107 protein-coding genes, 1 tRNA gene, 1 other RNA gene and 2 pseudogenes (1 of these 111 running past the window's edge) are annotated in these 115,343 nt (G+C 36.4%); 79 read left to right on the top strand and 32 right to left on the bottom strand.

From position 1 onward, the window contains the following. Nucleotides 1-733, top strand: partial view of a MerR family transcriptional regulator gene (locus M3627_RS12070; protein ID WP_251555830.1) — the 3' portion only. It extends 38 nt beyond the left edge of the window; the window shows 733 of its 771 coding nt (coding positions 39-771); the start codon falls outside the window, past its left edge; the stop codon is at nt 731-733. 352 nt (nt 734-1,085) lie between these two features. Here the strand turns inward: M3627_RS12070 and M3627_RS12065 are convergent, their stop codons facing one another. Beyond that, nucleotides 1,086-1,550, bottom strand: coding sequence for a VanZ family protein (locus M3627_RS12065; RefSeq protein ID WP_169360224.1), 465 nt, complete (start codon nt 1,548-1,550; stop codon nt 1,086-1,088). Between the two features lie 549 nt (nt 1,551-2,099). Between M3627_RS12065 and M3627_RS12060 the strand changes: the two genes are divergently transcribed. Then, nucleotides 2,100-2,894 (top strand): tyrosine-type recombinase/integrase, encoded by a 795-nt coding sequence (locus M3627_RS12060; RefSeq protein WP_251555872.1) that lies wholly within the window; start codon nt 2,100-2,102, stop codon nt 2,892-2,894. An 85-nt stretch (nt 2,895-2,979) separates the two neighbouring features. Here M3627_RS12060 and M3627_RS12055 read toward each other — a convergent pair whose 3' ends face one another. From M3627_RS12055 to M3627_RS12015, 9 genes and pseudogenes are all read right to left on the bottom strand, one after another. Further along, nucleotides 2,980-3,576, bottom strand: coding sequence for a hypothetical protein (locus M3627_RS12055; protein ID WP_251555828.1), 597 nt, complete (start codon nt 3,574-3,576; stop codon nt 2,980-2,982). A 196-nt stretch (nt 3,577-3,772) separates the two neighbouring features. Then, nucleotides 3,773-4,255 (bottom strand): YjdJ family protein, encoded by a 483-nt coding sequence (locus tag M3627_RS12050; protein ID WP_251555827.1) that lies wholly within the window; start codon nt 4,253-4,255, stop codon nt 3,773-3,775. 151 nt (nt 4,256-4,406) lie between these two features. Continuing rightward, nucleotides 4,407-5,027: a class I SAM-dependent methyltransferase gene (locus tag M3627_RS12045; protein ID WP_251555824.1), complete on the bottom strand. Its 621-nt coding sequence runs from the start codon at nt 5,025-5,027 to the stop codon at nt 4,407-4,409. 127 nt (nt 5,028-5,154) lie between these two features. Further along, a complete protein-coding gene (locus M3627_RS12040; protein WP_251555822.1) occupies nt 5,155-5,412 on the bottom strand; it encodes a histidine kinase in 258 nt (85 codons plus the stop codon). 183 nt (nt 5,413-5,595) lie between these two features. Beyond that, nucleotides 5,596-5,999: pseudogene (locus M3627_RS12035) on the bottom strand (HIT family protein). A 158-nt stretch (nt 6,000-6,157) separates the two neighbouring features. After that, nucleotides 6,158-7,030, bottom strand: coding sequence for a GNAT family N-acetyltransferase (locus M3627_RS12030; protein ID WP_251555819.1), 873 nt, complete (start codon nt 7,028-7,030; stop codon nt 6,158-6,160). A 151-nt stretch (nt 7,031-7,181) separates the two neighbouring features. Beyond that, entirely contained in the window at nt 7,182-8,759 is a 1,578-nt protein-coding gene (locus tag M3627_RS12025) for a YndJ family protein (protein WP_251555817.1), read from the bottom strand. Further along, nucleotides 8,749-9,360, bottom strand: a complete 612-nt coding sequence (locus M3627_RS12020) for a DUF4166 domain-containing protein (protein WP_251555815.1) — start codon at nt 9,358-9,360, stop codon at nt 8,749-8,751. Before M3627_RS12020 ends, M3627_RS12025 begins: the two co-directional genes overlap by 11 nt. 12 nt (nt 9,361-9,372) lie before the next feature. Beyond that, a complete protein-coding gene (locus tag M3627_RS12015) occupies nt 9,373-10,275 on the bottom strand; it encodes a DoxX-like family protein (RefSeq protein ID WP_251555812.1) in 903 nt (300 codons plus the stop codon). A gap of 100 nt (nt 10,276-10,375) precedes the next feature. Between M3627_RS12015 and M3627_RS12010 the strand changes: the two genes are divergently transcribed. From M3627_RS12010 to M3627_RS11985, 6 genes are all read left to right on the top strand, one after another. After that, nucleotides 10,376-11,398: a serine hydrolase domain-containing protein gene (locus tag M3627_RS12010; RefSeq protein ID WP_251555809.1), complete on the top strand. Its 1,023-nt coding sequence runs from the start codon at nt 10,376-10,378 to the stop codon at nt 11,396-11,398. Nucleotides 11,399-11,402: 4 nt separating this feature from the next. After that, entirely contained in the window at nt 11,403-11,960 is a 558-nt protein-coding gene (locus tag M3627_RS12005) for a GNAT family N-acetyltransferase (protein WP_251555808.1), read from the top strand. Continuing rightward, nucleotides 11,957-12,142, top strand: coding sequence for a hypothetical protein (locus M3627_RS12000; protein WP_251555807.1), 186 nt, complete (start codon nt 11,957-11,959; stop codon nt 12,140-12,142). Before M3627_RS12005 ends, M3627_RS12000 begins: the two co-directional genes overlap by 4 nt. After that, nucleotides 12,129-12,452 carry a hypothetical protein gene (locus M3627_RS11995; protein WP_251555806.1) on the top strand — a complete coding sequence of 108 codons (324 nt, stop codon included), beginning with the start codon at nt 12,129-12,131 and terminating at the stop codon, nt 12,450-12,452. The genes M3627_RS12000 and M3627_RS11995 overlap by 14 nt, the downstream gene beginning before the upstream one ends. Next, the gene (locus M3627_RS11990) at nt 12,449-12,922 is read left to right on the top strand and encodes a GNAT family N-acetyltransferase (RefSeq protein ID WP_251555804.1); all 474 of its coding nucleotides are present in this window, start codon (nt 12,449-12,451) and stop codon (nt 12,920-12,922) included. Before M3627_RS11995 ends, M3627_RS11990 begins: the two co-directional genes overlap by 4 nt. Nucleotides 12,923-13,062: 140 nt before the next feature. Next, entirely contained in the window at nt 13,063-13,488 is a 426-nt protein-coding gene (locus M3627_RS11985; protein ID WP_251555802.1) for a hypothetical protein, read from the top strand. 556 nt (nt 13,489-14,044) lie between these two features. On the opposite strand, the gene M3627_RS11980 is transcribed toward M3627_RS11985, so the two are convergent. Further along, a complete protein-coding gene (locus M3627_RS11980) occupies nt 14,045-14,821 on the bottom strand; it encodes an enoyl-CoA hydratase-related protein (protein ID WP_169359733.1) in 777 nt (258 codons plus the stop codon). Nucleotides 14,822-14,971: 150 nt separating this feature from the next. On the opposite strand from M3627_RS11980, the gene M3627_RS11975 reads away from it, so the two are divergent. Together M3627_RS11975 and M3627_RS11970 are read left to right on the top strand one after the other, a co-directional pair. After that, the gene (locus M3627_RS11975; RefSeq protein ID WP_169359732.1) at nt 14,972-16,204 is read left to right on the top strand and encodes an EAL and HDOD domain-containing protein; all 1,233 of its coding nucleotides are present in this window, start codon (nt 14,972-14,974) and stop codon (nt 16,202-16,204) included. Between the two features lie 122 nt (nt 16,205-16,326). Then, the gene (locus M3627_RS11970) at nt 16,327-16,680 is read left to right on the top strand and encodes a YhjD family protein (protein ID WP_169359731.1); all 354 of its coding nucleotides are present in this window, start codon (nt 16,327-16,329) and stop codon (nt 16,678-16,680) included. On the opposite strand, the gene M3627_RS11965 is transcribed toward M3627_RS11970, so the two are convergent. After that, nucleotides 16,681-17,190 carry a competence protein ComK gene (locus tag M3627_RS11965; RefSeq protein WP_251555870.1) on the bottom strand — a complete coding sequence of 170 codons (510 nt, stop codon included), beginning with the start codon at nt 17,188-17,190 and terminating at the stop codon, nt 16,681-16,683. It lies immediately after the preceding gene. A 213-nt stretch (nt 17,191-17,403) separates the two neighbouring features. Between M3627_RS11965 and M3627_RS11960 the strand changes: the two genes are divergently transcribed. The 4 genes from M3627_RS11960 (at nt 17,404) to M3627_RS11945 (ending at nt 24,213) form a co-directional block, all read left to right on the top strand. Beyond that, nucleotides 17,404-17,634 carry an IDEAL domain-containing protein gene (locus M3627_RS11960; protein WP_169359730.1) on the top strand — a complete coding sequence of 77 codons (231 nt, stop codon included), beginning with the start codon at nt 17,404-17,406 and terminating at the stop codon, nt 17,632-17,634. Nucleotides 17,635-18,130: 496 nt separating this feature from the next. Further along, complete coding sequence (uvrB, locus tag M3627_RS11955) at nt 18,131-20,113, top strand: excinuclease ABC subunit UvrB (RefSeq protein WP_251555801.1); 1,983 nt, start codon at nt 18,131-18,133, stop codon at nt 20,111-20,113. Between the two features lie 6 nt (nt 20,114-20,119). After that, complete coding sequence (uvrA, locus tag M3627_RS11950) at nt 20,120-22,990, top strand: excinuclease ABC subunit UvrA (protein WP_169359728.1); 2,871 nt, start codon at nt 20,120-20,122, stop codon at nt 22,988-22,990. Nucleotides 22,991-23,091: 101 nt separating this feature from the next. After that, nucleotides 23,092-24,213, top strand: coding sequence for a DUF4097 family beta strand repeat-containing protein (locus tag M3627_RS11945; protein WP_251555798.1), 1,122 nt, complete (start codon nt 23,092-23,094; stop codon nt 24,211-24,213). Nucleotides 24,214-24,277: 64 nt separating this feature from the next. Here the strand turns inward: M3627_RS11945 and catA are convergent, their stop codons facing one another. The 4 genes from catA to M3627_RS11925 form a co-directional block, all read right to left on the bottom strand. Continuing rightward, nucleotides 24,278-24,928, bottom strand: coding sequence for a type A chloramphenicol O-acetyltransferase (gene catA, locus M3627_RS11940; protein ID WP_169359726.1), 651 nt, complete (start codon nt 24,926-24,928; stop codon nt 24,278-24,280). 237 nt (nt 24,929-25,165) lie between these two features. Continuing rightward, nucleotides 25,166-25,378 (bottom strand): hypothetical protein, encoded by a 213-nt coding sequence (locus M3627_RS11935; RefSeq protein ID WP_251555797.1) that lies wholly within the window; start codon nt 25,376-25,378, stop codon nt 25,166-25,168. Between the two features lie 110 nt (nt 25,379-25,488). Beyond that, nucleotides 25,489-25,866: a peptidylprolyl isomerase gene (locus M3627_RS11930; RefSeq protein WP_251555796.1), complete on the bottom strand. Its 378-nt coding sequence runs from the start codon at nt 25,864-25,866 to the stop codon at nt 25,489-25,491. Between the two features lie 181 nt (nt 25,867-26,047). Further along, nucleotides 26,048-26,611 (bottom strand): N-acetylmuramoyl-L-alanine amidase, encoded by a 564-nt coding sequence (locus tag M3627_RS11925; protein ID WP_251555795.1) that lies wholly within the window; start codon nt 26,609-26,611, stop codon nt 26,048-26,050. A 117-nt stretch (nt 26,612-26,728) separates the two neighbouring features. Between M3627_RS11925 and hprK the strand changes: the two genes are divergently transcribed. The 7 genes from hprK to M3627_RS11890 all read left to right on the top strand — a co-directional run bounded on the left by hprK (nt 26,729) and on the right by M3627_RS11890 (nt 31,859). Then, entirely contained in the window at nt 26,729-27,658 is a 930-nt protein-coding gene (hprK, locus tag M3627_RS11920; RefSeq protein WP_169359723.1) for an HPr(Ser) kinase/phosphatase, read from the top strand. Between the two features lie 28 nt (nt 27,659-27,686). Beyond that, nucleotides 27,687-28,496 (top strand): prolipoprotein diacylglyceryl transferase, encoded by an 810-nt coding sequence (lgt, locus tag M3627_RS11915; protein WP_169359722.1) that lies wholly within the window; start codon nt 27,687-27,689, stop codon nt 28,494-28,496. A 23-nt stretch (nt 28,497-28,519) separates the two neighbouring features. Continuing rightward, nucleotides 28,520-29,458 (top strand): nucleoside recognition domain-containing protein, encoded by a 939-nt coding sequence (locus tag M3627_RS11910; RefSeq protein WP_251555869.1) that lies wholly within the window; start codon nt 28,520-28,522, stop codon nt 29,456-29,458. After that, entirely contained in the window at nt 29,455-30,111 is a 657-nt protein-coding gene (gene ppaX, locus M3627_RS11905) for a pyrophosphatase PpaX (protein WP_251555793.1), read from the top strand. The genes M3627_RS11910 and ppaX overlap by 4 nt, the downstream gene beginning before the upstream one ends. Continuing rightward, a complete protein-coding gene (locus M3627_RS11900; RefSeq protein ID WP_169359720.1) occupies nt 30,108-30,617 on the top strand; it encodes an acyltransferase in 510 nt (169 codons plus the stop codon). Before ppaX ends, M3627_RS11900 begins: the two co-directional genes overlap by 4 nt. 159 nt (nt 30,618-30,776) lie before the next feature. Then, nucleotides 30,777-31,199: a MarR family winged helix-turn-helix transcriptional regulator gene (locus M3627_RS11895; protein WP_169359719.1), complete on the top strand. Its 423-nt coding sequence runs from the start codon at nt 30,777-30,779 to the stop codon at nt 31,197-31,199. 33 nt (nt 31,200-31,232) lie between these two features. Continuing rightward, entirely contained in the window at nt 31,233-31,859 is a 627-nt protein-coding gene (locus tag M3627_RS11890) for a nitroreductase family protein (RefSeq protein WP_251555791.1), read from the top strand. Between the two features lie 95 nt (nt 31,860-31,954). Here the strand turns inward: M3627_RS11890 and M3627_RS11885 are convergent, their stop codons facing one another. Beyond that, on the bottom strand, nt 31,955-32,254 hold the full coding sequence (locus M3627_RS11885) for a hypothetical protein (RefSeq protein WP_251555789.1): 300 nt from the start codon (nt 32,252-32,254) through the stop codon (nt 31,955-31,957). A gap of 669 nt (nt 32,255-32,923) precedes the next feature. Here M3627_RS11885 and M3627_RS11880 point away from each other — a divergent pair. The 13 genes from M3627_RS11880 (at nt 32,924) to M3627_RS11820 (ending at nt 44,426) form a co-directional block, all read left to right on the top strand. Further along, the gene (locus M3627_RS11880; RefSeq protein ID WP_251555786.1) at nt 32,924-34,102 is read left to right on the top strand and encodes an ATP phosphoribosyltransferase regulatory subunit; all 1,179 of its coding nucleotides are present in this window, start codon (nt 32,924-32,926) and stop codon (nt 34,100-34,102) included. Beyond that, on the top strand, nt 34,095-34,724 hold the full coding sequence (hisG, locus tag M3627_RS11875; protein ID WP_169359716.1) for an ATP phosphoribosyltransferase: 630 nt from the start codon (nt 34,095-34,097) through the stop codon (nt 34,722-34,724). The genes M3627_RS11880 and hisG overlap by 8 nt, the downstream gene beginning before the upstream one ends. 11 nt (nt 34,725-34,735) lie before the next feature. Further along, the gene (hisD, locus tag M3627_RS11870) at nt 34,736-36,019 is read left to right on the top strand and encodes a histidinol dehydrogenase (protein ID WP_251555867.1); all 1,284 of its coding nucleotides are present in this window, start codon (nt 34,736-34,738) and stop codon (nt 36,017-36,019) included. Then, on the top strand, nt 36,016-36,612 hold the full coding sequence (hisB, locus tag M3627_RS11865; protein WP_169359715.1) for an imidazoleglycerol-phosphate dehydratase HisB: 597 nt from the start codon (nt 36,016-36,018) through the stop codon (nt 36,610-36,612). Before hisD ends, hisB begins: the two co-directional genes overlap by 4 nt. Nucleotides 36,613-36,623: 11 nt before the next feature. Continuing rightward, nucleotides 36,624-37,364 (top strand): 1-(5-phosphoribosyl)-5-[(5-phosphoribosylamino)methylideneamino]imidazole-4-carboxamide isomerase, encoded by a 741-nt coding sequence (hisA, locus tag M3627_RS11860; RefSeq protein WP_251555784.1) that lies wholly within the window; start codon nt 36,624-36,626, stop codon nt 37,362-37,364. Nucleotides 37,365-37,389: 25 nt separating this feature from the next. Next, entirely contained in the window at nt 37,390-38,016 is a 627-nt protein-coding gene (hisIE, locus tag M3627_RS11855) for a bifunctional phosphoribosyl-AMP cyclohydrolase/phosphoribosyl-ATP diphosphatase HisIE (RefSeq protein WP_251555779.1), read from the top strand. Nucleotides 38,017-38,092: 76 nt separating this feature from the next. Beyond that, nucleotides 38,093-39,622, top strand: coding sequence for a tetratricopeptide repeat protein (locus M3627_RS11850; RefSeq protein WP_251555776.1), 1,530 nt, complete (start codon nt 38,093-38,095; stop codon nt 39,620-39,622). Between the two features lie 69 nt (nt 39,623-39,691). Further along, nucleotides 39,692-40,642 carry a thioredoxin-disulfide reductase gene (gene trxB, locus M3627_RS11845; RefSeq protein ID WP_169359711.1) on the top strand — a complete coding sequence of 317 codons (951 nt, stop codon included), beginning with the start codon at nt 39,692-39,694 and terminating at the stop codon, nt 40,640-40,642. Between the two features lie 193 nt (nt 40,643-40,835). Continuing rightward, on the top strand, nt 40,836-41,306 hold the full coding sequence (locus tag M3627_RS11840; RefSeq protein WP_169359710.1) for an NUDIX domain-containing protein: 471 nt from the start codon (nt 40,836-40,838) through the stop codon (nt 41,304-41,306). Nucleotides 41,307-41,309: 3 nt separating this feature from the next. After that, a complete protein-coding gene (gene rapZ / locus M3627_RS11835) occupies nt 41,310-42,194 on the top strand; it encodes an RNase adapter RapZ (protein WP_342559832.1) in 885 nt (294 codons plus the stop codon). 4 nt (nt 42,195-42,198) lie between these two features. Then, nucleotides 42,199-43,176, top strand: a complete 978-nt coding sequence (locus M3627_RS11830) for a gluconeogenesis factor YvcK family protein (RefSeq protein WP_169359709.1) — start codon at nt 42,199-42,201, stop codon at nt 43,174-43,176. Nucleotides 43,177-43,207: 31 nt separating this feature from the next. Next, a complete protein-coding gene (gene whiA, locus M3627_RS11825) occupies nt 43,208-44,149 on the top strand; it encodes a DNA-binding protein WhiA (protein WP_169359708.1) in 942 nt (313 codons plus the stop codon). A gap of 19 nt (nt 44,150-44,168) precedes the next feature. Next, nucleotides 44,169-44,426 (top strand): HPr family phosphocarrier protein, encoded by a 258-nt coding sequence (locus tag M3627_RS11820; protein WP_169359707.1) that lies wholly within the window; start codon nt 44,169-44,171, stop codon nt 44,424-44,426. Between the two features lie 61 nt (nt 44,427-44,487). Here M3627_RS11820 and M3627_RS11815 read toward each other — a convergent pair whose 3' ends face one another. Further along, nucleotides 44,488-44,745, bottom strand: coding sequence for a ribosomal protein L7/L12 (locus M3627_RS11815; RefSeq protein ID WP_251555774.1), 258 nt, complete (start codon nt 44,743-44,745; stop codon nt 44,488-44,490). A 72-nt stretch (nt 44,746-44,817) separates the two neighbouring features. Continuing rightward, nucleotides 44,818-45,420 (bottom strand): ATP-dependent Clp endopeptidase proteolytic subunit ClpP, encoded by a 603-nt coding sequence (gene clpP, locus M3627_RS11810; protein ID WP_251555768.1) that lies wholly within the window; start codon nt 45,418-45,420, stop codon nt 44,818-44,820. Between the two features lie 172 nt (nt 45,421-45,592). On the opposite strand from clpP, the gene M3627_RS11805 reads away from it, so the two are divergent. Further along, nucleotides 45,593-45,664: transfer RNA gene (locus M3627_RS11805), tRNA-Arg, on the top strand. A gap of 74 nt (nt 45,665-45,738) precedes the next feature. On the opposite strand, the gene M3627_RS11800 is transcribed toward M3627_RS11805, so the two are convergent. Further along, a complete protein-coding gene (locus tag M3627_RS11800) occupies nt 45,739-46,680 on the bottom strand; it encodes a catalase family peroxidase (protein ID WP_251555765.1) in 942 nt (313 codons plus the stop codon). A 166-nt stretch (nt 46,681-46,846) separates the two neighbouring features. On the opposite strand from M3627_RS11800, the gene M3627_RS11795 reads away from it, so the two are divergent. The 3 genes from M3627_RS11795 (at nt 46,847) to M3627_RS11785 (ending at nt 48,471) form a co-directional block, all read left to right on the top strand. Beyond that, entirely contained in the window at nt 46,847-47,500 is a 654-nt protein-coding gene (locus M3627_RS11795; RefSeq protein WP_251555762.1) for a TPM domain-containing protein, read from the top strand. Nucleotides 47,501-47,521: 21 nt separating this feature from the next. Continuing rightward, nucleotides 47,522-47,968, top strand: a complete 447-nt coding sequence (locus M3627_RS11790) for a GNAT family N-acetyltransferase (protein ID WP_251555760.1) — start codon at nt 47,522-47,524, stop codon at nt 47,966-47,968. Nucleotides 47,969-48,285: 317 nt separating this feature from the next. Beyond that, on the top strand, nt 48,286-48,471 hold the full coding sequence (locus tag M3627_RS11785; protein ID WP_251555759.1) for a hypothetical protein: 186 nt from the start codon (nt 48,286-48,288) through the stop codon (nt 48,469-48,471). Nucleotides 48,472-48,888: 417 nt separating this feature from the next. On the opposite strand, the gene M3627_RS11780 is transcribed toward M3627_RS11785, so the two are convergent. Beyond that, on the bottom strand, nt 48,889-50,022 hold the full coding sequence (locus tag M3627_RS11780) for a hypothetical protein (protein WP_251555758.1): 1,134 nt from the start codon (nt 50,020-50,022) through the stop codon (nt 48,889-48,891). Further along, complete coding sequence (locus tag M3627_RS11775; RefSeq protein WP_251555756.1) at nt 50,000-50,521, bottom strand: RNA polymerase sigma factor; 522 nt, start codon at nt 50,519-50,521, stop codon at nt 50,000-50,002. The genes M3627_RS11780 and M3627_RS11775 overlap by 23 nt, the downstream gene beginning before the upstream one ends. 485 nt (nt 50,522-51,006) lie before the next feature. Between M3627_RS11775 and M3627_RS11770 the strand changes: the two genes are divergently transcribed. From M3627_RS11770 to M3627_RS11730, 9 genes are all read left to right on the top strand, one after another. After that, on the top strand, nt 51,007-51,240 hold the full coding sequence (locus tag M3627_RS11770) for a glutaredoxin family protein (protein ID WP_251555755.1): 234 nt from the start codon (nt 51,007-51,009) through the stop codon (nt 51,238-51,240). A gap of 136 nt (nt 51,241-51,376) precedes the next feature. Beyond that, complete coding sequence (locus M3627_RS11765; RefSeq protein ID WP_251555753.1) at nt 51,377-52,414, top strand: sugar-binding transcriptional regulator; 1,038 nt, start codon at nt 51,377-51,379, stop codon at nt 52,412-52,414. 13 nt (nt 52,415-52,427) lie between these two features. Then, entirely contained in the window at nt 52,428-53,435 is a 1,008-nt protein-coding gene (gap, locus tag M3627_RS11760; protein ID WP_251555752.1) for a type I glyceraldehyde-3-phosphate dehydrogenase, read from the top strand. Between the two features lie 167 nt (nt 53,436-53,602). Beyond that, the gene (locus M3627_RS11755; protein WP_483315287.1) at nt 53,603-54,769 is read left to right on the top strand and encodes a phosphoglycerate kinase; all 1,167 of its coding nucleotides are present in this window, start codon (nt 53,603-53,605) and stop codon (nt 54,767-54,769) included. 17 nt (nt 54,770-54,786) lie between these two features. Next, on the top strand, nt 54,787-55,548 hold the full coding sequence (gene tpiA / locus M3627_RS11750) for a triose-phosphate isomerase (protein ID WP_251555748.1): 762 nt from the start codon (nt 54,787-54,789) through the stop codon (nt 55,546-55,548). Further along, complete coding sequence (gpmI, locus tag M3627_RS11745; protein WP_251555746.1) at nt 55,541-57,079, top strand: 2,3-bisphosphoglycerate-independent phosphoglycerate mutase; 1,539 nt, start codon at nt 55,541-55,543, stop codon at nt 57,077-57,079. The genes tpiA and gpmI overlap by 8 nt, the downstream gene beginning before the upstream one ends. A 2-nt stretch (nt 57,080-57,081) precedes the next feature. Further along, complete coding sequence (gene eno, locus M3627_RS11740) at nt 57,082-58,377, top strand: phosphopyruvate hydratase (RefSeq protein WP_169359692.1); 1,296 nt, start codon at nt 57,082-57,084, stop codon at nt 58,375-58,377. A gap of 480 nt (nt 58,378-58,857) precedes the next feature. Continuing rightward, nucleotides 58,858-59,022 (top strand): hypothetical protein, encoded by a 165-nt coding sequence (locus M3627_RS11735; RefSeq protein WP_169359961.1) that lies wholly within the window; start codon nt 58,858-58,860, stop codon nt 59,020-59,022. Between the two features lie 91 nt (nt 59,023-59,113). Then, complete coding sequence (locus M3627_RS11730; RefSeq protein WP_251555745.1) at nt 59,114-59,668, top strand: hypothetical protein; 555 nt, start codon at nt 59,114-59,116, stop codon at nt 59,666-59,668. A 36-nt stretch (nt 59,669-59,704) separates the two neighbouring features. Here the strand turns inward: M3627_RS11730 and M3627_RS11725 are convergent, their stop codons facing one another. Beyond that, nucleotides 59,705-61,204 (bottom strand): hypothetical protein, encoded by a 1,500-nt coding sequence (locus M3627_RS11725; RefSeq protein ID WP_251555743.1) that lies wholly within the window; start codon nt 61,202-61,204, stop codon nt 59,705-59,707. Between the two features lie 195 nt (nt 61,205-61,399). Between M3627_RS11725 and secG the strand changes: the two genes are divergently transcribed. The 5 genes from secG to ssrA all read left to right on the top strand — a co-directional run bounded on the left by secG (nt 61,400) and on the right by ssrA (nt 66,018). Beyond that, nucleotides 61,400-61,627 carry a preprotein translocase subunit SecG gene (secG, locus tag M3627_RS11720; protein ID WP_169359958.1) on the top strand — a complete coding sequence of 76 codons (228 nt, stop codon included), beginning with the start codon at nt 61,400-61,402 and terminating at the stop codon, nt 61,625-61,627. A 143-nt stretch (nt 61,628-61,770) separates the two neighbouring features. Next, the gene (locus M3627_RS11715) at nt 61,771-62,517 is read left to right on the top strand and encodes an alpha/beta hydrolase (protein WP_251555741.1); all 747 of its coding nucleotides are present in this window, start codon (nt 61,771-61,773) and stop codon (nt 62,515-62,517) included. Between the two features lie 43 nt (nt 62,518-62,560). Then, entirely contained in the window at nt 62,561-64,873 is a 2,313-nt protein-coding gene (gene rnr, locus M3627_RS11710; RefSeq protein WP_251555738.1) for a ribonuclease R, read from the top strand. Between the two features lie 51 nt (nt 64,874-64,924). Beyond that, on the top strand, nt 64,925-65,392 hold the full coding sequence (gene smpB / locus M3627_RS11705) for an SsrA-binding protein SmpB (RefSeq protein ID WP_251555734.1): 468 nt from the start codon (nt 64,925-64,927) through the stop codon (nt 65,390-65,392). 271 nt (nt 65,393-65,663) lie between these two features. Further along, nucleotides 65,664-66,018: a transfer-messenger RNA gene (ssrA, locus tag M3627_RS11700) on the top strand. Between the two features lie 122 nt (nt 66,019-66,140). Here the strand turns inward: ssrA and M3627_RS11695 are convergent. Next, nucleotides 66,141-67,292 (bottom strand): site-specific integrase, encoded by a 1,152-nt coding sequence (locus M3627_RS11695; RefSeq protein ID WP_251555732.1) that lies wholly within the window; start codon nt 67,290-67,292, stop codon nt 66,141-66,143. Between the two features lie 160 nt (nt 67,293-67,452). After that, the gene (locus M3627_RS11690) at nt 67,453-67,791 is read right to left on the bottom strand and encodes a hypothetical protein (protein ID WP_251555731.1); all 339 of its coding nucleotides are present in this window, start codon (nt 67,789-67,791) and stop codon (nt 67,453-67,455) included. Nucleotides 67,792-68,205: 414 nt separating this feature from the next. On the opposite strand from M3627_RS11690, the gene M3627_RS11685 reads away from it, so the two are divergent. Then, entirely contained in the window at nt 68,206-68,586 is a 381-nt protein-coding gene (locus M3627_RS11685) for a hypothetical protein (protein ID WP_251555730.1), read from the top strand. A gap of 737 nt (nt 68,587-69,323) precedes the next feature. Here the strand turns inward: M3627_RS11685 and M3627_RS11680 are convergent. The 3 genes from M3627_RS11680 to M3627_RS11670 all read right to left on the bottom strand — a co-directional run bounded on the left by M3627_RS11680 (nt 69,324) and on the right by M3627_RS11670 (nt 72,527). Next, on the bottom strand, nt 69,324-70,103 hold the full coding sequence (locus M3627_RS11680; protein WP_251555728.1) for a replication initiation protein: 780 nt from the start codon (nt 70,101-70,103) through the stop codon (nt 69,324-69,326). Nucleotides 70,104-70,707: 604 nt separating this feature from the next. Then, nucleotides 70,708-71,268, bottom strand: coding sequence for a hypothetical protein (locus M3627_RS11675; RefSeq protein WP_251555726.1), 561 nt, complete (start codon nt 71,266-71,268; stop codon nt 70,708-70,710). A 296-nt stretch (nt 71,269-71,564) separates the two neighbouring features. After that, entirely contained in the window at nt 71,565-72,527 is a 963-nt protein-coding gene (locus tag M3627_RS11670; RefSeq protein ID WP_251555724.1) for a restriction endonuclease PLD domain-containing protein, read from the bottom strand. Between the two features lie 174 nt (nt 72,528-72,701). On the opposite strand from M3627_RS11670, the gene M3627_RS11665 reads away from it, so the two are divergent. After that, nucleotides 72,702-73,886, top strand: a complete 1,185-nt coding sequence (locus M3627_RS11665) for a DNA cytosine methyltransferase (RefSeq protein ID WP_251555721.1) — start codon at nt 72,702-72,704, stop codon at nt 73,884-73,886. 549 nt (nt 73,887-74,435) lie between these two features. Here M3627_RS11665 and M3627_RS11660 read toward each other — a convergent pair. Both M3627_RS11660 and M3627_RS11655 read right to left on the bottom strand, forming a co-directional pair. Then, complete coding sequence (locus tag M3627_RS11660) at nt 74,436-74,960, bottom strand: DUF2695 domain-containing protein (protein WP_251555718.1); 525 nt, start codon at nt 74,958-74,960, stop codon at nt 74,436-74,438. 259 nt (nt 74,961-75,219) lie between these two features. Further along, a complete protein-coding gene (locus tag M3627_RS11655) occupies nt 75,220-75,753 on the bottom strand; it encodes a hypothetical protein (protein ID WP_251555715.1) in 534 nt (177 codons plus the stop codon). 90 nt (nt 75,754-75,843) lie between these two features. On the opposite strand from M3627_RS11655, the gene M3627_RS11650 reads away from it, so the two are divergent. The 17 genes from M3627_RS11650 (at nt 75,844) to M3627_RS11570 (ending at nt 102,385) form a co-directional block, all read left to right on the top strand. After that, on the top strand, nt 75,844-76,125 hold the full coding sequence (locus tag M3627_RS11650) for a hypothetical protein (RefSeq protein WP_251555712.1): 282 nt from the start codon (nt 75,844-75,846) through the stop codon (nt 76,123-76,125). Nucleotides 76,126-76,348: 223 nt separating this feature from the next. Continuing rightward, nucleotides 76,349-77,461, top strand: coding sequence for a hypothetical protein (locus M3627_RS11645; RefSeq protein ID WP_251555710.1), 1,113 nt, complete (start codon nt 76,349-76,351; stop codon nt 77,459-77,461). A gap of 1,434 nt (nt 77,462-78,895) precedes the next feature. After that, nucleotides 78,896-80,101, top strand: coding sequence for a hypothetical protein (locus tag M3627_RS11640; protein WP_251555708.1), 1,206 nt, complete (start codon nt 78,896-78,898; stop codon nt 80,099-80,101). 651 nt (nt 80,102-80,752) lie between these two features. After that, nucleotides 80,753-81,961 (top strand): protein kinase family protein, encoded by a 1,209-nt coding sequence (locus M3627_RS11635; protein WP_251555706.1) that lies wholly within the window; start codon nt 80,753-80,755, stop codon nt 81,959-81,961. Nucleotides 81,962-82,443: 482 nt separating this feature from the next. After that, nucleotides 82,444-82,758 carry a hypothetical protein gene (locus M3627_RS11630; RefSeq protein WP_251555705.1) on the top strand — a complete coding sequence of 105 codons (315 nt, stop codon included), beginning with the start codon at nt 82,444-82,446 and terminating at the stop codon, nt 82,756-82,758. 367 nt (nt 82,759-83,125) lie between these two features. Then, entirely contained in the window at nt 83,126-83,296 is a 171-nt protein-coding gene (locus M3627_RS11625) for a hypothetical protein (protein WP_251555704.1), read from the top strand. A gap of 1,079 nt (nt 83,297-84,375) precedes the next feature. After that, the gene (locus tag M3627_RS11620) at nt 84,376-84,669 is read left to right on the top strand and encodes a hypothetical protein (RefSeq protein WP_251555702.1); all 294 of its coding nucleotides are present in this window, start codon (nt 84,376-84,378) and stop codon (nt 84,667-84,669) included. A 1,673-nt stretch (nt 84,670-86,342) separates the two neighbouring features. Beyond that, entirely contained in the window at nt 86,343-86,582 is a 240-nt protein-coding gene (locus M3627_RS11615; RefSeq protein ID WP_251555694.1) for a type II toxin-antitoxin system HicB family antitoxin, read from the top strand. A 50-nt stretch (nt 86,583-86,632) separates the two neighbouring features. Beyond that, nucleotides 86,633-87,079, top strand: a complete 447-nt coding sequence (gene brxF / locus M3627_RS11610) for a BREX-3 system P-loop-containing protein BrxF (RefSeq protein WP_251555865.1) — start codon at nt 86,633-86,635, stop codon at nt 87,077-87,079. Nucleotides 87,080-87,093: 14 nt separating this feature from the next. Then, nucleotides 87,094-90,795: a DUF6079 family protein gene (locus tag M3627_RS11605; RefSeq protein ID WP_251555692.1), complete on the top strand. Its 3,702-nt coding sequence runs from the start codon at nt 87,094-87,096 to the stop codon at nt 90,793-90,795. Between the two features lie 15 nt (nt 90,796-90,810). Further along, nucleotides 90,811-93,630, top strand: a complete 2,820-nt coding sequence (locus M3627_RS11600; protein WP_251555690.1) for a DNA methyltransferase — start codon at nt 90,811-90,813, stop codon at nt 93,628-93,630. A 10-nt stretch (nt 93,631-93,640) separates the two neighbouring features. Continuing rightward, a complete protein-coding gene (gene pglZ, locus M3627_RS11595) occupies nt 93,641-95,578 on the top strand; it encodes a BREX-3 system phosphatase PglZ (protein WP_251555688.1) in 1,938 nt (645 codons plus the stop codon). Then, nucleotides 95,575-96,303: a hypothetical protein gene (locus M3627_RS11590; protein ID WP_251555686.1), complete on the top strand. Its 729-nt coding sequence runs from the start codon at nt 95,575-95,577 to the stop codon at nt 96,301-96,303. Before pglZ ends, M3627_RS11590 begins: the two co-directional genes overlap by 4 nt. A 26-nt stretch (nt 96,304-96,329) precedes the next feature. Next, complete coding sequence (locus M3627_RS11585) at nt 96,330-99,545, top strand: helicase-related protein (protein ID WP_251555683.1); 3,216 nt, start codon at nt 96,330-96,332, stop codon at nt 99,543-99,545. 247 nt (nt 99,546-99,792) lie between these two features. Then, nucleotides 99,793-99,996 carry a recombinase family protein gene (locus tag M3627_RS11580; protein WP_251555681.1) on the top strand — a complete coding sequence of 68 codons (204 nt, stop codon included), beginning with the start codon at nt 99,793-99,795 and terminating at the stop codon, nt 99,994-99,996. A 312-nt stretch (nt 99,997-100,308) separates the two neighbouring features. Then, nucleotides 100,309-101,712: an AAA family ATPase gene (locus M3627_RS11575; protein WP_251555679.1), complete on the top strand. Its 1,404-nt coding sequence runs from the start codon at nt 100,309-100,311 to the stop codon at nt 101,710-101,712. Beyond that, nucleotides 101,696-102,385 (top strand): HNH endonuclease, encoded by a 690-nt coding sequence (locus M3627_RS11570; RefSeq protein WP_251555677.1) that lies wholly within the window; start codon nt 101,696-101,698, stop codon nt 102,383-102,385. Before M3627_RS11575 ends, M3627_RS11570 begins: the two co-directional genes overlap by 17 nt. 490 nt (nt 102,386-102,875) lie before the next feature. Here M3627_RS11570 and M3627_RS11565 read toward each other — a convergent pair. Next, a pseudogene (locus M3627_RS11565) lies at nt 102,876-103,286 on the bottom strand (recombinase family protein); the annotation flags it as partial. Between the two features lie 400 nt (nt 103,287-103,686). On the opposite strand from M3627_RS11565, the gene M3627_RS11560 reads away from it, so the two are divergent. The 4 genes from M3627_RS11560 to M3627_RS11545 all read left to right on the top strand — a co-directional run bounded on the left by M3627_RS11560 (nt 103,687) and on the right by M3627_RS11545 (nt 107,466). Further along, the gene (locus M3627_RS11560; protein WP_353056463.1) at nt 103,687-103,788 is read left to right on the top strand and encodes a helix-turn-helix domain-containing protein; all 102 of its coding nucleotides are present in this window, start codon (nt 103,687-103,689) and stop codon (nt 103,786-103,788) included. A 363-nt stretch (nt 103,789-104,151) separates the two neighbouring features. Then, on the top strand, nt 104,152-105,453 hold the full coding sequence (locus tag M3627_RS11555; RefSeq protein ID WP_251555675.1) for a GTPase: 1,302 nt from the start codon (nt 104,152-104,154) through the stop codon (nt 105,451-105,453). A gap of 242 nt (nt 105,454-105,695) precedes the next feature. Next, nucleotides 105,696-106,841, top strand: a complete 1,146-nt coding sequence (locus M3627_RS11550; protein WP_251555662.1) for a DUF262 domain-containing protein — start codon at nt 105,696-105,698, stop codon at nt 106,839-106,841. After that, nucleotides 106,834-107,466 carry an MAE_28990/MAE_18760 family HEPN-like nuclease gene (locus M3627_RS11545; RefSeq protein ID WP_251555661.1) on the top strand — a complete coding sequence of 211 codons (633 nt, stop codon included), beginning with the start codon at nt 106,834-106,836 and terminating at the stop codon, nt 107,464-107,466. Before M3627_RS11550 ends, M3627_RS11545 begins: the two co-directional genes overlap by 8 nt. A 687-nt stretch (nt 107,467-108,153) precedes the next feature. Here M3627_RS11545 and M3627_RS11540 read toward each other — a convergent pair. Beyond that, nucleotides 108,154-108,387, bottom strand: coding sequence for a hypothetical protein (locus M3627_RS11540; RefSeq protein WP_251555660.1), 234 nt, complete (start codon nt 108,385-108,387; stop codon nt 108,154-108,156). Between the two features lie 235 nt (nt 108,388-108,622). On the opposite strand from M3627_RS11540, the gene M3627_RS11535 reads away from it, so the two are divergent. The 4 genes from M3627_RS11535 (at nt 108,623) to M3627_RS11520 (ending at nt 115,228) form a co-directional block, all read left to right on the top strand. Continuing rightward, entirely contained in the window at nt 108,623-109,966 is a 1,344-nt protein-coding gene (locus M3627_RS11535) for a TniQ family protein (protein ID WP_353056464.1), read from the top strand. Then, nucleotides 109,953-112,604 (top strand): TnsA endonuclease N-terminal domain-containing protein, encoded by a 2,652-nt coding sequence (locus M3627_RS11530; protein ID WP_251555659.1) that lies wholly within the window; start codon nt 109,953-109,955, stop codon nt 112,602-112,604. The genes M3627_RS11535 and M3627_RS11530 overlap by 14 nt, the downstream gene beginning before the upstream one ends. Further along, entirely contained in the window at nt 112,604-113,734 is a 1,131-nt protein-coding gene (locus tag M3627_RS11525; RefSeq protein ID WP_251555658.1) for a TniB family NTP-binding protein, read from the top strand. The genes M3627_RS11530 and M3627_RS11525 overlap by 1 nt, the downstream gene beginning before the upstream one ends. Nucleotides 113,735-113,824: 90 nt before the next feature. After that, nucleotides 113,825-115,228 carry a TniQ family protein gene (locus M3627_RS11520; RefSeq protein WP_251555657.1) on the top strand — a complete coding sequence of 468 codons (1,404 nt, stop codon included), beginning with the start codon at nt 113,825-113,827 and terminating at the stop codon, nt 115,226-115,228. Nucleotides 115,229-115,343 lie beyond the last annotated feature (115 nt).

Genomic DNA, 115,343 nt, shown 5'->3' with positions numbered 1-115,343 from the left:
AGAAAAGACAGGATTACCTATTCCTACTTTACATTACTATGATGAAATTGGTTTATTACGACCAGAAAAGAATCCTTCTTCAGGGCATCGCATTTACAATTATCAAGATATTATAATATTGCAAAAAATTATAAGTTTAAAATTCCTAGGATATAGTCTGGATGAAATAAAAAATTTATTAAATAAAACAAGCTTTACCGTTGATTTAAACGAAAGCTTGTCTCTTCATTTTCAAGCTTTAGAAAAAGAAAAAAAACAAATCGAACAGTCAATGAAATCTATTAATAGAGTAATTAGGTTAATGGAGGAAGAGGGAACAGTGGATAGTAACTTATTATTTACCCTTCTTCACGGTATGCGTACTGACCATATACAAGAAGAATGGATCAATCGTCATATGTTAACGGATATCATGGAAGAGTTAGAAAAGAAATCGGAAGAAGAAAAAATCTCTTTAGATAAAACGTTTACTCAATTGTCTAAAGAAGTGAAACAATTATATGGTAAACCCGTAGAGGACCTGAAAGTACAGCGAATGATTAAGAACTATATAGAAGGAGTTTTTTCATTTTTTGATGAGGATTTGATGCAAAAACTCGCTGATACGAATATAGAAGGAGAACCTGATTTTCAAGAATTTGATAATATGACACCTTCTCCTTTTACAGAAGATGAACAAAAATGGTTTGAACAAGCGATAGAATATTATATTCAGCAAGAAGAAATGGAATAGATATTAATGAGCTATACTCTTAAATTATAGTTGGTCTATCTTATTTAAAACAACACACTTGATTTTCCATTATAGGGCGATTTAATAAAGTAACTAAAGTCTAATTTCTCACTTATAAACCGAGAAATTAGGTTTTTTTATGTTTAGATTTTCTTATAGCAGTAAATCTTCAAAATTCTTACGCCCCCCTAAAATGCTACCAAAGCTGGTTTGGGGGCATTTAGTGAATAAACAGCTAAAAACAAATCCCCCATTCAAATGATGAAGGGGGTAGCTGGGAAATGTATCTCCATGCTTATTTATTTTGATGTCCGATTTTTTACTAAAGCATTCGTTAGTTAAAATTACTGTTCTATCTAAGCAGTTTCTGAACAAACTTTGTTTTCCAAATTCCAAATCCTATTAAAGCACCAAGCATATTAAGAATAAAATCATCAATATCAAAACTTCCTCTTCTAGTAACTACTTGAACTACTTCAATTACAACTAGCAATATACTCAACGAAATTATAAAAACACTTATCTCTTTTGCCTTTCTTATGCAGTAAGGTAAGTAAATCCCCGCTGGCAAAAACATAAATAAGTTACCAAAGAGATTTTTAATAGGTATATCTATATTCATACTTCCGTCAAACAATGCCCTTATATATGTATTTATAGTTTTAAAGGGTATAAAATTAGATGAGTTCTTTATATACTCTATCATTGTTATACCAGACCATAAAAAGCCTCTAGTGCCTAAGAACAATAGAACTACTAATGCAAATAAATAAAACACGAAACTTATGTTAAGAACAATCTTTATTACTTTTTTCATTTTATCCCCCTGTACTTGATATCCTTTTGTTCAATAAGAAAATGGCTTTACTCCTTCTTGAAGTAAAGCACCCATTAGTTCAAAAAATAATGAATAAAGGAATGAAAATTAAACCAATTACAATCCATACACTAAGTTGATTATCAATCCGTTTATCTAAAAATTTTAAATGTCCTTCAAACCTTTTGGAAAAATAACTTAGAGTAAAGAAAACTAGTGCAAATATCAAAAATTTGAACCATACATTCTGTTTAATAACAGGTTCAATAAAATAAAAATAAATAACAAACGCAATCATAGCCGTTAATAATTGTATCAAGCTGAATAGTCTCAATTGAATCCACTCCCGGTTATTGCCATACTGCCTATATTAACTACTTCGACATCTTTCAAAAAATGACTTCTTCAAATAAACTGCGGCGTTAGTCAAAATACACCCTTTGTCTATAATTCTATTAAGTTGGCAATAATCCTTTTAATATTACTATTTTAGGGGGAATAACATTGTTACTGTCAAAAGCATGGGCTTAGTTTGAAGCGGACAAGCGAATAGAGGGCTTTTCGCCACAAACCTTGAAGGCCTACCAGTTACAGTCTTTGCTATTAATTGGTTATTTTAAAGATGTAGAGATGGCATTGCTGGATACAAATCAACTAAAAGAGTATCTTGCTGTATCCGGTAAGCATTTAAAACCAGCCAGTCTTGCACATCGTATTCGCTTTATGAAATCATTTTTTCGGTGGTCTCATGAAGAAGGACACCTTAGTAAGAATCCAACTTCCAAAATTAAAGAACCCAAAGTAGGGAAGCGGATACCTAAGTATTTAACAGAACGGGAGATCGAACACCTTCGTGAATCCTGTCATTCCCCAATGGAAAAAGCTATTTTTGAATTCATGTTTTCTACCGGTTGTCGAATTGGAGAAATAGTTTCTTTAGAAAAGAACCATATTAATTGGTCCAATCAATCGGCGATCGTTCGAGGTAAAGGTGATAAGGAAAGGGAGGTATATTTTAATATACGTTGTGACATATGGCTTAAACGTTATATAGAAAGTCGGAATGACCATAATCCTGCTATCTTTGTAACAGCAAGACAGCCACATAAAATGAGTGTCGCCCAGATGAGATATATCATCAAGCGGATCTCCAATCGTGCGGAAATTAATAAAGAAATTCATCCACACCAACTTAGGCACAGCTACGCAACTCATTTGATGAATAATGGAGCTCCTATTGAAGTCATACAAAGTCTTATGGGGCATGAGAAGAGTGAAACCACTAAAATCTATGCTCAGCTAAGCGGAAGGTTAAGAAAAGAGTATTATCAAAAGTACTTTTAAATGCAAATAGAGCAACGTCTTAAAGGACGTTGCTCTATTTGATTAAAGCACACCGTTAGTGCAAGAAGACTTTTTGATAAATCCACTACTCAAGTTTAAAATTCATTATGCTTCTTCCCTCAACTACTTCTCCATCTTTCCATATGAATTCGAAAGCATATTGATTTCCAATCATTTCTTCATCAACTGTAATTGTTAACGGTGTATTTTCAGGAGACTTTTGTTTTCTCCTCACTTCTTTTGAATCGTATTCATCGCTATTATCTACGTGTATTAAATGAATTTCTGTTGGTTGCGGTTTTAACGAACTCCAATCAATTTGAAGTTGATTACCAACTTCAACATCTCCACTATGGATAGTAGGATAATTGTAATGAATGAATTCATCACAGTTATTCCAACATACTTCTCCATAGGAATGGTCAAATGACAGGAATACTACATCCCCATCAGAAGATAAAAGGGATATAGAAGGAGAAGCAACACTCACAAAAACTGGAAGAAGTTTTTGTTCGTTTTCAAGAGCAACTTTTTCAGTCTGTGTTTTTTGAGTATTTTCTTGTTTAGATACTTGACTTTCATCTTCCTTCTTTTGGGACCCTTGGCTTTCATTTTTACAAGCGATTAAAACTACTGATAATAATAGAAAAAACAATATTAATATTAATATTGTTTTTTTCATTTCGAACCCCCTATTGCCTGTTATACCATAATTAATCCCTGTACCTGCTTACGACTTTGAAATTCTACTTTCATTTTTTATCCTCTTTTCCTTACTGTGTACTTAAACTAAACTGCGTCGTTAGTAAAAAAGGATCTACTTCTTATTGAAGTAAAGCACCCGTTAGTTTAAGTACAATGCATCACAATATTACAATTTAATTTGAGTTAACAGTCACCTTGTGTTTGAAATTTATTAAGTACACGAAGACTGCAACAGCTACACTAATAAGTCCACTTACTAAAGTAATCCAGAAAAAAATCCTTCCGCCTATTGTTGCTGAATTAAAAATAAAACCGCTAAGTAAAATCATAATACAACCAATAAATCCCCAAATACCAATCGCCCATTTAGACTTATGTTTTATTAGATAATAACCAACTACACTCAAAATGTAGAATACACTGAGCATCATAATAGCGGGAAATAGAGGTTGAAACTTGGCTGCATAAACAAAATAATCAAGTTGACTAATATCACGACCACTCGTAATCTCAATGGTAAATAATTTAGTAAATGGTGTAGAATACTCCCACTCAAAAGAGTTATAAGTTATTGCACTTCCTTCATACCAAGTTATAAGTGTTGATACCAATAATGCAAAGATTCCAACGATAAGTTGTAATACATACTTAAACAAATGTCCTTCCTCCTAATAACTTCTATTTATTACCATGACGATTCAAATTACTTTCTGTTCCAAAATCGATTACGGGTTGCCGTTGAATTAAGTTAATGGTTGAATTTTTCTCTCTTTTTTTACTAAAGCACCCTTAGTTGAATAAGAGCGATTAATTGATTTTAGAAATTACTATTTTCCGATACATTCCGTTCAGCATAATTGGTATATCTTCTTCGACTTTTATACTTCTATTTTTTTTAGGAATTAATTCTTCGAAACTCCGACCAATATCAGTTCCTAATACTTCAATAATAGGTCTTAAAAGCATTTTGGGTAACGGTAGCTTTTTATTTTTAGGAGCAAATTTATCAAAAATAATTATTTTTCCTTCGTGTTTTAAAACTCTTGTAATTTCTTGAAAACATTTATTAGCATCTGGGACAACTGAAAGGATTAGACTTGCTACTACATAGTCAAAGGATTCATTATCAAAATTCATTTTTTGAGCATCCATTTCTAAAAACTTTATAGTAGAATTCCCAAACTTTGTTTTTGCCTTTTCAAGCATGTCTGGTGAATAATCAATTGCAGTTATGTCTAAGCTCGAGTAATTTACTAATTCTAGATCAGCACCCGTCCCTACCCCAACAAATAAGATTTTTTGTTTGTTATCAAATGTTATTGATTGGAATATTTGTTTTCGAGCATTTAAAAAGATACCAGCATTAAAAAACTTATCATAAATTGGGGAACCAATTTTATATATAAACTTATTCCAAGAATTATTCATACAGTATCACTCTCTTTCAAGAATTTATAGCTTTCCCTATTCAACAAAACTGTCGCTTTGCTAAGCACCTCGTTAATTCAATTACAAATACAATGACTTCAGAATCTTCCTCAAAGGATTTACCAAACTATTGCTCATAAAATATTGGAAGTAAAATTAATCCTATTAGAAATAGCACTGGAATTGAAGATACAATTAAAGCAAAAGTTCTCCATTTCCCTTTTTGGCTAAAGTATGCTGTTAAAAATGAAGCTAATATTAATAAAATAATCACAATGTCCCCAATTTCCGAGGTTCCATTCACTACGATTGGTGTAATAAAAGCAAAAATAATGAACAAAGAAAATAATAACAATGAAATAACACTCAAATATCTTCTCAACACAATTACCTCACCTTCTCGGCTCTTTTTTACAATTGACTATATTTATTGCACTTCTTGTTCAACTAAACTGCCGCTTAGTTTAAGTGTAACATTTCACAATGCATGTCTGAGATCTACTTGATATTTTGGATATAAAAATAGAGCATCGAATGATGGCCATGTTTTACTAAAGCCCCCGTTAGCTTAATAATTATTCCTTTTATTATCAGCACTTTTAAACATATATCTAATACCTTTACCTGCAAGTGGTTCATCTTCATACCTTGGTAATACATGAAAATGAGAATGAAATATATGTTGTCCTCCAATCTCGCCACAATTCCATCCGAGGTTATATCCTTGGGGATTATACCTTTCATCCAAGTAATTTTTTACATCTTTAAGAAGTGTATAGGTTGCATTCCATTCTTCTATTGTTAAATCAAATGCAGTTTCCCTATGTTTTTTAGGTACAATTAGCCCAGCACCTTCAAGTTGAATACCTTTCTCTTGTGCTTGTTCTAACTGTAAAAACATACAATACTCGTTGCTTAAAATGACTTTTTGGTTGGTTCTAATTCCAGATTACAAAATATACAATCTTTCATTCAAATTTCCTTCTCCCCGTTCGTTATTTTCTGTTTTTATTTTAACTTTGTTATTACACTAACCTGCTTCCTTTAGTTTAATAAGGAAAAAGAGCTGCCGAAACAACAATAATCTTTACTAAAGCACCCCGTTAGTTGATGAACAAAAGCGAAGTTTATTAAGTATTTTTAAGACGATGGAATGATTTTGTTTGAGCGAATTGTTCAAAACCAATAGACTTGTAAAGCTCACATGCATCTGAGGAAGTACAAACAACAACTGCCGTTTTTGCCCCCTTTTCACTCAACGCATTGAGAGCAAGCTTACAGACTGAACTGGCTAACCCCATTCTCCTAAATCTAGGATCCGTACCAACAGGTTCCAGTAAACCCACCTTGTTAACTTCATCAAACCAAATTAAACAAGATGCTACGAACTCACCATTTGGGGATTCTATTACCCAATCAAGAGAAGAATCATAAGGATAGGTATTCATAACGTTCAAGTAACTTTCTTCTGTGACTCTGGATTTATGAAATGCAGCCCTATGTACTGCCACACGATTTGTTAAATCCTCAGAACCTTTGATATGGCGACCTTTAAACTTATCTGGCAATTGAACAGGGAATGAACAACTATCCAATGAAATTTTTGTGAGGACTTCTGGATTTTCTGCTAATGGGTTGAATAAAGAATCTTCTAAGGCTGAAATAAGATGCGACTCCGTTTCTAGGATAGTCACTTTTTGCTCATTGGTTTTAGTTATTTTATCAAACCAGTCAATGACATCCTTGGCCACCTCAGGAAAATCGGGATCAACTTGACATATTAACTCACCAGGTTTTTGAATCCATCCCCAAGCAACTGGATTCCGATCCATTTCCCAAATTGCAGTATCCCAATCATCCTCGCGTCCAGCGTGTCGGTAGCGTTGCCAAGCTAGATCGCCTATATGGTAATTAGGTTCCAGTGACCATATAGCTTGTGTGAGTTTCTGCATCCGTTTTAAATCATTTGAATCTTTATAAGTTCGAATTACAGGTTTACTCATTTATTTAATCTCCTCGATTCTTCCTGGTATTTGTAACTATCCTTTTTGATATATTCTTCCTGCCTCCCCTGAAAAATATTATATTTAATCATCATTAGCTAACCGCTATAACTGTCCCTAAAATTGAACTCTCCCTTTTTTCATCAAACATTCAATTATCACCCTTCCTATCTTCCTTTAAAAAAATCCGATAATTAATCGTCAAAAATGGAATACAGAAAATACGCATCTCATGTTTGGCAGTTAGAATTTCATTTTTCTCCTCTAAAAGAAATTGCTCCTCCAAAGGAAGCTTAACGTTGGTTCCTCTAAAGGCCAAGTAAATCCCAGCATCAGACGCTAAGGCACTTTTGCTAGTTAAGAGCAGCTTTCCATCTTGCTCTTGTAATGCTAATATGCCAACCATAGACGACCATGGTAAAGGGAGGGAGATATTCATAAAGGTTTTCTCGTCTCGAGTATGTATGGAATATAGTGCAATAAAGATGGTGCTTGTTTCAATTTTTCGTATCCAAGCTCTTGTATTGGTACGTCCATCCTCGATAGCTACTATATCTCCAGTCATTTCCATCTCCCTATAGGTAAATGGTAGATTTAGCTGCTGCAGCCTGGAACTAAACAATCTATATAAAGCGGCAAAAGGCTTGAACCAAGCATGCCAATGAACAGTGGAAAATAGCCGATAATGCATTGTTTGCTCATAAAAATTACTAATCATAGGAGGGAGTGACTCTTTATCTACAAAAATGCTCATATCATCGACTAAGCCCATATAGGTTTTATTTATGTGATAGTCATCTAAAATTTTCTCACCAACAGTTCCTTTACCTGTGATCTTGCTAATAGGAAACTGCAACTTTTTATAACGTGCCGGTGGTGTCCAAATGGACCAGCCGACAATACCAACGAACGCAAATATTAGGCAATTAAAGAATCCATGAAACTTAAGCATGAAATCTATCGTTATGCCAAAAATACCAAACGCATTCCCTGTTGCATACAAAAGGGAGAATAGGATCGTTACACCTAGAGCTCCAAAGGCAGTAACAATCAGGCTTTTCTGATAGCCGTTTTTATATGGTGCCTTAATAGCTAGAACGATAAAGCCATATATGCCGATCATGTATAAAAGAACAGATATAAATTCTAAAAGTGTAGAAAAAGTGATTCCGATTGCAACGACTAAAGGAGATATTAAAATGATAGCTGTCAGCCAAGGGTAGCTGGCAGGTTTATAAACTCTCCCTAAAAAACCTATAAAAACAGGCAATAAAAAGGAAGAATAATGAAAGTGAATTCCTGTCAGCCACGTTAAAATAGGAGTAAATCCTGTATCTATTTCAAGAACAGAAGCAACAAACCAAAGTCCTCCGATGAATAAATACATCATCCCCATATCAATCGCAAACTCTTCTATATTGGTGAAGCCTCTGTTAATAAAACGTTTAAATCCAACCATGGCAACGATAAAAGTAAAAAGTAGATAGATAAGTGCGAGCAAGGAATCAATCCTTGAATCTTCGGTAATCTGTAAAATAGAAACAGCTATCACAGCTGGAATGACAAAGTAATAAATCAGATGATCATCTTTCAAAACTAATTTTAAGACGAGTGGAACAAATAATATCTGAGCTACGGATAGCATAAGAAAATACCAGGGCTCTACGCTAAAAGCAGCAACTATGAGAAATAAAATAGTGTGGGAGATTGCAATTCCTTTATAGGTCATCTGTTTGAAACACCCCTTTATACTCGAATAATGTACCAAGTAAAGGATTAGTAATTAACACATGAATAGAAAATACGTCTTTCTTTTCTACATAACACTCTTTAACAAGAACATTTCCTTTTAACAGCCTTGGTAAGGGGATTTCCAGCTTGCCTAAAACAAGACGCTGTTTACTAGATTCAATTTGAAGATGCCCTTCCTCTGTGACGATGAATACGAGCTCAGAATAGAACAAGCTCGGCTCCCCAAGATAGTCCCTTACTACACGCTTACCCTTCTCTAAGCTCATCAGCGCATTGAAATGCCTTGTTTGGTTTGGGAAGAAGAACGTTCTCTCCCAGTGGACCTGTTGCTCTCCATTTGGACCAAGCTTCCCTTTGTTTACGATTTGAAATGGTACATTCTCTCCTTGCTCAGGAAATAAAAACTTCCAACGAGTGGCTATACGAAAGAAAGGTGACAACCATTTCGGACCACTAGTTATTTTTGTCATGACTCCTGTTGCCTGGAAGGCCTTTTCAGAAGAAATAGTATAGCGCCGCTTGAGCTTTGGCTGCAGTCGCTCGAATTGTTCTCCAAGCATTTCTTTATAAATAGACATATGAAAAACTCCTTATCTTGAACGCTTACAGCTTTTGGCAGTTGGAATGTCTTTACTAACCAGCAATCCGATAACGGATAGAACAAACAGCGTTAAGTTAAATGTAAGGGGGTTAAATGGATCACCAAATACGGTGGCATCTCCTATTAAAGTGGAGAGTGTAAGTAATGGAAAAACAACGACTTGGATTTTCAGTAATCTTCGCTTATTGCTATATAGTAGCCATAGGAGACCGAATATTATTTCGATAGCACCTGCTGTTGAAACGATATTTTGAGCTTCGTTCACCGTTAAGGGGAGCATGCCTTGGGTCATTGATACTTCCTCGGGATGCATCAATAGTAATTTTGGAACGAGGCCGTGATACACCCAAACAAAAAAGAACAGAATGGTAATAAGCCAGTGACTGAAGAATCGTACATACTGATTGGATGGAGTGTCACCTTTTTCGAGCCACCTCTTAAATACATCAAAGCTAAGAGCAGTGGCCCATCCCATCATCGGGCGAAATAGGACGCGATCTATCATTTTCCCAAGGGCCCCAAAACGAACCTCGTAATCATACTGCGTAAAAAATTTAATGCCTTCTTGCTCAGGCTCATACTTCCAATATCCCTTTCCTTCTTTTATAGGAGAAATTTTTTGGTCTGTTCCGAAATGCAGTGAGGATGTTCTAGAGTTGTCCTTCGCATGAAAGGTACCGACACTTTTCCCCCAACCTGCAATACTAAATCCAAATCCTATATTCGTTTTATATTCAAATAGCTGGGCTTCATTTTCTTTTTTGGGTAAATAGGTGATAGAAGAAAAACGTAAATCCCATTGTTCATGTAGCTCGGGATTTTGAGATGCCTCCCATACCTTTTCCATATCGCTAGAGATACTAGTCTCTACATAAATTGGTTTATTTTTCATTATCTCACCTCCTTATAAGATTACCATAAAGGACTTTATGTAAGTGACAAAGAATAAATTAGGGAGGAGAAAAAATAGGCTCAAGAAATGAGGGTGAAAAATGCAACTGAATATAAATATACAGGCTAGATTTAATCCAGTAATTGATCATGTAAAAAATACATATAACTCTGTCTATGCAACTGGAGCGGCAGTTATAGTCATTCATAAAGATGAGATTGTGGCAGAAAGATATTGGGGCACTCAATCTAGCAGACCAGAAGCTAGAGAAGTACAGGAGGATACCCAGTTTCACGTGGCATCTGTTCGCAAAAGCTATATAGGATTTGCAGTCGCATATGCGGTGCATCATGGTTATATCGATTCGATAGATGATGAAGTGACAAAATATATTGCGGATTTGGAGGAAGAAGTTTTTCGTGGAACTACAATTAGACATTTATTGACACATACGCATGGGTTAACGGAGCTAGAAGGTAAAGTTATTCGAGAGTTTTTACCAGGGGAGAGCTGGGCCTATAGACAAGTTAATATAAACCTGCTTACTCAAATAGTAAAGGTTACAACAGGCCAAACAGTAGCAGAGTTACTAAAAGAAAAAGTATTTCAACCACTTGGCTTGAAGGAGAGTGACTGGTACACAGAAATTCAACCTAAGCTTGCAGAGGTCATTGATGCGTCCGGCCAACCAAAACAAATACCAACAAACAGTACAAAGGGCGATCAAATTAATATGTTCACTTCTGCAAGAGATTTAGCCTATTGGGGTTACCTTCATTTAAAGCGGGGATACATAGATAACAAGCAAGTAATACCAAAAGAAGTTATTCAGCTATCTACGTCCCTTATAAGTCCGAGTACAATTGATAAGGATTTGCCTCAGCATGGTTTTCTTTGGTTTGTAAAGGATTTACCGGCAAGTAAAACGGAGCTTGGAGAATTTGTTCCGCGTGGCTCGTATCAAATTTTAGGATTCACAGGTGTTGCAGTGCTAGTCGTACCTGAACACGAAATCGTGGCAGTTCGGATGGTCAATAGCTATGGGTCACCAGAGAACCATGATTTTCTTGCGGACATAAGGTCCTTTGGAGATAGTGTAATGAAAAGTTTACAGGAGGGGTAAAGGAATGATTATTATTAAGCAATTTGATCATAGCGTACATATGACAGAGGAAATGGCGATGCTTTATCAAGCAGTATGGAAAAAAGAAGAGGATGACTTCTTCGAAAGAATACAAAAGCATGCCAATTATGGTGGTTTTCTTGGAATTGTAGCATATACCGATACCAACGAATGCATTGGATTTGCCTATGGTTATAAATCAGAGGATGGACAGTATTACCGAGGACTTCTGGAGCAGGAACTAACCGTGGAAGAAGCAAACGAATGGTTAACAGATTGCTTTGAATTTGTAGAGCTATTAGTTCACCCCTCTTATCGTGGGAATGGATTAGGTAAAAGATTATTAGAAAAATTAGTGAACAATTGCTCGATGAAGACGTCTGTATTAACAACCAAGGCTAGTAATTTAGTAGCTCAAGCTTTATATGCAAAATCAGGATGGGTAGTGGTAAAAGAAAATTTCTTTCCTTCTGCAAATGATGGACCATATGTCATTATGGGAAAGGACTTGAGAAGGGAAGAGCTTGTAAGTAAGTTAATACAAGAGGGGAAAGAAAAATGATATGGCTTTTAATCATTCCCGCACTTGGAATGCTGTTATTTTTAAATATAATTACACTGCTACAAAAATTAAAAGATGGTAAAAATTATCACAATCAAAAAGTACTGGGTGCAGTAATTCTATTCTTTCTATTATTTTTCCTTACTCTTTTTCTATTGGAGGGATCAAATGTACAGTATTGAAGCTTTTAGTACGTTCACATTAATGAGACCAGTCTTTAGAACGTTTCTAGTTTTAGCTGTAATTTTACTTATAGCGGTAGTGCTCTTTAAAACTCCAAAATGGATAACAGCCTTCACCATTTCTATTGTCTCTATTATTTCTATTGTAGTTTGTGCTCAGCTTTTATTTTTTGAAGGAATTATTGTAGATGAGCTTAATTTATCAGGCGACCCAGCTTCTCTGTATATGTTTTTTACTATTACACTGTTGAGTATATTAAATCTTCTTATTTACTTTTTTAGACAGGGGAAAAGGAGAGAAAGCGCTTGAGCTACATACTTCAACCGATGACTCAGGAGCAGGCGGAGGACATAGCTTATAACTGGCACTATGAGGAGCCGTATTCCTTTTATAATATGGAAGCAGACGAGGAAGACCTGGAGGAATTTCTAGACCCGGTAAGTCGTAAGGACGAATACTACGTCGTTATGGAGAAGGAGAAGCTCATAGGGTTCTTTAGTTTTACTTTGGTAGCGCCTCAAGTATTTGATATTGGACTGGGAATGCAGCCAAATTTAACGGGTAGGGGTAAAGGAATCGATTTCTTGAAGGCAGGCTTACAGTTTGCTCAAAGTAGGTTCAAACCGGCAGCCATTACTTTATCCGTAGCTACCTTTAACAAACGAGCTATAGCGTTGTATAAACAGATAGGCTTTAAAGAGCTTGAGACTTTTAATCAGACTACTAATGGTGGGAGCTATGAGTTTGTTAAAATGCTTTATGAAACAGCCAAGGAATGAGTTTCCTTGGTTGTTTTTGATATATGCTAATTCATTGATGGAAATTAATGCTATATTAGTTAAAGGTTACTTTATGTAAATTGGTTTAATAAGAAATTTAAGGAGTGTTATATAAAAATTAATGAAAAGGGGGTAGTAATATGATATACCAACTGTATTTTAGTATATCTGACGAAGATGGGAAAATGGATTATTGGGTTCCTTTAATGAACTATTTTTTATCACAATCAGATACCTTAGAAATCCATTGTTGGAATGAAGAAGAAGTTGTTATTGAGGAAACAAAATCAATGCTTGAAGACTCATTTGAAATAATCATGGAAAACAATCTAACTATTTTCAAGGGAAATAAAGCATTAGATATTGTTAACCATTTGTTATCCAACAATGTAAATGTTGAGGGGAAGATAAAATGGTTTTCGATTTTCTTAAGCAAAAATTCCACTACTATTTTTCATTCCGAACATTGGGGTACAGAATTTTTTGCACCTAACGTTAACGAAAAGGATATAGCGTTCATCAAATCAGTAATGCCTATAGAAACTAACTTTAATCAGTATATATAGCGAGATTACACCCTTCTTCAATTACCAAATGCTCCCGCAAAGTATGACCATCTTTAGAAGATCTACTTTTATGATCGATATGTTAAATTGATCTCAGATATGTATTCTGTTGTGTCATCTAACTTTTATTAGGTGAAAACGTCCTGTAACAAACAGCAAATAATGAGGTGACATGATGGGATTTATATTCAATAATATTACACTTTTTATCCTCATATTTATTTCAATTTGTTTAATAGTAATTGGATTTGTATTACAAACCATCCTGATTCCTTTACAAGATGTTAACCTTATAAGTAATGAAGAACTATTGGTGTATCAAAAAGAGTATGCAATAAACTATTCCTTAGGGACATGGCTACTCGATATAGGGCAGTTTCTTATGCTTTTAATATTAATTCTATTCATTATTAAGTTGATAAAATCAAAAATGATAACAAAGTAAAATGAGCCAGGAGATAATATCCTAGCTCATTTTTATATGTATTTTAAGTCCAATAGCCAAATTTCAAAAGGAGGATGATTGTGAACTATTCACAACATCCTCCTTTTGAAATTATTTCCCCTTAAAAACAGGTTTTCTTTTTTCACTAAATGCATTCAAGGCTTCTACTCGATCCTCTGTCGGAATCGTAATTTCATACGCCTTACGTTCAATTTGCAATCCAGTTTGCAAGTCCACATTCATCCCTTGTTTGACAGCAAACTTGGCTTGTTGAAGTGCAATTGGTCCGTTCGCTAACATACGTGCTGCGAAGCTTTCCGTTTCTTGCTTTAATGTTTCTCGACTCGCAATTTTAGTTAAAAGTCCATACGTAAAGGCTTCATGAGCCGTCAATCGTTTAGCAGTTAAGATTAACTCTAAAGCTTTGGATTCCCCAATGAGGCGAGGTAAACGTTGTGTACCTCCTGCGCCCGGGATAATTGCGAGGCTTGTTTCAGTTAGTCCCAATTGTATATCGTCTGCTGCAATACGGAAATCACATGCAAGCGCTAGCTCTGTCCCTCCGCCAAACGCATAACCATTTAACATGGCAATCGTTGGCTGAGGTAAGCTTTCGACTAAAGAGAATACTTCACCTATTTTATATATATTACGTTTAACTCTTTGTTCAGTTAACGTTCGGCGTTCTTTCAAATCTGCTCCAACACTAAACGATTTTTCACCAGATCCAGTAAAGATTACTACTCTAATGTCCGGATTGATACGGATCGATTCTGCAATTTCTCCTAATTCACATAACATTTCATAGTTGAAAGCGTTCAAAGCTGTAGGTCGGTTTAATGTGACAATTCCAATATTCCCCTGTTGTTCATAAGTAATAGTTTCCATTATTTCTCCCCCTAATACGCTAAAATTCTTCACTATTAAACATATCATTTTATGATAATCCTGTCATCAAAGGAAAAAATAGGTCGTTTTTCATCCTTATCTTTGATACAATAGTATCAATTACATTTCTTAAGAACATGAGGAAATTAAATGGAGATTTTTATTGCAAGGCAGCCAATTTTTAATATGAACGAGTCATTATATGGATATGAATTGCTTTATAGGAATAATGAAGACAATTCTTTCCCTGACGTGGATGCGGATATGGCAACGATTGATGTGCTGACACATTCATTTCTGACCATAGGAATAAATGAAATTGCAGGCGATAAGCTATGCTTTATTAATTTCACTGAAAACCTTCTGGATAAGGCGGTACTAAGAAAGTTCCCATCTAACAGGATAGTGGTAGAGATATTAGAAAATATTACGATAACTCCCCGTCTTATTAAACAAATTAGACAAATAAAAGCAATGGGCTTTCTTCTTGCATTGGATGATTTTGTTTTAAAACAAAATGTTGACTATTATGATGAACTGTTTAGCTTAGTTAGCTTTATTAAGATAGATTTTCTTGCCACTACAGTGGAAGAGAGAAAATCGGTCGAGAAAATTGTCCAAACCAACTATCCCAACATTGTACTGCTAGCTGAAAAGGTTGAAACACGAGAAGATTTTTACGAAGCTAAATCTGCTGGCTATAAATTGTTCCAAGGCTACTTCTTTGCTAAGCCTGAAATTATTAAGGCCACTGATATACCTGCTAACGTAGTGCAATACATTAGACTGATCAATCTTTTACGCAAGGAAGAAGCTTCTATGGATGAAATTGCGTTAGAAATAGAGAGAGACGTTTCCTTGACCTTTAAAGTGTTAAAAATGGTCAATTCTCCAGTTGCTCGACCACGTTCCAAGGTTCGCTCGATTAAACAAGGTGTTTTAATGTTAGGGCTGGAGGAGATTAATCATTGGCTTCATGTCTTGTTACTGCGAGAGGTACATCAAAACTACAAAGGGGATGGGCTAGCTATTGTAGAAGCATCCTTATTTAGAGCTAAATTTTGTGAGCTACTTGCTAAACAGAAAAACCTGACAAATTCCTCTGAATATTTATTAGTAGGTATGTTCTCTCTAATGGACACCATCTTACATAAGAAGATGGATCAGCTAGTTAAAGAGTTACCTCTTTCTGATGATGTAGCGGCTACTTTGGTTGGGTCCAGCACAGAGATGAAGCCTTTCTTAGATTTAACCATTGCCTATGATGAAGTTCGTTGGAACGATATGCTCGAAGGAGCTAATAATCTAGAAATTGATTTTCCAAGTCTTAATAATTTTTATAAGGAAGCTCGTAAGTGGGCAACTGACATAGTGTCTCAATAATGTAACTGCCATTCTTCGGATTGGCAGTTTTTTGATTGAAGTTCTTTTCTTTCCATTGCATTTTCTTTTAAAAGTTGTAAAATATAAGAACAAATGTTCTTTTAAAAGAAAGGTGAATGAAGATGCCCTTAATACCAGAAGAGGCAATTCCATATTTCGAAAAAATGATTTATCTTCCCATGGTATTTACCATCTTGGAAAAGGATCGAACCATTATTGAAAAAGCCCCATTCAAATTAAACAGACCTTATTTGACTCTCGTAGAAGGAGCAGCAAAGCAAGTTCAAAAAGAGCTAAAAGACACACATGTCTACATGAGAAGGCATAGTATGAAAGTGATTAGAGGAGAAGGAGATGATATGTTCACAGAGTACGTGTTTTTTCATGGAGGGTACGAGGAGCACCGTCGTTATCTGAACGTCCGTCTTCGTAACCGCGTAGAAGAACTGCTTTCTATGTACTTAACCATTACCTAATCAGTTGCGAATGTTTTTACGCATAGATGCTTGTCTAGAGGTGGCATATCCGTTGTTTAAAAGATGGCTCATTCGTTTCAGGAATTGGGTGCTTAATATGTTGGCATACGCCACTTGACGATTCATAGTGTTAGGCGAAACAGGAACATCAATGGTATCCCCATTAGAAAGAACAACGGTAGATCCCTTTTTATTTGGGTAAAAAGTTTCGATGGCCTGATAGGAAAACCATATATTTAAATCTGATTTTGGAGAAAGAACAGGAATCCATATACAAGGTGATCCAAAGTCATGAGCTAGTATGATTGGTAGCTTAAAATAGTTGCCAATCGTTTCTCGGGAAAGGTTTACTGCGTGTTGAAAGGAAGAACCGTAGAAGGAGCAGGAATAACGAACGATTTCGTATGGCTTTTTACTTACCATGGAGGTTTCACCAGAAAAATTAGTAACTTTCGTGTAAACTTTGTTATTTACTACAGAAGGTTGAAGTAACGCGGTTTCGAAGGAGATAAGATGGGATTTATTTTCAATTTTATTAGTCAGAAAATTTCACTCCTTAGTATATTATAATTTAAATTATAGTTAATTTTGGAAATAAATCAAGCTAATGTATCTAAAAATTAAAAAATACTTCTATTTACTGTATAATCTAAATTTTCTCAAAATGATTGCAACTAGCCTTAAGCTTTTATATAATATAAAAAAGGCATCGGGGTGATTGAAATGGACAAACAATATTCATATACAGATTTTATGAAAGCAATGGGACAAACAGGGAAAGAAAGCTCTGCAGAAAAGTTGTTAAACGAGATTTATCTTGATATGTTTTTAAATGTTGTCCACCGGGAGCAGAGAAGTTTTCGGCTAATGGGTTTAATTGACGAGGCATTGGATCGCAAGGATAAAGAAGCATTTAACGAGTACACGAACGTGTTACTTCATCTGAAAAATTAAGTTGCTAATGGGCCGGGAATTCGTGAGGAATTAATAGTTAATATATGTTGAGGATGGGGCTGAGATAATCTAATCATGCCCCCAAAAAGTGAGATTGCGATATGCAATCTCACTTTTTGCATTTAATTTGGGTAAATGTCTTTCAAAACAGTAGTTCGGAGCTAAGGCGGCGAACTTAGTAAAAACAACGGCTATGAAGAAAATATAAAAATAAAGCAGTTCAAATTTTACAATGAGTGAAATTTGAACTGCTTTTAGTTTTGATAACTTTTGATGTTAAAAAACTAACATTCTTATAATTTTGTAAGATAAAATGTAGCTTTTTCTGTAAAAGAGGGTAGTAATAGATAGGAAGAGATTTTTACCACTAAATCGTTGATACGACAAAGGTTGAACCTACTCTGAAAATTTATTTTAAAAACGTATGTTCGTTTTAATAGTGTTAGAAAAATGATTATGTTAAACTAAATTTAATAAGAATACGGGAGGCATACATATGGAACAAATTTTTGATTTACAATCTCCGTATGAGCCAGCAGGGGATCAAATAGAAGCAATAAAAGAGCTAGTAAAAGGAGTAAATGAGGGCAAAAAGCATCAAACATTACTAGGGGCCACAGGTACTGGTAAAACCTTTACTATTTCAAATGTAATCCAACAAATCAATAAACCAACCCTTGTCATGGCCCATAACAAGACACTTGCAGGGCAGCTATATAGTGAGTTCAAGGAATTCTTTCCTAACAATGCAGTAGAATACTTTGTCAGCTATTATGACTACTTTCAACCAGAGGCATATGTGCCACAAACGGATACGTATATAGAAAAAGATTCTAGTATTAATGAAGAAATTGATAAATTACGACATTCTGCTACTTCTTCATTATTTGAACGTAAGGATGTCATTATTATCGCTTCTGTTTCCTGTATTTATGGACTCGGAAATCCAGAGGAATATAAAGAAATGGTCGTGTCACTAAGAGTTGGCATGGAAATCGATCGAAACCAACTGTTAAGAAAGCTAGTGGATGTGCAATATGAACGAAACGATATTAATTTTACTCGTGGAACATTTCGAGTTCGTGGAGATGTAGTGGAAATTTTCCCTGCCTCTCGTGATGAGAGATGTCTAAGGGTAGAATTTTTTGGTGATGAAATAGATCGGATTCGAGAAGTGGATGCGTTAACAGGAGAAATATTGGGTGAACGAGATCATGTAGCTATTTTCCCGGCATCCCACTTCGTAACACGAGAAGAAAAGATGAAAATAGCCATAAATAATATTCGTCAGGAACTAGAGGAGCAGCTCACTATTCTTCGTAGTGAGGATAGATTGTTAGAAGCTCAAAGACTCGAGCAGCGAACGAATTATGATTTAGAAATGATGGAGGAAATGGGCTTCTGTTCAGGGATCGAAAATTACTCGCGCCACTTGACGTTAAGAGAAGCGGGAGCAACCCCTTATACATTATTAGATTATTTTCCGAAGGATTTCTTACTGGTAGTAGATGAAAGCCACGTTTCATTACCACAGGTTAGAGGAATGTTTAATGGAGACCAGGCGCGGAAATCTGTGCTAGTAAATCATGGTTTCCGGTTACCTTCTGCATTAGATAACCGTCCGCTCACTTTCCAAGAATTTGAGGGGCATGTGAACCAGGCTATTTATGTATCCGCAACTCCGGGACCATACGAATTAGAGCATACACCAGAAATGGTCGAGCAGATTATCCGACCTACGGGATTATTAGATCCTATTATTACAGTGAAGCCGATTGAAGGACAAATAGATGATTTAATCAATGAAATATATGAACGATCTGCTAAGAATGAACGAGTCTTAATAACAACTTTAACCAAGAAAATGTCCGAGGATTTAACGGATTACTTAAAGGAAATTGGTATAAAAGTACAATATCTGCACTCAGAGATAAAAACATTAGAGCGAATTGAGATTATTCGAGAGCTTCGTTTAGGAACATATGATGTCCTGATAGGAATTAACCTATTGCGAGAAGGATTAGACTTACCTGAGGTTTCACTGGTCGCTATTTTGGATGCGGATAAAGAAGGCTTCCTGCGTTCAGAGCGTTCATTAATACAAACTATTGGGCGAGCTGCCCGAAACTCTAACGGTGAAGTTATTATGTATGCCGATAAAATGACAGACTCTATGACAAAGGCCATTAGTGAAACGCAGCGTCGTCGTACCATTCAAATGGAATATAACGAAAAGCATGGCATCACACCTAAAACGATTGAGAAGAAAATTAGAGAAGTAATAAGAGCCTCTCAAGTGGCAGAAGACGAAGAAAGCTATGTACAGCAATTAACTAGCGGAAAAGTCTTAACGAAGGAAGAAAAGGGTAAACTATTAGACAAACTCGAAAAAGAGATGAAAGATGCTGCAAAAGCGCTTAACTTTGAACGAGCTGCAGAATTACGTGACGCAATTCTAGAGCTCAAGCTGGAAGGATGATGATTGGTGAAAAACCAAGAAATTAATATTCAAGGTGCTCGAACAAATAATTTAAAAGATATAAGTATTAAAATACCAAGAGATAAGCTTGTCGTAATGACAGGTTTATCTGGTTCTGGTAAGTCATCATTAGCTTTTGATACGATCTATGCGGAAGGGCAAAGACGTTATGTCGAATCCTTATCAGCCTATGCAAGACAATTTCTTGGCCAAATGGATAAGCCAGATGTGGATTCTATAGAGGGTCTGTCTCCTGCTATTTCAATCGATCAAAAAACAACAAGTAAGAATCCAAGATCTACTGTCGCAACAGTTACGGAGATTTATGATTATATGCGATTATTATATGCTCGCGTAGGGAAACCGATTTGTCCAAAACATGGGATAGAGATTTCCTCCCAAACAATCGAGCAAATGGTTGATAGACTCATTGAATATCCGGAAAGAACAAAAATGCAAATTCTTGCCCCGATTGTTTCTGGACGCAAAGGGACACATGTGAAATTGCTTGAGGACATGAAAAAGCAAGGATACGTACGTGTTCGCATTAATGGAGATTTAATAGACTTAGATGACGATATAACTTTAGACAAAAATAAGAAGCATAATATTGAAGTAGTTATCGATCGAATTGTAATAAAAGAAGGGATAGCTGCACGAATAAGCGATTCCTTAGAATCCGCATTGAGACTTGGAGATGGACGAGTTTTAATAGATGTAATGGAGCAAGAGGAGCTGCTGTTTAGCGAGCATCATGCATGTCCAATTTGTGGTTTTTCGATTGGTGAGCTAGAGCCAAGAATGTTTTCATTCAACAGTCCGTTTGGGGCATGTAACGATTGTGATGGATTAGGTGTCAAATTAGAGGTTGACCCGGATATAGTCGTTCCAGATAAAAGCTTAACTTTAGAAGAAGGCGCCATTGTTGCATGGCAGCCAACTAGCTCTCAATATTATCCGAAGCTACTAGAGGCAGTGTGCAAGCATTACAAAATAAAAATGAATGTACCAGTCGAAAAGTTACCAATTGATCAATGGAACAAAATTATGTACGGCTCGGGTAAGGACAAAATTCGTTTCCGTTATCAAAACGAATACGGCCAAATGAGAGATAATCTAATTCAATTTGAAGGCGTGCTTGCAAACATAGAAAGACGTTATAGAGATACATCTTCCAACTACACGCGTGAACAAATGGAAAAGTATATGGCAGAGCATGACTGTCCTACTTGTAAGGGCTATCGCTTAAAAGAAGAAACAATGGCAGTAAAAGTGGATTCTATGCATATCGGGCAAGTATCTGAGTTTTCCATCGAAGAAGCATATAAGTTCTTTAAGGAATTAAAGCTATCAGAGAAGGATATGCAAATAGCTCGACTAGTTTTAAGAGAAATTGATGAACGTCTGAGCTTCCTTGATAATGTAGGGTTAAATTACCTGACGCTTAATCGCGCATCTGGAACATTATCTGGGGGTGAGGCTCAACGCATTCGATTAGCAACTCAAATAGGCTCAAGGCTTACGGGTGTACTTTATATTTTGGATGAGCCTTCTATTGGTCTCCACCAAAGGGACAATGATCGCTTAGTTGCAACACTCAAGGATATGCGAGATATAGGAAATACGTTAATCGTAGTTGAGCACGATGAGGACACGATGATGGCAGCAGACTATTTAATCGATGTGGGACCAGGTGCTGGTGTCCACGGTGGGGAAATTGTTGCAGCTGGAACACCAGAGGAAGTAATGAAAGATAGTAATTCACTAACTGGTCAATACTTAAGTGGCAAAAAGTATATTCCGTTACCTATTGAACGAAGAAAGCCAGATGGCCGTTATATCAAGATTAAAGGTGCTACTGAAAATAACCTGAAGAATGTGAGTGTCGATATCCCGTTAGGAGTATTTACAGCAGTCACAGGGGTATCCGGATCAGGAAAAAGTACACTGGTGAATGAGATTCTTTATAAATCATTGGCACATCAAATTAATCGAGCTAGAACGAAGCCAGGTGCACATAAAACAATAGAAGGAATTGAAATGCTTGATAAGGTAATTGAAATTGATCAGTCTCCTATTGGGCGCACTCCTCGTTCGAATCCTGCAACTTATACAGGGGTATTTGACGATATAAGAGATCTCTTTGCCTCAACAAACGAGGCGAAAATTCGAGGATATAAAAAGGGGCGCTTTAGCTTCAATATAAAAGGAGGACGCTGTGAAGCCTGTCGCGGAGACGGTATTATCAAAATAGAGATGCACTTTTTACCAGATGTCTACGTGCCTTGTGAGGTTTGTCATGGAAAACGATACAACCGTGAAACACTTGAAGTATTGTATAAAGGAAAAAGTATTGCAGACATTTTGAAGATGACGGTTGAGGATGCTTTAGCATTCTTTGAAAACCATCCAAAAATAAGTCGCAAGATCCAAACGATCTTTGATGTAGGTTTGGGATACATGGAGCTGGGACAACCAGCTACTACTCTTTCAGGTGGAGAAGCACAACGAGTGAAGCTGGCATCGGAGCTGCATAAGCGTTCTAATGGTAAGTCATTTTATATTCTAGACGAACCAACTACTGGATTACATGTAGATGATATAGCGAGACTGCTTGGCGTTTTACAGCGCTTAGTTGAAAATGGAGACACAGTTTTAGTGATTGAGCATAACCTAGATGTGATTAAGACGGCAGATCACTTAATCGATCTGGGGCCTGAGGGTGGAGACAAGGGCGGAACCATTTTAGCAACAGGGACACCCGAGAAAATTGCAGAAGCAAAAGGGTCTTATACTGGAAACTATTTAAAGCCTATTTTAGAGCGAGATCGTAAAAGAATGGAAGAAGGCATTAATAAAGCAACAACAAAAAGTTAAAGCCTAAAGAAACGTAAGTGAAACCTTTTGGCTCACAGAACGTATAACTAGTAGGAAGATATTTGTAATATACTTTTAAATTTATGAGGAGGCCTTTAACTATGCAAGAAGAGCGTAAACGTATTTTGGATATGGTTGAAAACGGCACGATTACTGCACAGGAAGCACTGGCACTTTTAGAAGAGCTAGGTAAGCAAGCAACAATTGTAACTCCCCCAGTAAATACTCAAAAGTTTGAAGAAGAGAAAAAAACAGAGCAAGTCAAACAAGGTAGCGCAGATTTTATCGAGGACTTAAAACGTGATTTTACAATGGTAGGAGATCGTTTTATGCAGTTCATGCAAGGGACTGTAGATAAAATGAAGGATTTCGAGTTTGAAATGAAATTCAATGATCCTGTTACTTTTGAAGAGAAGTTTGTAAAACAAGATGTGCAATTTGACGATATCTCGATTAACCTTACAAATGGTAAAGTGAACATCTTTCCATCGGAGGAGCCATTTGCTCATGCTACGGTGAAAGTCAAATCCTTTAAGAACTCTACAGAGGAAGAGGCAAGAAAGAGATTCCAAGAAGAGTTTATATTTACTACTGAAGGAAACAAGCTACGCGTATATAGCGATATGAAAACTATTTCCGTACAAGTAGCTTTGTTTGTTCCAGAAAAAGAGTATAACCATATATCTGCTCGTTTGTTTAACGGTGATTTTGTAGCACAAAATCTAGAGGCTAATACATTCAAGATTAAAACAACAAATGGTAAGGTTGAATTAGAAAACAGTAAGTTCCATCGTGCAGATATAGAAACAGTAAATGGCTCTGTTCAGCTTCAACATGTCGAAGGTGATACTGTAGAAGTAGAAACAATGAATGGCCGCATTTATGTAGATGGTAAACTGAAGGAAATTGAAGGTTCATCCGTTAGTGGACATGTTATTTTAACAACGAAAGACAAAGAGGCTCGTAAAATTGAAGGGACAGCTGTAGCTGGCACGGTAGAAATCTATGTGCCTAAAGATATTTCCTTAAAAGGTGAGACTACTACTCAGCTAGGTCGTATCGATGTACAGCTTACAGATGTAACTCAAATAAATCAGTCAGAGCAAGTGCTCAATAAACGTGTTGCTTTCACAAAGGTTGTTGACTCTGAAAAAGAGCCGTTAAGAATATATGGAGACGCTAAAACAGGATCCGTAGTAGTAAGATATACAACAGAAGCATAAAAAAGAAAGACCAAATCGATTAGGATTTGGTCTTTTTTAATGGATTCATTTTTACTATTAATCTTTAAGGCAGCCAATCATGACAATTATTAGCTAATTTCTGTAACTCCTCAAAAAATAGACTTGCGTGGTATCCATCACAAACTGCATGATGAATTTGTAGGGTAATAGGCAACAATGTTTGACCGTTCTGGTGAAAATATTTTCCACCTGTAATTATAGGTAATAAATAGTCGTTGTCATTATTCATATTAAGGTTAAAACCAGTAAAAGAAACCCATGGAATACTTGATATATTAAAATTGTTTGTTGGTACATTATCTTTTGATTCCAGTTTCTTAACATTCGTATATTGCTGTATATCCTCTTGGCAGCTCTTATAAAAGGCACTAAATTCATTAGAAAACACAGTCCATATGCTTGAGAATGTCTTGCTATCCTGATGGAAAATTGTATAACTTGGAATCATTTCATTCCAGTATCCCAAGATTCCCTCCTCATTAAAGCTAAATCTAAATTCTTTATGCGAATTTACTGTACGGGTGACCATGTAAATAAATGCGGGATATAATTTAAATCCCTTATTCTGAAGCTGTGTTAGCAATGCTGTGATGTTAATATTTGTTGTTATGCTAAAAGTACATTGTTGACTAATAAAATGATCAAAGTATTCTTTTCTCTCCCAATTCTCTCTATCAATTATATTAAATTTCATTTGATTAACCTCCTATACAATGTGTGTTTTTTAGAAGGTTAATTGGTCTGCCTTCGCCAACACCCTCACCTCTTAAGGAAAATTAACTAAAGATATTCTTTCACTAAACTACAGGAAATTAATCCTTTTAGGGTTAAAGTCACGAATATATGAGACAACTTTCAAAGCACAGATTTTCTACTGGGAAGCTCTATATCAAGTAACATTAGTCCAATAATAACTTTAGGAACCGCAATATTATTTAGTGCTTCTTATAACCTTAAAGGACAGGCTCGATAATATAAACGACACAACTATTAGCACCGGAGTTACAACAAAGATGGTTAATAGATCGGTTTGAACATTCCAAGGCACAAAAGCATTCCAAAATAAGCCCATAAGTCTCCAAAGTGTGGTGAAAATAAATATGGTAAATACAAAATAGATAATCTTTGCTATTACATGATTCAACTTATCTAACCCCCCTTTGTTAAGAATGATTACTATAATAGGAATTCAAAAAACACATTTGATGGCTGAATACCCTAAATGGGATGGAAAAATTAAAATAAATATTCGATTTAGTCAATTGTTGCATTATCAAAAGGTATTGATTCACCATTCACTGTTACATCTAACACATCATGCTTCGGGCCTGATGTAAAATAATAGGTATGCTGCTTAACAACATCACCCAGATTAGTTACATTGAACTTTATAGTGACAGTATCTCCCTTTGTTTCTAAGTCTGACTTAACATTTCCGCTTGAATGAAAAATAATATATTTACCCTCTGCATCATTGGTGATGGATTGAAGGGTTAAGCTGGAGTCGACTAAGTCTTGCACATGACTCGGAACACGCTCAATTTCACTAAAGTTCAATTTGGATGAACTACAAGCAGCTAAAACCAAACTGGCTAAAATTCCTAATACAAATAGTTTCTTCAAACCTTTCACTCCCTCTGTCTTTTAATTATATACGACCTAAGTAAATATAGGTTCCATGTATAGATAAATTTTCCATATGCTCAATTGCTAATCTCTATTGTTAGAAACCAACTAACAATAAGTAGAAATTTTAAAAAGCATTACTGAGTTGCACTTAGGCTGAACAAAAAAGAGGTATAGGGAGCACCCCCTATACCTCTTCTAATTGAAACTTTTTAACCCAAAGTTTTATGCCTGTTGCAATTCCAGTAGCACATTTTAGACGGTAATCATCCGTTTGTAGTAGTCTTGCTTCCTCTTGGTTAGTCATGAATCCGCATTCCACTAGAACAGCTGGCATGTTCGTATCTCGTAAAACAGCTAGATCCTTCTTTTTAACCCCTCGATCTTTCCTTTCCACAGCGGTGCAGAGAGATTCCTGAATATGCTTGGCAAGTATGACAGAATCGGCAGAAGGCTTTGTGTAAGTGAAGGTTTCTATACCATTAACATCGTTCCAGTTTGAACCATAAGCATTAGCATGGATGGAGATAAATGCTTGCACTTTTAATTTGTTGGCAAGGGAGGTTCGTTCGCGTAAAGGCACATCTTTTTCGTCAGAATGACTAAAAATTACTATTATTCCGAAGCGATCTAGCTCCTTCTTTATTAATCTCGTGACTGTGCTGTTAAACTCATATTCCTTCATCTTTCCATCTGGCGTTCTTTTTCCTGCGGTGTTAGGGCCATGACCTGCATCTAAAATAATCTTCATTAAACTTCCTCCTTTTAATTAATAAATAGGTAGAGAAAAGATAAATGGATACTAATTAAATGTTTATTCATGCTAAAATAAGAACTAAGTTTATCAGAGGTTAAAGGAGTGGGAAATGTGTCTCATGTGACGAGTAAAGATATACAAGAGAAATTTAATTTGTCCTTAGTTAGCGGACAAGAGGGTATTGGACGACACATTTCTATCAGTGATATTTCAAGACCTGGTATCGAAATGGCTGGTTACTTTATGCACTATCCTTCCGATCGAATTCAGCTATTGGGGAAAACAGAGGTTTCTTTTTTTGAATTACTAAAGCCGAAAGAGAGAACAGATCGGATGACGAAGCTTTGTGCACAGGACACACCAGTTATTATTGTTGCCCATGGCATGGAAGTTCCTAATGAGCTAATTATAGCATCTAATGAGAAATCAGTCCCTGTTCTTACTACTAGTATGCCGACCACTAGATTCTCAAGCTTGCTGACAAATTATTTGGAGAGTATGCTAGCTCCGACTACTGCCGTTCATGGAGTATTGGTTGATATTTACGGAGTAGGTGTACTGATCACAGGAAAAAGTGGTGTAGGTAAGAGTGAAACGGCACTTGAACTAGTGAAGAGGGGCCACCGATTAGTAGCCGATGATTGCGTGGAAATTAGGCAGGAGGGCGAGGACACTTTAGTAGGAAGTGCTCCAAAATTAATAGAGCATCTTTTGGAAATTCGGGGATTAGGTATAATAGATATTATGACGTTGTTTGGCGCTAGTGCCATTCGCAGCTATAAGCGAATTACGCTTGTGATTGAGCTAGAAATCTGGGATGAAAAGAAAAGCTATGACAGACTAGGTCTCGAGGAAGAGAAGATGGAGATTATCAACACCGCAGTGACTAAACTCACAGTGCCAGTCCGTCCTGGGCGAAACTTGGCAGTTATCATCGAGGTTGCAGCTATGAATCACCGATTGAAAAGAATGGGTGTAAATGCAGCGGAGGATTTTGCAAAGCGGCTAGATGATGTAATAAGCCAAAATGGAGAATTTTAAATGATGTACATAGTGGAAAGGAGTTTTTATGAATATTCTACAAGCAATTGACCCGGTCGCTTTTTCCTTAGGGCCGCTAGAAGTAAGATGGTACGGAATAATTATTGCGTTTGGAATTGTGCTTGCTTTTATAGTCGGGCAGCGTGAAATGGTGAAAAGAGGGTTTCACCCTGATTATTTAACTGATTTACTAATTTGGGCCGTTCCAATCGCTATTATTAGTGCGCGTATTTACTATGTAATTTTTAAATGGGATATCTATAGTCAGCACCCGGAGAATATTATTAAAATATGGGAGGGTGGAATAGCGATTCACGGTGCCTTAATTGGATCGTTTTTAACCGCTTACTTCTTTACGAAAAAAAGAAAGAGCTCATTTTGGAAGGTTACGGACGTATTAGCTCCAAGTATTCTTATTGGTCAGCTAGTCGGTCGTTGGGGTAACTTTATGAACCAGGAGGCACATGGAGGAGAGGTAACAAGAACCTTCTTAGAAAATCTATTCCTTCCTAATTGGATCATAGAGCAAATGTATATCGACGGAAAGTATTATCACCCAACGTTCCTTTATGAGTCTGTTTGGAACCTGATTGGTGTTATTATTCTATTGCTGCTTCGTAAGGTAAACCTTCGCCGTGGAGAGATGTTCCTCTTCTATTTAACGTGGTATTCGGTGGGACGTTTCTTTATTGAGGGAATGCGTACGGATAGTCTTTATTTAATAGGAGATCTGCGTACTGCACAAGTAGTATCACTAGTGACGATTGCAGTCGCGGTTATTATATTTATTTATAGAAGAAAAATGGTTAAGCCAGTGGTGCGTTATCAAGATAAGTAAGAAAGATGGGATCGAGTATGGAAATGGGAACTCTTAAAAGGGGATTGTCCGCTGGTCTAAAGACAACATGGACATTAAGCAAGGTTATCTTTCCAATTACATTAATCGTAGTTATTTTGCAATATACGCCTGTTTTGCCGTGGATTATACAATTTATAGAACCATTTATGGGCTTGATTGGCTTGCGAGGGGAAGCGGCTATTCCTCTTGTTTTAGGTAATGCCTTAAATCTGTATGCAGGTATAGCAGGAATTTTGTCATTAGAGTTAACTGTAAAAGAAGTATTTATATTAGCAACCATGTTATCGTTCTCCCACAATATTTTCATTGAAACAGGAGTGGCACTAAAGGTTGGAGTGAAGCTGTGGGTCGTATTACTCGTCCGTTTTGGGCTTGCTATTGTTTCGGCAGTTATTATTAACCTAGTGTGGCAGGGCGGAGGCGAAGTGGCTAAGTATGGAGTAGTTACAGCTACGCAAAGTGTACCAGATGGCTGGCTTGAGATCATATTACTTGGTCTTCAAAAGGCTACTTTTGGTGTGTTGCAGCTTGCACTAATCGTCATTCCACTAATGGTAATTATTCAGTATTTGAAAGACCGAAACTATTTACAAAAGTTTTCGGAGAAGCTTGCACCTTTTACAAAAGTAATTGGGGTGCAGCCAAATGCATCGATGACTCTAGTGGCTGGTCTAGTTATTGGTTTAGCTTATGGAGCAGGAGTCATGATTCAGGCAGTTCAGGAGGATGGAGTAAGTAAGAAGGATGCAACGTTAGCCTTTATCTTTTTAGTGGCCTGTCATGCGGTCGTTGAGGATACGTTAATTTTTGTGCCATTAGGTATTCCGATTTTACCGCTCTTGCTCATCCGATTAATCACGGCTTTTGTTTTGACGATTATTGTCGCCTATATTTGGCGTAAATCAGACCAGAAAAAAACCAAGGAAGTGCTTACGACATGAACGAAGTAACATACAAGGCTTTGCTTTTTGATTTTGATGGAACTTTGCTTAATACGAATGAGCTCATTATTGAGAGTTTTTTACATATTTTAGGAGAGAAATTTCCTGGGAAATATGATAGAGACTCAGTCATTCCTTTTTTAGGACCTTCTCTTCGGGAAACCTTTGAAGGGATTGATCCCGCGCAAACGGAATCACTCATTTTGTCATATCGAGCTTGGAACTTGGAAAAGCATGACCAAATGGTTGCACCATTCGATGGAGTTGTCGAAACGCTTCATAAATTAAAGAATGACGGCTATAAGCTAGCAATCGTTTCGACTAAAAGAAGAGAAATGATTGAAAGAGGACTTCAGCTGATGGGGTGTCAGTCATTATTTGACACGATTGTTGGATTGGAAGATGTTTCTCGTACAAAGCCAGATCCAGAACCAATATTACTTGCTTTAGAGCATTTGAATGTCTCAAAAGAGGATGCCCTTATGATAGGAGATAATTTTCATGATATAGTGGGCGGACAAAATGCTGGAGTGGACACTGCCGGGGTCGCTTGGTCTATAAAAGGCGAGGATTTCTTGTCCACATACAATCCAACGTACATGCTCCATCATATAAATGACTTACTTTCTATTAATAAAGGACAGCTGCTATGAGGAAAACAGAGAGATTTCCTGTAAAAGGTGCGAATTCACTTTGGCATGTATACGATACCGTTCCGTTTTGGAAGGTCATTAAAAACTTTATTTTTATTCAAGCTGCGAGATATTCTCCTTTCTTAAGCTGGAAAAACTTTTTTTACCGTACCTTTCTACGTATGGAGGTCGGCAAAGAAACCTCCTTTGCTTTAATGGTCATGGTCGATGTGATGTTCCCTGAAAGGATTAAAGTGGGGAACAATACGATTATCGGCTATAACACAACGATATTAGCACATGAATATTTAATCGATGAATACCGAATTGGTGATGTTATTATCGGAGATCGTGTTTTAATAGGTGCGAATTCTACGATTTTGCCTGGAGTAACAATCGGTAACGATGCCATTATTTCTGCGGCAACATTAGTAAATGCGGACGTACCAGAGGGCTGCTTTGTTGGAGGCAATCCGATGCGCATTATCTATACAAAGGAAGAAATGCTAGAGCGCAATGCAAAATAAGTATGAACTAAAACTGTACGACTATTTGTTAGCTACTAACTAACATGGTCGTCAGTTTTTTTTGTGCGAATCAAAATACTTGATTAATTATTTTAATAAATTATAATTGACGAATCAACAGTTGACTGGTCAAGAGTTCAGTCTGTTAGGAGTGGAAAGATGGCTAAGTCCTTTAAAGAAATAAAACAAACATTACTTATGCTTAAAAGTCTTGATAGGCGCATAGCTCAAAACTTTGAAAAGAAGACAGGTATTAGCCTAACTAGATATGAAATGCTGAACACCATATTTGAACGCGCACAGCTTTCCCAAATAGAGCTACAGCAAACGTTGAAAATAGATCAAGGGGCAATCACAAGACATTTAAAAATACTTGAAGAGAAAAACTTTGTCGTTCGCAATCGTAATAAGCAAAATAATAGAGAAGTCATTGTCCAAATCACGGAAACTGGTATCGCTACTTTGGAAGACTGTGATTTAGGTAAAAATGAATTCATAGACGAATTATTTAATGGATTTACCGATCAAGAGATTCAACAGCTTCAAACACTAGTCAAGAAATTGATTGATAACACGAACTAAAAAAATCATTAAAATTTGAAAAGGGGTTCTTATATGCAAAAAACACATACAACAATCGACCAATTGATTCATGAAAGAAAATCAGTTCGTAAATATAAAGAAAATGTCGTTATTCCACATGAGGATCTTCAAACTTTGTTACAAAAAGCAATTACTGCACCTTCCTCAAGTAATATGCAGCCATGGCGCTTTATAGTTATTGAGGATCACCAGGTTAAAAAGGAATTGCGCCCAATCGCTAATAATCAAGAACAGGTAGAGACATCATCGGCTATTATCGCTGTACTCGGTGACCTAGAAATGTACAAGAATACAGAAAAAATTTATAATACAAATTTTGAAAAGGGCTATATGAGTAGAGAAATAGCTAATTTCATGATAGAAAGCTCACTTTCTTTATACGGTAATCTTCCTGAAGAAGTCATGAAAAATATTGTTCACTTTGATGCGGGACTTATATCCATGCAAATCATGCTATTAGCTAAGGACATGGGCTATGACACAGTTCCAATGGGCGGATTTGACAAAGTGAAATTTGCGGAGAAATTTAATTTACCTCAAAATGAAATCCCTATTTTACTTATTGCAATTGGTGAAGCAGCAGCTCCTGCTTATGGATCTTCACGTCTTCCTCTTGAACAAATAGTAAGATATATTTAAACAAAAAAGAGGGCAGCGTAAAGCCGGCCGCATAAGAAAAAACAGTTTCAATTTTACTTATTGTAAGATTGGAACTGTTTTTTTGTAGTTTTAAGCTAATCTCTTGTGAAAATTATGATTGCACCAGCTAAAAAAACACCTATTAAAATTATTAGTAAAAGACTAAAAACTGACTGATTTGAAAAATACCTAATAAAAACAATAGGTGTGCCAATCATAGCCAAAATGGAAACAAACTTCATATAGCGGACAACTTTTGGGGAAACTTCTGGTTCTTCTTCGTACATCCAGCGTTTTCCCCATAAAAAGCTTTCTTTAGGGTAGTTATATGTCCAAATGAAGAAGGCATAAAGCGGTATCATAAAGACTATTAAGATGAAGATTTCGCCTATCATTTTGTTTTCCCCCCGGACAATAAAAGAATATAAATCACCCAAACTAAACTGTGGTTTTACTTTAATACGGTTGAGAATAGTGCAGGTTCCGAATTTAGATGAATTTTACATTTAAAATGAATGAAACCCTGGGGATAAGTAAAAGTATTTGGAGGAATGCGGTGAAAATGTCCGGGACGAGGAAAAGTGTTGCGTCAAAATAGAAAGTGTTGCGGAAACGGGTAGAAGTGTTGCGCCAAATTCAAAAGTATTGCGGAAAACGGGTTAAGTGTTGCACGAAATTAAAGTGTTGCAGAAACGAGTAGAAGTGTTGCGCGAAATTCAAAAGTGTTGCACGAAATTAAAGTGTTGCAGAAACGGGTAGAAGTGTTGCGCGAAATACAAAAGTGTTGCGGAAAACGAGTTAAGTGTTGCACGAAATTAAAGTGTTGCGGAAACGGGTAGAAGTGTTGCGGGAATTCCAAAAGTGTTGCACCAAACGAGCAAAGTGTTGCGCAAACCCAAACTATTGTGCCAAGCACTGAACCTGCTGGGGAGTGGTTGAGTGAATTAAAAGTCCTCTGAAATCTATAAGCTTATGAAGTTGACGAATAGTCTGAAATAGTATAAAATTTATTTAATTTATTATATTAGCACTCTACTACAGTGAAGTGAATTAGGGGTGGGACAATGAGTAAAATTCAAATGTTTGAGAAGCCGCTTGGGATGCGAGATTCGTTCCCAGAGGTTAATGAGCAAAAAGAATACATAAGATCCGTCGCGAGAGAGTTTATTCGCACCAAAGGATATGATTTTATAAAAACGCCATCAGTCGAGTATTTTGAGACAATTGGAAAGGCGTCGGCAATTGATGAGTCCTCATTATTTAAATTGGTGGATAACCAAGGAGAGATGCTCGTTTTACGACCTGATATGACGACTCCTATCGCTAGAATAGCAGCATCCAAGCTATTAAAAGAAAAGAATCCGCTTCGCCTTGCGTATTATGCAAATGTCTTTCGTGCGCAACAACGGGAGGGTGGAAGGCCAGCGGAATTTGAGCAGCTGGGCTTAGAGCTGATCGGTGATTTTAGTCCTTACGGAGACAGCGAGATTATTTATACGGCTGTAGAGCTCGTTAAAGCGTTAGGCGTGGAACATTTTCAAATCACGATTGGGCACGCTGGGCTTTTGACAGCTATTCTTTCCAATAATACAAACAAGCCGGAGCAGGTGGAAACGCTAAGAATGCTCCTAGTCGAAAAGAATTTTGTAGGATTTAAGAAAATGCTGGATGACTTAGAGCTATCCGCTATTCAACAAGAGAATTTGACTATGCTGGTGGATCATACGATGGAAGCGAAGTCAGTGGAAGATTTTAGACAGCTTTTGACAAACGAGCAGCAATATCTAGTGGATCAGATTATACAGCTCCAGCAGCTATTAGAGCTTCAGCTGAGTGATCCCTCTATTTATTCCTTCGACTTTTCATTAGCAAGCCATATGAGCTATTACACAGGCATGCTGTTTGAGATTCATGCTGCCGGCAGTGGCTTTCCTCTTGGAAATGGTGGAAGGTATGACGAGCTATTTAAGCAATTTGAACAAAATGTAGGGGCAACCGGCTTTGGATTAAGAGTAGATCGGTTGCTAGAGGTTCTCCCTAAAAAAGAGAAAAATGAAAAACATACACTTATTTTATTTGATAAAGGCTCCTTCCTAAAAGCTAATGTTCTAGCAGAGGCAAGACGTAGTATTGGGGAGCGCGTAACGCTTCAATATGAGGGCAGTGTCCATGATTTAGAGGCCTATCAATATAGCTTTCAGGAGATAATTAAGGTAGTAGAAGGTGGTTTTGCAGGTGAATGAATTAACGATTGCGATGCCGAAAGGGCGCATTTTTGAGGAAGCCTATCAACTATTTGTCGAAGCAGGGTTTAATTTACCAGCTGAAATTAGCGATTCTCGCAAGCTAATCGTAGAAGCGCCGGATGAGCGTATCCAGTTCATCCTAGCGAAGCCAATGGATGTCCCGGTTTACGTCGAGCATGGGGTCGCTGATATTGGAATAGCTGGCAAGGATGTTTTACTGGAGCAGCATCGAGATGTGCATGAATTATTAGATTTACATATTAGTAATTGCTATATTGCAACAGCAGGGCTGCCGAATACGGTGATGAATGAGATCGCCCCTCGTGTTGCAACTAAATATCCAACAATAGCTACTAATTTCTACAAGGAAAAAGGGGAGCAGGTGGAAATCATTGAGCTGAACGGTTCGATAGAGCTGGCTCCAATGATAGGCCTAGCCGACCGTATCGTCGATATCGTGTCGACAGGACAAACGCTAAAAGAAAACGGCTTAGTGGAATATGAAAGGATTGTGGATATATCCTCTCGACTAATCGTGAATCCTGTAAGCTATCGTGTAAAAAGTGAGCGGATTCGAGAGTTCGTTGCCAAGCTAAATAAAGAACTTCAAAAAAGGTAGGGAATACCATGATGAAAATAGAGAAGCTTACAGATAGCATCACATTACAGCGCTCTGTGGAGCAGGCTAATATGACTCACCTCACAACCGTTCGAGAGGTTATTTCAGAGGTACAAGCAAATGGAGACCAAGCGTTACTCGCCTATACAGAAAAGTGGGATGGAGTTACGCTTTCCAGTCTGAGGGTGTCAGAGGAAGAGATGGAGGAGGCGTTCATCGGCTTTGATCCTCAGCTGATAGAGGATTTGAAGGAAGCAGCGAATAATATTCGTACATTTCATGAGAAGCAGGCGAGACAAAATATTGAATTGGCTCTAGAGAAAAACTCATATATTCAATATAGAATCTCACCATTAGATGCAGTCGGCTTATATGTGCCAGGTGGGACAGCTGCATATCCATCGTCCGTACTCATGAATGCGATTCCAGCCATTGTCGCAGGTGTAACTCGAGTAGTTATCGTATCGCCGCCTTCTAAGGATGGCAGGCTTCCTGCTTCGGTTCTAGTCGCAGCAAAAATAGCTGGAATAACAGAAATCTATAAGGTAGGTGGCGCTCAAGCGATTGCGGCGCTGGCTTACGGAACAGAATCCATTCAACCTGTGGATAAAATAACTGGACCAGGTAACAGCTATGTGGCACTTGCGAAACGAGAAGTGTTTGGCAAGGTGGCAATCGATATGATTGCTGGGCCAAGTGAAATAGCGATTATTGCCGATGATACTGCCTATGCAGATGAGGTAGCAGCCGATTTATTAGCACAGGCGGAGCATGATGCCTTTGCGAGTTCGGTTTTAATTACCACTAGTGAGCGTTTAGCCAAGCAGGTCTCCATAGAAGTAGAGAGACAGCTAAAGCAGCTTCCTCGTGAAGAAATTGCACGGGCCTCTATAGAAAACTACGGTCGTATCTATTTGGCACAATCGCTTCAAGAGGCAGTCAAGGCAACAAATGAGCTTGCTCCTGAGCATTTAGAAATTATTACGGAAAATGCAAAAGAGCTGAGTGAGCAGATCAAGCACGCTGGAGCTATATTCATTGGTCGATATAGCAGTGAGCCAGTCGGCGACTATTTTGCCGGTACGAACCATGTGCTTCCAACGAACAGTACGGCTCGTTTTTCGAGTGGCTTAAATGTAGACGATTTTGTAAAGAAAACGAGTGTCGTGTATTATTCGGAGGAAATGTGGCAGGAGCAATATCCTAAAATCGCTCGTTTGGCTAGACTCGAGCAATTAGAGGGACACGCTCGATCTGTCGAATCAAGAAGCTGGGAGAAGGGGAATGCAAAATGAAACCAAATCGAATTGCTAAAATAGATAGAATGACAAATGAAACAAAGGTTTATGTAGATATTAATCTGGATGGAGAGGGTAAGGCGGAAATTGAGACTGGCGTTCCTTTTATGGATCATATGCTGGACCTGTTTACGAAGCATGGCCTGTTCGATGCCACAATTAAAGCAAATGGCGATACACATATAGACGACCACCACACAACAGAAGATATCGGTATTGTATTAGGGCAAGCAGTAAAAGAGGCACTAGGAGACAAAAAGAGTATCAAACGCTATGGAAATGCGTTTGTACCAATGGATGATGCATTAGCCCAGGTTGTAATTGACATTTCAAACAGACCTCATTTAGAGTTCAGGGCACAGTTTCCGACACAAAAGGTAGGGAACTTTGATACGGAGCTGGTTCACGAATTCCTATGGAAATTTGCTTTAGAGGCTCGTATGAACGTCCATGTCATTGTTCACTACGGAGCGAATACCCACCATATGATTGAAGCGATTTTCAAGGCACTTGCTCGAGCAATCGACGATGCCATTACAATAGATGATCGAGTGAAGGGTGTTCCTTCTACAAAGGGTCTACTTACATAAGGAGGAATTTCATGAGCTCAATACAAGTATATCCCGCAATCGATATGAAGGGCGGTAAATGTGTACGCCTGTATCAAGGGGATTATGAACAAGAAACTATATATGGTGACTCTCCATTTGATATGGCAAAAAAGTTTGTCGATGAAGGGGCAACCTGGATTCATTTGGTTGATCTAGACGGGGCAAAGGATGGCGAAAAGATTCATGCCAAGGAGGTTATCCGTATTGCGAAAGAGCTACCGGTTAACGTTCAAATAGGCGGAGGAATACGATCTAGCGAGGATGTGAGCTACTATCTTGATCACGGGGTCAATCGTGTCATTATAGGTAGTCTTGCCATTTCACAGCCAGAGCTTGTTGCCGATCTGATTCAAGAGTATGGCGGTGATCGAATCGTCCTTGGGTTAGATGCGAAGGATGGCATGGTAGCAACGCATGGCTGGCTAGAAACGTCTAGCCAGTCAGCCATTGAAGTAGGGCAATACTTTGCCTCTAAAGGTGCGAAATACGTTATTTTTACAGACATTGCGACTGATGGAACATTGCAAGGACCAAACTTAAAGGCGAACAAAGAGCTAGCAGAAGCGACTGGCCTGTCGATTATTGTATCAGGAGGAATCAGCTCCTTAGAGGACATCGAGGCAGTTGCGGAACTCTCTAAAATTTCCAGCGTTAGCGGAGTAATCACAGGAAAAGCATTATACAACAATCGTTTTACATTAAAAGAGGCGCTACAAACAATAAGTAATTGAGCAAGCCTTGAAGGGGAGTAAGAATATGGCTACATTAACATTTGACGATAAAGAACTAATCCCAGTAATTGTACAGCATGCCGTTACAAGAGAGGTTTTAACGCTTGCATATATGAATGAAGAGGCATATGAAAAAACAGTGGAGACGAGAGAGGCATGGTTCTTCAGTCGAAGCAGACAAGAGCTTTGGCATAAGGGAGAAACGTCCGGAAATACTCAGAAGGTCGTATCCATTCAAACGGACTGTGACTCCGATGCACTCGTACTAGAAGTGCTGCCTAGTGGACCTGCTTGTCATACGGGAGAAGAGACATGCTTCCATAAGAGCCTAGAACAATTCGAGGAGGCGTCTGGCTATAATGTAATGACTAAATTGATTAAAACAATCGAAGAACGTCAACAAACAATGCCAGAAGGTGCTTATACTACTTATTTGTTTGAAAAAGGTGTCGATAAAATTTGCAAGAAGGTCGGGGAGGAAGCCTCAGAGGTAATCATAGCCTCTAAGAACAATGATGCAGAGGAGCTGAAATGGGAAGCTGCAGATCTCATTTATCACTTGCTTGTTTTATTGCAAAACCAAAAAGTCAGCTACTATGATTTATTACAGGTGTTACAAAAAAGACATGAAGCGAAAGCAGATAAAAAATAATACTTTATGATATACTGAAAATATACTAATAAGGAGCGTTTCCGTAACGTTCCTTATTATTTTTCGGAGGAGTATCTTGAATAAAAAAAGAAGTAAGAAACTAGACAAAGAAAATATAATTTCATTTTTGCCGACTGGCGAATATTACTATAAAAAAGCATTAGATGAGCTTCAAAAAGATGAGTTACAAAAAGCACAAAAATATTTAAAGCGAGCAACTGATTTAAGCCCAGACGAACCAATGATCTTATTGCAATATGGGATCCTCCAAATGGAGTTCGATAACTATGATTACGCTCATGAGCTATTGAGAAGCGCGTATTCACTAGATCCGAACGAAGGAGATATCATTTTCTTTTTAGCTGAGGTAAACGCTCATTTGGGAAACTTTATAGAGGCAAATCGCTTTGCCAAAATCTATTTAGAAAAGGAAGTTAACGGAGAATATATGGAGGAAGCAATGGAAATCATTGATTTCACCGAGCAGGAGGATATCGTAAACCTTCAGCTGGATACCCCCTCTAGTGAGGCGCTTTTCCTTCAAGAAAAAGCCCGACGCTTTATGGAGCAGGGTAAATTTGTAGAAGCAGTTGAGCTGCTAGAATCGATCATTGCAAACCATCCGGATTTTTGGGCAGCGTTCAATAACCTAGCGCTTGCTTATTTTTATTTAGGAGAGGAAGAACAGGCTAAAGCATTACTGCATCAGGTATTACGAGAGAACCAAGGGAATATCCATGCATTATGTAACTTGGCCGTTATTCACTACTATGAAAAAAATAACGAGGAGCTTGAGGAAATCACAGCTCTTTTATCTAAAATAAATCCTTATTTTATCGAGCATCGCTATAAGCTAGGTGCGACTTTTGCGTTGATAGGGAAATATGAACAAGCCTTTAAATGGTTGAGAAGCATTCAACGAAAAGGATTTGAAGCAGATCCAGGCTTCTATTTTTGGCTTTCGCATTCTGCTTATTTTGCAGGGCATGAGGAAGTGGCGCGTAATGCGTGGAAAGCGCTTTTAAAGCTGGATCCAGAAAAAGCAGGCTTCGAGCCGTGGCTCCCACAAATGAAGGAGCTAGTAGAGCCAAATAACGAGGAACAAAAGAATTTAATCTTAGAAAAGCTAGAAAACAAAAATATTAGTGAACGTATTTTTGGCTTCTATCTGTTAGGGAAGTCTCGTCATCGCCAGGAAATTATCGCACACCCTAAGTGGATTGTAGTGGAGGAACTGACTACAATGGAGAAATTGTTTTTAGCTAATTCTCTTGGGCATAAATTCGATGAGAAATCTCCGGCAGAAAAAGCATTTTTGAGAGCCATTGCAGCTACGGATTTACTTTATGACAACAACAAGTCACTGGAGCAGTCAGAGACACTGTTATTACAAATGTGGTTTGTGCTAGTAGAGCGTGCGCTAGAAAAAGGGTATGGCTTTAAAAATCCGCGTGCTTTGGCAGCAGCGACTGAGTATATGTTCGTATCCTCACGAATGAAAAACGTGACGAAAAAACAATATGCGGAGCAATACGGAATCACTACAGCAACGCTCACGAAATATGTCAACGAGCTAATCCAATTCTTACCTTTTTCTGACTCCTAAGCATATTAGTTGATGAAGGGTACAAAATTAGTTAGATTGTTGGTATGTAGTACGTAGGAGGAATTATCGATGACAACTGAAAATATATATGACGTGATTATTATAGGAGCGGGCCCAGCAGGTATGACAGCAGCTGTATATACTTCCCGTGCAAACCTTTCCACTCTAATGATTGAACGTGGAATTCCAGGCGGCCAAATGGCTAATACAGAAGAGGTAGAAAACTACCCAGGATTTGAAACAATCTTAGGACCTGAGCTTTCTACTAAAATGTTCGATCATGCGAAAAAATTTGGTGCAGAATATGCATATGGTGACGTTTCCGAAGTAGTCGATAACGGAGACTATAAAACCGTAAAAGTAAGCGGTAAAGAATATAAAGCATTAGCTGTTATCATCTCTTCAGGAGCTGAATACAAAAAAATGGGTATTCCCGGGGAAACAGAGCTTGGTGGACGTGGGGTAAGCTATTGTGCAGTTTGTGATGGTGCTTTCTTTAAAGGGAAAGACCTAGTAGTAGTTGGAGGCGGGGACTCTGCAGTTGAAGAGGGTGCTTTCTTAACTAAGTTTGCGAACAAAGTAACAATCGTACATCGTAGAGATAAGCTTCGCGCTCAAAAAATTCTACAGGACCGAGCTTTTGCTAACGAAAAAATAGACTTTATTTGGAATACAACATTAAAAGAAATACACGGAACAGACGGTAAGGTTTCTAGCGTTACTTTAGTATCCACAGTGGATGGTTCCGAAAAAGAATTTTCAACAGACGGTGTATTCGTATATGTTGGAATGCTACCACTTACAAAACCATTTCATAGCCTTGGCATCTTAAATGAAAATGGTTATATCGTTACAAACGAGAAAATGGAAACAGCAGTACCTGGTATCTTTGGGGCAGGGGACGTTCGTGATAAAATGCTTCGTCAAATTGTCACAGCAACAGGTGATGGTAGTGTAGCAGCTTTATCAGCTCAGCACTATATTGAGCATTTAAAAGATAAAAACACATCAAATATTTAATTTAATTTTATCTTAATTTAACTGTAACTGTTCTGAAACATATTAAGTGTATAGTAAAGTATATAAATTGACCCCCTTTTTATATATGCAAGATTTGAACAGGCTGTTTTGCGATTTAAATCGTGAAGCAGCCTCTTTTTGTGCAAATTCATGTATAATATAAGGTAACTACAGACAGATGGAGTGACCATACGTGCAAAGAATCGCTAATTTACTTATTTGTAAAGACGACAAAGTTTTGTTATTAAAGAAACCACGTAGAAACTGGTATGTTGCACCAGGCGGAAAAATGGAGGAAGGAGAATCTATTCTTATTTCTGCTGTTCGTGAGTTTACGGAAGAGACAAACACTGTACCGATCAATCCACATTTAAAGGGAATCTATACAATGCTCATTGAAGAGGATGGGAAACGTCTAGATGAATGGATGTTATTTACCTTTATCGGAACAGATATAGAAGGAACTCCATATAAAGAAACTAAAGAAGGTGTGCTCGAATGGCACCCGGTTGAAGATTTAGCACATCTACCGATGGCAGAGGGAGATCGAACAAATCTATTGTTTGCTGTAAAGGAAAAGGGTATGCAATACGGTACTTTTGTATATACTCCAGATTTCGCATTAATCAGTGAAACTATTCAACATTCATGGGAGGATAAATAGATAGTGGAAACTCAGCAGAAGCCAGAAACAGAAGTAGTCATCATTACTGGAATGTCAGGAGCAGGAAAAACAGTAGCTATCCAAAGCTTTGAAGACCTAGGCTATTATTGCATAGACAATCTTCCTCCTGAGCTCCTAAGCACTTTTATCAAGCTAATGATTGAGTCAAATCAGCAACCGCGAAATATAGCAGCGGTAATGGATTTGCGTGGAGGGAAAATGTTTCATTCACTCGTTGACTCCGTTAACCAGCTTCAAGAAGCAACCTCGGTAACTCCAAAGGTGTTGTTTTTGGATGCACAGGATGAGGTTCTTGTCCGAAGATATAAGGAAACAAGACGCTCCCATCCGTTAGCAAATGCAGGATTGCCATTAGAAGGTATAAAAAAGGAAAGAGAGCTTCTTTCTGACTTAAAAGGCAGAGCACAATTTATTTATAATACATCCAAGATGAAGCCACGCGAGCTTCGAGAAAAAATTCAAGAGGAATTTTCGACAAATGGAAGCCAGGTCTTTACAGTGAACGTTATGTCCTTTGGATTTAAGCACGGAATTCCTATTGATGCAGATTTGGTTTTTGACGTTCGTTTTCTTCCAAATCCGTATTATATCGAGGAGCTTCGCTTAAAATCAGGACTAAATGAAGAGGTTTCTAGCTACGTTTTAAAATGGGCAGATACGAAGACGCTTATCGAAAAACTAAAAGACTTGTTTGCCTTTATGATTCCGCAATACAAGCGAGAAGGCAAGACGCAGCTTGTTATTGCCTTTGGCTGTACGGGCGGTCAACACCGTTCTGTCACACTAGCAGAATATTTCGGTAAGGTTTTTAAGGAAGACGATGAAACAGTAATAACTCATAGAGATGTTACTATCAGGAAGGAATGACTTAATGGGTCGTACAAAACACCGTAAAAAAATAGTCATCATTGGTGGTGGTACTGGCTTATCTACCTTGCTTCGAGGACTTAAAAAACTTCCATTAGATATTACTGCCATTGTTACAGTTGCAGATGACGGAGGGAGCTCCGGTAGATTAAGAGATGATTATGATATTCCACCACCTGGTGATATCCGTAACGTCTTAGCAGCCTTATCAGAGGTAGAGCCGCTCGTAGAAGAAATGTTTCAGTTTCGCTTTACTAATTCCAGCGAACTCGAGGGACATTCCTTAGGCAATCTAATGATTACTGCTTTAACCTCGATTACAGGAGATTTTGCACATGCAATCACGGAAATGAGCCGTGTTTTAAATATTCATGGAAAAGTGCTTCCTGCTGCCAATCAGCTAGTCACACTCCATGCACAATTTGAGGATAAAACTATTGTTACAGGGGAATCTAAAATACCGGACTATGGGAAAAAGATAGAAAAGGTATTTATTACTCCTGACGATGTAAAGCCACTGCCAGAGGCAATTAACCTAATCCGCCAAGCGGATATTATAGCAATTGGACCTGGTAGCCTTTATACTAGTATTTTGCCTAATCTCTTAGTCGAGGATATTCGTAAGGCAGTCATCCGTTCGAAGGCTAAAAAAGTGTACATTTGCAATCTGATGACACAAGCTGGAGAAACGAATAACTATACTGCGTATGATCATGTAGAAGCATTGATCGACCATGTAGGCGAGAACTTTATAGACTCTTTGTTGATAAGTAATGAGGAAATTCCTGAAAATGTTCAGTATTTATATAAGCAGGAGAAGGCTTCTCCCGTTAAAATTGATATAGAGAAATTAGAAACACTAGACATAGAAATCGTTAAGAAGGACATTTCCATCGTATATAATGGCGCTGTCCGTCATGATGCGATAAAAGTAGCGGAATGGCTTTACGAATATGCAGGCCAAAAAGGATTCAAACAATAGAGAGGCTCTGCAAGAAAGGGGGAAACGTTATATGTCGTTTGCTTCTGAAACAAAAAAAGAGATGACACAGGAGGAGGCTGAGCCTTGCTGTTCGAAGGCAGAGCTTTCAGCGCTCATCCGTATGAATGGTTCTCTTTCTTTTAGCAACAAAATGCTTAGCTTGGATGTCCAAACCGAAAATGCGGCGATTGCCCGAAGGCTGTACACGTTGATCAAATCATTGTATCAGCTGAACGTGGAAGTACTTGTTCGTAAAAAGATGCGTCTTAAAAAGAATAATGTCTATATTTGCCGAGTAAGAGAAGGCTCCAAGAGGCTACTAGAGGATTTAATGATTTTGAAGGAAGGCTTTGAATTTGAGTATTCGATTTCACAGGAGCTTGTCAAAAAGAACTGCTGTAAAAGAGCTTACCTACGTGGAGCTTTCTTAGCAGGAGGCTCTGTCAATAATCCAGAAACTTCCTCTTATCACTTAGAAATTTACTCCTTATATAAAACACATAGCGACGCATTAGTCGATTTAATGAACTTTTATGAATTAAATGCAAAAACCATTGAACGTAAAAAAGGTTTTGTGGCATATTTAAAGGAAGCAGAAAAAATTTCTGACTTTTTAAGCATCGCTGGAGCACATCGTGCCCTCTTAAAATTTGAGGATGTGCGAATCATCCGAGACATGCGGAACAGTGTCAATCGCTTGGTCAACTGTGAAACGGCCAATCTGAACAAAACCATCAGTGCAGCTATCCGACAAGTGGATAACATCCGTTTTATCGATAATGCAATCGGGCTGGACCAATTGCCTGAGAAGCTTCGAGAAATTGCCCGTCTTCGTGTCGAGTATCAGGATGTAACCCTAAAGGAGCTAGGCGACATGGTATCCACTGGAACTGTAAGTAAATCAGGTGTTAACCATCGCTTGCGTAAGCTGGATGAAATAGCAGATGCTTTAAGAAGAGGCGAATCAATTTAAAGAAATGGGGCTAAGGATTATGGCGGAACAACAGGTCGAAGTAAAATTACAATCAGGACTACAAGCGAGACAAGCAGCTTTATTTGTACAAGCAGCGAATCGTTTTATAGCAGATGTGTTTCTTGAAAAAGATGACAAAAAGGTAAACGCTAAAAGTATCATGGGAATCATGAGCCTTGCGATTGGCAAGGGCGCTACTGTTACTTTGAGTGCTGAAGGCTCTGATGAAGAGGAAGCTGTGGAATCATTAGTTAAGTTCATTTCTAATGCTGAATAAAGAAAAAGAGCTGTTATCTAGTCCGCTTGGATTAGATAACAGCTTTTTTTGTAGAATGTCATTAAATGTGGTTAAGCACTTTATCTACATATTTTTTGGCAGAAACTAGTCCCAAGCCTGTTTCGTTCCGAACAAGCTTGACCATTTCAACCTGGCTGCTGTCATTATTATTCATCTCTACGATTTGTTTTTCTAAGGCTTTGTCTCCTTTAAACGGAAGGGTCTGTCGTGCTTCTAATTTTTTTATTTTACTTTGTAGACTTACGATGTATATGACTAAGGATAATATGATTAACAGAGAACTTATTGTATATAGCAAATGGAACACAACCTTTCATCTTTTTATAAAAAAATCCAAGGCAGAGAATCACCGCCTTGGATTTATATTATATTATTTTAAATCTTTTTTCATGTCGCTACGTGAAATGATATGGTCGATTAGACCGTATTCTAATGCACGCTCTGCTGGCATGAAGTTATCGCGATCTGTATCTTTTGAAACGACTTCAATCGGTTGACCAGTACGTTCAGCCATAATTTGGTTTAGCTTGTCGCGTAGGTATAAAATACGTTTTGCTGCAATCTCGATTTCCGTTGCTTGCCCTTGAGCTCCACCAAGTGGTTGATGAATCATAACCTCAGCATTTGGAAGTGCATAGCGTTTGCCTTTTGTTCCAGCTGTAAGTAAGAAAGCACCCATTGATGCTGCCATACCGATACAAATAGTTTGTACGTCTGGTTTAATGAATTGCATTGTATCGTAGATAGCCATACCTGCTGTAATACTTCCGCCTGGGCTATTGATATAGATAGAGATATCTTTTTCTGGATCTTCTGCTTCTAGGAATAAAAGCTGTGCAACGATCGAGTTTGATACGTTGTCATCAATCGCGCTACCAAGCATGATGATGCGGTCTTTTAATAATCTAGAATAAATGTCATACGCACGCTCGCCGCGATTTGTTTGTTCAATAACTGTAGGGATTAAATTCATCCTGGATTGCCTCCTTCAAGGTAATTGTTAGTGTTTTTTTAGTGTGTACTGAGAAATTCTGCCTCAGTTGTAACTTTATCATACATGGAATGGTCAAGGAAGGTCAAATATTAAGCTTTGAAATGTTTACTTGAATTATTCCTATACCATTTGTATAATAGAAAGGTCGCTTGCCCTCGTAGTTTAATGGATATGACACAAGATTCCGGTTCTTGGGATGGGGGTTCGATTCCCTCCGAGGGCGTCCATAACAGCTAGAAACACTCGAATCCGTTCGAGTGTTTTTTTATGCTCATTTACTATGTGTTTGGGGCTTTCTTATTCATTTTTACTTCTCCTCTCATATGATTCAGCATATGCTCCACTTCGAAAGTGTAGTATGGGATCGTCCGTTAGCTCGATTCCCTTTGGAACAATCGTTGGGTCGAAAACAATGTCTTTCTTAGGATGTATTTTATTTCTAATTTCCAAACGACCTATATTCACTTTTCTTCTATCTTCTGGCCACGTATCCGTCGCATCGTTTGGGTTATCCCCTTCCTCTGCTAAGCGGATGAACAGATCAAACTGGACTGGCCCCCGTTTTAATCGGTCGTCGAGCTCCTCCGTCAAATAGTTGGCTGAAATCGATTTGCTTGTTAGAGTAGAATCTTTTGTTTCATCAACTGGGACCCATTCGTATTTGATTGCTTGGCGTTCGCCGTCTTTATTAACGAAATAGAAGGCGTGGATAGGATAGTAGTGAAGCTCAGCGTAGCTCGTTGGTGGCTGCTTTGCCTGCTCCTTAATGATTTGAATGACCTCTTTGCTATGTGGATATTTTTTAGAAACTAGCTCAACCATATTAATGGCCCGGTCAATCGTTTTAATCCCAGTTTTTTTATCCGTAAATATTTCGATCATATCTATAAACTCTCTAGGACTGCTTGTGACGAACATCGGTACAGTAGAGCTCACTAAATTGGTGAAGCTTCCATCGGGTAGCTCAAATTGAACGGCGAGCCCTTTGGCGGGAACAAGATAATCGACGGAGGCAGGGTTAGGGGGGCTATTGGAAAATCGAGCAGTAGCAGGAATTGCTTCTCTATGAAGATGGGGTGCAACCGTATAGGGTACAGCATTCCCATTTGGAAGAAATGTTGCCTCATACATATCCCCCTTAGCGTGTGCGCGCCTCGCTCCAGGGAATTTTCCTTGAATCTGCTCCAGTGCATCAATGGCTTCTTTTGGTGTTAAATCCTCGTTATGTACTTGGTCCATTTGTTTACCTCCTTTATTTACTGTCTAATCTATATCATTACCACTCTTTTCCTATATTAAACTCGTAAAAGGGACTTCTAATAGTCATAATTCATGTATAATATAATTAACTTATCAGAATAAAATAAAAATGATAAGACTGCAGGCTGAAAGGGGAATGGCACTGTTGAAAAAAATAATACATCTGCTAGTTATAACCTTCCTTATTTTGTTGTTCTCTCCTTTAAGTACAGGGGCTGCTGGAGATATATCAAAGGATACCTATTTAGTAGATGAAGAGAACTTTTTAACAGAAGAAACGAAGCAGGAAGTAAAAATACTGGGAGAAAAATTAAAAAAAGGAACGACCGCTCAGCTGGTTGTGATGATTATCGAGCATGTAGGAGACCAGTCGGCAAGTGAATTTAACATGGACATCATACGAGAGAACCAAATAGGAAGTGTACGAAATAAGAATGGCTTACTATTCTTAATCGAGACGGATCCGATTAACGGGGGAGGTCCGGCAGTAGAGATTACAGTGGACCGTGACTTGGAAAAAGCACTTTCAGATGCCAAAATAGATCAGATAATCGATCGGTATACGATGCCTTATTTAAACCAGGGTCTAATCGATGAGGCTGTAATCTCCACCTATCAGGCTTTGTCCAATGAGGTTTCTAAGCATTACGGTATTTCGGAGGGGCTAACGAAGCCACAGCCCTATACGAGTAACAGCCTACAGGACAGTATCTCTATTCCAACCATAATCATTATCCTTCTAGTCATCTTCCTCCTATCTAGAATGGTAAATGGTAAAAGAAAAAAGCAGAGAGATTAACAAAAGAAACGGGGAAATGGAATGAAACTAGTAGAAATAAATAAGGATAACTGGCTGAAAACGGTCCTTCTCACAACTAACGAGGATGGCAAAGGAACCGTAGTAGAGAAATTTGTTGCCTCCAACGCATTATCCATCACCCAATCAGTCTATGAAACTGGATGGATTATAAAAGGTATCGAAGCAGAGAACAAGCTCATTGGCTTTGCCATGTACGGGTTTGATGAAGAAACTGCAAACTACTGGATCTGCCGCTTTATGATCGATCATAAAAGCCAAGGAAAAGGCTACGGCAGAAAAGCAGTAGAGCTAGTGCTGGATGAAATGAAGCAATTGGACGGCTGCAATTCCATCTATTTATCAACGGAGCCAGAAAACGAAATAGCCATCAAGCTCTATGAAAGCCTCGGCTTCGAAAAAACAGGCAACATCAACGAAGGCGAAGCAGAGTTTGTGTTAAAGGTTTAGAAAATGAAGAGGAGAGCTAAATGCTCTTCTTTTTTTGTAGTCTTTGGAGAGGGATTGGGGTTGTGGATTTGGATTGTAGTAAAGTATGGCGGGATTGTAGTAATTTAAGCCGTGATTGTAGTAATCCGTGGAGTGATTGTCGTAAAAATTCATCAGAGAGAGCCCACGGAATTTGATTGTAGTAATCTACGAGTGCATTGTCGTAAACTAGGCAATGATTGTAGTAATCCATGAAGTGATTGTCGTAAAAATTCATCAGAGAGAGCACATGGAATTGGATTGTAGTAATCTACGAGGGTATTGTCGTAAACTACGCTGTGATTGTAGTAATCTACGAGGGTATTGTCGTAAACTACGCTGTGATTGTAGTAATCCGTGGAGTGATTGTAGTAAAAATTGATCAGAGAGAGCTCATGGATTTGGATTGTAGTAATCTACGAGGGTATTGTCGTAAACTAAGCATTGATTGTAGTAATCCATGGAGAGATTGTCGTAAAAATTGACCCGAGAGAGCACATGGAATTGGATTGTAGTAATCTACGAGGGTATTGTCGTAAACTAAGCAGTGATTGTAGTAATCCATGGAATGATTGTCGTAAATTAAAACGCTAGGAATTTCAGGTAAACTAGCCAGCTGGTGAAGGTAGGCGGCAAATGGGGTGGGGTCTATGAGTGAACGGTTTGAATTAAGTTTTAAAAACAAGGAAGTAAGAGTGTGGTGTTATTTAGCTATACCAACGTTTATAATATTAATCCTTATGATTAATTATAGTGATACAAACTATCAGTTTTTTGTTCTTTTGGCGTTTTGGGCTATCTTTTATACGTGGCGTTATTTTTATAGGAAGAAAAACAAAGATAAAACGAGCTAGCCATAGCCTAGCTCGTTTAAACCATTATTTGACATAGTTGGTTTTCTGCTAATCTGTCTCTGCAAACTTCTTAAGCATTTGGATAACCTTCTTGTAGACATCTCGATGAGAGCCTATCGTGATATCACCTGTAACTCCTAAGTCAAATCCCGGAGCGTATAATAGCTTACCATCATCATAAAGGGTCACGGTATATAACGTGTGGCCTTGATCGGCTTCGGTAGTTAAATAGATTTGATAACTATCTACTTGAGGGAGTAATTCGGTTCTCCAGCTGCTTTCCTCCTCGGTAACCTCTTGAATAGGTAAATCGTTAATGGATTCCATTATTTCATTTATTTGAACTGTGTCTGTTGTACAGCCGTTTATTTGCTTGGAGCCAGTTCTCCCATTAAAGCAAACGGAATCGAACGAAACATCGATAGCCGGCTTCCTGTTATTAAAATAGGCATCAAAATTTAGGATGATATCATATAGATGTTTGCCATCTAGAGATACCATTCCGTTATATCTTCCTATTTTTCTAGGCTCTTTTTTAGAAAAGATATATTCTTCTTTTAACGTGTGAAAGATTTTCTGCCCTTTATTGTTTGTCAAGGAAACCTCTACGGTAGCACGATAAATAGTTGGATGATCCTTGTCCTGTTTAATCTGTACCTTCTCTAATTGCATGTCTAAATTACTGTCTATTAATTGGGAATTATATTTGAACACCATGACAGTGCTAATAGCCTGTTCCATCATATCTTTTGTGAAATAATCACCAAAGCTCTTGTAATAATAATTAATAAAGTCTTTGTTTTCCTTTGATTCTAGCAGCTTATTGTACTCCTCCTGGTTCTTTGTAGGGGTTTTACTTTGTAGGTCAAACCATGCCCGTAGTAAGCGTTCCAGTTCCATATCCGGCCCATTATATTCTTTTTCAATGACTGCCATAATTACTTCCTCGTTCGTAAGGGGCTGGGCTGTTTGCTCGGTTTCTGATGGGACCATTAAATTTGTAATAAGGAAAAAGGAGGCAACGGCTATAGCTGCTAATGCAAGGACGCCGGGAAATATTCTTCGTTTTTTCTGTTCCGTTCGTTCCTTTATCGCTAGCCATGTATTTCGTCTTGCTTCATTAGATCGTTCGACGTGCTTCATCTCCTCAAAAAGCTCATCAAATTCCTTTGACGGTTCCATTTACATAACCTCCTTTTTGATGAAATTCCTTTTTTAGCGCCTCGAGTGCACGCATCATTTTCATCTTGACCTTTGCCTCGGTCCATCCCAGGATGAAGGCAGTTTCCTGGATGGAGCATTCCTGGATTTTTCGCAGAATGATCACCTCTTGATAATCCTTCTTTAGTAAGCGTAAGGAATCATACATCCGTGTCAGCTTTTCTTTTCGTTCGATGTGACCTTCTGGGGAAAGCTCCTTTGTTTCTATATCATGATTCTTTTCAAATGAAAAAAATTGAACGACTCGTTTTCTTCTAAAATAATCATACGTAACATTGCGAGCGATTTTTAGTATCCACGTAGCAGGGGAAGCTTGCTTATCAAAGGAAGCATATCCCTTAAATGCTTTGTAAAAGGTTTCCTGTGTCAGGTCCTCGGCACTCTCTTTATGACGGACAAGTAAATAAATATAGCCGTAAACCCGGTCGCTGTGATCTCTATATAGCTGTTCCATTTCCATCTCCTGACCCCCTTAGTGCAATAGACGAACGAATAAATGAAAAGTATCGTTTTATTTAAGTAGAAAGTGAATTACCCAATAAAGTCCTAGTGGAATAGCCATTTACCAATCAAACACGAACACTTTCTTTATATTGATTGAAGCGGCAGGCGACGACATAAGTAGGGATGAGTGAGACAGATAAGACATCACAACCACGCGCGTTAGCGATGGGTGATGGCTTATCGCTCACCCCACGGAAAGCGTTCGCCTAGAGCGGAAATCAACTCTACATTCTCATAAAACAGCATTTAAACTTCCTTATTCTCTCTAAATAGTTCGATGTAAAAGTAAAATTAATTCCACTCAGATATAATATTCTATTCTAATCTCACGCTCTTCTATTTTACCTTTTAAGGAATATTTTGTATGCGACACATTCGGCACGCTTTTAATAGGTTAAAAGTTTATAATGAGAGAAGCTAAACGATGGGGGGGCACAGAATATGATTGTCCATTTCTATACAAGACCAGGCTGTCATTTATGTGAGGACGGAAGAATGATGCTGAAGCTGGTACAGGAGGACGTGCCATTTCAAATAGTGGAGCATAATATAGAAGAAGATGATCAGCTGCACGAAAAATTTATGCTCATGATTCCGGTTGTGGAATACCAAGGGGAGATCATACAGTACGGGAATCTCGACTATGTGACGCTGCTGGAAGCATTAGAAAAATAATGCTTCCAAACACATATATTGCTATTTGGAATATATTAAAGTATTATGATTATAGAAATTAAATTTTTTTTGAGTAGATGGGACATTTTTAATACATGTGGGACAAATATGTCACCACTAGCGTGGGATGTGACAAATGGATTCTTTTCTAAGTGCACAGCTAAAGCTAATGCCAGAGATGAGTGAGCTGCTTCAGAAGAGGTATCGTATTCTCCAAACTATCCAGCTGACCAGAGGTATTGGCCGTCGGGTTCTTGGAGAACAGCTAGACTTAACGGAGCGTGAAACTCGTAAGGAATTGGATGCTCTAAGGACTCAAGGCTTGATAGAGGTTTCTCGTGAGGGAGCGGCTATTACAGCAGAGGGCAATGAGGTTTTGATAGATTTAAAAGAAGTAGTCCGTATGTGGTCTGGTCGATCACAAATGGAGCTAATGTTAAAGAAATATTTAAATATAAAAGATGTGATTATTGTTCCGGGAAATGTAGATACTGATACTAACACATCTATGCTTTTATCCCAGGAGGCAGCAAAGTATTTAGAGAGTATTTTACTGGATGAATACATCGTTGCAGTTACTGGTGGATCAACGATTGCATCCATCTCCCATGCCATGACCGAATCGTCCAGATGGAAGGATTTGTTGTTTATTGCGGCAAGAGGAGGGGTAGGGAAGGATGTCAGGCTACAAGCAAATACCATTGCGTCTTTGTTTGCTAGCAAGATGAATGGAACCTACCGGACGTTATATATACCGGATCGCTTAAGCGAAGAGGCATATATGACGATGAAGAAGGAGCCTTTTATCCAAGAAATGATGGACCTTTATGAAAGGACAAACATCATTATTCATGGAATAGGCGATGCATTAGAGATGGCCAAGAGAAGAAGTTCGAGTGACGAGGAGATTGAGCTTCTAACAAGTAGAGGCGCAGTCAGTGAGTCGTTTGGCTATTATTTCAACAATCACGGTGAAGCTGTTCACCATATTCGCACAATCGGTGTTCAATTAAATCAGCTTCAGCATATAGAGCATCTGCTTGCAGTCGCAGGCGGGGCAAAAAAAGCCAACGCGCTTATTTCTTATTTCAAGCAGGCTCCATTGCAAACTGTTCTCGTAACAGATGAAGGTGCCGCCAATGAAATGATGAAAGTAATCCCAAAAAACATTTAGGAGGAATTTTATTATGACAGTAAAATTAGCTATTAACGGATTTGGACGTATCGGACGTAAAGTTTTCAGAGAAGCATTAGAGCAAAAGGATTTAGAAGTAGTAGCAATCAATGACTTAACAGATGCAGCGATGCTTGCTCATTTATTAAAATATGATTCTGTACACGGTATCTCAAATGCAGATATCACTTCAGAAGGTGAATACCTAGTAGTAAACGGGAAAAACATTCAAGTATTCGCTGAAAAGGATCCTTCAGTACTTCCTTGGAAAGACCTTGGAGTAGACATCGTAATCGAATCTACGGGTGTATTCAGCACAGTTGAAAAAGCTGGTAAGCATATCGAAGCAGGAGCTAAAAAAGTTATTCTTTCTGCTCCTGCAAAAGACAACATGCCAACATTCGTTATGGGTGTAAATGAAGATAAATACAACCCAGAAACAGATCACGTAGTATCAAACGCTTCTTGTACAACAAACTGCTTGTCACCAGTGGCGAAAGTATTACAAGATAACTTTGGTATCAAACGCGGAATGATGACAACAATTCACTCATTCACAAATGACCAACGTATCCTAGACTTGCCACATAGCGACTACCGTCGTGCTCGTGCAGCATCTGAATCTATGATTCCTACAACAACTGGAGCAGCAGCTGCAGTAGCGAAGGTTCTTCCTGAGCTAAAAGGTAAATTAGATGGTATGGCTGTTCGTGTACCAACACCAAACGTATCTCTAGTTGACTTTGTAGCAGAGCTAGACAAAGAAGTAACAGTAGAAGAGTTAAACGGCGTGCTTCGTAAAGCTGCTGAAAATGAACTAAAAGGAATTCTTGAATATAACGAGCTTCCATTAGTATCAATCGACTATAACGGCAACACTGCTTCTTCTACAGTAGATGGTCAATCTACAATGGTATTAGGAGATAACCTTGTTAAAGTATTAGCATGGTATGACAACGAATCAGGATACTCTGCACGTTGTATCGACCTTGCATTATTAATGGCAAAAAAAGGGTTATAATTTCTCGCTAGATACCGAGAAACATTAGTGTTTGGATAGCGTTTAAGTATAATAACCTCTATAATAAAAGAGGGTAAAGGAGCAAAGGTTACCCCTTTTGCTCCTTCTTTTTTTAGTAGGCAATTCAATTACATAAGGAGGCTTATTTCATGAAGGAAAAACAAACAATGAGCGATGTAACGTTAAAGGGAAAACGCGTCTTTTGTCGTGTAGACTTCAATGTACCAGTAGAAGACGGTGCCATTACAGATGATACTCGTATTCGTGCAGCACTACCTACGATCCAATATTTAATCGAGCAAGGAGCGAAAGTGATTCTTGCAAGCCATATGGGTCGCCCAAAAGGGGAAGTAAAGGAAGAGCTACGTTTGACAAAGGTTGGCGAGCATTTAGCTAAGCTATTGAATAAGCCTGTAACTAAATTAGATGAATCAATTGGAGAACAAGTAGAACAAGCGATCTCAGCAATGAATGAGGGAGATATTGTTTTATTAGAAAATGTACGCTTCCACGCTGGAGAAGAGAAAAATGATCTAGAGCTAGCAAAAGCTTTTGCTTCGTTAGCAGATGTGTATGTCAATGACGCATTCGGTGCAGCTCACCGTGCGCATGCAACAACAGAAGGAATTGCAAAGCTTTTACCTGCAGTATCTGGACTCTTGATGCAAAAGGAATTAGATGTACTTGGCAAGGCTTTATCCACACCTGAACGTCCTTTCACGGCGATCATTGGTGGTGCGAAAGTAAAGGATAAAATCGGTGTCATCGATCATTTATTGGACAAGGTAGACAATATCCTAATCGGTGGTGGATTGTCCTATACGTTCACGAAGGCGCAAGGTCATGAAATTGGAACCTCTCTTTTAGAGGAAGATAAAATCGACTTAGCCAAGTCCTTCCTTGAAAAGGCGAAGGAAAAAGGCGTGAACTTCTATTTGCCAATCGATGTAGTCGTTGCGGATGAGTTTTCAAAGGATGCCAACACGAAGGTTGTCCCAGTCGACCAAATTCCATCTGACTGGATGGGCTTGGACATCGGACCAGAAACAGTAAAGCTGTACGATCAAGTTATTAAAGACAGCAAGCTGATCATTTGGAACGGACCAATGGGTGTGTTTGAAATGGACGCTTTTGCAAACGGAACGAAGGGTGTTGCGAAAGCAATGGCAGAAACTGCTGGCTATACGATCATCGGCGGAGGAGACTCAGCCGCTGCAGTAGAAAAATTTGATGTAGCAGATAAAATGGACCATATCTCAACTGGTGGAGGAGCTTCCTTAGAGTTTATGGAAGGTAAGGACTTACCAGGCGTATCGGCACTAAACGATAAGTAATTGGAGGAGATTTTATTATGCGTAAACAAGTAATCGCAGGAAACTGGAAAATGTACAAATCACTTTCAGAGGCAAAGCAATTTGCTAACGAATTAAAAGAAAAACAGATTGACACTACGAATGTAGAAGCCGTCATATGCGCTCCGTCTTTATTTCTAGAGTCTTTAGTGAACGAGACGAAGGGGTCCTTCATTTCCATCGGTGCACAAAACATGCATGAGGAAAAAGAAGGTGCGTTCACTGGTGAGGTGAGCGGCCACCAATTACAGGATATCGGCGTAAGCTATGTCGTGATTGGGCACTCGGAAAGACGTCAATATTTCAATGAAACCGATGAATCAGTCAATAAAAAAGCGAAGGCAGCCTTCGAATATAACTTAACACCAATCATTTGTGTTGGAGAGTCATTGGAGCAGCGCGAGAGCAATGAAACAGAAAGCATTGTTTCCGCTCAAACAACCGCAGCTCTTGAAGGCTTAACAGAGGAACAAGTGAAAAACACAATCATCGCCTACGAGCCAATCTGGGCTATCGGAACTGGTAAGACAGCTACGGCTGACGATGCAAACGATGTATGTCGTGCCATCCGTGAGACTATTTTAGATGGCTTCGGGGAAGAAGTATCAAGTGCAGTGCGTATCCAATACGGCGGCAGCGTGAAGCCTGAAAATATCGTGGAATTGCTTTCTAAGGAAGATATCGATGGTGCACTAGTTGGCGGGGCAAGCCTACAGGTAGATTCGTTTGTGAAATTACTGGAGGCTGGTGCAAATGCCTAAAAGTCCAGTTGCACTAATTATTTTAGACGGCTTCGGGCTAAGACCCGAAACGTATGGTAATGCCGTATTTCATGCAAAAAAACCAAACTTCGATCGCTACTGGAACCAGTTTCCGAATGCAACCTTGATCGCTTCTGGTGAGGCAGTTGGTCTACCCGATGGACAAATGGGTAACTCAGAGGTTGGTCATTTAAATATCGGTGCCGGAAGAATCGTCTATCAAAATCTGACTCGTATTCATAAATCGATTCGAGACGGGGAATTTTTCCAAGAGCAAAAGCTGTTAGCGGCAATTGAGCATGTAAAGCAAACGGGTGGCAAGCTGCATTTAATGGGCTTACTATCAGATGGCGGTGTTCATAGTCATTATTCTCATCTATTTGCTTTGTTGAAGCTTGCTAAGGCGCAAGGTCTAGATGATGTATTTGTACATGGCTTTTTAGATGGCCGTGACGTTGGACCACGTACTTCTGTCGCTTATGTTGCGGAAACAGAGAAGCAAATGAAGGAAATCGGCATCGGTAGGTTTGCTTCGATTAGTGGACGCTACTACGCAATGGATCGTGACCGTCGCTGGGAGCGTGTCATTCTTGCTTATCAAGCAATGGTTGATGGAGTCGGTAAAACGGCGGAAAGCGCGACGCAAGGGATTCTCGATTCTTATGAACAGGATATCGCCGATGAATTTGTCCTGCCATTTGTCATTGAGCAAAATGGACAGCCGGCTACGACGATTGATACGAATGATGCGGTCATCTTCTTTAATTTCCGCCCAGACCGTGCGATTCAATTATCGATGGCGCTTAACACGCCTTCATTCGATAGCTTCCCATTAAGCGAGAAGCATCCGAAAAATCTTAAATTCGTGACATTCACACATTACAGTGATGACGTGGTCGCGGATGTAGTATTTGAAACAGTCGATTTATCGAACACAATCGGTGAGGTACTGGCAGCTCGTGATAAAACACAGCTTCGCATTGCCGAAACGGAGAAGTATCCACATGTGACCTTCTTTATGAGTGGTGGCCGTGAGGAGACATTCCCTGGAGAACAGCGAGTTCTTATTAATTCTCCTAAAGTGGCAACCTATGATTTGAAGCCTGAAATGAGTGCCTATGAGCTAACCGATGCTTTATTAGGTGAAATTGCATTAGATAAATTCGACGCTATCATCTTAAACTTTGCTAACCCAGATATGGTCGGTCATAGCGGTATGCTAGAGCCAACTATAAAAGCAATCGAGGCAGTGGACACTTGCCTTGGTAAAGTGGTAGATGCTATTTTAGCAAAAGGTGGCCAGGCCATCATTACAGCAGACCATGGGAACTCCGATGAGGTAACGACACTCGAGGGGAATCCGATGACTGCTCACACAACCAACCCTGTTCCAGTGATTGTGACCGAAAAAGGAGCGACACTTCGAACAGATGGAATTTTAGCCGATTTGGCTCCAACCATGTTACACTTATTAGGTATAGAAGCACCGCCTGAAATGACAGGTAAAACATTAATCGAAACGGAGAGTTGAAAATGCCAATTATTACACAAATTCAAGCTCGTGAGGTATTAGATTCACGCGGGAACCCAACAGTTGAAGTAGAAGTATTCACAGAAAGCGGAGCATATGGCCGCGCAATCGTACCATCTGGTGCATCTACTGGTGAATACGAAGCGGTAGAACTTCGCGATGGCGACAAATCAAGATACCTTGGAAAAGGTGTATTAAAAGCGGTAGAAAACGTGAACAACGTAATCGCGGCAGAATTAGAAGAAAATTTCTCAGTGTTAGACCAAGTAGAAATCGACCATGCCATGATCGAGCTAGACGGTACAGAAAACAAAGGTAACCTAGGAGCTAACGCTATTCTAGGAGTTTCTATCGCAGTAGCACACGCTGCAGCAGACTATTTAGATGTACCTTTATATCAATACCTAGGCGGGTTTAACGCAAAGCAACTTCCAGTTCCGATGATGAATATCGTAAACGGCGGCGAGCATGCTGACAACAACGTAGACATCCAAGAATTCATGATCATGCCAGTAGGAGCAGAATCATTCCGTCACGCACTACGCATGGGCGCTGAAATCTTCCACAGCCTAAAATCAGTATTAAAAGATGCTGGCTTAAACACAGCTGTTGGAGATGAAGGCGGATTCGCACCAAACTTAAAATCAAACGAAGAAGCTCTTTCTACAATCATGACTGCCATCGAAAAAGCTGGCTACAAACCAGGGGAAGAAGTCCTTCTTGCAATGGACGTTGCAGCTTCTGAGTTATTCAACAAAGAAGACGGCAAATACCACCTAACTGGAGAAGGCGTAGTGAAAACTTCAGAGGAAATGGTAGATTGGTACGAAGAGCTTAGCAATAAATACCCAATCATCTCAATCGAAGACGGATTAGACGAAAACGACTGGGCTGGCCACAAGCTTCTAACAGATAGAATCGGCAAAAAAGTTCAGCTAGTTGGAGACGATCTATTCGTAACAAACACGAAAAAACTAGCACAAGGAATCGAGCAAGGCGTAGGCAACTCCATCCTTGTTAAAGTAAACCAAATCGGTACACTTACAGAAACATTCGACGCAATCGAAATGGCAAAACGCGCTGGCTACACAGCAGTAATCTCCCACCGTTCAGGAGAGTCTGAAGACGTAACAATCGCAGACCTAGCAGTAGCAACAAACGCTGGCCAAATCAAAACAGGAGCACCATCCCGCTCTGACCGCGTAGCAAAATACAACCAGCTTCTACGTATCGAGGACCAACTGTACAACACAGCTCAATACCTAGGAAAAGATACATTCTATAACTTGAAAAAATAATGATTAGTGAAAACTCCTTAACACATTTGTGTTAAGGAGTTTTTTTGTGGGGGGTGAGAGAAGCTTGCAAGAAACGTGGGTGTTGCGTGAACGGGAGGAAGTGTTGTGGGAAATAAGGTAAGTGTTGCGCCAATGGAGTGAAGTGTTGATGAGATGAGGCAAAGTGTTGCGTGAATGGGAGGAAGTATTGCGGGAAATAAAAGAGTTGCGGGAAATGATGTAAGTGTTGCGCCAAAGGAGTGAAGTGTTGCAGAGATGAGGCAAAGTATTGCGCGAATGAGGAGAAGTATTGCGGGAAATAAAAGCGTTGCGGGAAATAAGGTAAGTGTTGCGCCAAAGGAGTGAAGTGTTGCAGAAATGGGGCAAAGAGTTGCGAGAATGAGGAGAAGTGTTGCGGGAAATAGGGAAAGTATTGCGCAAACGGGTTGAAGCGGTTGAAGTCTTGCAGAGAAGGGGTGTAGTGTTGCGTAAAAAGGGAGGATGCATCGGCGACTTGGAGAACCTTGCGGAGATGGAGCGGAACCTTGCGGAGACAGAGGAGAACCTTGCACAGATGAAGTGAAACCTTGCGGAGATGAAGCCAAACCTTGCGGAAACAAGCATAAACCTTGCAGAAAGCCTAAATCCCGTCCAAATACGGAGTAAATCCCACTCCTACTCTCCTCATCAAATTCTTTTATATACTTCCAAACGCTAATTTAGTATTATTTAACAAATTAGAGTTATAAATAGGAGAGTGATAGCTATAAAAAAGCTTCTTATTGCGATTACCTTAATTGCCCTCTTTACCGCTTACATATTTTACAACCGGAGCCAGGATCCCACTGAGGAAGATGTCTTGCGAAACACGAAAAGCTGGACGTCGAGCGTGGAAGAGGTTTACGGTATTATACAGCAAGATGGAGAGTGGTTAGCGTTTTATCGGATACCGCATTCTATTACGGTCGTCGCTAGGCTAAAGCAAAATTGGATGGGTACATGGAAGATGATTAATTACTCCGGGCAAAGAGGGGTTATAGCAAGTGTGGGTGAGATTCTTTCAGACACAGATGCCCTAATTCCTTGGCAAGCAAGCGGGTATGAAAATGGGTACATTCTTCTCATGTCCATAGAAAATCCTCGAATTGATGATTTAGTGATAACGGCTAATGGAAAGGAATATAAGAATATTTCTTTTATTGAACTCGCAGGAAAGAGATTTGTTTTATTAGACGTGAAGGGTACATGGAATTCCTTTTCCTATCAGGCTCTTTCAAAGGATGGAGAGGTCATAGTAGCCTATCCAAAGTAAAAGAGAGCAGGAACCCACTCCTGCTCTCTTTCATATTTAAAAGATATGCGGCCCGACCAGGAAAAACAGGACGGCTAGATTCATAAAGGTCGCATATATAACCATATACGTGTAATCATCTTCTTCCGGCTTATAGCGAGCCAGAAGTAATGGAATGGTCGACAGCAAGCTTCCTGCTACCAATAAAACAACGAAATGCCAGCTTTCTGTGATGAAAGGGATGTTCGCAATCGTTGTCTCCACCTTTGTAAAGCGGTACAGGAAGAAAATCTGTAATACCAACAAAGATACGACATGAATGATAAATCCAAGCGTGTACGTTCTTTCAAATCTAAAGCGATTTAAAACCGCCGTGCTTATATACGAGATCGCAAAGGCTAGGATGATCCAGGCAAAGCCGAATAGGACGAGCATTAAGCCGTTAAAGGATTTGCTGAACTGGGTGTAGGCTGCCTGCTTGTAGTCCTCTTTCGCGATTTGTTTACTTTCCTCTATTTTACTAGGTTCGGAGGAGGCATAAACTAAATACCTTTGAGAGCCGTTCATCTCTAGAAAAGCGACCTCGTCTTTATTGAGAATCACGGGACGCTCGTATCTTGTACCTGCCTTCGTTAAGGAGGTGGCAAGCACTTTTCCACCAGCTAGCTCGCCAAGGAACACTTGGTTTTTATTGCCGGCGCGGGTTGCGGTAAAGGCTATTAGCGTTTGTCCGTCCTGCTGAAACAGCGTTGCATGCGTAATATCATCTAGTGTGCGACCGTCCTCCTCGTGCTGGAACGTTAGCTTCGACAGCTGGATGGCTTGGTTTGGCGACAGGTCAAAGGCAGCTTGTTGGATGACCTTTGTCTTCGCACCACCGGAAACCATGGTTGTATCCATGAGCAGCAGGAACTCTGCTGGGGACTGCTCGATCATTTGAATAGAGGATACTAGACTCGCTGTGCTCGTTAGCTGGAACAGCTGAATCGGCTCGTTTGCTAGATGATAGACGGCGAAGCGATCTCCCTGGCTTTCCTTTGTAATGGCCAATATGTTATCCCCAATAATTTTCACATCGTAGATTGGCTCGGTCACATCAAAAGCCTTCTCCTGTCCGTTATCCACTACGGTTAGCTGCTGGTCCTTTGTCCAGTAGACAAGCACGTCTCCGGATTTCACGAAGTTTTCTACGTCCTGAGCGATTTCCGTCTTGTCATGCATTAACGTATAGTTTTTAATAAAATAGGATTCCGCCTCGTTGCTCCACACATTCGTCGTCGAGCTAGATAAAGGCAGGCTGCGAGCTTCCTTACAATTCAAATCTAAATCACAGGAAAGAATTGCCTGCTCCTTAAAATTTCGAAGCGTGATCACATAACCATTTTCCTTATTCAAAACTTGAAAACTGGAATAATTGTTTGCAGGAGTTTCCACAGAAAAGGTTCTGCTCCAATTGTCCGATGGTAGTCTCGTTTCTTCCTTAAGCGTAAACCAATACACGATAGCGATTAACGCTAACAGGATGATGCTTGTCATTGCAAATAATTTTTTATTCACGATTAATCTTTCCCATTCTCTATGTATTTGACAATATAAACCAATAAATCTTTCTTATTTCATTTTAACGCTAGATTATCAGAAAATATATGATATTATTTAGATAACTACTTTAAAATTGATAGACTGTTGTCAGTTCTATTTATATTTGGTAAAATTATATGTGTTGTGATGTTCTAATCGGGAGGTGTAACAATGAATACATTATTAATGACGTTATTAATCATCGTCTCGCTTGCTTTGATCGTGGTAGTTTTATTACAATCAGGGAAAAGTGCTGGGCTATCAGGAGCCATCTCCGGGGGAGCTGAACAACTCTTTGGAAAACAGAAAGCTCGTGGTATGGATTTGATCTTACATAGAGCGACTATCGTGCTTGCTGTATTATTCTTCGTATTAACGATAGCTGTTACTAAATTTTAAAAAACGAATGTATACGCCTAACCATACTTTCAAATGGTTAGGCGTTTTCTTTTATATTTGAGCATACATAAGATAAAATTAATAAGGGAAAGGTATATACTAGTAAAATAGCAGTGTTGATGGAAACAGGAGGTTTTTTTGGAATGCGCATCACAACACCAAAGCCGTTCTTCTTTGAAGCTGGAAAGCGGGCGGTATTATTATTACATGGATTCACGGGGAATTCGTCCGACGTTCGAATGCTGGGACGATTTTTAGAAAAGAATGGCTACACGTCGATTGCGCCACATTATAAGGGACACGGTGTACCGCCAGAGGAGCTGCTCGAAACTGGTCCAACAGACTGGTGGAAGGACGTTATGAAGGCATATGACCGCTTAAAGGCAGCTGGCTACGATGAGATTGCGGTAGCTGGATTATCGCTTGGAGGCGTATTTTCGTTGAAATTGGGGTATACAGTGCCTGTAAAGGGAATCGTAACCATGTGCTCTCCCATGACGATGAAAACGACGGACGTTATGTTCGAGGGCGTCATAAAATATGCCAAGGAATACAAGAAATATGAAGGTAAAAGCGAAGAGCAAATAGAAGAAGAAGTAGAGAAGATTCGCCAAAACCCGATGCAGACATTGGGCGAGCTGCGAGAATTCGTCTATGAGGTCCGCGATCATGTGGATCATATATATGCTCCGCTTCTCGTTACACAGGGCAAGAAGGACTCGGTGATTGATATAAACTCTGCGAACTATATTTACGAGCAGTCGGAATCACTAGAGAAGAAGCTGAACTGGTACGAGGAATCTGGTCATGTCATTACGCTCGGTCCAGAAAAGGAAACGCTACACGAGGATATATTAAACTTTTTAGAATCGTTGGATTGGAATGTGTAAAACGAACCAATTCCGCACACGCTGAAAAGGGAGGGATGTTTAGATGGAAAATATGAAAGAACAATTATTAGAATTAATGAATGCAGAAGAATATAAACCAATGACCACGAAGGAGCTAGAGGACCATTTTAATATGACCGAGGCCGATGACTTCAAGGAGCTAGTCAAAACACTAGTGTCCATGGAGGACGCTGGCGCAGTTGTCCGTTCACGGTCTAATCGTTATGGTGTCCCATCTCGCATGAATTTAATCGTCGGGAGCTTCATCGGACACGCAAAAGGTTTTGGCTTTGTGACACCGGAAGAGTCTGGCATGGATGATATTTTTATTCCCCCTACGGAAATTAACGGGGCAGTAAACGGTGACAAGGTGCTTGTACGCGTATCGAAGGAATCATCCGGAGACCGCAGAGAAGGTACGATCATCAAAATCACACAGCGCGGGATGACACAGGTTGTTGGAACGTTCCAGGACAATAAAGGCTTCGGCTTCGTCATACCGGATGACAAGAAAGTGCCAATGGATGTATTCGTCGCAAAAGGCGACACATTAGGTGCAGTAGACGGTCACAAGGTAGTCGTAGAAATCACGGACTGGCCGAATGAAAGAAAGTCTGCAACAGGTATCGTAACGAAAATTCTTGGTCACAAAAACGATCCAGGCGTAGATATTCTATCGATCATCTATAAGCATGGCATCACAATCGACTTCCCAAAAGAGGTAATCGACCAAGCAGAGGCTGTGCCTGACCAAATCGCAGAAGGTGATTTAGAGGGACGCAGAGATCTTCGCGATGAAGTCATCGTGACGATTGACGGAGCAGACGCGAAGGACCTGGATGATGCAGTTACTGTAACGAAGCTGCCTGACGGTACATATAAGCTTGGCGTACATATCGCAGACGTAAGCCACTATGTAACGGAAGGGTCCGCGCTTGACCGCGAGGCATATGACCGCGGAACGAGTGTGTATTTAACAGACCGTGTTATTCCTATGATTCCACATCGTCTATCAAATGGTATTTGTTCATTGAACCCACAGGTCGATCGTCTAACACTATCATGTGAAATGATCATCAACGGCTCTGGTATGGTAACATCCCATGAGATTTTCCAAAGTGTGATCCGTACAACGGAGCGTATGACTTACTCAGACGTTTATAAAATTTTAGAAGAAAAAGATGAGGACTTAATCGAGCGCTATAAGGACCTTGTGCCAATGTTCGAGAACATGGCAGAGCTTGCGGCAGTGCTTAGAAAGAAACGTGAGGAACGCGGTGCCATCGATTTCGATTTCCCAGAAGCTAAAATTCTAGTAGACGAGGATGGCTGGCCAAAAGACGTCGCGATTCGCGAGCGTACGGTGGCTGAAAAATTAATCGAGGAATTCATGCTAGCTGCCAATGAAACCGTGGCTGAGCACTTTAAATGGATGGATGTACCATTCATTTACCGTATCCATGAAGACCCTAAGCCAGAAAAGCTACAGCGTTTCTTCGGCTTCCTAACGAACTTCGGCTTAGTAGTAAAAGGAACGGGCAATGATATTCACCCGAAAGCACTTCAAGAAATCATTGAAAGCATTGAGGGAATGCCAGAGGAACCAGTTATCTCGACGATGCTTCTTCGTTCCCTACAGCAGGCAAAATATTACGGAGAATGTCTAGGGCACTTTGGTTTATCGACTGAGTTCTATACACATTTCACCTCTCCAATCCGTCGTTACCCGGACTTGATCGTACATCGTCTAATCCGTACGTATTTAGTGAACGGGGATGTATCATCCGCAACGGTTAACCATTGGGGTGCGATCATCGACGACATCGCAGAGCATACGTCAAAACGCGAGCGTCGTGCAGTAGATGCAGAGCGTGACACAGATGCACTGAAAAAAGCACAATACATGGCAGATAAAATCGGTGAGGAATTCGAGGGTATCGTGAGCTCGGTTACGAACTTCGGTATGTTCATCGAGCTTCCAAACACAATCGAGGGTCTTGTCCATGTGACGAACATGACAGACGACTACTACCGCTTTGACGACCGTCAAATGATGATGATTGGGGAGCGCTCTGGTAAGCAGTTCCGTATCGGTGACGAGGTAACGGTTAAGGTTTCCGGCGTTAAGCCAGAGGAGGCAGCAATCGACTTCGAGGTTGTCGGCATGAAGAAATCCTTTGGCCGCAGCACGCGCAAGGAAAGCCCTAAGGTCATCCACGCATCGAAAAAAGGCTCTGGCAAGAATAGAAAAGACAAATCACAGCCAGGACCGAAAAAAGGACCAAATCAGAAAAAGAAATTCTACGAGGGCGTTGCGAAGAAATCTCAAAAACGCAAGCGACCAAAGAAAAAATAAAGAGGGAGCGGCCTAGGTCGCTCTATCTAGCTTTAGACAGGGGTGAATAGAATGGCAAAAAAGCATGACGACAAGCCATTAGCACAAAACAAAAAGGCCAATCATGACTATTTTATCGAGGAAACAATCGAGGCAGGGATCGTCCTACAAGGGACCGAGATCAAATCCATTCGTAACGGGAAGGTGCAGCTAAAGGACGCATTCGTACGCATCCGCAACAATGAGGCGTGGATCTCCAACATGCACATCAGCCCATACGAGCAAGGAAACCGCTTCAATCACGATCCGCTGCGTTCTCGCAAGCTACTGCTACACAAAAAGCAAATCAGCTCGCTAATCGGTGAAACGAAGCGCGATGGCTACACGATCGTACCGCTCAAAATGTACTTAAAGAACGGCTACGCTAAAGTCCTCATCGGTATCGGTAAAGGTAAAAAGGATTACGACAAGCGCGACACTCTAAAGAAAAAAGAAGCAAAACGCGACATCGAGCGAGCATTCAAGGATGCCCAACGCTAAGAATTTTCCTCGTTATCCGGATAGTGGCAGTATGTATCACTTGAATTTTGACCTAATTTGATGTATAGTTATGACTGTAACTTCTTACTGAGATGCAAACCTTTTAACTAAGTGGCACCTTCAGACTGACTTGAAAACGCTTGTCAGTCGAGGAGCGAAGCACGAGGCGGAAGCGAATTGAACTTAGGTTCATGAGCTGACAACGAAGTGCAAGCAACGAAGAATGAAAGCGTTTGTCAACAGTCTGAAAAGCTTACATTATTCCATAAACGGGGACGTTATGGATTCGACAGGGATAGTCTAAGCTTGAGTTGCGCGTCAGAGGCTCGGCTCTGTAAAAACGGAACTTATAATAACAGGCAAAACAAACAACAACTTAGCATTCGCAGCGTAAGCTCGGATCTGCTTTATCTATCCATCGCCCATGTGGCTAGGTAGAGCTCACTCTTAGTGGGATACGGTTGGCAGTGCCACTTGAGCTGTCAGCAAGAGATTTCCAAGTTAGCGTACAGGACGCCCGCTTATCGGCATAATGCTACGCGAAACTTCAAATAGGTAAGATACACGCGTAGAAGCTTAAGTGTTAGAGTTTCTGGACGCGGGTTCAAATCCCGCCGTCTCCATATTACAATTTCATTGAGTGTCAATGAGTATCAAAACCCTTGATTATCAAGGGTTTTTTATTTTTCCCATGTCATCTGATATCATTGGATATCAAATGAACAAGGTCAAAACCATGGTCAGTTTTCTACATTGTCATATAAGTTTCTAGTTTACTGACAGCTCCATCTTTTGCTTCGTTTGATACATGGGCGTAAATGTTCATCGTCGTTTTTACATCGGAATGTCCTAAACGATCCTGTACTTCTAAGATTGTTGCACCTGCTTCAAACATTAAGGAACAATGTGTATGTCGGAATCCATGTGTTGTGATTTTAGGTAAATCATACTTTTGAAGCACGTGTTCAAGCCATTTTCGTGTTTTAGTGGGTTGTAGAAATTCATTTTGCTCATTACTAAATACTAATTGTTTTGGTTGAAGTGTATCAAATCCTAATATCAAATAGATATCTTGTTGATGTTTTTTCCATTCATTTAAAATTAAACTTGTTTCGGGATACATTCTAATTGTTCGTGCAACCCCAGTCTTGGTTGTTTTCACATACAGTTGATTATTCTTACCTCTTGAAATTGCTTTGTTAATGCGAATCTCATTTTTAGTAAAATCAATATCCCTCCAAGTTAGTGCTAGAGCTTCTCCTTTACGCATTCCACTAAAAGCAAGTAAATGAAAAAGAACATACGCTTTAGTATTGGATTCCTTTTTCATACAAGTTAAGAACTCAATTAGTTGTTCTTTTGTATAAAAATTTTCAGGTTCGTCTTCTTGATCAAACTTAACCCTTTTTTTTAGCGATATCTCTACTAAAGCAAATGGATTCGTTTGAATATAGTCGTGCTTAATTGCAAAATCAAGCACTTTGGCAGCATAGGATTTCACCATTCGGAAATTTTTTAAAGTATCGGCCCACTTATTTACGGCTTTTTGGCAAACATCAAAATTGATCTTATCAATTTTGTACATTCCAATGGATGGTAAAATGTGATTGCGGAAGATTCCAATCGTTTTAGTAAAGGTACTTTCTTCTACTGTTCGCTCATATTGGACTATCCATAAATCGTACACATCTTGGAAGGTTTCAGCACGTTGTTTGCGGAATGTTCCTTCGCTGATTTGAAGTTCAAAGCGAGCCAATGCTTCTTTGGCCAGTTTTTTTGATTTGTATCCACGTCGTGTTGTATCACGCTGTTTTCCTGTTAGTGGGTCAACTCCAATATAAAACTTGATCTTATAATATGTTTTACCATCTTCTTTAGTGTACGGTTTAATGGTACCCATTTTTATCCTCCTGTTATCTTACGGAGACAAGATTAAGGGGAAGATAAATACTATACAAATAGCATTCATCTATATATTACAAAATAAAGGGGTGACATGCCACTTTCAATAGTCACCGACCTTTATTTAGACCTTTAAACTGAGGTCCCGTTTTCTCAAATTAATAGCTGTGTGATTTTAAAAATTTATCAATTTCCTCTTTAGAAACCCTTTTTACTCCATCTATTTCACAAATTTTCAATCCCTTTAACCTGAAGCTCTTAAAAGTATTCAGTGAGACATTAGCATATGCGGCACCTTCCTGGAGGTTCATCCAATCTTTTGGGAAGAATTGATGATTGTTTATTGCATTTTTAATAGCATTAGCTATAATCTCGTTTAATTGTTTCTCTTGTGATAATAGTAAGTTTGATTCAGATGCCATTTCTTTCTCCTCCCTAGTCTTTAAGATTTCTAATCTTTGTGGAAAATTAGAATGTCTTTTCTCTAAAACTTTCATTGAACATATTCAGTTTTCAAGGAGCAAAAAGTTGGCTACATATAAATGAACACAAAAAACGCCCATTTAACTCAAGCAACTTAATTTTGGACAGACCCGTAGCGTTGTACGGGGACCCCAAAATTAGGTTGGCATGAAGTTAAATAAGCGTTTGTAATTCTATCGCTTAAACTTATTTATTACAGTTTAATATAAGCATTTAAGAATGTAAACAAAAATTTTTAAAAAATATAAAAAATGTAATTTATCTAGGTCCTTTATAAAAGTTATTCCTAATATATTTGGAGTTGCTCTATAATAGGATCTAGACAATTTTTTATAATCTATCCTGGAGAAATGAATTTTCTACTACCTTTGACAAACAGAACTGTTAAATCAGTTTTATTGTCATTCAACTAAAGGAGCGTTTTAATCATGAAAGCGTATGCTATTAATTTTAATTTAGACACTTTTACAATTGAAGCTGATATTTATCAAATCAAGTATAGCAATTTCGATGAACAGTACGAAAAATTACTAGAGTTATTGAATGCAGAGGGATTAGATGTAGTCGACTTTAACAATGACATTGCAATGCTGGTCGATGATAGGGGATTTGAAAAACAAAACAACCCCGTATTTGAAGTAATAACTGAAGATAATATTGTATGTCAATTAGCAGGGAAGATCATATTTGTACGTAATATCTATAACAAGGAAAGCACTGATTTCGGAAGCATAACATCTGAAGATGTGATTTATTTAAAAAATAACCTCCGAATAGTCCTTAAAGGATTATTAGAAAAGCCGTTATAAGGGTCATATCAACGCCCCTGAGAGATTTCTCTTGGGAAGAGTTGAAGAGAGTTCAGATTCACCCCTTCTGGATGGTTTGACGACGGAGCAAAGCGACCCAAAAAAACGAAAGAAGAGTCCTCTTCTTTCGTTTTTTTCATGCCATTGCTTATTTCTTACGACTTTTCCAGAACGGTGCATCCACATATCTTTGAACGATATCTAGTCCTGCTGTGACCTAATTTTAATGATACTGAAAGTCTTCGGTCTTAGCTTTGTCATATACTTTTACACACAAAAAAGTAAACGTCCTTGAGCCTGAAAGCAACGATCGGTTCGTGTGATTGTCTTTGAAACAACCTACTTCTCTAATATGGCCTGTTTTACGATATTCAACAAGTAAAAACTGTTTGTGTTGAGTGAAGGACAACGCTTAATATTTGATACAGCATTTGAAAGCAAAGAAGAACAATAGTGTGTTATCAAAGTATTCAGTTAATACTTCACCTTTTTTTGTAATGTTTTAATTCCTCTTCAAGTCCTTTTATTCTTTTTTTCTAGCTTTTCAATTGCCTTTTACGAGAAGCGATAGCAGCGTTTTGTTTGTTTTCATCTCGTAGGCCCACCATAATAATTAAGAAGTCAGACATTGAATTATATACTAATTTTAACAGTAAATTCCTTTATGGAAATTCTATCTCAGAAAACAAAAAATTAAGAAAATATGCTAAGAAAAAGAAAAGGAATGGTCCTAAAGGTTAAAACATATTCTTTATGATTTCATCTGCTTCTTTCTCTTTGTTCAACGGTGGTAATACCGTGTCAGGTGAATATTTTTTTCTCTTTATTGAAGTGTTCCTTGGTTTTACAGAAAATTTGATAGCAACAACTTTTTTACCATCTTTTATTTCTTTGTAATCAATTTTAATATCTGTTATCTCGTTAATTTCATCAATTGCTGGTTTTAATGCTTTCGCTTTGAAGTTGCCGTATATATCATACGATTTGCCGATTGCTCCTATTTTCTTGCGTAGTTCATCCAATTCATATTCAAATGACTTCAATTTAAACCATTTCTTTGATAGTTCATATATCCGAACAGTGTAGACGCTTTTTGCCATCAGTGCATATTTGAGTTCATAGTGAACATACCCTTTTGAAAAATCTTTAAAATAACCCTGTGTGGATCTAGGGATATCGAATTCGAGTATTTTCTCTCTAGAAAGATAACGAACTTCTGCAACCCAACGAGTAACAATCCAATCTTCACTATCCATTCTTTGAACATCAATTCTTTTCTCACTCAAGTTTGCACAAATTCTTTTAATATGAGTTTGGTTAGTATTTTTCATTCCGATGAGTTCCATAAAATCTTTAAGATTTAATCTAATACAACTGATGTCTTCCATGCTAGGTTGAATTGTGCTAACAAGTGATTTAATTATTCTAGTTTCAATTAATGTTAAAGGGGTATTGTGTTTTGCTTCGATTAAGAAATTGTTTTGGTTCACTTGGAAACTGCCTTTTATTTTTCCCATTCTTATCACCTCATTTTTATAACTTCTACAATTATAAAGTTACTCCTTTGTTTTTCTGAATAACAAAATTAAAAAAGTAATAATAGAATTAGAAAAGTAATATTTAGAGAGTAAAAAAAATTGGGAAAGTAATTTTAAAATTAGAAAAGTAATATAAAAAAAAATAACCGCTTGTTACTCTAAGGGTAAACACTCCCTATAACAGATATTATAACAAAAGATATTACAACATTGCGATCGAAATCGAAAAGCATGATTTCAATCGCCTAATTCATAAAAATATCATCACATTTTTAAAGAAAAAAGCGTTAATTTTTAAGTTGATATCTTAAAGCTGGGACATTCAAGAATGGAACTATCCGAACTAGATATGAAGGATAAAGAGTGTGTACTTGTAGCAAGCTGCTTCGGACATTCGGAAAAGACCTTATTAAGAGATGTGTGGCATTCGCCACTTAATGAGGACCTTTCAAAAAGAATTTATTTAAAATTTTGACCGACGTGCTGGCTTAGAATATGTCCAAGAAAATCCAAGTATAAGACCCTTGTCTTATAATCCGAGGAATCGAACATGTAAATAAACTATTTTTATGAAGGTTGGTTATTATATTATTTCTAGAATCTTTTTAATTATGGTTAAACTTTTTTCTTCACCATATAACGGAATAAGTGTTTTTTTAGCTTTATCTAAAGCAGATTCGATTGATCCTTTTACAATATTAATGGAAGTTGCACAAAGCACCATGTTATCTGCCACGTATCCAGCATGATAATATACTCGATCAATCGACCATGAATTAGGGTCATTGACCTTTTCCATTAATTTAACCCCTGAATAATAACAATACTTTTGTTCAATTCGCATTGTTTCAATGAGATTCTTAAGATTTGGGGCTATTTCGCATAATTTCCCCTTTTTCTCTCGAACTTTTGCATGTCTTATAGCTTCTTGGTATTTATATTCAACAAAGTTGCTTTCACGTTTTGTTGTTTCTAATAGTTTACGGCATTTTAAGCAATAACTCTTATTGATTCCAAATTCACTTAGAGGAGTATATTTCCTATTACATATAGGTCCAATACAAATTGTACTAGGTGCTCCCTTAATTATAATAACCTTTTTCATTTTGGAACCTAATTTACGACCACTACCTTTACCTCCCATGTCATAACCTCCTTATTCTAGTTTGTGAGAAAATATCGAATATATCCTAAGGAACTAACAAAGTTAGTAGGAAGGAGTTAGTATTAGTGCAAAATGAACCGACTTTGCACCAAAGTATAGAGTTAGAATTTATGGCTGAGAAAATATGAAGATTGGAGAGGAGCGATTAAAAGGATACCTTTATTTCAATCATTTGCATGACGTATGGTTTTATTCTTATGAAGAAGTGAGAAGCTAATTAGGCTATGAAATTGAAGAAGCACAATAAAAGAGAGACAGGAAATCCTGTCTCTCTTTTACACACCAAAATCCATAAAATATGTTTCATCATCAATTTTATAAACCCTAACACTTGTCCGACCATAATCAATCACATCTTGTGCATCAACTCTTGTTCCAAGTGGAACACGTAAACGTTCACGGAAATATCTTCCCAGGATACTGTTGCTTTCAGGAGTTTCAATAGCTTTTCGATTAGATTGAGCTACGACACATATTAATTGATGCCCATCATCCGTTAGCATGTTAAATTCCTGTTGAGTTGGAGGGAAGAAATTAGGGTTTGCCTGATGGATTCTGGAGGAAACGGGTATGTATGCTTGATTAGGTTCTCGTCCAGGACGTTGTCCCCAATTCAACCCACTTCTTTCATGAATGGCTGTATCATTATTTAATAGAAGCGGTAAATCTACATAAGGATATAGGCTCACATCTCGGCTTAAATCGTTGTTTTCAACAACTTGAATTGGTCTTTGACGTACCCTCCCCCTACGACCTATATAGATGTTAGTAAATCGAATATAGTCTTCAATAGTAGGTTCAATACAAATTAAACAGGTTGGAATGGCAAACACCTCATCAATGTTTGGGAAATTCACTTCTACCATTAATTCATGTTGGTCACGGAAACCGCCCCAGGAAAAATTCGCACTACCAACAAATGTCAGGGAATCATCAAATAAACCATCCGTGTACCAATGATAAATCTTCGTATGGATAGGTGGCGAACTAATTTGATAAAAAATACTAATACGTGGATTTTCATTGACGATTTGTTGATAACGTTCATGATCCCATCTTGGAATGCCATCTCTTCTACTCATACCAATAATGAGTTCAATTTCAATATCTTGATAGTTTTCTAGTATATGATACAAGAAAGCACTGGAAGCATACCCTGTTAGAATACGTAATTTACGAAATCCATGCCTGTATGGTGTGTGAAAAACTGAATGCTCCAAATCTGTGGTAAGATACATGATACCCTCTCCTTTTATAGTATTATTTTAATAATATAAAGGATTAGCATAATTGTCACTAACAATTTCCATTCCCTTCCTAAGAGCGCAATCCGTTTTTTTGTATGGGAAACTGGTGTATAATAAAGAACGATGAAAAATGAAAATAACCATGAAGATAGAGGAGAAGTTGAAATGATTTTCCGAAAAGGCGAACTGTTTTGCGGTCCTGGTGGGTTATCACTTGGAGCAAAATCAGTTGAAGTTATAAATAGCAACAATGAAGTTTATAAAATAGAACATGCATGGGCAAACGATTTTCATGAAGATACATGCCAAACGTTTATTAAAAATATTGCTCCCGATAAGCCAGATACTGTTTATTGCGGGGATGTAAAAGAACTCGATATAGAATCCCTTCCTCCAATTGATTTATTTGCGTTCGGTTTCCCTTGTAATGATTTTAGTTTAGTTGGTGAAACAAAAGGGTTAGACGGGGAATATGGTGGCCTGTACACATATGGAATAAAGGTGTTAAAGCATCATCAACCCAAAGTGTTCATTGCTGAAAATGTGGGTGGTCTAGAGTCAGCTAATGAAGGAAAAGCCTTCGTTCAAATTTTAACAGCGATGGAAAAGGCAGGATACAATATCACGCCACATAAATACTTGTTTGAGGAGTATGGAATCCCACAAGCGAGACACCGCATCATAATCGTTGGCATACACAAATCGCTAAATTTAAGATTTGAAGTGCCAAAAGCGCCATATAAAGATAAGAAGGATTGGAAAACTGCTAAACAGGCATTAGAGATTCCACCGATTCCTAATGATGCATTTAATCATGAATATACAAAACATCAGAGAAAAGTGGTGGAAATGCTTGGACATATCCTACCAGGAGATAATTGCTGGGTGGATTATCTGCCAGAGCAATATCGACTCAATGTTAAAGGCGCAAAAATGAGTAACATATACAAACGTTTACATCCTGATACTGTTTCATATACAGTAACTGGGTCAGGAGGCGGGGGCACACACATATATCACTACGCTGAACCAAGAGCATTAACAAACCGTGAGCGTGCTAGGCTTCAGACATTCCCTGACTGGTTTGAATTTGTGGGAGGAAAAGAAAGTGTAAGGAGACAAATTGGAATGGCTGTTCCGCCAGATGGTGCAAAAGTCATTTTAGAGGCTGTTTTAAAAACCTTTGCAGGAATTCCATATGAAACCGATGAAGCTAAGTGGGATGCAGAGCATATTCAGGAAATGTTGGCAACAGGAAAAAACAAGAAGGTCCGTGCTAGCAAAACAAAAAAGAAAGAAGTAGTGCCAGAAGGACAAATGAATTTGGAGTTTGAAGAAATAAAGGCGTAAAGGAGATATGTTTACATTCAAGGAATGTGGGTGCACTCTGCTTGTAACTGCCATAGAAGAGTATCCTAAAGGACTTAAAAACCAATTGGAATATAATCGCCTGTGTCTTTGTGATATGTAATGTGTCAAAAGTGGAAAATTATACTACTCTCAGCCTTATGATTTTGGAAAATTTATTAACGAAGTTCGTACTAATATGAAAAGTTTGAAAAGTAATAAATTTAAACTGTGTCTAAAAAAAGACACAGTTTTTTTGCTGGTATTTAAAATTCAAAGTAATACTGGGCGATTTTTTTAATTTCTAATGTATTTAGTTGAAACTCAGGTTCTGTATATACATTAGATACTCTCATTTTCCTTCGAAAGAGACAATTATATAAAAGATTAAATCATATCTTTGGTTTTTACAGATTAGTCTCATTCAAAACATCATTCCTTTGAATGGTGTTTATATATTAACAGGAATATTGTCTAGCAATCATTGGCTAAAAGAATTGATTGTGAACTGTTACATTTAAACATACGCACCCGTTAGTTCAACAAGCTCTATTAATCAACAACATTGGAGAGTACCTCACAATCACAGAATCCGCCTTGATTATGCATTGCTTTTACGATTTTGGATATTTTACTCTTAGGCATGTTTTCTTCCAGCCATCTCTTTGTAAATTTAAGAGAGTGGTCACAATCATCGACATTTAACTTTTCATCCAAAAACAAACCGAGGGACTCCAACTGTTCCGCGGATAAGTTTAGCTCATTCCACATTCCACCATAGTCTTTTAATAGGACAAGTCTTTTAAGGTCCTTTTGGTTCGTTTTATCCAACTCCATAGCCCTTTCAAGACAATAAATAGCATTGTTATAATTGAGTAAGCATTCTTCGGCTTGCGACAACAAACGCCAAGCAAGAGGATTTGTTCCGTTTTCTAGTACATAATCCTTTAACCCTTGCCTTGCTTCTAAAAGAAAAGGAACCGCTTTTTTTGCTGGGGCTCTCCTATCCCACGAACCTTGCATTGATAATTTTTGACCTTCTATAAGAGTTTCTTTTAATACTTTGAGTTTTTCCATAAATACCTCACCTTTAATTCCATTTTGCTATATTTTCGTTTTCTATCGTTCATTTTCCTTCTTCAACTAAATGCCCCGTTAGTTGAAGTGTAACACTTCACAAACTAAACACCTCAAGAAAAAACAACCCTAGCCTTTAACATAGCCATTAATTTTTATATCTTTCATGCTGGAGAGATGTATTTTTTTTAGGGGGAAGCGAAGCCTCGGCGCGAGGGCAGCGCTCCGCTCCGCAGATGGAACACCGAGGACCTTGAACTTAGGAAGTATATAACTCTTGGTATTGTTTGTTTAAAAAGGATATAGCATCATTGAATGTTAATTCAACGTTTTGACCTACCAGGTATTCTTTATAGAAATCATATTCTTTATATTTTTGACTGAACTTTTTTGTTGTTTCCGAGAATTCATTATTTGCTATTACATATTCTGTTCCCTCGTGATCTGTAAATAGAGAGCTTTCTCTTATTGTTTCCGTACTTAGTATAGAAAAGTTGTGTTTAAAACAATTAAATGCGTAGTATAATCCTAACAATGTTCCTTGTTCTTTATGATTTTTAATATCCTCTGAGTCTTTCAGATTATTTTTTTCCTTGCTATGTTTTTTTGACAATCTCATAAGCAAACTATCTGTATTTACAATCCAAGTTAGCATTTCCATATTTAATTTATATCTTTCTATGTCACTCCAAACGGTATCTCTGCCAATAGCTTTTTTTGCATTGTAAAGTTCTTCTTTTTTCATATGAAGTATTTCAAGGTTTTGTTTTATTTTTACTTCGAAATTATTCAAGTTGTCATCTCCTCATTTAATCCAATTATTTGAAAATTACTTAAATCAAGTATACTTCATACGGTTTGTCAAAGGTGAATTCATTCACAGATGGTTTTAGGCACTTCTGTTAAAGGCAGGAATGGGATATGTTTTAATACAGCTATCACTATTGTTTTTGGATATATTGAGAAACGTAGAGAAATCAGTTGCAGAGAACTAAGGGAGGGAGCTTGGATAGTGGAGGAATGGACATCATATAAAAAAAAGGGACTCTTAAAGACGGCACGCGAACAGGACAAAGAAATACAAAAAAAAGTAAAAGAGGCTCTAAAAACCATCGGAAAAAATAATGAGAAACACGAAAAAAATGATGATAAAAAGCCACTATAAGTGGCTTTTTTTTAGGTTGTTTTAATCAAAACATAAAGGGCTAGTAAGGAAATCGTTTCTATTCAGAGGGTAAATGGTCACAGAAACAACAGAAAAGTTAAAAATGGGGCAATTATGAAGGGCAAACTAATGGATAAAAGGGTCGGTTATGTAAAAAAGCAATCTTTTTTTAATGAATGTCGAAAAATCCTATTAAAATAGGAAAAAGCGAGGTGATTTAGGTTTGGAGATATTAACTGTTGCTGAACTGGAAAGCAAACCGTTTGAAGAACTGATGTCTTATTTCGATGCCATGGAAAAAGAGACATTGGATTTTCAACTGCATTATGTAGAAATAGATGAATTGCTATTAACTAAGGGTACATTGCCGATGGATGACTTGAAGGTCTATTTTGATATGGATCACGATAATAGAAAATATACGTTTCCTATTGTTAACGAGTACGACTCCTATAAAAAAAAAATGTTTCTAGGGCATCAAATACTTCCACCAAAGGGCTTCTTATGGAAGTTTAATATAAAGACTAACCATTTATCCTTCGGGGTTGTCGATGTAGTTTTTGAGGTAGTCAAGATGGGTTTAGCGACTGATATGAAACATTGGAGTGATAAACTTGTTTTTAAACAGGAGTATCCGTTTTATTATGATTTCGATTCGAAAGAATATGTGCAAGTCAATCCACCTACCAAAAAGAAAGATGTTCCAACTGTTGAATACCTAGAATATCAAAATAGAAAAAATTTGCATCTTTATTTCGAGAAACGCCTAGAGAAAGAAAACTACGTGTACCAATTGAATTTAGAAAAAGCTTCAAAAACAATGGGGCATGGTAGGTTATATACCGTTACTGAAATCAATTCAGTGCGTAATCTTTTTCGTAAGTATCTTGAGTTCATGGAGAACAATAAAAGGTACTTTAAAATTAAAGTGCGTTTCAACCAAATTGATCAAGAACACTACGATAAGCTAATCGAACATGTGGGCGAATTAAAAAGAAAAGTGGAAGAAGAAAAACTACTCTTGGATGAATTAGAGGCAAAGGGATATAAAGAATTTATGACCGTGGAGTTACATAATGATTCCGTATGGAGAAAAGAGATGGAACGAATACTAGAAACAAAAAATTCAATCGTTAAACTGTTCCGCTATCGGGATAAAAATGATGTGTATTTTAGAAAGACAGATGGCTACTTCACTCATACGGATAAACGATTGTTCGAGAATCCTGTTTTGATCGAAGTGGAAAACTGTAAATCCATCTATTCTGAGACACGTACTGGTCGACAGATAGAGAAAACAGAACTATTGGAAATATTGAACAAGAAAAAACCTTGAAAAAGGATCTTTTCTTGTTTTTATCTACATTTTACCAATTATCGTTATAATATATGCAGATAATTTTAAAACTGTCGAACGATTAAAAGTCTTCGATGGGACCTAAACTCAATAGGTGGCGGTCAACGGTAATCTCAACAAGAAATAACCCTAAAAAAAGGGTTGTTTCTTGTTTTTTTATCCACATTTTACCAATTATTGTTATAATATATGCAGATAATTTTAAAACTGTCGAACGACCAAAAGTCCTCGATGCGACCCAAACTCAAAAGGTGACGGTCAACGGTAACAACGCACGTTAGGTGTCTAATTGATCACACAAATTTGAAACAGGCATCGCACCTGTCCTTTTTTGCATTTCCTTGAAACCTAACAAATAGGAAATTATTAAAAAGGAACAATAGTCTATTAGATTAGAGTTCAAAATCATCAAATAAGTATCAGTAAAACAAAAATAATAGGAAAAGGAGAAAGTGACCATGACAATTGAAAGCGGATAAAGTTGACGGTTTAAAAGTAAGTGATTAGCCCCCAAAAATTAAAATGAGGAGAGATGAGGGAATGGAGAATTCAACTTAACATGCGAAGCGGTAGGTATATCGAGAACGAGAAAATGGAATTCAGCTTATACGAGTGAGAGGTTGATGCATCCTACGACTGGACAGCAATATTTCGCATGAAAGAGAAAGAAGAAACGTATCAGAAGGTTGTCATTAAAACGTTATCAGTTTATAAACATCATGGTTGAACCGTCTGAGATTCTCAGGCACTTGCGGTAAAACGCGCTTGCCCAACCTACCTAAGTCCCTCGGGATATGGTAGCCCCTTCGTTGGGGTGCAGCTGAGCACATCGAAAGAGTGTGAAGGATTCTCCTAATAAGTGATGGAGAATTTCCGTGGAGTGATTTCGGAGTTTGGGACCGAAGGAACTGTGAAGCGGCTGCAACAGTTTGGAGGCGTTGGATTGTCTACGGATCGATTGGAATGAGCAAACAAACAATTTGTTTGTTGATTCCAATCGATACTGGTGGTCCATGAAAAGATATCTCCAAACGGCAGGTTCATGAGTGATGTTTAGATGATGTTTTGTGAGGATCTTTGGGGTTTGGGTTTGCGAAGTTATTCGGTGGTGCGGGGCACCACCGAATAATATAGTTCGGATTTGTCTTGTTGGTTTGGTGTAACTGTGGGCAGGGACCCGCAGTTACGCCGGACCAGCGAGGCGGAGACGGACCGTAGCAGGTTCTTTCGGTTTTGGAGGCCAGAGAGCGAAGCTCGTTACTGCGTGCTTTAGCACGCAAGTAACGGCGAGAGCGATTCTGGACGGAAAAACACGAAGGAAACTGCTGACGCAAATTTGGACCAGGTACGCTTTTAAGCATGCGATTTTTTAGGTCTTGATCTATCTTTTAAGCATGGAAAGGGGTGATTTTATTGAAGAAAAAGTATCTGTTGAAGATGATCAATGATGGTTTTATAAAGGCTAAAGAGCAAGGGCTTCTTAGTGGCACGACCGCAAATAGTTATTTTGAGCGGGTTCAGACATTCGTGAATCAAAAAATTGCTAAGAAAGTCGAAGAAACAAGGAACGAAAAATTGTACAATCCGAAGTATTGGAAGGGTTCTTGGATGGATGATTACGTGGAAGAAATGGTGGATGATTATCATTACGATATTATTACAGCTGGGACGATTGAAGGTCGAATTCATGCTGTACATAAGTTAGCGGAATTGGTTAAGACTCAAAAGATATTCGGAAAAGGAATAGACAAGATTCGTGTGGGTCTAAAAGGTAGTGTAAAAAAAGGTGAAGGTCAATTGAACAGGTTGCATCAAGAAGGCGTGGTGGACAGTAGGCATCATGTAACGTCAATAAAGCCAAAAGGTGGCGAATTAGAGCTTATAAAAGAGGCTATTCCAAAAACAAACCGCAATTATGCAACGATAATTAAGGTGTTGGATGCACAATCGCATACTGGCGGTCGAATTAAAGCAGAGTTGAAGCTTCAGGTCGGCAATATAGATTATAATAACCAATTGAAAAAGTACATAAATGATAAGAACAGTTTTAACCGAAACATACCAATTGATGATATGTACGTTGATTTTTACAAGGAATTAGAAAAAGGAAAGAATAAAGGGGCGCCACTGTTTCCTATTTACAATCACCTAGGGAAACAAATGTCTGCTGATAAAGCATCTCTGTACGTACAAGAAGTTTTGCACCGTGCAGCGGAAAAAGCGGGGGTTAATTATGAGGGTGAAATCGTGAAAAAGGATAAGGGTGGCAATGAAAAAACTGTACCTGTCGAAATGAGGTACACTAGCCATTCTACAAGAAGGAGATACGGGCAAAAAGAGTATGATAAAACGAGGTATTGGAGCAAAAATAAACTCGAGAAGGAAATCGGTAAATATTTGAACCTTCAAGGTTCAAATAAGGAGAAGATAATCGAGCGAATCGAAAATGAAAGAATACGTTTGAACCATTACAATATAAAACATGGGAAACCAATGAGGAAATTCCATTGGGAAGAGTTAAGAAGGCTCTCCGTGTCATTAAAATTGGGTCACAGCAGGTTGGATGTTGTTGCCAGGTATGTAGATCTTGATGACTCAGCATGGAAACGTAAGAAATAAGCATAACTGAGAATAAATACTGCGTTCTTAATAGTACAAAATTTATTAAAAAGATTCCTTCTATTAGGGCTCAGGAGAATCTCAACCTCCTTGATATATTTTATGCTGGAGGAAATTTTTTTTCCTAGGAGGGATAATAGGATTTTATTTTGTACTTGAAACTGGAGAAAAAATAACAAAATGGACGTGAAAATGGAGAAAATTATTTAAAATGGACGTGAAAGTGGAGAAAATTATTTAAAATGGACGTGAAAGTGGAGAAAATTATTTAAAATGGACGTGAAAGTGGAGAAAATTATTTAAAATGGACGTGAAAATGGAGAAAATTATTTAAAATGGACGTGAAAATGGAGAAAATTATTTAAAATGGACGTGAAAGTGGAGAAAATTATTTAAAATGGACGTGAAAATGGAGAAAATTATTTAAAATGGACGTGAAAATGGAGAAATATTTTGTGTTAGCAAGAGAAAACAGTGGTTATTTTGTACGGTAAAAATGGGGGAAATAAAATGTGGAAAAAAATAATTACAAAATGTACGTGAAGTTAGTTAAATAATTAGTAAGTCATTTTCTATCTAGACTGAAACATAACTTTATAATATGTGGTAATATTAGGATGAATTGAGATAAAAAGTGATAGGGATGATGTTATGTCTGAGATAGATAACTTTTTACAAATAAAATATAACCAGTTTTTAAGTAAATATGATTCTGAAAAGTCAATTTTATACAAGGGATACTATACTCATTTTGGTAATGCTAATCTAATAGAAATGTTTTCAATACTCCATAGTAACTTGAATGAGCTATTCACTTTTATGAATAGTAAAAACGGTATTTATGGGGGACATTATAATGCAGTCCCAAGTAGACAATTACTGGATATTATTGAACAAACAAGATTAATTAAAGCGACGTTAACGGGTGAATATAGTTTTGAAATTGACCAGTATTACTTGGAAATTATTAATTCTTGTAAAAGTTTTTTAACTCAAAATGGTGGTAGTACCATACCTGAAGGTTTTCCCAATATTAATATTATTGAAGAGAAACCCATTTTTGTTAAAGCTAATAGTTTAGAAATCCCAAGTCCAGAAAATACAAAGCATATAAGCCTTCATCAAATAGGTGGTGGTTCTTATGCGAGAGTTTTTGAATACCATGACCCATATTATGAAACCAAATTCGCCGTAAAACGTGCTAAAAACAACCTACGAGAGGATGAGCTTGAGAGGTTTAAAAATGAGTTTAATGATCTAAAGGTATTGGACTCACCCTTTATTATTAAAGCTTATACATATAATGATGAGAAAAATGAATATACTATGGAATTAGCAGATCAAACATTGGAAAAATTCATGAGGTATAATAATAACTCTTTATCTTTTGATTCGAGACGAGCATTGATAATCCAACTACTAAATGCTTTTGAGTATATTCATCATAAAGGACTATTGCATCGAGATATTAGTTATCAAAACATATTAATTAAAAAATTTGATTACGGAAATAATTTGATAAAAGTTTCAGATTTTGGTTTGGTAAAACGACCTGAAAGTTCCTTAACAAGATTAGGAACAGAAACTAAAGGAGCAATTAATGATTATTCTGATCTTGATTTAGTAGGATTTGAAAATTATGAAATAAGACATGAAACATTTGCACTTGCAAAAGTAATCTACTATATACTTACAGGAAGAGAAGCAAACTACCATAGGGAAGAGAATGAACAATTAAGGAAGTTCATTCTTAAAGCTATTGGTGTAAAGGAAAATCGTTATAATAATATTACGGACATGAAAGAAGTATTATTAACTGAGGTATTCCCTGCTTACCGTAACAAACTAGAAAAAGTTTAATTTATTATTTTCTCGAGTTAAGTTTCGACGTCTATATTTCTTTTAGTGATTGTAAGTATGCTCCAGTATATTCATTTTAAAAGAGAGAGCAAGTATGCTCTCTCAATAATCAATTAGATGTTTTTCTTTTAGCAACCGTTCAAAATGGAATATCATTCTATTATTCGTTATATTGTGTGTCATATCAACAGTTAGCGTTCTTTTGAACAAAAAAAATGACTAATTGTTGCTAAGTCCATAATTTAATTCTAGGGAAAAAATTTCATACGGAACCACTTAAAGATTTGGGTCGCTTTGCTCCGTCAAAATTATAAAACACCACCAATAAGGTTAAGATAGTGACACTATATATATATCTTGTTATATTGTTATATTTGGTATGCTATAATATACGCAAATATTTAATTAAGTTTGAATTTTTAGAAAATTATTGACTTGTCGTTTTCCTTATTTTATATTGAAATTAATAAGGAATGGGGGTTATGTCAATTAAAACTTTTCGCACGCTAGACCAGGCAAAAAAGGATTTACAAGAGATTCATGAATATGTAGAGCTAATCAGTAATTATAATCCTCAAAATATTGTGCAGCTAGTAATTCAAATATATGTAATGTACGGAAGCATTGCAAAAACAGCAGCGATACTGAATAGTCAAGGCTATACAATTGAGCAAGTTGAGGTTTCGGCCATCATAAAAAGTACCCCCCATAAAGATGATTTATTACATAAGAAGGTTAAAAGTCTATATTTAAAGAAAACTCGTTCAAGTCGTATAGTCAATAAAAGTTATTTCTAATGTTACGGATATTATAGAAAGTGGATCTATATATACCTTATTTGATTCTTCTTAAGAAGTTAATTTACTTTTTATTTAGGTGTGTTTGCAAAAGGTATAGTTCGGAATTTAGGGAGACTGCTTATAAACTCAATGAGTTCGAAAAAGGTCCAATATACGTGTTTACTAATGCGAGAATTGGTGGAGGCTCTTGCTGAAATATAAAGAAATTGGATGTAATAATTAATAGTGGATTATTGAAGAGAATTGATAGGTAACAACCTTCAATTAATGAGGAACAAGCATTTTTTTTAAGTCTAATAACTATTACTATTGCTGTATAATCAATATTTAGATACGCTATTTAAATTGGAAAGGGAGGAAACTTATGAAAAAGTATATTTGTAATGAGTGTGGAGAAGAATTCTCCAAAAATCAACTCGATTCAGAATTGCTGAAAGATGGAGAGTCTTTTTGTAAAGGATGTGCTAACAGCCTAATAGAAGCTGGAAGAGACTTTGAAGATCCAGATAATGATTTTGATTGGGACGAAGACTGAGACAAAAATGGACGTTAACTAAAAAAACAGAAGTATTAAGAATCGACCCCAATATAGTCTTTTAAGATTTTTTATTATTTCTTTGTTCTTTATTGGGTGCTTTAATTAAAAAAGCTATTGGAAGTAATCATTATCTCGTTTTCCTCAATCGGGTCGATTGCGGAAGAAGGGTAGCATGGGCTACCTTTTTTTTATTGGAACGAAAAATAGTCCATAAAAAATTGAATTTGGATAATGTTGAAGACAATGATCTGAATCAGAATCAATGCTGAAAATGATGTCGAATCTGAAAAAGCATATAGCATTATTGCGCTGTGGAATTGGCGTCAGGGAAACTATTTTACCATAAAAGGATGAGAAGGAAACTATTTAGAGTTCTCCACTTTCAAGTACATGTTTATTATTAATTCTCCATTTCTACGTCAATTTCGTTATTTTTCCCTCCATTTTCTTGTAAAAAAAATCCTTTTACCCTCTAGAAGAAAATATATTTCTCCAGCATAGAAGATATCAGAGTGGCAAAGATGCTGCTAGTCCCAATTGAAGGAATACTGGATTAAATTTTAGACAATTAAAAAGCACGCCATATTTCCAAAAAAAAGAAGTCGTTTTTGAACTCTTGTTTTGAAAAACTGAACATTTGTTTAGTAAAGTCGTACCAGAAGGATGTTTCTATGAAAAAGAAAATTTTATGCAAAAGTAAACCGTCCCTGAGCCTGCAAACTTTGGACGGTTTATGAGTTAGGTGCTGATTGCTTTTGAACCAATCTATATTATTATACCCTGCTTTTCTAAAATAATAACTAACAAACCGTGATTTACTTTGTGGCATGGTCAAATCTCTTGCGCCCAACTTGGAATTACTACCAATTATACTAGGTTATTTATGTATTGTTTATATGTGATTTTTAATCACTCTTTATTTTAACGTTACAATTTTCGAATGTAAATCACTGAATATATGCCCCTGCATTATTGTTACAATTTTTCAGGAGTGACAAAAACTCCACCTCGCTATATTAAATTTACAAATTATTGGTATAATTATGGAAACGATATTTAAATAGGGGGTTAAGCGTATGACAATTACCAGGTATAACAGAAGAGATGAAGATAATTTACCTAACTTTTTAAGTCACGAAGAAGCAAGAGGATATTTTAAACAAAAGTATGGGGATGCTTTTATCATGACCGATAGCCAAGAAATAGGCGGAAAAAAGTTATATTTTTATAGATTAATATTAGATCCACAAACATATAAAGAAAATATTAATGAACTCCTTAATAAGGGAAATATACGTGGAATAGAGTTTTTAAACAGTTATCAATCCATAGAGATATTCGAAGATGGAGGTATCCATATTATTCACTAAAAGGCATATAGAGTAAGGGTTAACCCTTACTCTATATGGTATAAATAGGTTATGCAATAACTAGGTTTCATGGGTGGCAGCACACCTCGCTACCCAAGCTAATGAATTTTGCCTTCAGATCCAAAACAAATGTAAGAGCTTCTTTACCACTAACAATGAAAAATATCCTGATTCGAACTGTGTGTTCTTAGTTGAAGATAATATTAAAGTAAAATGAGCCAGGAAAAAATATTCTTGCCCTTTTTTTATGTGTATTTAAAATCAGGCTTTCCCTTTTAATATATAGCCAAATGGAAAAATGTTTGTGCAACATGAATGTGGAGAAAAATAATCACAAAATGTACGTGAAAATGGGTGGGGTTTATTTTATATAATCGCAGATCCCCCCATGATCGATTGTACAGCATTTTTCGTCCTCTTTACACCAGGAATTAGCAGTTGAAAGAATAAAAAGTGATTTGAAAAAATATTGTCTCCGTAAGTAATTTTTCATTCCATGGTCAAAACCATGGTCAAAAGTCTTTATTTTATATAAAAACTCCAATAAACACTACTATAAAGTAATTATTAGAGAATATGGGTTCGACTCCCGCCGTCTCCATACAGTGAAATGTACTGAATTTCATGGAGTGTCTGTGACATAAAGCATAAACTTTCCGTATGGAAAGTTTATGCTTTATTTTATTTTAGGAAATTTTATGCTTGAATAAATTTATTATTTGAATTGCTTAAAAGTTAAAGTAATATCTTTGTGCCTTTCCTAGGATTAAATTTATTTTTTGCAAAAGCGTTTCTGGGCTTAGGAGATATTACATTCAATTTAGTAATGGGGTAATTTTGGATATGTTTTATTAGATAGTCAAATTGTAAAAATACTTCTACTTAATAAGGTGTGTTGATCCAGAAGGATTAACGCAAAAACGACTGAAAATCGGGAAAAAAACAAGAATTAAAGGAAGAAAAATTTGTTTTTGAACGAAATGTTTATTGATAGAATCATCTTCTGATCAGAAAAGATTAGCGAAATTACAACATGGTTTAACAAGGCGTTGGACGGGTGTAGCTGGCGCTGGAAAAACATTAGTATGTCACGTATTAAGGCTAAAAAAGCAGACTGTGCATATCAGTTTATTTGTTTGAATTATTTACGTGAGTATAATCACATTGCACAGGTATTAAACAATTAATTCAACTTTTAATATGAACCCAAATAAAGAAGAATTCAACAAATAGAATCAACTCTACATGCAAAGGAAAACGGCAATCATCAAGTATGCAACAGATGTGTTTGAGAACCTCGGAGGTGAAATTGAGGCTAATAAATAAGGGAAAGATGCTTCGAGAGTTATTTAGACAAACCTTGTATTTAACTATGTTCTCTATCTATTTAACATTGTAGGGACAAAAAAATTTACTATATAAAATATAGGCATAGACAATACGGGATTGTCTGAACTTACTAGAAGAAATGAAATTATCAACTCATTGTCGGCACACCTTACTTAATGAATTATATTATTTTAATACACACTATGTAAAACTGTATTTATGTAAATACAGTTTTACATAGTGTGAGTTTCTTGATACAATTATAAGTACTCCAGTTCCAAATAAGGGTTCTTTTGGAAGATGATTATACTTACCGACTTAATTTATTTAGGAGATGCTAAATTATGACAGTTAACAATAAATACAGTAACAACTCAGAAGCAACTCATGTTTCTGTTACTCATAAAGTTGAAGAAGGCTCGCAAATAACTGAAACTAAAGTTTCTGAAAAAAGAGCAACAAAAAAAGCAACCTTTGTGTTGCCTATAGAGTTGCATAAACGTCTGAAAACAGCTGCTGCTGAACAGGACAAGACGATGTTGGAGATAGTGGAAGAAGCCCTGGGAAATCATCTGAAAATATAATTGTTCATCATCACCAAGAACATTTACTTGGAGGTCTTACTAAATTGAATATGTCTGTATTAAACAACCTTAGCATTAGACTGCAGAATATTTCTCAACTTTATTATAAACAAATTTATGTATGTGAATATGAACGAGGTAATAGCGTAGAACATTTCAGTCAGGCTAATCATTATCCTTTAATGAATGTGAATTTACTATTATCCGAAAAAATTAAAGAAGTACCTCAGAATAGAAGACCTTATAAAATAGCAGAACTTTTATATGAATTTATTAGTGCTACAGAGTCTGAAATTGTCTGTATAGATTACTATGAAATGTTATTTGACCCATCCTTAAGGGTTAATCCATTTGATCTTTTTACCAATTTAAGTAAAAATAAAACATTAATTATTACTTGGCGAAGTACCATTAAAGATAACTATTTTATTTACGCTGAACCTGGCCATCCAGAGTACATCAAGTACTCCACAAAAGATGCAATTATCATCAAATAAAAGGAGCGATTATTTTGCAGTATAAAGACCTATTACAATTCGAACCAATCGAATCAGTTATCCAATTAAAAGATGCAAATGATAAAGCACGTGCTTTCCATTTGTTAGATACATATGTAATTTCTGACCGAATGGCAGAGCAATTAAATGAACTAATTATTACCCAACTACAGTTTAACTATTCCGCTGACAATAAGGGGTTAATGATTGTCGGAAACTACGGAACGGGTAAATCACATTTAATGAGTGTTATTTCAACAATTGCTGAACGTGAAGGTGCAAGTGACCATATTTTGAATCAAGCTGTGAAAGAAAAATCAAAAGAGATCGAAGGGAAATTTAAAGTAATTCGTTTAGAAATCGGAAGTGTTGGTACTTCACTACGTGATATTTTATGTAATGCCATTGAAGATGGCCTAGACAACTTAGGAATTGACTTTTCATTCCCTGCATTTGATAAAATTACGAACAATAAGGATGCTTTAGAAGAAATGATGGGGTTATTCAATGAAAAATATCCTGAATATGGCTTGCTCGTGGTGGTGGATGAGTTACTTGATTATCTTCGTGGGCGAAAAGAACAGGAACTTACTCTGGATCTAGGCTTCTTACGTGAAGTGGGAGAAATTTGTAGTAAAACACGTTTCCGTTTTATAGCAGGTATTCAAGAAATGTTATTTGATAATCCTCGTTTTAACTACGTTGCAGAACCTCTTCGACGTGTGAAAGAACGATTTGAACAAGTTCGCATTATACGTGAAGATATCGCTCATGTCGTTGCACAGCGTTTATTAAAAAAAACTGTAGAGCAAAAATCACTTATTCGTGAACACTTATCTAAATTCACAACGCTTTATAATCGCTTAAATGAAGACATGGAAACATTCGTCAACTTATTCCCAGTCCATCCAAGTTATCTAAGTGCATTTGAAAAAGTAAACGGTATTGAAAAACGAGTGGCTTTAAAAACGATTAGTTTAGAAATGGGAGCAATTATTAATACGGATGTTCCAGAAGGTTCACCAGGTCTTGTTTCTTACGACAGCTACTGGCGATTTATTGAAGAAGATTCTTCCTATAAAAGTAATCCTGATGTAAAGGAAGTATTGGATAAATCTAAACTGTTAAAAGATAGGGTTCAAAATGTTCTTGAAAAGAAAATGTATAAACCAATGGCGATACGCATTGTAAATGCACTTTCTTTAAATCGTCTGTCTACTTCTGATATTTACGACAAAGTAGGTTTAACAGCTCAGGAACTAAGGGATGATTTATTCTTGCATCCGACAGTAGGAATGGATTTCTTATTAGAAGATGATGATCCAGCTGATTTCTTAAAAACAAGCGTAGAAGTCGCATTAAAAGAAATTCAAAAAACAGTAAGTTATCAGTACTTATCAACAAATGAATCTAACGGTCAATATTACTTAGACTTAAAAAAAGATATTGATATAGATAGTCTAATTCAACAAAAAGCTGAAACAATTGAAGACGATAAATTGGATTATTATTACTATGACTTATTAAAACAAGCAATTACATTAGATGATAATACTTATGTAAATGGATATAAAATTTGGAGACATGACCTACCATGGGATTCGCACCGTGTAAAACGTCTAGGATACTTATTCTTTGGTGCACCAAATGAACGTTCAACAGCGCAACCAGAGCGGGACTTTTACATTTATATGTTGAGACCATTTATGAAAACAATATTTAAAGATGAACAAAAGGCTGACGAAATATTCTTCGAATTTAAACATACAGATGATCGATTCAACCAGCTATTAAAACTTTACACTGCTGCACATGATTTGAAGATTGATGCAACTTCAGCAACTAAAAACTTATATACACGAAAAATCGAAAGCTATTATAAAGAGCTAAATAAATGGTTAAATGAAAACTTTGTACATGCTTTCGAAATAACGTATAAAGGGAAAAAAGGGACTGTACTTGAGTTCGGTATGTTCCTTCCACCAAATGCAACAATACAAGAAATTATTAACACCGTTTCTGAAGGGATCTTGACAGATTGGTTTGAACAAAAGTATGAAGACTACCCTAAATTCGTCCAGATTCAGGGGTCCTACTTATCAAGAGGTAACCTTGAAACATATGTAAGAGATGCATTGCAGTACTTAGTTGGAAAAGAGACGAAGCAAGGAGCTGCCATTTTAAATGGCCTAATTTTATTTGATTCTATGAACAAAATATCAACAAAACAATCTGGTTATGCTAAATGGATTATCGACTTAATATATTCTAAAGGACATGGGCAAGTAATAAACCATAGTGAATTAATTGAAACTGTATTTATTCGTGGGGTAGAAGACTTACAGTACACAAAACAATTCCGTTTAGAACCTGAGTTACTTGTTGTATTATTAGCTGCAATGGTAAGTACGGGTGCAATTGAAGTAACTGTTGAAAATAATACTTACAATGCATTAAATTTAAATGAGTTTATTCAATTATCATTATCGAAGCTAACGCAATTTAGTCATGTGAAAAAACCTAGTGGCCTACCTATTGAAGAATTAAATGCGATATCTGATTTATTTGGTATTTCTATCCCGAACTATGAAGAAGAAATGCTATCAAAAGTTATTGTTTCAGTTACTATTAAAGCCAATGATGCAATAAATGAATCCTTAAGTATCATTCAAGTTGTGAAAAAAGGCTTTCCAACATGGGACGGACAATTATTAAACTCTGTAGAAATACAAGAAAATGTCTCAGTACTAGAAGCGTTCAAAGAATTTTGTGAAGGCTTAAAACGTTACAACACACCAGCAAAAATGCGCAACTTGAAATATGATATAGCAACAATTGAAAAGCAAAAAATGGCTATGGATAAATTAGTTTCTTTCGCTAAACTGGAACAACAAATTAAGGAAATCCAGCAACGCGTAAGTTATCTCCAAATCGCGCAACTAAATATGGATAGAGATTCTGAATGGTCACAACATGTTGATGAAGCGCTATATGAATTACAAGACTCCTTAAAGCATCACCAAGATACAACAAAAGAATTAGCTACACTTGATGTATTAAAACAGGAGTATATAAGACTTTATATAGAAGCCCATGATAAATCACGACTCAATGCTACTGAAAATATACTGAAAAATACATTACTTACAGATTCAAAATTAAAAGCTTTAAAAGAATTAGCATCACACATTTCCATATTGCCAAAAGAACAAATTATCAACTGGGAGAAAGCACTGACAAGTCTAAAAACATGCTATCAAGTTTCAGAAGAAAATTTACAACATGGACCTATTTGCTCGGAGTGTAAGTTTCGTCCAACAGAAGTGATAACAAATGAAAAAGCAATGCTGAAAAAGCTTGAACAGGAGCTACCAAGTATATTTAAAAACTGGACTGAAACATTATTAACAAACTTCAATGATGAAACAGTTAAGGAAAATATCGGGCTGTTAAAACCCGAGCAACAAATGCTTATTAAAGATCTTATCACTAACAAGGCTTTTACGTTACCAGTCGATATACGCCTAATCCAAGCGATTAATGATTTACTAAAAGGTATCGATAAAGTGGAAGTATCATTAAAGGATATTGAAGAGATGATGGCAAATGGTAGTCCATTAACAGTGGAAGAACTACGTAAACGCTTTGAAGAAATGATTCATAAAACAGTTGGCAACGCACAGTCAAACCGAGTACGCATTATGCTGAAAAAATAAAAGGAGTGATACCAAATGACAAGCAACTCAAAACAGCTCTCTTTACTAAATGAAGAGACTGTAGCGGACAATTCACCAGTTGTCTGCCTAGGCATGACTTTTGAAAATGAAGAAACTAGAAGAGAATATTTCCGTGAAGAACTACGTAAAAAATTACCTGAGTTAAAGCTAATCGAAGGCTTCCCTATTGGTGAAGACGAAGATATTATCACTCTTTCTGATCCTCCATATTATACTGCTTGCCCGAATCCATGGATTAATGACTTCATTGAAACATGGGAACAAGAAAAGGTTACAAAATACGGTCGAGATTTGAATGAAGAATATCATCGAGAACCATTAGCTGCGGATGTTAGCGAAGGTAAACAAAACCCTATATATAATGCACATAGCTATCATACCAAAGTTCCTCATAAAGCTATTATGAGATATATATTACATTATACTTCGCCTGGAGACATTGTATTGGATGGATTTTCAGGTACAGGTATGACTGGGGTAGCTGGACAGATGTGTAGCAACTTAGCAGAAATAAAAGAATTAGGATATCAAATAAATGAAAAAAATGAAATAATTTATGAGGATGAAGTAATCTCTCAAGCAGGATTTAGAAATATTATCTTAAATGATCTTTCTCCAGCTGGAGCATTCATCACCTACAATTATAATTATCCTCAAATAGATAGTGAGAGTTTCAAAGAAGAGGCTAGAAAGATTTTGAAAGATGTGGAAAATGAACATGCTTGGAAATACAGCACTGATCATATTATAGACGGACAAACTCAATATGATGTAGATGGCAATGCTCTGAAAGGACAAATTCTATACACTGTATTTAGTGATGTGTTTATTTGTTCAAATTGTCAAAATGAAATAGTTTTTTGGAAAGCTGCTGTAGATACTGTAAAAGGAGAAATCAATGATAGTTTCAAATGCCCACATTGTGCTGTAGAAGTAACAAAAAGAAAACTAGATAGAGCATGGGTATCATATTTTGATTCTATATTAAAAAAGCCAATTGAAATGGTGAAAAAAGTACCTGTTTTAATAAGATATGAAGTTAATAATAAAAGATATACAAAGGAAGCTGCTGAAGGCGATTTCTCTCTTATTAATAAAATAGATCAAATACCTATAAATGATTGGATTCCAAGTAAAGAGATTAACTTAGGAGATAAATCAATAGAGGCTCTACGTATAGGGTTAACTCATACACATCTTTACTATACCAAGAGAAATTTATCTGTACTATCATCTTTATTTAATAAATCTTATTCAAATCAGCTGAAATTTATTTTAACGGGAATGCTGACTAGAAGTTCAAAACAGGCAAGATTTTTAGCTAAAAACTATTTCCATGGAGGGGGGGGATGGGTAGGTACAAGTTTATCTGGAACCCTATTTTTCCCTTCATTAAACATTGAGGTTAACCCTTTATTTACCTATTCAAACAGAATTGAGAAATCGATTAGCTATGAGCGTGAAAATAGAGTTTTAGTGTCCAATCAATCAACAGGAAATATGTCGCAAATTGATGATAATTCTATAGATTATATTTTTACTGATCCACCATTCGGAGCTAATTTAATGTATTCAGAGTTGAATAATCCAATTGAGTCGTGGCTGAAAGTAGAAACAAATACAGATGAAGAAGCAATTATGAATAAAACCCAAAGAAAAAAATTACCTGAGTATCAAACTCTCATGGAGAAATGTTTTAAAGTATATTACAGAGTATTAAAACCACAAAAATGGATTACTGTTGAGTTTAGTAATTCACAAGCTAGCGTTTGGAATGTAATTCAAGCTGCTATGGAAAGAGCTGGATTTGTCATAGCTAATGTGGCAGCATTGGATAAAAAACAAGGAAGTTTCAATGCGGTAACTTCTACAACTGCAGTTAAACAAGACCTTGTAATTTCAGCCTATAAGCCATCAGAGGAAAATATAAAAAAGATGCATGAAAATGTCAATAGTGTAGAATCCGCATGGGTTTTTGTGCAACAGCATTTAGAAAAATTACCAGTGTTTATTGGAAGTAAGGGTGAATCAGGTTTAATAGCTGAAAGAACACCACGTATTTTATTTGACCGTATGGTTGCGTATCATGTGCAAAATGGTTTACCAGTACCTATTTCATCGGCAGAGTTTCAACAAGGTGTAGCGCAGCGCTTTCCGATGCGTGATGGTATGGCATTTTTAGAATCTCAAGTAGCAGAGTACGATAAGAAACGTACGCTTGTAAAAGAGTTTTCGCAAATGAGTTTATTCGTGTCAGATGAGAATAGTGCGATTGAGTGGATCCGTCAGCAATTAATGCGAAAACCACAAACACGCCAAGATTTGCATCCGCAATTTATGAAAGAAATCCAACATATTGCGAAGCACGAACAATTACCGGAATTAGATGATTTACTCGCGCAAAACTTCTTGCGTTTTGAAGGTGATGAGTCTGTACCAGATCAAATTGCAGGGTATTTACGTCGTAATTATCATGATTATAGAGGTTTAGAAAATAACAATGATAAATTAAGAGATAAAGGCATAAATCGCTGGTATGTTCCAGATCCAAATAAACAAGCTGACTTAGAGAAACTACGTGAAAAAGCACTATTGCGTGAGTTTGAACACTATGTAGAAGAGCTTAGTACTCATAAAAAGAAATTGCGTCAGTTCCGTACAGAAGCCGTTCGTGCTGGCTTCAAAAAGTCATGGGGCGAGAAAAATTACGAAAAGATTGTGACTGTTGGCGATCGTCTACCAGAAACTGTAATTCAAGAAGACGACAAATTGTTAATGTATTATGATAATGCTCAGGTGCGCTTAGATATGTAGAAGGAAGTAGGTGATTTGGTTGAACTGGCAGGAAAGAATTATTAATCATTTTACAAGTAAAGGATCACTTTATATCGTAACTGATGAACATGAATTGTTACGTGAAAAAACCGTACAAGAAATGCTGAGAATACAAAATTGTACTCTTCATTTTTATGATGACCCAGTTGCATTTCGATATGAATATGAAACAACTTTCCGGCACATTGAAAAAGAGCATCGAGCTACTTTAGTAATTGTGATTCTAGACCACCAGTTCAATCATGTTCCTTATGATGTGTATATAAATGCAAATCGCTCAACCTTATCATTCGAAACACTCTTCCCAAACTTTGATCGTTCGATTGTAGCGCAATGTCCTCTTGAAATGTTTCAAGATTTATTCGAAGTGCATACACATTGTTTAACACGTCTTTCTATAAATGATACGGCAGACTTCATTTTACGTGATGTATGTAAACTGGATGCTGGCATACTTATAGATGAAGTTAGTACAGTAAAAGCTGCTTTACTTTATTTTGAACGCTTTAAAGTAGCATTGCCCAACATACTAATCGAACACTTACAGCAAAATTTGATAAAAAGACGTGTTCTTGTATCATCATATATTTTTGAATGTTTCGCTTCTGAAGAGAAGTTATATAATTATCTAAATAAACAATGGAAAAACTATATAGAAGGTTATTTAAACTATTCAAATGAGCAAGTGGCTGAGAAGAAGGACTATTATGGTAATATTTACTTTGATGATCCGTTTATTCGCAGATATATGAGGGATTTTATTCTACCAATTGAAGTCCCATCAACAGTAAATTTTGAAAAATGGATGGAACCAGGGATTGTAGTGAAAGAAGTAAAAAATGAGCATTTCGATGTTAATAAAAATGACTTATTCCAGCAAGACTACTCTTCTTTTGACAGAATTGACTGGGCAAAGTTTGCGAGTGAACTGGGGTTTATTCAAAGTGAATTGCTAGAAAAGGGTTTATTGGATAATGACTTTAAATCACAAATTTCTATGGCCAATGAAGCATTTGAAGATTGGATGCTTTCTAAATATCAACAGTTGCGTACGTTACCAGTTGTACCTAAGCCGAAGATAGTACATCAAATTCCGCATTATTTAGCAAAAAAAACGGATAAGAAACTGGCACTAATTGTACTAGATGGTATGAGTTTTACACAGTGGAATATTATTAAAAAAACACTATTGAAACAGTCATGGTTATTTGAAGAAGATGCTGTTTTTGCATGGGTGCCCAGTGTAACATCGGTTTCTCGGCAAGCTATTTTTTCAGGTTTGGAACCACATCTTTTTGCTGATACCATTGGTACAACCCGAAAAGAAAAAGTGTTATGGTCATCGTTTTGGAAGAATGAAGGATTGTCTGAACGAAACGTAGCTTATGAAAAATCATTAGGGTTAAAACCCTATAACAAAGAATCGCTTACTTATCGACACTCCCCTTTGATTCGTGTTTACGGTGCTGTAATAGATGTAATTGATCAGTTTATGCACGGTGCTGTACAAGGCAGCCAAACGGTGTTTTCAGAGCTTACTACATGGCTTAACACGAATTATTTACACAAGCTGCTATCTGATTTGGAAGAAGAGGGCTTTGAAGTGTATTTAACTTCAGATCATGGCAATGTAGAATGCTATGGAATGGGGAGAATTCAAGAAGGTGTGACAGTTGATTCTAAAGGTGAGCGAGCAAGGATATACAGTTCATTAAATATTCGTAATCAGACTGCAAGTGAAAATGAAGAAACAATTCCTTGGGACGATAGTAGTCTTCCTAATGGTTATCATGTGCTATTAGCGAAAAACAATCGTGCTTTTGTGCCGAAAAATGATAAAATTGTAACTCATGGTGGCGTTCATATAGAAGAAATAATTGTCCCATTAGTAAAAATTAGTCGTTCGAAAGTAGGTACACAATTATGAAAGCAGTCGGCTTTGATCAAAAAATTCTGCTACATCAGCTTGATTTTGCATCACAGAAATTAAATGAAGTCTCTATTAAAAACATGCATGGCTTACTTGATGAATATTTGATGAGTGATATTAAAGGTAATGCTTCAAGACGCTGCGCACATGCCATCGTCATGAAGATATGGTGGTCTGTTGAAGAAAATCATCAACTTATTCGTGACTATGCGCATCATTTATACTCAACACTGACGAAAAATGAAAAGTATTTATTACATTGGTGCATGACTTGCTTAGCGTATCCTTTTTTTAAAGAGCAAGTTAATTATTTAGGAAAGCATTTACGGATGGCTGATGAAGTTCGAAGTCGTGTTGTGCTAGCTGAGATGAAAAATTTATATGGAGATCGTCGACGTGTGGAAGTAGCGACAGGTGCTGTATTTTCTACAATAAAAAACTGGAACTTAGTTAAAATGACTTCTCCTGGTGTTTATCGAATGCCTGAAAAACGTATAGGAATTCATGCACCAGAACTTAAACAGCTGATGGTTGAAGTTTTAATGGACCATTTAGATACAAATAGTGTCACTCTGGAGATGGTAAATAATAGTGCTATTTATTATCCATTCGATTACCATATAGCTACAGGGGATTTAAATGAAAAGCGCTTTACTATTATTAAAAGTATACGAGATACGATTATTGAAAGAAACCCTAAAATCCCTTATTCAGTTGAATAGGGGATTTTTTATGGAGGTAACTAGTCATGAATATAGGAGATATTATAAGTGGACCATTTTTTCCTGAAGTCATAGAAATAAAACGAATAGAAGCGTTTGGGGAAGAATATTATTTACTCGAAGGAATTGGGCGCCAAACAAATCGGTACCATGAACAATTATTAGCCAAAAATGATTTAGATCAAATTACAATTCTTAGTACATCGACTGAAACGAAAATGGCATTTACCGGGCAAGACATTCAGCAACGATTAATTCATTTAACACTAGAAATCGAGGACAAGTATTCTAAAACACGTGCATTAGGGAACCAACAAGTCATTCCGTTGCCACATCAAATTGAAGCAGTCTATAGTCGAATGCTTCAGACGTCAAACGTACGATTTTTACTAGCTGATGATCCAGGTGCTGGTAAAACAATTATGGCAGGTATGCTTATTAAAGAACTAAAAGCACGTGAAAGTATTAAACGAATTTTAGTCTTGGTGCCGCCATTAGTTTTACGCCAATGGCAAGAAGAAATGGATCAAAAATTTCAAGAGGACTTTAAAATCATTAATCGGGCTGTGTTAAATGAGTACGGAAGCAAAAATCCATTCATTGAAAATGACTTCTGTCTGGCCTCCATTTATTGGTCTACACGTGATGAAATTAAAGAATTAATTTTAGAGGCACAGTTTGACTTGGTCATTGTCGATGAAGCACATAAAATGGCTGCATATTCTTATGGAAAGATCAAAAAGAAAACGTCTAAAACAAGGCTATATCGTTTAGGAGAAAAGCTATTAGCGAAGACAGAGCATTGCTTACTGTTAACAGCTACACCACATAAAGGTGACGCTGAAAACTATCGTTTATTAATGAAATTGATTGAACCAGATTTATTTAATCATGTATCTGCAAGTGAAAGCTTGCGTGATAAAAGTAATCCATTCGTGATTCGTCGATTAAAGGAATCTATGGTGAATTTCGACAGCACACCGATTTTTCCGAGAAGAACCACGAAAACAATTCAATATGAGCTTACTGAGCCTGAACTAGATTTATATGATGCTGTAACAGAGTACGTGAAAACACATTTTAATCGTGCAATGAGTTCCGGAAATAATAGCACAGCATTTGCAATGATGCTTTTGCAACGCCGTCTGAGTTCCTCTATTGAAGCAATACATCGCTCACTTTACCGTCGTTATAAGAAGTTATTAGCCATTTTAGATAATTCAGAAACTGAACGAAAGAAATTTTCGCAACAGCTAGAAAAATTATATAATAATGGTTTGGAAGAAGAAATTACAGATACACAAGATATGCTAGAGAAAAAGTTAGAACTTGCAGTAGATATAATAGACATAGATGCTCTACAAGAAGAAATTGCTGAGTTAAAGAAGCTACTAATTAAAACAACTTCTTTAAGAAAATTTGGTTCAGAGAGAAAGTATCTAGAGCTCGAAGAAATGCTATTCGGTGTCGATGGCCTAATTTATACGGGAGAGAAAATTTTAATTTTCACAGAGTCCGTGGATACACTCAAACACTTAGAAGTACGGCTATCAGATAGAGTCTCTAAAATAGCTAAAATTATGGGTAGCTTATCAATGGATGAACGTAGAAAACAGGTGGAGTTATTCCGTGAAACTGCTCAAGTCATGCTTGCAACAGATGCAGGTGGAGAATCAATTAACTTGCAATTCTGTAATCAAATGATTAACTACGATATTCCATGGAATCCCAATAAATTGGAACAGCGAATGGGACGAATTCATCGAATCGGACAAAAAAATGAAGTATTTATTTTCAATCTTGTTGCTCAAAATACTCGTGAAGGTTATGTTATGGCAAGATTACTCGCGAAGTTAGAAATGATGAAAGAGGATTTAGGGAATGATTTAGTATACAACTTCATGGGGGAATTGCTAGAAGACGATATTAATTTATCTGATTTAATGAAAGATGCCATATTATCTCGCGAAAACTTAGATGATGTAGTTGCAAAAATGGATAAGAGCTTAAGTGAAGAACATAGATTGCTATTGCAAACAATGGAAAGAATGCAATTTGATGCAGAAGCAATCGATATACAAGCAATGAAAAAATCACAATATGATGTAGAAATAAATAAAATTCCAAACCGCGTGTACGTAGAGCTTATTGATTATGCTTTAAAAGAATCGAAAGTCAAAGTGTTTGATAGTCATGAAGGGAAAGTGAAACGAATAGATCGCTTCCCCAAACTCATTCGTGATCAATTTTCAAAAATGACAAAGCTTGATGACTCCTATCGCTTTACTGGATTCATTGAACATAGTAATTCGGATGTCCAATATGTTACAAAAACACACCCAATCTATCATTTATCGAAAATACTTTTGGCAAGAACAAGTGACCAATTTGCATTTAAACGCTATTTATTTACTTACGATGTACCAGTACATTTAGAAGTTGATATGTACCGTGTCGTTTTAAAAGATGGTATCGGTAAGGAGCTTATAAACAAACTAATTTTTATCGCAAAACGTGCCGACCATTCACTGATTGAATTGAATCCCTATTGGCTTTCAATGGGGCACTTTTCAGAAGGTATAACGGAACTTCCATTAACAGAACAGGCTGCCTCACAAAGTCATATGTTAAAACTAACGATTACTGAAAAAAGTCATATAGAACAAAAACGTACTAATCATTTAAATCGAATGCATGATTATTTAGTTGATACATTCAATATGCAATACAACGAAGTATACGAAAAATTAATACAATATCAAACAGAAAATGAAGATAATAAAAACTCTGCCTTGATCAATCAGATGAATGCACAACTGATCGATATCGAAGAACAAAAGAAAAAACGTCTTGATACAATCAACAAACAACGTACAATCACACTACAACCACCTAAAAAAATTGCTCAATTTGAACTCATTCCAAACGGTGGCTCATATCGTGTGATGGCATCAGACTACTATGAGATGGTTGCAGCATCTGAAAAAACAAACGGGCGAAAACTTGTAAAAATGTATGATAACCTTGGTTTAGTCGATTTTTATAGTGAACGATTTAATGGCGAAGAGAGATTTATTGTTCTTACAAATAAACCTGATTTCATGTTAAGTGAAGCACATATCGAGGATTTGAACAGTATTATCGACAAAACGTATGTCTATTTAATAAATGGCGATGAATTTGTTGAAATGAAACTAACTACATCATTGTTTAAAGGCTTGATAGTAAATTTACCTCAATAGTAAAGACATCTAACTAAAAGTAATATGATATTTAATAAAATTAGCAAGGTTTGGCTTAGCCTGGCTAATTTTGCTGCAATTCAAAAAGAGATTTTTAAATGCAAGAAAAAGAGAGTATAATTCTGGAGGAACAATTATTAGAAGAACTTAAAAAATTCACTCCATGATCAGGACCATTCCAGAAATACTACGTTAATATTCCAATTTTTATAGGAGGCCTTAAATGTAGCGGAAAGTGGAGATTGGATTGACGGAGAATTTAAAAGAAAAAGTATTGAATTTGTTAGCATTCATCATAGTTACAATACTACAATTCCCACAGGCCTACCAATGTTTGGCATTCGTTGTTTTTGCGGAATATGAGCGTGATAATATTCGGCGTCGTACGAAAGCAGGTCATGTGGCAGCTTGTAAACATAGACGTATTGTTCGACCGGCAATTGATGAATAAAAGAGAGAGTGCAGCTGATATAGCGAGCGAATTTAATATTGGGCGGAGTATGGTTTGTAAAGTAATAAAACATACTTCTAAGACATAACTCAATTAATATTTTTTTTTGCATTTGGTTGAAAAAAGGTACTGTCTGATCTTATAAACTATAATTCAATTTTCTTGGTAATCAATAGTAAAATTAATATCCTATATTTAATCAAATGGTATGTAGAAAAATCATATTCATTATACAAAGTATAAGTCAATTGTTAGAACAGGAAGAATTGATTCATATTAAGATTAATAAATAAATTTTTGAGGAGTTAAGAAATGATAATAAAACAGATAAACTTAAAAAACTTTAGAGGTTATGAAGAATTTTTCCTTACGTTTTCTCCTACTGCATTTACTCTTTTAGTCGGTGAGAATGGTAGTGGAAAAACTGCTGCACTCGAGGGTATTTCAATAGGGCTTAGCGCTTATTTTCAAGGGTTCCATTTAATACCTTCTAGAAACATTAGTCATGATGACATTCACTTGAAAAAATATTTAAAAGGTTCTAGCGCTAATGCAGAACCACAATTTCCTGTCGAGATATCTTGTATTGGGAATACTAGAGAAAAAACTGATGATATTAATTGGCATCGCAAATTAAACAGTCTTAAAGGGAAAACTACAAGAAAAGAAGCATCTTCTTTAATAAATTTCGCAAAAAAACTTCAATCGAAGGTGATGAATGGGGAAGATATTAATTTACCTATTATTTGTTATTACGGAACACAACGACTTTGGAATAATGATACTCGAATTAAACGCACGGATGTTGCTAAACTCACATCAAGAACACATGCATATTTAGACAGTCTTAATCCTGATTTTAATGTAAAGCTTCTAACACAATGGTTTATAGACAAAAAATGGGTACTAATTGAGGATGGAATTGAATCGGGAGAAATGAAAGCCGTTCAAAAAGCAATTCAGACTTGTTTAGTAGACTTAGAAATTTCAGGCCAACCTAATGAAAATTGGCAATTAGATTATAGTATGAAAAACAAAGAACTCCAATTTACTTTCTCTAATGGAGAGGTATTACCATTCAGGTTATTAAGTGATGGTTATAGAAATACTATTGGTATGGTTGCAGATATTGCATTTAGAATGGCCAGTTTAAACCCGCATTTAGAGGAAAATGCAGTATTAGAGACACCTGGAATAATTATCATAGACGAGTTAGATTTACATCTACACCCTAAATGGCAAAGACGTATAGTAGATGATTTAAAGCGAACATTCCCCAAAATACAGTTTATTGCTTCTACTCACTCACCATTTATAATTCAGTCAATTGAAGAAGGCGAATTAAGAATTCTAAAGAATAATGGGCAAGTATTAAATGGAGGGTTTGTTTCAACTGAACAAGAATATATTCAATTAGAATATGCAGACGAAAGCATTGAAGATGTTATTGAAAACATTATGGGAATAGAAATGCCTCAACGAAGCAGAAGAAAGACAGCTATGTATAATGCTGCCAAAGAATATTTTGAAACACTCAAGATCATGAAGGATACTAATGCCACCTCATCACAAATAAAAATATTAAAAGAAAAATTAGATGTGTTAAGTTTACCCTATATAGATAACGTTGCATATTATGCATTTTTACAGCAAAAAAGAGTTACTGCAGAGCTGGAAAAAGAAAGAGAGGATTCAGATAATGCGTCCCGTGAATAGAGTTAACAATAACAAAACCTATACTGATTATAAAGATGCTAGGGACGACTTAGCTGATATTTTAGGCTGGTACTGTTCGTATTGTGAAATGCCTGTTAAAAATGTAATTGAAGTAGAACATATTGTTCCTATTCACAAGGGCGGTGGGAAATTAAACTGGAGTAATTTTCTTCTTTCCTGCAAATATTGTAATACTGTTAAAAATGCTAATAATAGTACAAGATCTGGTTATGTATGGCCTGACAAAGATAATACTTTTAGGGCTTTCGAATATCAATATGGAGTGCCTATTGAAGCTCATTCTGTTAATATAGCAGAACCAATTCTTTATAAAACTGTTACAGATACTATTAAACTCTTAGGATTAAATAGAGAACCTTACAATGATAGTGCTAAGCCAACGGTCAAAGATACACGATGGATTTCTAGAAATAGTGTTTGGGGTTTAGCTATGGATTCCTTGGTTGATTACGAAGCGAGTGGTCATCATTCAACAGTGGCAAATTGTATTTCTAGGACAGCTATAGCTTCAGGTCATTTTTCAATTTGGATGACGGTGTTTGATAATTATTTATTCGTTAAGAATCTTATTTTGGAAGCATTCGTTGGCACAGATATTTCTTGTTTCGATGAAAATGGGACTCCTGTAGCAAGGGTAAATGGCTTACTTTGAATTAATTTTTTACGAAACGTGAACATTCATAATATCATTTAGTAGTTTAACGAACCATAGTAACGAATAAATTATGAGCAATTTAAAACAGTTCTTAAAAGGGTGGTTTTATAAACAACTCCGGTCTATTTGTATTAAAGTGAACTTATGTAACTATTTATAGGATTTAGTATACAATTATATTAAGGGAAATGTATTTTGCATTCTTTAAATAGGATGATATGATTTATGGCAATAGGTTTTAAAGAAGAGCATTATCATGGATGAAATTAAATATGAAATCATCGAAGAGCACCGCTTTGAGCGATACTCTTTGATTAATTTAATTTTAGTTGGATATCAAATATGTGAATGAGTTTCTTCTATATATAGGTAAAGCTACAATGATTTTTCTTGCTCTTTTACCAATATATAAAAAGTGGTCTTTTTCACACCAATTTCCTGTATTGTTTTCCGTTTTCGAATTCACTCTTGTTTTTAAATAATCAAATCACTTACGCTCCAAATAACGATAAATGGTGGTTCGGGAAACACCCCATCTTTCCGCCACATCTTTGATTGGTGTACCTCCATTAATAAGATCTTTCATCATTTCAATATCTTTTTCTCCAAACTTTTCAGGTCGACCGCCAAGTCGAGCACGTGCTCTTGCAGCAGTTCGACCAGCTGCAGATCGTTCTTCGATTAAATTACGCTCAAATTCAGCGAACGCTGCGAATAGGTGAAACATCAGTTGTCCCGTCGCATTGCTTTTATCCATTGTTAAGTTTTCCTGCAAGCTATGGAAAGCCACACCACGCTCATTCAGTGTGTTTACAATCTGAATCAAATCCTGCATATTACGTCCCAATCGATCCAATCGCCAAACAACAATCGTATCTCCTTCACGCGCATAGCCAATTAACACTAAAATCATTCTTTTCTCATTTTCTCAATGCTCTAGTTGTAACATAAGATAAAATTGGATGTATTACTGAACATATAATATAGAATAATGTACAGGGTTTTGTTAGGTCATAAATACAAAAAAAGCCCTTATCCATTTGGATTGGGGCGTGTTCAGAAAAGGACGAGTTTTGTTACGCAGGAGATTAGGATTCCACAATCTACACGTGTCACTTTAATCGTTAAATTGCACCTATTTGAATAGCTATATTGCACTTCATAGTACCCTTTTTCTAAACAATAACAGTATTTATCCAAGCGGTGAGATGAATTTTTAAATATGATTGTGCAAAATAACACTTAAAATAAGAGCAAATTCCCACTTAATGGGACAGTTTGGACCGAATGATATTTAAATGATGTGTTCTTTGATTAAATGTGGTACCGCAATCAAATACGTGGCAGAAAAGTGGAATGACTCTAGCACCACTATTTATCGTTATTTGGAAAAACAGTAAATTGGATAGGTTGTGACTTAGTAGGAAGTGCCACTTTCTTTAACTACACCTGTAGTAAGTGCTTTTAAAATGAAAAGTATAATTGGTTTAATTGAGCCTAATTCCAATTGAATTTCTAAAAGCCGCATAAAAAATTTTAATTATCAATATCCATCACGTCCAATATTTATCTTTAAATAAAAAGAAAGATAGCTTTTGTTATGTTTTACTATGCAAAATAAAAACTCGAACTTACATCCACCTCTGCCACTACTTTATTATGATTCTCCCTAATGCCTGTAATATTAAGAAATTTCTGATAGAATGAGATTGATAGTAGATTTCTAACTAAAGTTTAATAACGTAGAAAAGGGTGAGCATATTATGGTAGCAGAAAAAGAACCAGAGGATATGGGAGAAATATTATTTGCTAGGTTTGAAGAAGAAGTAAAAAAATTAAATGAAGAATTTAACAAAAGTTTCCTTAAGCCAAATATAGTTCTTTCGGGGAAGACTGGGGTAGGAAAGAGCACGCTTATAAACGCAATTTTTGGTCATCCATTAGCAGAAGCAGGAGAAGGAAAACCAGTTTCACAAGCTTTAATAGAATATAATATTCCAGAGGTAAGTGTAAATCTTTTTGATACTAAAGGTATAGAATTAGATCCTGAAGAAAGAAAAGTCTCGCATAAGAGTATTGTAAGTGAGATAGAAAAGCGTGCTGCTTCTTCAAGTATCGAAGAACATATGCATGTAATGTGGTACTGCATCTCGAATGAAAGTAGAAGAATTGAAGATGTTGAAATAGAATGGATAAAAGAGTTTTCGGAATATATGAATGTTGTTATTGTGTTAACACAAACACTTGATTCGGATAGTAAATTTCAAATTGAAGTTGAAAAAGAATTTCCTGACTTAAAAGTTTGCCGGGTTTTAGCACAAGAAAGGGTATTTGTTGGGAATTTGAAGATTCCTGTTCATGGTCTTGAAGAACTGGTTGAGGAAACAATAAAACTACTTCCTGAAGCAACTAAAAGAGCATTTACCGCTGCTCAAAAGATACAAATTGAAGAGAAGATTGATTCAGCAAAAAAGTTAATACAAGAACGACTAACAAAATATAAAAATCTGGCTCATGTTGCAGATAGTTTGCCTATAGGCTTGGATATGCTAGGAAAAGGCGCTATCTATCTATACATGGCCAAAGATATTATGACTGTAATGGGTATTCCGGTAACTAAGAACTTTTTTAACTTTTCGAAAGAAGCAAAACCATTACTTCGAGCAATTGTCCTCCCTTTTGTAGTATCTGAAGGTGGTAAGCTTGCAAGTAAGGCTGCAGGTAAAATAGCGGTTAATAAAGGTGGGGAGGAAGCGGGGAAAAAAATAACCGCATTTGTCATTAAACTGCTTGGAAAAACTGCTGGTAAAGGGAATATTGTTCTAGCTCCTGCTGTTGGTTTTATTTTCGGTACTTTTAATAGAAGAGTCACAGAAAAAATTGCGAATATATTTATAGAAGTATGCGCAGATTTTTTAAGAAATAACCTTGATTATGAAAAACTAACCGAGGAAGAAATTTTAGATATACTTTCAAAAAATATGAAAGATAAGATGAATGATGCCCAAGAAAAAATTGAGCTCCTAGCAGAAGATAACACAGAGCCAGGGGAGAATATACTTTAAAACAGAGTCCAAATTTTGTTCGTAAATGTTCATTTGAATGAGAGAACGTTCGTAAAGTGTTTTTACACGTTTATGAACGTTCTTTTTGTCGTTTTTCAGCCTTTGTGTAATAGTTCGTAAACGTGTAGTTTTACGAACTGTTTTAATTTAGTTTGTAAAAATTAATATTAGAACTAAGAAATAAATGGAAATTATGTTAAAGTAGATTTTAGATGTACTATATTTTAATAAGGAGCGATTATATGGAAGATTTATATGAATTGGGAAACCCTGAAGTAGAAAATGAAAACGAAAAAATAGAATATGTTGAGGAAATTAAAGTAGTAACACGTGGTGTTGATTTTTCAGTAAGAGAATTAAAAACTTTGAGTGAGGAAAAAGAACTAGTAGTTCCTGATTTTCAAAGGGAACTTGTTTGGGATCCTAGAAGAAAGTCAAGATTTATTGAATCTATTTTACTTGGTTATCCAATTCCAGGTATGTTTTTTACAGATTTAGAAAGAGGAAAAATGTTGATTATTGATGGACAACAAAGAATAAATACCCTTGTTGAATTCCTTAATAATGAATTGAGGATATTAAGACGAGACGACATTAATCCGAAGTGGAGAGGAAAGTTTTTTAGAGATCTAGATGAAGATTCTCAAAGGCGATTAAGAAGTACAAACATTAGGGCTTCTGTTTTTCAAATTTTATCTGATGATCAAGACAAAAATATAGCATTATATAGCTTATTTGAGAGAATAAATACTGGTAGCATTCAACTAAACAGTCAAGAAATTCGTCGAGCAATCTATTTCGGGGAATTTACAAAACAATTAAATGAATTTGTTACTTCTCCAATTTGGATAGCGGCCTATAAAATGGTTTTGCCTCATCAAACTGAAGAGTTTGATAAGGACAAGAGATTAAATGATCAAGAGATTGTTGCACGGTATTTTACTATTAAATCGTTAATTGATAAAGAACATTTACATAATGATATATCATATAAAAAAGAAATTAATCTGTTTATGTCTACTGCACAAAAAATGGATAAAGAATTTGCCGAGAGAATTTTTAATGAGTTGGATACTAAATTAAATTGGTTGCAAGAGCAAATTGATATATCGGTAGGTCATCTTTTTAGAAGACCAACAGAAACAATAAGTAATATAGAAGATTTAAGTGTTTCTGTAAAAGGTAAAAAATTCAATATCCCTCTTTTTGAAAGTTTACTATTAACATTAGATAAAATTAACATGGATTCTGGAAAACTCGATGTAATTAAGTATATAAATTTATTTAAAGATGAGAAATTCGTGGAAGCAATTTCTTCTCAAACAAATAGGTTTGAAAATATTCAGTATAGATTGAAAGCTATGGAAGGAGTTTTCAGTCGTGAGTAAGTTAGTAGAAAACATTGATATGATCGAGGTTAGTGGAGAGACTTTTGAGGTTGCAGAACAACAAGATGATGTTACCGAAGAAATTGAAGCATTAAAAATGAATATTTCATTCTTAAAAGATTTAGTGGAGGATGTTACATATGACTCCTTTCTAAAAGTTATTGATTACTATGAAGGGTTACTACGGATGTCCCCAGTTGAGAGAGATTCCGAAGTTTATGGACTTACAAGTACATATGCATTACTACTATTGAATTCAACTTATGATGTAGCTATTAAAGAGATTTTTAGAAAAACATTTGGGAAGGCTTTATCGCTGCAAAATAATATTCAAAAATATATCGGGGAGATGATTGACAGAAAAATTCTAAATAGATACATGACTAATATTAAACACCAGCAAGTAAAAGACACATTTGCATTGGAAATTGATGTTAGAGATGCTGAGCTTCAAACTAGCATTAGTGTTATAAATGAACTAATTTCTACAAGGAATAAAATTGCACATGGACTTGAAACTAGCTCGAAAGGGCATAATGATTTGGAGATTTCTTTAAGGAGTGTAATTTATTACTTGAATTGGTATTGTGATGAACTCCTTAAAAGGTTTATAGAAGAGAGCTAGTCAGGATTTTTAAGAAAGAATACCATAGGAGATAAAAGCATTAATTGGCAAAAGCTTATACTAAAAAACTAGAGCAGTAGAAAATAATTAAATGAAATAATATATAAATGTATGAATTTTTTTCTTTGCAAAATGCTGTTAAATCAACGTTTTTGGTATACGAGTAAGCTCTATCATAGTAACTACTGAATGGGCGGAATGATGTAATTCTTCTCTAAATTACTTAATATATCTTACTTGTAGTCGGAATATTAACTTACAAGTTTGAGTAACTTTTTCTTATAAGAGGTCATCCATTAGTTTTTCAAACTTAATGGAGGCTTCTTTTTTCATGCTTTTAGTAACATGTAAAAATTAATTTAAACGCGTGGTCTATACTAATTAAATAAGTTTTATTTTGGTTTATATTTAAGGGCAAGAGCTGCTGCAGCTGATAGTCTAGCTAATGTTTGTATACGACAGATAAAGAACTTTAAGAACAATACTCATCCTCTGTGGTGCTAGTTTATTGATGTATGGATGACTAACTGGTGCATTAGTTAAATAAGCCCCAAATCGAAACAATTGATTTCAATTAAAAGTTACAAATGAATTAGCAACCTTCTCTTAGTTTAGTTAGTCGCTTTTTTTATTTGAGCAATTATTTAATAAAGTGTTCTCTTGCTTTGGGTAAAGAGATAAAGATTGTTATTGCTTAAATATTTGAACGCTAGTTTTATTTGCTGCTTCTCCATTATATTCAATCCACTTCTCTTTTTCTCGCTCAACTGCTCGATTTTGCCATTCAAACCAAACGGATGGACATTCACTACAATGACTCTCTACACCACTATTATAATGCAAATCCCTACGTATAAATAGAGTCCTTTTGCGACAGCAGTAGCAATAAATGATCTTATCATCATGTTTTTTTATTATCATAATAAACTTTCCCTCCAATATACAATATTAATTGTCTATTGGAGGGAAATTTATTCTTTAATAAAATAAATTGTTCATTTAATAACTATTGGAGGTATTAGTCACATACATCTGGTTATTGCTTTGATTTTTAATCTCAACTTTTTTTTCAAAATATGAATAAATCTATTATTTAATTGCCAATAATTAATAGTAATCTATCAAGAGAATTCTTGAGGTGAATTAATTATTGGAGGTGTTAACTATTCAAGTCCCGAGAAGTATCTTATACAACATTGAACCTATTGAAATTGAAACAGGATTAGTGGAAAGTTTGAGCAGTTATCTAATTAGGCTTTCATACGAACATAACATCAATGTTAGTCACTTGGTAAATAAGATAGTGATCCCTGAAATGAATAAAGATTATTTGGAAAGAAGCTCTAAATACGGTGGCAACAGTTTTTATGAAGGTGCCAAAACAATAAATGGGTATACGGATAACTCAACTGAATTGGTTTATATTTTGGGAAAGTTAACAAGTAGAATAGATTTAACAAGCTTAACCCTGTTTAAATTAAAAGATTTAGTGCCTTTGAGAAATTTACTTAAAGAAACTTTCTCTTGGTGCCCTGAATGTATAAAGAATTGGAAAGATAGTCACAAGAGTATATACTATCCACTTGTTTGGTATATAAAATCGATAAAGATTTGTTTTGAACACAAGTGTTATCTACTTGAAAATTGCCCGAGATGTTATAGAAAAATTGATATACTGCGTAGACAAATGATCCCAGGGCATTGTCCAAACTGCTTTAACTTGCTAATTCAAGGTCAAGTTATAAAAGAGATTAATAATCAGGAATGGGAATGGCATTCATTTGTCTATCTAAATATTGAAAGCTTAATAGGATTAAATTCTAGTAAACTATTCACTAAAGAAATTGTCAGTAAACAGTTAAATTATATCAATCACTATCTATTTTCTGATAATGTCCCTAATTTTGCTGAATTCTTAAGTATTCCTAAAAGTACTTTAAGAGCCTGGATTAAATTAGAAAATACTCCCACTCTAGAAGGGTTACTAAAAATCTGTTTTAAATTAGATACTACAATTTTGGATTTCCTTACAAAAAGTTTGCAAAATTTGACTATAAGTCATCTGGTTGAAATAGCGAAAACAGATAATGAGAAAGTGATTAGAAGGAGGCTTAACCTTGTTTCAATTGAAAATAGTCTAAAGGAAATACTAAAATGTGACCCACCAATTTCTATGGCAGCAACCGCAAGAATAATAGACCGTGATAAACGAGTTTTATATCGCAATTTTCCTGAGTATTGTAAACAAATTTCAAATAGATATAGGGAGTATATCAATCAAAAATCAAAACAGAGAATAGAAGAATTAAAAAAAGAAATTCAAAAAGCCTTTTATTCCTTAGTAAATGAGGGTATATATCCAAGTAGTGGGAAAATTCAGATTAAAACTAATAGAAAGGGGCTACTCAAGGAGAGAATCCTCCAAGAATATTGGAAAGACCTATTGGCTCAAAATAATTTTTACAGAGGAAAGGGGAGAAATAGTAATGATGAGCAATAGTGAGTTTGAGGAGTGGGCAGAAAAGCTAAAATTAACAGACGAGGCTAAGAATGAAGTACAACGTGTAAGACAGTCACCGCCAGCAAGAAGAGTTGGCGGAGGTAAGCATAATGTTAGTGGACGATATAGTAGTAAAAAAATGGGATTTACTATTCAATTTGAAAGTCATAAGGTGGAATTACCTACTATATATATGTTGGAGTATAACGATAATGTTTTGGAATACTATGACCAGCCACCACAAATAAAACTTACCTACTATCAAAGTAATAAGAACAACAAAAAAATGGCTTATTTGAATACACCAGATTTTTTTGTGATTGAAAAAGAAAGGGCATATTGGGTTGAGTGCAAAACGGAAGAAGAGCTTATTAAAAAATCTCAGAGTAATCCAGATAGATACCTTAGGGAGAATGAGCAATGGATATTTACTCCTGGAAAAGATTTCGCAGCTGAATATAATCTAGATTTTCTTATTCGCTCATCTTCAGAAATAAATTGGAATCTTCAACGTAATCTTGAATTTCTAGAGGACTATTTTGTTAAAGATTATGTGTTAAATGAAACAAAAATTAAAAGAATAAAGGAATCTATTCAAGAAGCTCCCGGAATAACCTTAAAAGAATTATTACTAAGTGATAAAACTCAGTTTAATGCTGATGATATATATGCACTAATAGTTAAAGAAATTATATATATTGATTTATATAATGATTTAATAACTGATATAGAAAATGTAAAGGTTTATTTAAATATAGAACAATATAAACTTTTTTCTTTAGTTGAGAATTCAACTAGAAGGAAGAGAAATACTAATGCAATAGAGTTGAATAGCGGAAATCATATCGCTTGGGGGAATACAGTTTGGACAATTCTTAATTATGATCACGAAAGTAAAATAGTCTTTTTATATTCTAAGGATGAAAGTAAAAATATTGAGTTACCTATTAATTTATTTGAATCGTATATATTAGAGGGGTATATTCTTGGGGCTGATAAGGATGAAAATAATGAAAGTAACGAACTAAAAAAGATGATTTCGCAGGCCAATGAAACTGAATTAATAGAAGCAAATAAAAAGTATGAGATTGTTGTTAAGTATTTAAACGGGGAAAAAATAGAATTTATAAATATAACAGACAGAACACTCCGCAACTGGGTGAAAAAGTATAAAGATGCAGAAGAACTTTATGGCAATGGTTTTGTAGGTCTTCTACCTCAAACTAAAAAACGAGGAAATAGAAATGCGAAGTTACCCACTGAGACCATAGAATTGATGAATAAGATGATAACAGAAAGTTATGAAACAATAAAATCTAAATCTGCAAAACAAGTTTATCGCGAATTACTTGTAAAGTGCGAGGAATCTAATTTTTATGTACCATCATATGCAACCTTTTGTGAAACAATAAATAACCGAGCAAAATATGATATTGAAAAGGCTAGAAAAGGTAGTAGGGCATCTTATAAATATGAAGAGTTTTATATTGAACTAGAATTTACTACTCCAAGACATGGGGAACGAATTTTTGAAATAGCACATATTGATCACACTGAGTTAGATATTGAATTATACATTAATGGAAAGGTTTCTAAGCGACCATGGCTTACATTAATGATTGATGCTTACTCTAGACGAATTCTTGCGTATTATTTAACCTTTGAAGAACCGTCATACCGGTCTTGTATGATGGTAATTAGAGAATGTGTGAAAAGATCTAATCGTTTACCAAATTATATCGTGGTGGATGGAGGAAAGGAATTCAGTAGTGTATATTTTGAATCATTGCTTGCGTTATACAGTGTTCATAAAAAACAAAGACCTGCAGCGAAGGCACGGTATGGTCATGTTATCGAGCGATTATTTGGAATTACAAATGAGTTATTTATTCACAATTTAAGGGGAAATACTCAAATAACTAAAAATGTAAGGCAGGTAACAAAAACTGTAAATCCGAAAAATCATGCAGTATGGACACTTGAAACTTTGAATGAACGACTTGATACATGGTTTAGTAATGTATATGACAATAAGGAAAATCCATCTCTTAATCAAACGCCAAAAGAGGCGTTTGTGGAATCTATAGCGGTTTCAGGTAATCGTCCCAATACTTACATTCCTTATGATGAAAATTTTATATTAACGACTTTACCAGCTCCCAAAGTGAAAACAAGAAAAGTCCATCCTGGTCAGGGTATTAAACTAAGTTATTCATATTATTGGTGTGAACAATTTAGGAATCCTAAAATTGAAGCTACTAACATAGAAGTTAAATATGATTCATTTAATATCGCAATAGCCTATGCATTTATAGATAATCAATGGGTAAAATGCCTGTCTGAACAATATAAATATTTAAATGGAAAGACAGAGAAACAAATAAAACTGGTTGCTGAAGAGATTAGGCAAAAGAAAAAATTATATGCACAAAATGTTACGATAACAGCAAGAATGATTGCTAACTATATTATTGAATCTGAAGAAATAGAAGGAACACTTGCTATAGAAAAATATAAACCTTTAGAAACAGGTTTAAAGGTAATAGATAATCAGATATCAAATGTAGATACAAATAATGATTGTAATCCAGCTGAACAAAATGTTGATGAATTAGAAATCTTTGGGGAGTTGAATTAGTGGAAAAGAGGCAGAGATTATTTAATGAAGATCTATTAACAAAGTCTAAAGAAGAGCGTGAAAAATTCTTCAATGATTATACAGTTAGTCATCCCAAAATGAAACAGGTACTAGATGAATTGGTAAGTGAAATCTCAAAAGGGCCACATAATATTATTATGGTAGTTGGACCATCTGGTGTAGGGAAATCTAGATTATTTTTTGCTACTTTATACACCATGTTAAAAAATATGGCAGTAGAAATTGAATTAGATAAGAGTATCATACCTATCACTGGTATTGAGCTTCCAAATCCAGATTTGGGAAAGTTTAATTGGAAAGATTTTTATTACAGGGTTCTTTCATCATTAAATGAGCCATTAATTGATTATAAAATTGATATAAACCTTTTAAAAACAATGAAAAATAGTTTTACTGCAAGTATTCCATCTACTGCTGCAGCAATGCGAAGATCAATAGAAAATGCATTTTTATATAGAAAAACCATGGCACTTTTAATTGATGAAGCTCAACACTTTTTTAATATAAACGCTGAAAAAAGAGGAGATAGTGAGAAAAATCAAAGACAATTTAATTCAATAAAATCTTTAGCTAATATGAGTAATACAAAAATTGTTTTATTTGGAACTTATGATTTAAATGCAGTAATTAATTTAGATGGTCAATTGTCAAGAAGGGTTAAAGAACTTCATTTTCCAAGATATGATTATACGATTGAAAAAGACAAAAAGAGTTTTCAATCTATTTTATTGACCTTTCAGAAGTTATTACCTGTACATGAAGAGCCTGATTTAATATTACATGCTGAATATATATATGAAAATTCTATTGGTTGCGCAGGTATATTAAAAAACTGGTTACACTTATGTCTTTCAGATGCTATTGAGAAAGAAGAAAAAACTATTACTTATGCAAATTTAAAAAAGAACACTTTGCAGACAAAAAAACTTTTAACATTAGCTAATGAAGCAATAATTGGAGAATTAGTATTTAAAGAAAGTAATGCAGATAAAGATAAATTGAAGGCTCTCCTGGGAACAAAAAAAGATGAGGAACAAGTAAAAACAACAAAAAACAAATCTACTCCAGGAAAAAGAAAACCTGAAAGAGACAATGTTGGTTTAGTCTGATTATAGATAAAAGAGAATGTATAAATATGAGTAGGAAATCCAATACTCGATTTTTAATATTATAAGTAGTTATATGGAGGTGTTATGGTATTGGATAAGAGTATTAGGAGTCTAAAAGTTGATACAAGAGAAATAAAAGAAGTATCTTGTTCAAGAACTATATTATACAATTTAGAGCCAGAAGGAATCGGTACTCCTTATATGGAAAGTCTAACAAGTTATATTGCCAGGTTAGCTGCTGCGCATAGTGTAAGTATCGCTATATTACTCAAAAAAATATTAGAACCCGAACTTAGTCTGATTCACATTAAAGATGATCTTATTAAAGGATTATACAATAGTACTTCAAATTATATTAATAAAAATAACTCAATAACATTGGATTATGTGAATGCATTAGAATTTTTAACTGGAAGGAACGATATAAGAAATTTAACAATGCTAAACTGGCAAGGAATATTAACTAGAAAAATAATGGGGGATTATAGAAAATGGTGTCCTGCTTGTTTTAATCGAATGGTTACTAATTCTGAGGAAATCTACGAGCCTTTGATCTGGTATTTAGATGCAATTGAGAACTGTGATATTCATGAAATACCATTAAAAGATTCATGCAATAACTGCAAAAAGAAATTACCTTTTTTACATAGTCGAATAATTGTAGGGTATTGTCAATATTGTGGGAGTTGGCTGGGGGAAAAAGTAATTCAAAAAGGATCTTTGACGGAAATGGAGAAGTTCATTGTATTAAATTATAAACAATTAATTGAAAATACATCTATGCTAAAATATTTTCCTAGTAAAAATTTTATCTCTCTATTTCTAAAAAAAATGGTCGAAGAAGGGGGAGGGACTAGCATAAGAAGTTTAGCTAGATATTTGAATATTAATTCTAGTAGTTTTTATAATTACTTATATGGTAGAAACATACCTGATAAATATTATCTTATTAAAATCGTTTCTAAATTGAATAGTACAGTTTACGAACTTATATATGGGGAAAATATTATAATAAATGATGTTAATAGGTTTAATTCTTATTCAAGAAGAAATACACCATTAAAGATAATTAAATATATAATAGAGGAAAAGTTAAGTTCCGAAAATCCAAAGAGTTTGTCAAAAATTTCAAGAGAATCGGGTTTCGGCAGTGATACAGCAAAAAAGCATTTTCCAGGTTTATGTGCAAATTTGGAGGAAAAATATCTTGCGTTCCAAAAGAAGAGAGAGATGAAAATAAAAGTTAAAATACATACCATTCTTAAGCATTGTTTGAGTGAAGATATACCTATAAGTTTAACTAAATTGGCTAAGGAAAATGGAATCCCAATAAGAAAAATTAGAAGATATTATCCGAAATTATCCAAAAAAGTTAGTTTTAGATTTACAACGTACTTAGAAGAAAGAAAAAAAAGAAGAGTAAAATCAAATTTAGAGGCAATTCAAAAGATTGCTAACGAGTTGCATCAAAAAGGAATTTTTTGTAAACGCTAAAATAAAATGGACAGTTGCTGCTAAATAACATTGAACACTTTCGCTAATCTAATAGATTTTCAGTAAACTATATATATTCGTTTATTGGGGGTCAGACAAGTGGAGGGAAAATTAG

The organism is Psychrobacillus sp. MER TA 171 (genome assembly GCF_023713305.1).
GTDB lineage: Bacteria > Bacillota > Bacilli > Bacillales_A > Planococcaceae > Psychrobacillus.
Note: the sequence above shows the minus strand (reverse complement) of the source record. Positions and strands in the feature narration are given on the sequence as shown.

Excerpts from the sequence above, each read along its gene's own strand:
- M3627_RS12065 (WP_169360224.1), bottom strand. The coding sequence starts at position 1,550 with ATGAAAAAAGTAATAAAGATTGTTCTTAACATAAGTTTCGTGTTTTAT.
- M3627_RS12025 (WP_251555817.1), bottom strand. The coding sequence starts at position 8,759 with ATGACCTATAAAGGAATTGCAATCTCCCACACTATTTTATTTCTCATA.
- M3627_RS11685 (WP_251555730.1), top strand. The coding sequence starts at position 68,206 with ATGAAAGCGTATGCTATTAATTTTAATTTAGACACTTTTACAATTGAA.
- M3627_RS11555 (WP_251555675.1), top strand. The coding sequence starts at position 104,152 with ATGGTAGCAGAAAAAGAACCAGAGGATATGGGAGAAATATTATTTGCT.
- M3627_RS11790 (WP_251555760.1), top strand. The coding sequence starts at position 47,522 with ATGAAACTAGTAGAAATAAATAAGGATAACTGGCTGAAAACGGTCCTT.
- trxB (WP_169359711.1), top strand. The coding sequence starts at position 39,692 with ATGACAACTGAAAATATATATGACGTGATTATTATAGGAGCGGGCCCA.
- M3627_RS11900 (WP_169359720.1), top strand. The coding sequence starts at position 30,108 with ATGAGGAAAACAGAGAGATTTCCTGTAAAAGGTGCGAATTCACTTTGG.
- M3627_RS11570 (WP_251555677.1), top strand. The coding sequence starts at position 101,696 with ATGCGTCCCGTGAATAGAGTTAACAATAACAAAACCTATACTGATTAT.
- M3627_RS11880 (WP_251555786.1), top strand. The coding sequence starts at position 32,924 with ATGAGTAAAATTCAAATGTTTGAGAAGCCGCTTGGGATGCGAGATTCG.
- M3627_RS11600 (WP_251555690.1), top strand. The coding sequence starts at position 90,811 with ATGACAAGCAACTCAAAACAGCTCTCTTTACTAAATGAAGAGACTGTA.
- M3627_RS11830 (WP_169359709.1), top strand. The coding sequence starts at position 42,199 with ATGGGTCGTACAAAACACCGTAAAAAAATAGTCATCATTGGTGGTGGT.
- M3627_RS11530 (WP_251555659.1), top strand. The coding sequence starts at position 109,953 with ATGATGAGCAATAGTGAGTTTGAGGAGTGGGCAGAAAAGCTAAAATTA.
- hisD (WP_251555867.1), top strand. The coding sequence starts at position 34,736 with ATGAAAATAGAGAAGCTTACAGATAGCATCACATTACAGCGCTCTGTG.
- M3627_RS11575 (WP_251555679.1), top strand. The coding sequence starts at position 100,309 with ATGATAATAAAACAGATAAACTTAAAAAACTTTAGAGGTTATGAAGAA.
- M3627_RS11540 (WP_251555660.1), bottom strand. The coding sequence starts at position 108,387 with ATGATAATAAAAAAACATGATGATAAGATCATTTATTGCTACTGCTGT.
- M3627_RS11985 (WP_251555802.1), top strand. The coding sequence starts at position 13,063 with ATGATATACCAACTGTATTTTAGTATATCTGACGAAGATGGGAAAATG.
- M3627_RS11615 (WP_251555694.1), top strand. The coding sequence starts at position 86,343 with ATGACAGTTAACAATAAATACAGTAACAACTCAGAAGCAACTCATGTT.
- M3627_RS12055 (WP_251555828.1), bottom strand. The coding sequence starts at position 3,576 with ATGAAAAAAACAATATTAATATTAATATTGTTTTTTCTATTATTATCA.
- M3627_RS11715 (WP_251555741.1), top strand. The coding sequence starts at position 61,771 with ATGCGCATCACAACACCAAAGCCGTTCTTCTTTGAAGCTGGAAAGCGG.
- ppaX (WP_251555793.1), top strand. The coding sequence starts at position 29,455 with ATGAACGAAGTAACATACAAGGCTTTGCTTTTTGATTTTGATGGAACT.
- rnr (WP_251555738.1), top strand. The coding sequence starts at position 62,561 with ATGGAAAATATGAAAGAACAATTATTAGAATTAATGAATGCAGAAGAA.
- M3627_RS11765 (WP_251555753.1), top strand. The coding sequence starts at position 51,377 with ATGGATTCTTTTCTAAGTGCACAGCTAAAGCTAATGCCAGAGATGAGT.
- whiA (WP_169359708.1), top strand. The coding sequence starts at position 43,208 with ATGTCGTTTGCTTCTGAAACAAAAAAAGAGATGACACAGGAGGAGGCT.
- M3627_RS12005 (WP_251555808.1), top strand. The coding sequence starts at position 11,403 with ATGATTATTATTAAGCAATTTGATCATAGCGTACATATGACAGAGGAA.
- M3627_RS11585 (WP_251555683.1), top strand. The coding sequence starts at position 96,330 with ATGAATATAGGAGATATTATAAGTGGACCATTTTTTCCTGAAGTCATA.
- M3627_RS11755 (WP_483315287.1), top strand. The coding sequence starts at position 53,603 with ATGAGCGATGTAACGTTAAAGGGAAAACGCGTCTTTTGTCGTGTAGAC.
- M3627_RS11770 (WP_251555755.1), top strand. The coding sequence starts at position 51,007 with ATGATTGTCCATTTCTATACAAGACCAGGCTGTCATTTATGTGAGGAC.
- catA (WP_169359726.1), bottom strand. The coding sequence starts at position 24,928 with ATGAAATTTAATATAATTGATAGAGAGAATTGGGAGAGAAAAGAATAC.
- smpB (WP_251555734.1), top strand. The coding sequence starts at position 64,925 with ATGGCAAAAAAGCATGACGACAAGCCATTAGCACAAAACAAAAAGGCC.
- M3627_RS11630 (WP_251555705.1), top strand. The coding sequence starts at position 82,444 with ATGTCAATTAAAACTTTTCGCACGCTAGACCAGGCAAAAAAGGATTTA.
- M3627_RS11945 (WP_251555798.1), top strand. The coding sequence starts at position 23,092 with ATGCAAGAAGAGCGTAAACGTATTTTGGATATGGTTGAAAACGGCACG.
- hisA (WP_251555784.1), top strand. The coding sequence starts at position 36,624 with ATGAGCTCAATACAAGTATATCCCGCAATCGATATGAAGGGCGGTAAA.
- M3627_RS11660 (WP_251555718.1), bottom strand. The coding sequence starts at position 74,960 with ATGGAAAAACTCAAAGTATTAAAAGAAACTCTTATAGAAGGTCAAAAA.
- M3627_RS12015 (WP_251555812.1), bottom strand. The coding sequence starts at position 10,275 with ATGAAAAATAAACCAATTTATGTAGAGACTAGTATCTCTAGCGATATG.
- M3627_RS11735 (WP_169359961.1), top strand. The coding sequence starts at position 58,858 with ATGCATCGGCGACTTGGAGAACCTTGCGGAGATGGAGCGGAACCTTGC.
- M3627_RS11820 (WP_169359707.1), top strand. The coding sequence starts at position 44,169 with ATGGCGGAACAACAGGTCGAAGTAAAATTACAATCAGGACTACAAGCG.
- hisIE (WP_251555779.1), top strand. The coding sequence starts at position 37,390 with ATGGCTACATTAACATTTGACGATAAAGAACTAATCCCAGTAATTGTA.
- M3627_RS11635 (WP_251555706.1), top strand. The coding sequence starts at position 80,753 with ATGTCTGAGATAGATAACTTTTTACAAATAAAATATAACCAGTTTTTA.
- M3627_RS11690 (WP_251555731.1), bottom strand. The coding sequence starts at position 67,791 with ATGAAAGTTTTAGAGAAAAGACATTCTAATTTTCCACAAAGATTAGAA.
- M3627_RS11980 (WP_169359733.1), bottom strand. The coding sequence starts at position 14,821 with ATGGAAACTATTACTTATGAACAACAGGGGAATATTGGAATTGTCACA.
- M3627_RS11925 (WP_251555795.1), bottom strand. The coding sequence starts at position 26,611 with ATGAAGATTATTTTAGATGCAGGTCATGGCCCTAACACCGCAGGAAAA.
- secG (WP_169359958.1), top strand. The coding sequence starts at position 61,400 with ATGAATACATTATTAATGACGTTATTAATCATCGTCTCGCTTGCTTTG.
- M3627_RS11695 (WP_251555732.1), bottom strand. The coding sequence starts at position 67,292 with ATGGGTACCATTAAACCGTACACTAAAGAAGATGGTAAAACATATTAT.
- gpmI (WP_251555746.1), top strand. The coding sequence starts at position 55,541 with ATGCCTAAAAGTCCAGTTGCACTAATTATTTTAGACGGCTTCGGGCTA.
- M3627_RS11665 (WP_251555721.1), top strand. The coding sequence starts at position 72,702 with ATGATTTTCCGAAAAGGCGAACTGTTTTGCGGTCCTGGTGGGTTATCA.
- M3627_RS11675 (WP_251555726.1), bottom strand. The coding sequence starts at position 71,268 with ATGGGAGGTAAAGGTAGTGGTCGTAAATTAGGTTCCAAAATGAAAAAG.
- M3627_RS11890 (WP_251555791.1), top strand. The coding sequence starts at position 31,233 with ATGCAAAAAACACATACAACAATCGACCAATTGATTCATGAAAGAAAA.
- brxF (WP_251555865.1), top strand. The coding sequence starts at position 86,633 with ATGTCTGTATTAAACAACCTTAGCATTAGACTGCAGAATATTTCTCAA.
- M3627_RS11895 (WP_169359719.1), top strand. The coding sequence starts at position 30,777 with ATGGCTAAGTCCTTTAAAGAAATAAAACAAACATTACTTATGCTTAAA.
- uvrB (WP_251555801.1), top strand. The coding sequence starts at position 18,131 with ATGGAACAAATTTTTGATTTACAATCTCCGTATGAGCCAGCAGGGGAT.
- gap (WP_251555752.1), top strand. The coding sequence starts at position 52,428 with ATGACAGTAAAATTAGCTATTAACGGATTTGGACGTATCGGACGTAAA.
- M3627_RS12010 (WP_251555809.1), top strand. The coding sequence starts at position 10,376 with ATGCAACTGAATATAAATATACAGGCTAGATTTAATCCAGTAATTGAT.
- M3627_RS11960 (WP_169359730.1), top strand. The coding sequence starts at position 17,404 with ATGGACAAACAATATTCATATACAGATTTTATGAAAGCAATGGGACAA.
- M3627_RS11780 (WP_251555758.1), bottom strand. The coding sequence starts at position 50,022 with ATGGAACCGTCAAAGGAATTTGATGAGCTTTTTGAGGAGATGAAGCAC.
- M3627_RS11970 (WP_169359731.1), top strand. The coding sequence starts at position 16,327 with ATGCCCTTAATACCAGAAGAGGCAATTCCATATTTCGAAAAAATGATT.
- M3627_RS12030 (WP_251555819.1), bottom strand. The coding sequence starts at position 7,030 with ATGAGTAAACCTGTAATTCGAACTTATAAAGATTCAAATGATTTAAAA.
- M3627_RS11590 (WP_251555686.1), top strand. The coding sequence starts at position 95,575 with ATGAAAGCAGTCGGCTTTGATCAAAAAATTCTGCTACATCAGCTTGAT.
- M3627_RS11680 (WP_251555728.1), bottom strand. The coding sequence starts at position 70,103 with ATGGGAAAAATAAAAGGCAGTTTCCAAGTGAACCAAAACAATTTCTTA.
- eno (WP_169359692.1), top strand. The coding sequence starts at position 57,082 with ATGCCAATTATTACACAAATTCAAGCTCGTGAGGTATTAGATTCACGC.
- M3627_RS11775 (WP_251555756.1), bottom strand. The coding sequence starts at position 50,521 with ATGGAAATGGAACAGCTATATAGAGATCACAGCGACCGGGTTTACGGC.
- M3627_RS11975 (WP_169359732.1), top strand. The coding sequence starts at position 14,972 with ATGGAGATTTTTATTGCAAGGCAGCCAATTTTTAATATGAACGAGTCA.
- hisB (WP_169359715.1), top strand. The coding sequence starts at position 36,016 with ATGAAACCAAATCGAATTGCTAAAATAGATAGAATGACAAATGAAACA.
- M3627_RS12045 (WP_251555824.1), bottom strand. The coding sequence starts at position 5,027 with ATGAATAATTCTTGGAATAAGTTTATATATAAAATTGGTTCCCCAATT.
- M3627_RS12000 (WP_251555807.1), top strand. The coding sequence starts at position 11,957 with ATGATATGGCTTTTAATCATTCCCGCACTTGGAATGCTGTTATTTTTA.
- M3627_RS11560 (WP_353056463.1), top strand. The coding sequence starts at position 103,687 with ATGATGTGTTCTTTGATTAAATGTGGTACCGCAATCAAATACGTGGCA.
- M3627_RS11620 (WP_251555702.1), top strand. The coding sequence starts at position 84,376 with ATGACAATTACCAGGTATAACAGAAGAGATGAAGATAATTTACCTAAC.
- M3627_RS11670 (WP_251555724.1), bottom strand. The coding sequence starts at position 72,527 with ATGTATCTTACCACAGATTTGGAGCATTCAGTTTTTCACACACCATAC.
- M3627_RS12020 (WP_251555815.1), bottom strand. The coding sequence starts at position 9,360 with ATGTCTATTTATAAAGAAATGCTTGGAGAACAATTCGAGCGACTGCAG.
- M3627_RS11625 (WP_251555704.1), top strand. The coding sequence starts at position 83,126 with ATGAAAAAGTATATTTGTAATGAGTGTGGAGAAGAATTCTCCAAAAAT.
- clpP (WP_251555768.1), bottom strand. The coding sequence starts at position 45,420 with ATGAATTTAATCCCTACAGTTATTGAACAAACAAATCGCGGCGAGCGT.
- M3627_RS11885 (WP_251555789.1), bottom strand. The coding sequence starts at position 32,254 with ATGATAGGCGAAATCTTCATCTTAATAGTCTTTATGATACCGCTTTAT.
- M3627_RS11650 (WP_251555712.1), top strand. The coding sequence starts at position 75,844 with ATGGTTTTAGGCACTTCTGTTAAAGGCAGGAATGGGATATGTTTTAAT.
- lgt (WP_169359722.1), top strand. The coding sequence starts at position 27,687 with ATGAATATTCTACAAGCAATTGACCCGGTCGCTTTTTCCTTAGGGCCG.
- M3627_RS11995 (WP_251555806.1), top strand. The coding sequence starts at position 12,129 with ATGTACAGTATTGAAGCTTTTAGTACGTTCACATTAATGAGACCAGTC.
- tpiA (WP_251555748.1), top strand. The coding sequence starts at position 54,787 with ATGCGTAAACAAGTAATCGCAGGAAACTGGAAAATGTACAAATCACTT.
- M3627_RS11550 (WP_251555662.1), top strand. The coding sequence starts at position 105,696 with ATGGAAGATTTATATGAATTGGGAAACCCTGAAGTAGAAAATGAAAAC.
- M3627_RS11910 (WP_251555869.1), top strand. The coding sequence starts at position 28,520 with ATGGGAACTCTTAAAAGGGGATTGTCCGCTGGTCTAAAGACAACATGG.
- M3627_RS11800 (WP_251555765.1), bottom strand. The coding sequence starts at position 46,680 with ATGGACCAAGTACATAACGAGGATTTAACACCAAAAGAAGCCATTGAT.